This window comes from Pseudomonas sp. P5_152, from assembly GCF_033989915.1.
Classification (GTDB): Bacteria; Pseudomonadota; Gammaproteobacteria; order Pseudomonadales; family Pseudomonadaceae; genus Aquipseudomonas.
Genome location: NZ_JASFAH010000002.1, coordinates 1,210,579 through 1,325,383, shown reverse-complemented (window position 1 = coordinate 1,325,383; position 114,805 = coordinate 1,210,579). Strand labels below are relative to the sequence as shown.

The 114,805-nt window shown below is 61.2% G+C and carries 104 protein-coding genes, 1 tRNA gene and 1 pseudogene (2 of these 106 running past the window's edge); 69 read left to right on the top strand and 37 right to left on the bottom strand.

Going from position 1 to position 114,805, the window contains the following annotated elements; translation table 11 throughout:
• The 3 genes in view from QMK50_RS05735 to QMK50_RS05725 are tightly spaced (each overlapping or abutting the next) and all read left to right on the top strand, a layout consistent with a single transcriptional unit that may run on beyond the window.
• Positions 1-186 carry the final stretch of an ABC transporter ATP-binding protein gene (locus tag QMK50_RS05735; protein WP_095165627.1) on the top strand. The gene continues 1,533 nt to the left of window position 1, outside the view, so only the last 186 of its 1,719 coding nucleotides appear in the window; its start codon lies off the left edge, out of view; its stop codon occupies positions 184-186.
• Complete coding sequence (locus QMK50_RS05730; protein ID WP_320332746.1) at positions 176-853, top strand: S8/S53 family peptidase; 678 nt, start codon at positions 176-178, stop codon at positions 851-853. The genes QMK50_RS05735 and QMK50_RS05730 overlap by 11 nt, the downstream gene beginning before the upstream one ends.
• Positions 850-2,145 (top strand): tryptophan 7-halogenase, encoded by a 1,296-nt coding sequence (locus QMK50_RS05725; RefSeq protein WP_320332745.1) that lies wholly within the window; start codon positions 850-852, stop codon positions 2,143-2,145. Before QMK50_RS05730 ends, QMK50_RS05725 begins: the two co-directional genes overlap by 4 nt.
• 96 nt (positions 2,146-2,241) lie before the next feature.
• On the opposite strand, the gene QMK50_RS05720 is transcribed toward QMK50_RS05725, so the two are convergent.
• Both QMK50_RS05720 and QMK50_RS05715 read right to left on the bottom strand, forming a co-directional pair.
• Positions 2,242-3,732 (bottom strand): aldehyde dehydrogenase family protein, encoded by a 1,491-nt coding sequence (locus tag QMK50_RS05720; protein WP_320332744.1) that lies wholly within the window; start codon positions 3,730-3,732, stop codon positions 2,242-2,244.
• 238 nt (positions 3,733-3,970) lie between these two features.
• On the bottom strand, positions 3,971-4,633 hold the full coding sequence (locus tag QMK50_RS05715; protein WP_320332743.1) for an HAD-IA family hydrolase: 663 nt from the start codon (positions 4,631-4,633) through the stop codon (positions 3,971-3,973).
• Between the two features lie 315 nt (positions 4,634-4,948).
• Between QMK50_RS05715 and peaA the strand changes: the two genes are divergently transcribed.
• From peaA to peaD, 4 genes are all read left to right on the top strand, one after another.
• Positions 4,949-6,529, top strand: coding sequence for a quinohemoprotein amine dehydrogenase subunit alpha (gene peaA / locus QMK50_RS05710; protein WP_320332742.1), 1,581 nt, complete (start codon positions 4,949-4,951; stop codon positions 6,527-6,529).
• Between the two features lie 81 nt (positions 6,530-6,610).
• Positions 6,611-8,041 carry a quinohemoprotein amine dehydrogenase maturation protein gene (gene peaB, locus QMK50_RS05705; protein WP_095165622.1) on the top strand — a complete coding sequence of 477 codons (1,431 nt, stop codon included), beginning with the start codon at positions 6,611-6,613 and terminating at the stop codon, positions 8,039-8,041.
• A gap of 1 nt (position 8,042) precedes the next feature.
• Positions 8,043-8,366 (top strand): quinohemoprotein amine dehydrogenase subunit gamma, encoded by a 324-nt coding sequence (gene qhpC / locus QMK50_RS05700; protein WP_095165620.1) that lies wholly within the window; start codon positions 8,043-8,045, stop codon positions 8,364-8,366.
• Between the two features lie 24 nt (positions 8,367-8,390).
• Positions 8,391-9,509 carry a quinohemoprotein amine dehydrogenase subunit beta gene (gene peaD, locus QMK50_RS05695; protein WP_320332741.1) on the top strand — a complete coding sequence of 373 codons (1,119 nt, stop codon included), beginning with the start codon at positions 8,391-8,393 and terminating at the stop codon, positions 9,507-9,509.
• A gap of 95 nt (positions 9,510-9,604) precedes the next feature.
• Here the strand turns inward: peaD and QMK50_RS05690 are convergent, their stop codons facing one another.
• Complete coding sequence (locus tag QMK50_RS05690) at positions 9,605-10,003, bottom strand: lysozyme inhibitor LprI family protein (RefSeq protein WP_095165617.1); 399 nt, start codon at positions 10,001-10,003, stop codon at positions 9,605-9,607.
• Positions 10,004-10,058: 55 nt separating this feature from the next.
• Positions 10,059-10,475, bottom strand: a complete 417-nt coding sequence (locus QMK50_RS05685; protein ID WP_320332740.1) for a GFA family protein — start codon at positions 10,473-10,475, stop codon at positions 10,059-10,061.
• Positions 10,476-10,648: 173 nt separating this feature from the next.
• On the opposite strand from QMK50_RS05685, the gene QMK50_RS05680 reads away from it, so the two are divergent.
• Together QMK50_RS05680 and QMK50_RS05675 are read left to right on the top strand one after the other, a co-directional pair.
• Positions 10,649-11,107 carry an SRPBCC family protein gene (locus QMK50_RS05680; protein WP_159997188.1) on the top strand — a complete coding sequence of 153 codons (459 nt, stop codon included), beginning with the start codon at positions 10,649-10,651 and terminating at the stop codon, positions 11,105-11,107.
• A gap of 28 nt (positions 11,108-11,135) precedes the next feature.
• Positions 11,136-11,954 (top strand): aminoglycoside phosphotransferase family protein, encoded by an 819-nt coding sequence (locus QMK50_RS05675; protein ID WP_320332739.1) that lies wholly within the window; start codon positions 11,136-11,138, stop codon positions 11,952-11,954.
• Positions 11,955-12,176: 222 nt separating this feature from the next.
• Here QMK50_RS05675 and inhA read toward each other — a convergent pair whose 3' ends face one another.
• The gene (inhA, locus tag QMK50_RS05670) at positions 12,177-12,860 is read right to left on the bottom strand and encodes an isonitrile hydratase (protein WP_320332738.1); all 684 of its coding nucleotides are present in this window, start codon (positions 12,858-12,860) and stop codon (positions 12,177-12,179) included.
• Positions 12,861-12,966: 106 nt separating this feature from the next.
• Between inhA and QMK50_RS05665 the strand changes: the two genes are divergently transcribed.
• Positions 12,967-13,941, top strand: a complete 975-nt coding sequence (locus QMK50_RS05665) for a GlxA family transcriptional regulator (protein ID WP_159997182.1) — start codon at positions 12,967-12,969, stop codon at positions 13,939-13,941.
• A gap of 24 nt (positions 13,942-13,965) precedes the next feature.
• Here the strand turns inward: QMK50_RS05665 and QMK50_RS05660 are convergent, their stop codons facing one another.
• The 4 genes from QMK50_RS05660 to QMK50_RS05645 all read right to left on the bottom strand — a co-directional run bounded on the left by QMK50_RS05660 (position 13,966) and on the right by QMK50_RS05645 (position 18,134).
• Positions 13,966-15,792 carry a glycoside hydrolase family 15 protein gene (locus QMK50_RS05660; protein WP_320332737.1) on the bottom strand — a complete coding sequence of 609 codons (1,827 nt, stop codon included), beginning with the start codon at positions 15,790-15,792 and terminating at the stop codon, positions 13,966-13,968.
• A 108-nt stretch (positions 15,793-15,900) separates the two neighbouring features.
• Positions 15,901-16,881, bottom strand: a complete 981-nt coding sequence (locus tag QMK50_RS05655) for a family 2 encapsulin nanocompartment cargo protein terpene cyclase (RefSeq protein WP_143501122.1) — start codon at positions 16,879-16,881, stop codon at positions 15,901-15,903.
• 38 nt (positions 16,882-16,919) lie between these two features.
• Positions 16,920-17,465 (bottom strand): isopentenyl-diphosphate Delta-isomerase, encoded by a 546-nt coding sequence (idi, locus tag QMK50_RS05650; RefSeq protein WP_095165605.1) that lies wholly within the window; start codon positions 17,463-17,465, stop codon positions 16,920-16,922.
• A gap of 72 nt (positions 17,466-17,537) precedes the next feature.
• Complete coding sequence (locus QMK50_RS05645; RefSeq protein ID WP_320332736.1) at positions 17,538-18,134, bottom strand: TetR/AcrR family transcriptional regulator; 597 nt, start codon at positions 18,132-18,134, stop codon at positions 17,538-17,540.
• Positions 18,135-18,268: 134 nt separating this feature from the next.
• Here QMK50_RS05645 and QMK50_RS05640 point away from each other — a divergent pair, with 134 nt between their 5' ends.
• Complete coding sequence (locus QMK50_RS05640) at positions 18,269-19,444, top strand: MFS transporter (RefSeq protein ID WP_320332735.1); 1,176 nt, start codon at positions 18,269-18,271, stop codon at positions 19,442-19,444.
• Between the two features lie 83 nt (positions 19,445-19,527).
• Here QMK50_RS05640 and QMK50_RS05635 read toward each other — a convergent pair whose 3' ends face one another.
• The 4 genes from QMK50_RS05635 to QMK50_RS05620 all read right to left on the bottom strand — a co-directional run bounded on the left by QMK50_RS05635 (position 19,528) and on the right by QMK50_RS05620 (position 26,687).
• Entirely contained in the window at positions 19,528-21,987 is a 2,460-nt protein-coding gene (locus QMK50_RS05635; RefSeq protein ID WP_320332734.1) for a TonB-dependent siderophore receptor, read from the bottom strand.
• 154 nt (positions 21,988-22,141) lie between these two features.
• Positions 22,142-23,527, bottom strand: a complete 1,386-nt coding sequence (locus QMK50_RS05630) for an efflux transporter outer membrane subunit (RefSeq protein ID WP_320332733.1) — start codon at positions 23,525-23,527, stop codon at positions 22,142-22,144.
• A gap of 7 nt (positions 23,528-23,534) precedes the next feature.
• Positions 23,535-25,508, bottom strand: coding sequence for a MacB family efflux pump subunit (locus QMK50_RS05625; protein WP_095165597.1), 1,974 nt, complete (start codon positions 25,506-25,508; stop codon positions 23,535-23,537).
• On the bottom strand, positions 25,509-26,687 hold the full coding sequence (locus tag QMK50_RS05620) for an efflux RND transporter periplasmic adaptor subunit (protein ID WP_320332732.1): 1,179 nt from the start codon (positions 26,685-26,687) through the stop codon (positions 25,509-25,511).
• Positions 26,688-26,960: 273 nt separating this feature from the next.
• Between QMK50_RS05620 and QMK50_RS05615 the strand changes: the two genes are divergently transcribed.
• The gene (locus tag QMK50_RS05615; protein ID WP_256585398.1) at positions 26,961-27,491 is read left to right on the top strand and encodes a sigma-70 family RNA polymerase sigma factor; all 531 of its coding nucleotides are present in this window, start codon (positions 26,961-26,963) and stop codon (positions 27,489-27,491) included.
• A gap of 21 nt (positions 27,492-27,512) precedes the next feature.
• On the opposite strand, the gene QMK50_RS05610 is transcribed toward QMK50_RS05615, so the two are convergent.
• From QMK50_RS05610 to QMK50_RS05600, 3 genes are all read right to left on the bottom strand, one after another.
• A complete protein-coding gene (locus tag QMK50_RS05610; protein ID WP_095165592.1) occupies positions 27,513-28,484 on the bottom strand; it encodes a magnesium and cobalt transport protein CorA in 972 nt (323 codons plus the stop codon).
• A 105-nt stretch (positions 28,485-28,589) separates the two neighbouring features.
• Positions 28,590-29,312 (bottom strand): 1-acylglycerol-3-phosphate O-acyltransferase, encoded by a 723-nt coding sequence (locus tag QMK50_RS05605; RefSeq protein ID WP_159997166.1) that lies wholly within the window; start codon positions 29,310-29,312, stop codon positions 28,590-28,592.
• Positions 29,313-29,614: 302 nt separating this feature from the next.
• Positions 29,615-30,304, bottom strand: coding sequence for a crotonase/enoyl-CoA hydratase family protein (locus QMK50_RS05600; RefSeq protein WP_095165585.1), 690 nt, complete (start codon positions 30,302-30,304; stop codon positions 29,615-29,617).
• 308 nt (positions 30,305-30,612) lie between these two features.
• On the opposite strand from QMK50_RS05600, the gene QMK50_RS05595 reads away from it, so the two are divergent.
• The 4 genes from QMK50_RS05595 (at position 30,613) to QMK50_RS05585 (ending at position 33,222) form a co-directional block, all read left to right on the top strand.
• Positions 30,613-30,702, top strand: a tRNA-Ser gene (locus QMK50_RS05595).
• 268 nt (positions 30,703-30,970) lie between these two features.
• Positions 30,971-31,798 (top strand): short-chain dehydrogenase, encoded by an 828-nt coding sequence (locus QMK50_RS05590; RefSeq protein ID WP_320332731.1) that lies wholly within the window; start codon positions 30,971-30,973, stop codon positions 31,796-31,798.
• A 131-nt stretch (positions 31,799-31,929) separates the two neighbouring features.
• The gene (locus QMK50_RS27325; protein WP_413787291.1) at positions 31,930-32,301 is read left to right on the top strand and encodes a Rap1a/Tai family immunity protein; all 372 of its coding nucleotides are present in this window, start codon (positions 31,930-31,932) and stop codon (positions 32,299-32,301) included.
• Between the two features lie 150 nt (positions 32,302-32,451).
• Positions 32,452-33,222 carry a hypothetical protein gene (locus tag QMK50_RS05585; RefSeq protein ID WP_320332730.1) on the top strand — a complete coding sequence of 257 codons (771 nt, stop codon included), beginning with the start codon at positions 32,452-32,454 and terminating at the stop codon, positions 33,220-33,222.
• 489 nt (positions 33,223-33,711) lie between these two features.
• Here the strand turns inward: QMK50_RS05585 and QMK50_RS05580 are convergent, their stop codons facing one another.
• Positions 33,712-33,945 (bottom strand): hypothetical protein, encoded by a 234-nt coding sequence (locus QMK50_RS05580; RefSeq protein ID WP_320332729.1) that lies wholly within the window; start codon positions 33,943-33,945, stop codon positions 33,712-33,714.
• Positions 33,946-34,478: 533 nt separating this feature from the next.
• On the opposite strand from QMK50_RS05580, the gene QMK50_RS05575 reads away from it, so the two are divergent.
• The 5 genes from QMK50_RS05575 to QMK50_RS05555 all read left to right on the top strand — a co-directional run bounded on the left by QMK50_RS05575 (position 34,479) and on the right by QMK50_RS05555 (position 37,422).
• Positions 34,479-34,733 carry a hypothetical protein gene (locus QMK50_RS05575; protein WP_320332728.1) on the top strand — a complete coding sequence of 85 codons (255 nt, stop codon included), beginning with the start codon at positions 34,479-34,481 and terminating at the stop codon, positions 34,731-34,733.
• 81 nt (positions 34,734-34,814) lie between these two features.
• Positions 34,815-35,291, top strand: coding sequence for a hypothetical protein (locus QMK50_RS05570; protein ID WP_320332727.1), 477 nt, complete (start codon positions 34,815-34,817; stop codon positions 35,289-35,291).
• Positions 35,292-35,637: 346 nt separating this feature from the next.
• A complete protein-coding gene (locus tag QMK50_RS05565) occupies positions 35,638-36,090 on the top strand; it encodes a hypothetical protein (RefSeq protein ID WP_320332726.1) in 453 nt (150 codons plus the stop codon).
• 411 nt (positions 36,091-36,501) lie between these two features.
• Positions 36,502-36,720, top strand: a complete 219-nt coding sequence (locus tag QMK50_RS05560) for a hypothetical protein (protein WP_320332725.1) — start codon at positions 36,502-36,504, stop codon at positions 36,718-36,720.
• A 132-nt stretch (positions 36,721-36,852) separates the two neighbouring features.
• Complete coding sequence (locus QMK50_RS05555) at positions 36,853-37,422, top strand: recombinase family protein (protein WP_320332724.1); 570 nt, start codon at positions 36,853-36,855, stop codon at positions 37,420-37,422.
• Positions 37,423-37,779: 357 nt separating this feature from the next.
• Here QMK50_RS05555 and QMK50_RS05550 read toward each other — a convergent pair whose 3' ends face one another.
• From QMK50_RS05550 to QMK50_RS05535, 4 genes are all read right to left on the bottom strand, one after another.
• Complete coding sequence (locus tag QMK50_RS05550) at positions 37,780-38,118, bottom strand: hypothetical protein (RefSeq protein WP_320332723.1); 339 nt, start codon at positions 38,116-38,118, stop codon at positions 37,780-37,782.
• Between the two features lie 95 nt (positions 38,119-38,213).
• The gene (locus QMK50_RS05545) at positions 38,214-39,752 is read right to left on the bottom strand and encodes a site-specific integrase (RefSeq protein ID WP_320332722.1); all 1,539 of its coding nucleotides are present in this window, start codon (positions 39,750-39,752) and stop codon (positions 38,214-38,216) included.
• A 386-nt stretch (positions 39,753-40,138) separates the two neighbouring features.
• Positions 40,139-41,071 (bottom strand): LysR family transcriptional regulator, encoded by a 933-nt coding sequence (locus tag QMK50_RS05540; RefSeq protein WP_320332721.1) that lies wholly within the window; start codon positions 41,069-41,071, stop codon positions 40,139-40,141.
• 4 nt (positions 41,072-41,075) lie between these two features.
• Positions 41,076-41,243, bottom strand: coding sequence for a hypothetical protein (locus tag QMK50_RS05535; RefSeq protein ID WP_177440574.1), 168 nt, complete (start codon positions 41,241-41,243; stop codon positions 41,076-41,078).
• On the opposite strand from QMK50_RS05535, the gene QMK50_RS05530 reads away from it, so the two are divergent.
• The 6 genes from QMK50_RS05530 to QMK50_RS05505 are packed head-to-tail and all read left to right on the top strand — an operon-like array spanning position 41,201 to position 50,308.
• Positions 41,201-42,952, top strand: coding sequence for a DUF1302 domain-containing protein (locus tag QMK50_RS05530; RefSeq protein WP_095165582.1), 1,752 nt, complete (start codon positions 41,201-41,203; stop codon positions 42,950-42,952). The genes QMK50_RS05535 and QMK50_RS05530 overlap by 43 nt on opposite strands.
• A gap of 35 nt (positions 42,953-42,987) precedes the next feature.
• Complete coding sequence (locus tag QMK50_RS05525) at positions 42,988-44,349, top strand: DUF1329 domain-containing protein (RefSeq protein ID WP_320332720.1); 1,362 nt, start codon at positions 42,988-42,990, stop codon at positions 44,347-44,349.
• A gap of 3 nt (positions 44,350-44,352) precedes the next feature.
• Positions 44,353-45,654, top strand: coding sequence for an MFS transporter (locus QMK50_RS05520; RefSeq protein ID WP_095165578.1), 1,302 nt, complete (start codon positions 44,353-44,355; stop codon positions 45,652-45,654).
• 36 nt (positions 45,655-45,690) lie between these two features.
• Positions 45,691-46,869 (top strand): M20 aminoacylase family protein, encoded by a 1,179-nt coding sequence (locus QMK50_RS05515; protein WP_320332719.1) that lies wholly within the window; start codon positions 45,691-45,693, stop codon positions 46,867-46,869.
• Positions 46,870-46,913: 44 nt separating this feature from the next.
• Positions 46,914-48,326 (top strand): amidase, encoded by a 1,413-nt coding sequence (locus tag QMK50_RS05510; RefSeq protein WP_095165575.1) that lies wholly within the window; start codon positions 46,914-46,916, stop codon positions 48,324-48,326.
• A gap of 44 nt (positions 48,327-48,370) precedes the next feature.
• Positions 48,371-50,308: an acyl-CoA synthetase gene (locus QMK50_RS05505; protein WP_095165573.1), complete on the top strand. Its 1,938-nt coding sequence runs from the start codon at positions 48,371-48,373 to the stop codon at positions 50,306-50,308.
• A 27-nt stretch (positions 50,309-50,335) separates the two neighbouring features.
• Here QMK50_RS05505 and QMK50_RS05500 read toward each other — a convergent pair whose 3' ends face one another.
• Positions 50,336-51,118, bottom strand: a complete 783-nt coding sequence (locus tag QMK50_RS05500; protein ID WP_320332718.1) for an SDR family NAD(P)-dependent oxidoreductase — start codon at positions 51,116-51,118, stop codon at positions 50,336-50,338.
• A gap of 88 nt (positions 51,119-51,206) precedes the next feature.
• A complete protein-coding gene (locus QMK50_RS05495) occupies positions 51,207-52,277 on the bottom strand; it encodes a sigma-54-dependent Fis family transcriptional regulator (RefSeq protein WP_320332717.1) in 1,071 nt (356 codons plus the stop codon).
• A gap of 152 nt (positions 52,278-52,429) precedes the next feature.
• Between QMK50_RS05495 and QMK50_RS05490 the strand changes: the two genes are divergently transcribed.
• From QMK50_RS05490 to QMK50_RS05395, 20 genes are all read left to right on the top strand, one after another.
• Positions 52,430-53,338 (top strand): LysR family transcriptional regulator, encoded by a 909-nt coding sequence (locus QMK50_RS05490; protein ID WP_095165568.1) that lies wholly within the window; start codon positions 52,430-52,432, stop codon positions 53,336-53,338.
• A 208-nt stretch (positions 53,339-53,546) separates the two neighbouring features.
• Entirely contained in the window at positions 53,547-54,716 is a 1,170-nt protein-coding gene (locus QMK50_RS05485; protein ID WP_095165566.1) for an acetyl-CoA acetyltransferase, read from the top strand.
• A complete protein-coding gene (locus tag QMK50_RS05480) occupies positions 54,713-56,290 on the top strand; it encodes an acyl-CoA synthetase (protein WP_320332716.1) in 1,578 nt (525 codons plus the stop codon). The genes QMK50_RS05485 and QMK50_RS05480 overlap by 4 nt, the downstream gene beginning before the upstream one ends.
• The gene (locus QMK50_RS05475; protein ID WP_095165562.1) at positions 56,290-56,841 is read left to right on the top strand and encodes a hypothetical protein; all 552 of its coding nucleotides are present in this window, start codon (positions 56,290-56,292) and stop codon (positions 56,839-56,841) included. Before QMK50_RS05480 ends, QMK50_RS05475 begins: the two co-directional genes overlap by 1 nt.
• Positions 56,838-57,233, top strand: coding sequence for a PPC domain-containing DNA-binding protein (locus QMK50_RS05470; protein WP_159997157.1), 396 nt, complete (start codon positions 56,838-56,840; stop codon positions 57,231-57,233). Before QMK50_RS05475 ends, QMK50_RS05470 begins: the two co-directional genes overlap by 4 nt.
• 107 nt (positions 57,234-57,340) lie before the next feature.
• The gene (locus QMK50_RS05465) at positions 57,341-58,669 is read left to right on the top strand and encodes an OprD family porin (protein WP_320332715.1); all 1,329 of its coding nucleotides are present in this window, start codon (positions 57,341-57,343) and stop codon (positions 58,667-58,669) included.
• A 1,150-nt stretch (positions 58,670-59,819) separates the two neighbouring features.
• On the top strand, positions 59,820-60,851 hold the full coding sequence (locus QMK50_RS05460) for a TRAP transporter substrate-binding protein (protein ID WP_320332714.1): 1,032 nt from the start codon (positions 59,820-59,822) through the stop codon (positions 60,849-60,851).
• Positions 60,852-60,931: 80 nt separating this feature from the next.
• Positions 60,932-62,731 carry a TRAP transporter large permease subunit gene (locus tag QMK50_RS05455; protein WP_320332713.1) on the top strand — a complete coding sequence of 600 codons (1,800 nt, stop codon included), beginning with the start codon at positions 60,932-60,934 and terminating at the stop codon, positions 62,729-62,731.
• Positions 62,732-62,744: 13 nt separating this feature from the next.
• The gene (locus tag QMK50_RS05450) at positions 62,745-63,539 is read left to right on the top strand and encodes an SDR family NAD(P)-dependent oxidoreductase (RefSeq protein ID WP_320332712.1); all 795 of its coding nucleotides are present in this window, start codon (positions 62,745-62,747) and stop codon (positions 63,537-63,539) included.
• A gap of 71 nt (positions 63,540-63,610) precedes the next feature.
• On the top strand, positions 63,611-65,335 hold the full coding sequence (locus QMK50_RS05445) for a sensor histidine kinase (protein WP_095165652.1): 1,725 nt from the start codon (positions 63,611-63,613) through the stop codon (positions 65,333-65,335).
• Between the two features lie 7 nt (positions 65,336-65,342).
• A complete protein-coding gene (locus tag QMK50_RS05440) occupies positions 65,343-66,680 on the top strand; it encodes a sigma-54 dependent transcriptional regulator (RefSeq protein ID WP_320332711.1) in 1,338 nt (445 codons plus the stop codon).
• Positions 66,681-66,869: 189 nt separating this feature from the next.
• The gene (locus QMK50_RS05435; RefSeq protein ID WP_320332710.1) at positions 66,870-68,192 is read left to right on the top strand and encodes an ABC transporter substrate-binding protein; all 1,323 of its coding nucleotides are present in this window, start codon (positions 66,870-66,872) and stop codon (positions 68,190-68,192) included.
• Positions 68,193-68,223: 31 nt separating this feature from the next.
• Entirely contained in the window at positions 68,224-69,546 is a 1,323-nt protein-coding gene (locus tag QMK50_RS05430) for an ABC transporter substrate-binding protein (protein WP_320332709.1), read from the top strand.
• Between the two features lie 72 nt (positions 69,547-69,618).
• A complete protein-coding gene (locus QMK50_RS05425) occupies positions 69,619-70,518 on the top strand; it encodes a branched-chain amino acid ABC transporter permease (protein WP_095165546.1) in 900 nt (299 codons plus the stop codon).
• Between the two features lies 1 nt (position 70,519).
• Positions 70,520-71,464 carry a branched-chain amino acid ABC transporter permease gene (locus tag QMK50_RS05420; RefSeq protein WP_095165544.1) on the top strand — a complete coding sequence of 315 codons (945 nt, stop codon included), beginning with the start codon at positions 70,520-70,522 and terminating at the stop codon, positions 71,462-71,464.
• Positions 71,461-72,231: an ABC transporter ATP-binding protein gene (locus QMK50_RS05415; protein WP_095165542.1), complete on the top strand. Its 771-nt coding sequence runs from the start codon at positions 71,461-71,463 to the stop codon at positions 72,229-72,231. The genes QMK50_RS05420 and QMK50_RS05415 overlap by 4 nt, the downstream gene beginning before the upstream one ends.
• Positions 72,228-72,875 carry an ATP-binding cassette domain-containing protein gene (locus QMK50_RS05410; RefSeq protein ID WP_095165540.1) on the top strand — a complete coding sequence of 216 codons (648 nt, stop codon included), beginning with the start codon at positions 72,228-72,230 and terminating at the stop codon, positions 72,873-72,875. Before QMK50_RS05415 ends, QMK50_RS05410 begins: the two co-directional genes overlap by 4 nt.
• Before the next feature lie 8 nt (positions 72,876-72,883).
• Positions 72,884-74,038 (top strand): iron-containing alcohol dehydrogenase, encoded by a 1,155-nt coding sequence (locus QMK50_RS05405; RefSeq protein WP_320332708.1) that lies wholly within the window; start codon positions 72,884-72,886, stop codon positions 74,036-74,038.
• A 16-nt stretch (positions 74,039-74,054) separates the two neighbouring features.
• Positions 74,055-75,209: an iron-containing alcohol dehydrogenase gene (locus QMK50_RS05400; protein WP_095165536.1), complete on the top strand. Its 1,155-nt coding sequence runs from the start codon at positions 74,055-74,057 to the stop codon at positions 75,207-75,209.
• 144 nt (positions 75,210-75,353) lie between these two features.
• Positions 75,354-75,689, top strand: coding sequence for a hypothetical protein (locus QMK50_RS05395; protein ID WP_159997143.1), 336 nt, complete (start codon positions 75,354-75,356; stop codon positions 75,687-75,689).
• 1 nt (position 75,690) lies between these two features.
• On the opposite strand, the gene QMK50_RS05390 is transcribed toward QMK50_RS05395, so the two are convergent.
• The gene (locus QMK50_RS05390; protein WP_095165532.1) at positions 75,691-75,885 is read right to left on the bottom strand and encodes a hypothetical protein; all 195 of its coding nucleotides are present in this window, start codon (positions 75,883-75,885) and stop codon (positions 75,691-75,693) included.
• Between the two features lie 111 nt (positions 75,886-75,996).
• On the opposite strand from QMK50_RS05390, the gene QMK50_RS05385 reads away from it, so the two are divergent.
• From QMK50_RS05385 to QMK50_RS05370, 4 genes are all read left to right on the top strand, one after another.
• Positions 75,997-76,317 carry a YbjQ family protein gene (locus QMK50_RS05385; protein WP_095165530.1) on the top strand — a complete coding sequence of 107 codons (321 nt, stop codon included), beginning with the start codon at positions 75,997-75,999 and terminating at the stop codon, positions 76,315-76,317.
• A 142-nt stretch (positions 76,318-76,459) separates the two neighbouring features.
• Positions 76,460-76,651: a hypothetical protein gene (locus QMK50_RS05380; protein ID WP_095165528.1), complete on the top strand. Its 192-nt coding sequence runs from the start codon at positions 76,460-76,462 to the stop codon at positions 76,649-76,651.
• A gap of 112 nt (positions 76,652-76,763) precedes the next feature.
• On the top strand, positions 76,764-78,095 hold the full coding sequence (locus tag QMK50_RS05375; RefSeq protein WP_320332658.1) for an IS4 family transposase: 1,332 nt from the start codon (positions 76,764-76,766) through the stop codon (positions 78,093-78,095).
• A 335-nt stretch (positions 78,096-78,430) separates the two neighbouring features.
• A complete protein-coding gene (locus QMK50_RS05370) occupies positions 78,431-78,796 on the top strand; it encodes a glycine zipper domain-containing protein (protein WP_095165526.1) in 366 nt (121 codons plus the stop codon).
• A gap of 216 nt (positions 78,797-79,012) precedes the next feature.
• Here QMK50_RS05370 and QMK50_RS05365 read toward each other — a convergent pair whose 3' ends face one another.
• Positions 79,013-79,336, bottom strand: coding sequence for a helix-turn-helix domain-containing protein (locus QMK50_RS05365; RefSeq protein WP_095165524.1), 324 nt, complete (start codon positions 79,334-79,336; stop codon positions 79,013-79,015).
• 333 nt (positions 79,337-79,669) lie between these two features.
• On the opposite strand from QMK50_RS05365, the gene QMK50_RS05360 reads away from it, so the two are divergent.
• On the top strand, positions 79,670-80,362 hold the full coding sequence (locus tag QMK50_RS05360; protein WP_320332707.1) for an HAD-IA family hydrolase: 693 nt from the start codon (positions 79,670-79,672) through the stop codon (positions 80,360-80,362).
• A 76-nt stretch (positions 80,363-80,438) separates the two neighbouring features.
• Here QMK50_RS05360 and QMK50_RS05355 read toward each other — a convergent pair whose 3' ends face one another.
• A complete protein-coding gene (locus tag QMK50_RS05355) occupies positions 80,439-81,185 on the bottom strand; it encodes a 3-oxoacyl-ACP reductase family protein (protein WP_320332706.1) in 747 nt (248 codons plus the stop codon).
• A gap of 125 nt (positions 81,186-81,310) precedes the next feature.
• Between QMK50_RS05355 and QMK50_RS05350 the strand changes: the two genes are divergently transcribed.
• On the top strand, positions 81,311-82,234 hold the full coding sequence (locus QMK50_RS05350; protein WP_320332705.1) for a LysR family transcriptional regulator: 924 nt from the start codon (positions 81,311-81,313) through the stop codon (positions 82,232-82,234).
• A gap of 45 nt (positions 82,235-82,279) precedes the next feature.
• Here the strand turns inward: QMK50_RS05350 and QMK50_RS05345 are convergent, their stop codons facing one another.
• On the bottom strand, positions 82,280-83,014 hold the full coding sequence (locus QMK50_RS05345) for a phosphoadenylyl-sulfate reductase (protein WP_095165515.1): 735 nt from the start codon (positions 83,012-83,014) through the stop codon (positions 82,280-82,282).
• 174 nt (positions 83,015-83,188) lie between these two features.
• Here QMK50_RS05345 and thrH point away from each other — a divergent pair, with 174 nt between their 5' ends.
• Positions 83,189-83,806, top strand: coding sequence for a bifunctional phosphoserine phosphatase/homoserine phosphotransferase ThrH (gene thrH / locus QMK50_RS05340; protein ID WP_095165513.1), 618 nt, complete (start codon positions 83,189-83,191; stop codon positions 83,804-83,806).
• Between the two features lie 84 nt (positions 83,807-83,890).
• On the opposite strand, the gene pabB is transcribed toward thrH, so the two are convergent.
• The 4 genes from pabB to QMK50_RS05320 form a co-directional block, all read right to left on the bottom strand.
• Entirely contained in the window at positions 83,891-85,234 is a 1,344-nt protein-coding gene (pabB, locus tag QMK50_RS05335; protein WP_320332704.1) for an aminodeoxychorismate synthase component I, read from the bottom strand.
• A gap of 154 nt (positions 85,235-85,388) precedes the next feature.
• Positions 85,389-86,375: an alpha-L-glutamate ligase-like protein gene (locus QMK50_RS05330; protein ID WP_320332703.1), complete on the bottom strand. Its 987-nt coding sequence runs from the start codon at positions 86,373-86,375 to the stop codon at positions 85,389-85,391.
• Positions 86,375-87,907 carry an inactive transglutaminase family protein gene (locus QMK50_RS05325; RefSeq protein ID WP_095165507.1) on the bottom strand — a complete coding sequence of 511 codons (1,533 nt, stop codon included), beginning with the start codon at positions 87,905-87,907 and terminating at the stop codon, positions 86,375-86,377. The genes QMK50_RS05330 and QMK50_RS05325 overlap by 1 nt, the downstream gene beginning before the upstream one ends.
• 5 nt (positions 87,908-87,912) lie before the next feature.
• The gene (locus QMK50_RS05320; protein ID WP_095165650.1) at positions 87,913-88,449 is read right to left on the bottom strand and encodes an ATP-dependent zinc protease; all 537 of its coding nucleotides are present in this window, start codon (positions 88,447-88,449) and stop codon (positions 87,913-87,915) included.
• Between the two features lie 269 nt (positions 88,450-88,718).
• Here QMK50_RS05320 and QMK50_RS05315 point away from each other — a divergent pair, with 269 nt between their 5' ends.
• The 6 genes from QMK50_RS05315 (at position 88,719) to prpD (ending at position 97,327) form a co-directional block, all read left to right on the top strand.
• A complete protein-coding gene (locus QMK50_RS05315; protein WP_095165505.1) occupies positions 88,719-89,441 on the top strand; it encodes a GntR family transcriptional regulator in 723 nt (240 codons plus the stop codon).
• Positions 89,438-90,328 carry a methylisocitrate lyase gene (gene prpB, locus QMK50_RS05310; protein WP_095165503.1) on the top strand — a complete coding sequence of 297 codons (891 nt, stop codon included), beginning with the start codon at positions 89,438-89,440 and terminating at the stop codon, positions 90,326-90,328. Before QMK50_RS05315 ends, prpB begins: the two co-directional genes overlap by 4 nt.
• Positions 90,329-90,462: 134 nt before the next feature.
• On the top strand, positions 90,463-91,590 hold the full coding sequence (gene prpC, locus QMK50_RS05305) for a 2-methylcitrate synthase (protein ID WP_159997130.1): 1,128 nt from the start codon (positions 90,463-90,465) through the stop codon (positions 91,588-91,590).
• Positions 91,591-91,793: 203 nt separating this feature from the next.
• Positions 91,794-94,385, top strand: a complete 2,592-nt coding sequence (acnD, locus tag QMK50_RS05300; RefSeq protein ID WP_095165500.1) for a Fe/S-dependent 2-methylisocitrate dehydratase AcnD — start codon at positions 91,794-91,796, stop codon at positions 94,383-94,385.
• Between the two features lie 52 nt (positions 94,386-94,437).
• A complete protein-coding gene (gene prpF / locus QMK50_RS05295) occupies positions 94,438-95,628 on the top strand; it encodes a 2-methylaconitate cis-trans isomerase PrpF (RefSeq protein WP_320332702.1) in 1,191 nt (396 codons plus the stop codon).
• 214 nt (positions 95,629-95,842) lie between these two features.
• The gene (gene prpD / locus QMK50_RS05290) at positions 95,843-97,327 is read left to right on the top strand and encodes a 2-methylcitrate dehydratase (protein ID WP_320332701.1); all 1,485 of its coding nucleotides are present in this window, start codon (positions 95,843-95,845) and stop codon (positions 97,325-97,327) included.
• A gap of 37 nt (positions 97,328-97,364) precedes the next feature.
• Here the strand turns inward: prpD and QMK50_RS05285 are convergent, their stop codons facing one another.
• On the bottom strand, positions 97,365-98,252 hold the full coding sequence (locus QMK50_RS05285) for a DMT family transporter (RefSeq protein WP_162530231.1): 888 nt from the start codon (positions 98,250-98,252) through the stop codon (positions 97,365-97,367).
• Positions 98,253-98,396: 144 nt separating this feature from the next.
• On the opposite strand from QMK50_RS05285, the gene QMK50_RS05280 reads away from it, so the two are divergent.
• Complete coding sequence (locus QMK50_RS05280) at positions 98,397-99,806, top strand: PLP-dependent aminotransferase family protein (RefSeq protein ID WP_320332700.1); 1,410 nt, start codon at positions 98,397-98,399, stop codon at positions 99,804-99,806.
• 67 nt (positions 99,807-99,873) lie between these two features.
• Here QMK50_RS05280 and QMK50_RS05275 read toward each other — a convergent pair whose 3' ends face one another.
• Complete coding sequence (locus tag QMK50_RS05275) at positions 99,874-100,692, bottom strand: pyruvate, water dikinase regulatory protein (protein WP_095165490.1); 819 nt, start codon at positions 100,690-100,692, stop codon at positions 99,874-99,876.
• Positions 100,693-100,867: 175 nt separating this feature from the next.
• On the opposite strand from QMK50_RS05275, the gene ppsA reads away from it, so the two are divergent.
• The 8 genes from ppsA (at position 100,868) to QMK50_RS05235 (ending at position 109,097) form a co-directional block, all read left to right on the top strand.
• The gene (gene ppsA / locus QMK50_RS05270; RefSeq protein ID WP_095165488.1) at positions 100,868-103,243 is read left to right on the top strand and encodes a phosphoenolpyruvate synthase; all 2,376 of its coding nucleotides are present in this window, start codon (positions 100,868-100,870) and stop codon (positions 103,241-103,243) included.
• 257 nt (positions 103,244-103,500) lie between these two features.
• Positions 103,501-104,490, top strand: a complete 990-nt coding sequence (locus tag QMK50_RS05265; RefSeq protein WP_320332699.1) for an alpha/beta fold hydrolase — start codon at positions 103,501-103,503, stop codon at positions 104,488-104,490.
• Positions 104,491-104,686: 196 nt separating this feature from the next.
• On the top strand, positions 104,687-105,178 hold the full coding sequence (rraA, locus tag QMK50_RS05260) for a ribonuclease E activity regulator RraA (RefSeq protein ID WP_320332698.1): 492 nt from the start codon (positions 104,687-104,689) through the stop codon (positions 105,176-105,178).
• A 23-nt stretch (positions 105,179-105,201) separates the two neighbouring features.
• Positions 105,202-106,197, top strand: coding sequence for a zinc transporter ZntB (locus QMK50_RS05255; RefSeq protein ID WP_095165483.1), 996 nt, complete (start codon positions 105,202-105,204; stop codon positions 106,195-106,197).
• A 63-nt stretch (positions 106,198-106,260) separates the two neighbouring features.
• Positions 106,261-106,506 (top strand): CrfX protein, encoded by a 246-nt coding sequence (locus tag QMK50_RS05250; RefSeq protein ID WP_095165481.1) that lies wholly within the window; start codon positions 106,261-106,263, stop codon positions 106,504-106,506.
• A 2-nt stretch (positions 106,507-106,508) separates the two neighbouring features.
• The gene (locus QMK50_RS05245; RefSeq protein ID WP_095165479.1) at positions 106,509-107,333 is read left to right on the top strand and encodes a mechanosensitive ion channel family protein; all 825 of its coding nucleotides are present in this window, start codon (positions 106,509-106,511) and stop codon (positions 107,331-107,333) included.
• A gap of 91 nt (positions 107,334-107,424) precedes the next feature.
• Positions 107,425-108,015, top strand: a complete 591-nt coding sequence (gene sigX, locus QMK50_RS05240; protein ID WP_095165477.1) for an RNA polymerase sigma factor SigX — start codon at positions 107,425-107,427, stop codon at positions 108,013-108,015.
• A 107-nt stretch (positions 108,016-108,122) separates the two neighbouring features.
• On the top strand, positions 108,123-109,097 hold the full coding sequence (locus tag QMK50_RS05235; protein ID WP_320332697.1) for an OmpA family protein: 975 nt from the start codon (positions 108,123-108,125) through the stop codon (positions 109,095-109,097).
• 69 nt (positions 109,098-109,166) lie between these two features.
• On the opposite strand, the gene cobA is transcribed toward QMK50_RS05235, so the two are convergent.
• The 4 genes and pseudogenes from cobA to QMK50_RS05215 form a co-directional block, all read right to left on the bottom strand.
• Positions 109,167-109,940, bottom strand: a complete 774-nt coding sequence (gene cobA, locus QMK50_RS05230) for a uroporphyrinogen-III C-methyltransferase (RefSeq protein WP_320332696.1) — start codon at positions 109,938-109,940, stop codon at positions 109,167-109,169.
• Between the two features lie 10 nt (positions 109,941-109,950).
• Positions 109,951-112,668 (bottom strand): molybdopterin-dependent oxidoreductase, encoded by a 2,718-nt coding sequence (locus QMK50_RS05225; protein WP_320332695.1) that lies wholly within the window; start codon positions 112,666-112,668, stop codon positions 109,951-109,953.
• Positions 112,669-112,694: 26 nt separating this feature from the next.
• Positions 112,695-113,921 (bottom strand): annotated as a pseudogene (locus QMK50_RS05220) (NAD(P)/FAD-dependent oxidoreductase); the annotation flags it as partial.
• Positions 113,922-114,250: 329 nt separating this feature from the next.
• Positions 114,251-114,805: the 3' portion of a bifunctional protein-serine/threonine kinase/phosphatase gene (locus tag QMK50_RS05215; protein ID WP_320332694.1), read on the bottom strand. Its footprint extends 1,116 nt past the window's final position; the window shows 555 of its 1,671 coding nt (coding positions 1,117-1,671); its start codon lies off the right edge, out of view; the stop codon is at positions 114,251-114,253.

Here is a 114,805-nt window from a genome sequence, read left to right as displayed (position 1 = left end):
GACGAAGCCACCTCGGCGGTGGATGAAACCACCGAGCGCGAGGTTATCGAAGCCATCGACCGACTGTTTGCCGGGCGCACGCGGATCCTGATCAGCCACCGTCCCTCGACCCTGGCCGATGCCGATTTACGCTTTGAATTGCTCGACGGCCTACTCATTGCAAAAACGGTGCTGCATGAAGCCTGAACTGCTGGTCGGTTTGGTCGACAGCGGCCACTCGGCGGCGCAGCAGCCGCTGGTGGTTGCGCGAAGACGTTTCTCCCTGCAGGACGATGGGCTGGCCGAAGGCGCGCTGTGTGACGATCCGCTGGGCCATGGCAGCGCGGTGCTCGAGGCCATCGGCCGGCGCGCGCCCGCAGCGCGGTTTTGTGTGGCCCAGGTGTTTGACCAGCGCGGGGTCACCAGCGCCTTGCAGATCGCCACCGCGATCGACTGGCTGGTGGCGCAGGACGTTCGTCTGATCAATCTGAGCCTCGGCCTGCGTCAGGATCGCAGCCTGTTGCGCCAAGCCTGCGCCGCGGCGCAGGCCCGCGGCGTGTTGCTTTGCGCCTCCAGCCCGGCGCAAGGCGAGGGGGTGTTTCCAGCCAATTATCCACAGGTGCTGCGGGGCACTGGCGATGCCCGTTGTGCCGAGTCGCAATGGTCGTGGCTCAACAGTGCCCAGGCGGATTTCGCCGCGTGCGTGCAGGGCACCCACCCAGGACAGTCGGGTGCCAGCCTCGGTTGTGCGGCGTTGAGTGGGCACATCGCAGCATTCTTGCTGGCCCAGCCCCAGGCCAGCAATGAGCAGGTCATCCAGTGGCTACAGGACAACGCCCACTATCGTGGCCCTGAACGGCGTATTGGCCCATGAACACGTTGCTGATCCTCGGTGCCGGGCCGGCCGGTGCGGCTACTGCGCTGGGCCTGCGCCGGCTGGGTTACCCAGTGACGCTGGTCAGCGAATGGCGACGCTTTGCGGCACTCGAAGGGGTTTCCCTGCGGGTGCTGGAAGCCTTGCGTGGCGCCGGGCTGGAACAGGCGCTGGCGCAGGGGGCACTGGCGTCCCAGCGACAGGTGTCGTGGAACGGTCAGCAGCATGCGCAGAATATCGAGTACCTGCTGGACCGCCCGAGCTTTGACCGCGGCTTGCGTGAGGACCTGCGCCGAGCGGGCGTCGAGGTCATCGAAGGCCGGGTGCTGAACGTTCAGTCGAGCGCATCGGGACATAGGATCGAGGTCCAGGGGCGTGAGCCGCTACTGGCGGATTTCCTCATCGAGGCTCGGGGGCGCCGGTCCCCGGCGCTCGGCAAAGGCCTGCGCGGACCGGAAACTGTCAGCCTGCTCAATCGCTGGCAGGGCACGCCGGGCAGTACCGCCAGTGCGGTGGAAAGCCTGGAGCAGGGTTGGGCATGGATGGCCCGGCGCGCTGACGGTCAGTGTTATTGGCAATGGACGGTGGACGTGGCCAGCGCCACATTGCCGGCCAAGGCACTGTTGCTCGACTACTGTCGCCAGCGGCGCGAGGCTTCGGCACTGGCCAGGGCATTCTTTGCCGATGCAGCGCAACTCGACGTGCAGCTGCATGCCCGCAGCAGCACCGCCATATTGTCCTCGCAGGTGTGTGGCGACAACTGGATCCGGGTCGGTGATGCGGCGATGGCCGTGGACCCGCTGTCGGGCAACGGTATTTTCCAGTCCCTGTCATCGGCCCTGCAGGCCCCGGTGGTGATCAACACCCTGCTGCGCAAACCCGAGCGGGCGGCGCTGGCCCAGGGATTTCACCGGATGCGGGTGGAACAATTGTTCCTGCGGTTTGCACGGATCGGCCGGGACTTTTATGCCGATGAACAGCGCTGGCCGCAACAGCCGTTCTGGCAGGCTCGCCGGCAGTGGCCAGACAGCCAAGTGGCACACGCCGAAGCAGACTTTGCCGCGCTGCGGATTGAGCGGGCACCGGTGCTCAAGGACGGCTTTGTCGATGAGGCCGAGGTGGTGATCACCGCAGACCAGCCATTGGGGATCTGGCATGTGCACGGAGTGGAGCTGGCGCCGTTGCTGCGGCGGTTGCGTAGTCAGCCCGCCGCAGAGGCGCTGGCAGGGCTGACGGCAGAACAGGGAACGTTGGTCAGGCGCTGGTTGTTGACGCAAGGCTACCAGCCCTGAAATGGGTGCTGACTGGGCGGGTCTATTCGCCAGCAAGCTCGCTCCCACAAGGGGGATCGATCACACATCCCTTGTGGGAGCTTGCTCGCGATAGCGCTACAGCTTGATCAACACCGACTTCAATTCGGTGTAATGCTCGATCGCCGCATACCCCATTTCCCGACCCACACCGGACATCTTGTAGCCACCAAAGGGCAGAGCCGGGTCGAGGGCGCTATGGCAGTTGACCCAGACTGAGCCGGACTTGATCCGCGGAATCATCCGGTGCACCGCCGCCAGGTCGTTGGACCAGATGCTCGCCCCCAGCCCATAAGGACTGTCATTGGCCATGCGCAAAACCTCGGCTTCGTCATCGAACGGAATCGCCACCAGCACTGGCCCGAAAATTTCCTCCTGGACCAGCGAGTGCTGTTGGTCGACGTCGACAATCACCGTTGGCTTGACGAAAAACCCAGGTCCGAACTGTTCCCCGCCACAGGCAATGGTCGCGCCGCTTTCCCGGCCCATGTCGATGTAGTTGCTGACGCGTTGCTGTTGCCGCGCGGAGATCAACGGGCCCATCTCGACACTCGGGTCCAGGCCATTGCCCAGCTTCATCGCATTGGCAATGCCGGCGATGTCAGCCACTACATTGTCGAAATGCTTACGCTGCACATAAAGCCTGGAACCGGCGCAGCAGACCTGGCCCTGGTTGAAGAAAATCGCGCTGGCAGCACCCGCTGCGGCACTCGCCAGGTCGGCGTCGGCCATGACAATGGTCGGTGATTTGCCACCCAGTTCCAGGGTCACGCGGGTCATGGTGTCCATGGCGATCTTGCCGATCTGTATGCCCACCGCGGTGGATCCGGTGAAGGTCAGCTTGTCCACCAGCGGGTTGTGGGTCAGGGCGGAGCCTGCGGTGATGCCGGTGCCGGTGACCACGTTGAACACCCCGCTGGGGTAGCCGGCTTCGAGTACCAGTTCTGCCAGCTTGAGTGCGCTCAGCGGGGTTTCGTCCGCGGGCTTCAACACCACGGTGCAGCCGGTGGCCAGGGCTGGACCGAGTTTCCAGCAGGCCAGCAGCAGCGGGAAGTTCCAGGCGACAATGGCGCCAACCACGCCCACCGCTTCCCGCCGGATGAAACTGTGGAACTGCTCATCAGGCATCAAAGGCAGCGAGACTTCGACGCTGGAGCCTTCGATCTTGGTGGCCCAGCCGGCCATGTAGCGCAGGAAGTCGATGGACAATTGCACGTCCATGACCTGGGCCACCGCGGCACTCTTGCCGTTGTTCAGGCATTCAAGTTGCGCCAACACCTGCGCGTCGCGCTCCATCAGGTCGGCGAGCTTCCACAGCAGGTTCTGCCGCTCGCGCGGGCGGGTGCGGGTCCAGGCCGAATCATCAAACGCCTGGCGGGCAGCGAGCACCGCCCGATCGACGTCGTCCGGGGTGGCCTTGGGCACGACGCACAGGACCTCGCCGGTGGCTGGGTTGTGCAAGGGCATGGTCTGGCCGTCGGCGGCCTCGACCCATTCGGCGCCGATCAGCATGCGCGGGGCGCGCTGGATGAACGCCGAAACGGCGGGAAGCGGAGTGGGGAGCGACATGATGGAGCCTCGTCTTATTCGTGTGCCGAGGCTGATCGCAACCCTTGTGCCAGTTTGCCCGGGGCCTGTATTCAGAGGCTCTTGCGGCGAAAGAGCTGGGCTTTAGCGAGTGCTGATGTCGCAGATTGCGACAATTTTTGAGACGCACCGCTGAGACGGGCGGCGCTTCGCCTGACAAAACTGATCGTCCCTCAGGTTCATCGCGGGCAAGTCTTGCTCCTACACCGGTAGTCCGCTCTCATCGTCCCGCCATGCGATCAATCACCGCCCACAACTGCGGGTCGTTGAAGTCTTCGATCACCATGTGCGCCCCTGCGGCCAGCAGCGTTTCGCGGCGCTGGCTGGTCACCAGGCCCACGGTAAAGATCCCGGCCTTTACCGCTGCCGTCAGGCCGGGGATCGAGTCCTCGAATGCCAGGCTCACCTCGGCGCTGGCCTGCAAGCGCTCCAGGCCGGTCAGGTAGGGCAGGGGGTCGGGCTTGGCGCGGGGCAGTTCTTCGGCAACCACTACATGCTCGAAGCGCTCGCGCAGAGCCAATGCCTGCAACATGTGCTCGGCATTCGCTCGTGGTGCATTGGTCACTACCGCCACGCCGATGGACTGCTCCTGGGCAAAATCCAGTAAGCGTACCAGCCCGGCAATCGGCGTCAGGTGCGCTGACAACTGGCGAAAGCGCTGCTCCTTGCGATCAGCAAAGGCTTCGTGCTCGGCCACCGAGCGTTCGGGGAACAGGTAGCGGCACATGGCGGCATTGGCCTGGCCGCTGACATGAGCTTCGAACTCGGCTTTGGTAAACATCCGGCCGTCCTCCTCCAGCAACAACTGTTGCATCGCCTGCAAGTGCAGCGCGTCGGTGTCGGTGAGGGTGCCGTCGAGGTCGAAGAGCAAAGCATTGAGCATGGCGCAGTTCCCGTAGCTGAAGCGGTTAAGCGGATAGCTGGTCATCCTATACGAGGAACACTCACCTATGCTCGTCTCAGCCTGCAACAGTTGTCGCGAAATTAAACGCCGGGCACCTCAGTGGTTGCCGGAATTACCCGGGTGTTTACCAGCAAAGCATTGATTCAATGAACTATTCATAAGCTGGCACGCTCCGTGTATTGGTCCTTGGTAGACGTTTCTCTTGCCTTCGTCAGCGGCATGTTCGCTGGCGGTAGAAACCATAAAAACGACCGTTCAAAAAAATAAGAAAGCACCGTGCGAGGTTCGACGTTGATGAAGAGAAAACTCCGATCAGGCATGAGCGCCAGTCTCCTGGCGCTTGCCGCGTGTGCCGCCCTGCATGCTCCGCAAAGCATGGCCGCGCGTGACGCCCAGACCATCCTCAAGGAGACCTGCCAGGGCTGTCATACCCCTGAAGCCGAGAACGCCTTGAGCCGTATCAGCCACCAACGCAAGACTCCGGAGGGCTGGCTGATGAGCATCGCGCGCATGCAGGTCATGCACGGCCTGCAGATCAGCGATGACGACCGCCGGACCCTGGTCAAATACCTGGCCGATACCCAGGGCCTGGCGCCGAGCGAGACCGATGGCGTGCGTTATGCCCTGGAACGGCGGCTCAACACCGTCGAGCAATTCGACGAGCAGACCAGCCAGATGTGCGGCCGCTGCCACTCCGGTGCGCGGGTTGCCCTGCAGCGTCGCCCGGCCGAGGAGTGGGAGCGCCTGGTGAACTTCCACCTCGGTCAATGGCCGTCGCTGGAATACCAGGCGCTGTCTCGCGACCGCGACTGGTTCGACCTGGCCCGCAAGGAGATGGTGCCGCTGTTGGCCAAGCGCTATCCACTGGATAACCCGGCCTGGAAAACCTGGCAGCAAACTGCGCCCAAGGCCCAGGCGCTGGTGGGCGACTGGAGCTTCAGCGGGCACCTGCCGGGCAAGGGGGAGTTGGCCGGGATCATGCGCGTCAGCGCCGACGGCGACGATACCTTCAAGGTCAGCGTCAAGGGTCAATACGCCGACGGCACAGCCTTCAACGGCGACGGCAGCGCGATCCTCTACAGCGGCTACGAATGGCGCGGCAACGTGACGGTCGATGGCGTAGTGATGCGCCAGGTGTTCGCCGCCAAAGACAGCGAACTGCAAGGCCGGATGTTCGAGGCCGAGCACGATGAACGTGGGCTCGACTTCCTCGCCGCCAAACAGGGCAGCAGCCGTTTGCTGGCAGTGCAGCCGGGCTACCTGAAGGCCGGCAGCGAAGCCGAAGTGACCCTGATCGGCAGCGGCCTGCAAGGCCAGCCGGACTTCGGTAAAGGCGTCGAGGTGCTCCAAGTCATCAGCCAGAGCCCCGAGCAGATCAAGGTCCGCCTCAAGGCCGCCGCCGATGCCCAGCCGGGCGTGCGTGCCGTGACCTTGGGCAGCTTGCAAGGCCCGAGCCTGTCGGTCTACCAGCAGATTGCCGAGGTCAAGGTGGTGCCTGAATTCTCGGTGGCCCGGATCGGTGATGGCGGGGGTGCGACGCCCAAGGTCCAGGGGCGTTTCGACGCCGAAGCCTGGGGCAAGGGCGCGGACGGCAAGCTCTATCGCATTGGCATAGTCCCGGCGCAGTGGAAAGTCGAAGCCTTCGACGACCGCGCCAGGGAAGACGAAGACGTCAAGTTTGCCGGCACCATGCAGGCGGACAGTGGCGTATTCACCCCGGGCGATGCCGGCCCGAATCCGGCACGCAAGATGTCCACCAACAATGCCGGCAACCTCAAGGTGATTGCCGCGGTCGACGACGCAGGAAAATCCCTGACCGGCGAAGGCCACATGATTGTCACCGTGCAACGCTGGAACAACCCACCCATTCCGTGAGGCCGCTGAACCCGCAGTTTTCAGAGACTTTTTTGGAATGAACGCAGGCCCCGCCAAAGGGGTTTGCACAGGAGGTTTGCCATGGGCGCTATCTTGAATCTGGTCGAACGCAACCTGCACGAAGTGCAGGTGGATGCCGACCGCATGCTGTTTCACATTCCCAGCAGTTCGCTGTTCGCCAGCGATGCCCTGACCGGCAGCATCATCGATGCCCTGCGCGGTCACGGCTGTTCCAGCGCCGAGTTGATCCAGCGCCTGGCCAGCCAGTTCGGTGGCGAGGAAATCCACGAAACCCTGCGCGAGCTGATGGCCCTCGAACTGGTCAGCGACGGCTCGCCGCTGACCCCGGACATCGCCGCCAAACGGGTCGAGCGCACCGCCATCAACACCGTGGTGCTCAACGTCAACACCGGCTGCAACCTGAGCTGCACCTACTGCTACAAGGAAGACCTCGACAAGCCCTCGGCCGGCAAGAAGATGGAGGTCGAGACCGCCATCGCCTCGGTGGAAATGCTCCTGCGCGAATCCCCCGATGAAGAGCGGTTTACCGTGGTGTTCTTCGGCGGCGAACCACTGAGCAACCGCAAGCTGATCGAGTACATGGTCGACTATTGTGAAAAGCGCTTTGCCGAGGCGGGCAAGTTCGTCGAATTCGTCATGACCACCAACGCCACGCTGCTCACCGAGGACACGGTGGACTACCTCAACGCCCACCGCTTTGGCTTGTCGGTGAGCATCGACGGGCCGAAGACCGTGCACGACCGCAACCGCATCACCGTGGGCGGGCAGGGCACCTATGACGTGGTGCGGCGCAAGGCCGAGATGTTGTTGTCGCGCTACAACAGTCGCCCGGTCGGAGCCCGCGTGACCCTGACCACCGGCGTCACCGACGTTGAAACCATCTGGGATCACCTGTTCAACGAACTGGGTTTTGCCGAAGTCGGCTTTGCCCCGGTGACCTCCGGCGATATCAGCACCTTCAACCTGTCCAGCGACGAATTGATCGAAGTCTTCGCCAGTATGAAACGGCTCGGTCGGCGCTACCTGGAGGCCGCGCTGGAACACCGCAACATCGGTTTCTCCAACCTGCACCAGTTGATCACCGACATCCACGAGGGCCACAAGAAAGCCCTGCCGTGTGGCGCCGGGCTGAAGATGCTGGCGGTCGACCACAAGGGCGAACTCAACCTGTGCCACCGCTTCACCGGTTCGTCATTGCCGACGTTTGGCAACGTCCACAGCGGGGTCAAGCAGGTGGAGTTGAACGACTTCCTGTCCCAGCGCCTGGACCGCAGCAACACCGGCTGCGAGGACTGCCAGATCCGCAACCTGTGCTCCGGCGGCTGCTACCACGAAAGCTACGCCCGTTACGGCGACCCGACGCACCCGACCTATCACTACTGCGAACTGATGCGTGACTGGGTCGACTTCGGCATCGAGGTCTACACCCGGATCATGGCTCACAACCCTGCGTTCATCAGCAGTTACATCACTCCGCGCAAGGCTCACTGATATGAAACATCTCAAGCCCATCAATAACAAAGCGTTGAAGCTGGATCAGGCCGCGGATGAAAACCGCATCGAAGAAGTGGTGGCCATGAGTTCGGTCGCCGGGTGCGCCTCGACCACCGACCCGGGTTGGGAAATCGATGCCTTTGGCGGCGTGTCGTCGTTGTGCCAACCGATGGAGGCCGACCTCTATGGCTGCTCGGACCCGTGCTGGTGGCCGGCCCAGGTGCCCGACATGATGAGCACCTACCCGGACTGGAACAAGGATGCCCAGGCCTCCAACGACAACTGGCGCAACCTCGGCACTGTCTTCCCCAAAGACAAGTAATCGGACAAGAAGAAGGATTCCAGCATGCTTCGTACCAAAGCCTGCGGCCTGGCCGCTTTCGCCTTCCTGGGCAGTTATTCGCTCAGTGTTCTGGCCGATGAAAACCTGGCGCTCAACGCCGGTCACGAATACATGGTGACCACCAATTACCCCAACAACCTGCACGTCATCGACCTGCAGACCGACACTCTGTACAAGTCCTGCAAGCTGCCCGATGCCTTCGGCCCCGGGACCATCCAGCTGTCGCCGGATCGCAAGACCGCCTACGTGCTCAACAACCACTATGCGGATGTCTATGGCATCGAGCTGGACAGCTGCAAGCAGGTATTCCACGCCAGCATCACCCAGCAATCGGGGGAGAAGGCCCGCTCGATGTTTGCCTTTACCGTCAGCCACGACGGCAAGGAGCTCTACACCATCGCCAACCCGACGCGGATGCTCAACGACCGTTACGAAGTGCAGGCGCCCCGCCTGGATGTCTACGCCACCGACGCCGGTGCCAGCGCCAAGCCGGTGCGCAGTTTCCCGGCGCCTCGCCAGTTGACCATCATGCAGAGTGGCGACGACGGCACCCTGTATGTGGCCGGTGCGGATGTCTACAAGGTCAATGTGCAGACCGGCAAGTTCGACGTGCTGATCCCCAGCCGACACTGGAAACGCCCCAACTACAGCGCGCCGGACGTGCTCTACGTGTGGAACCAGCAGACCTATCGCCATGACTTCTCGCTGCTCTACACCGCAGCGAAATTCAAGGACAAGAAACAGGACCCGGCCACCGCCGAGTACCTCTACGGCCTGTTCAGCGTCGACCTGAAGACCGGCAAGACCGAGACCACCGACTTCGGCCCGCTGACCGAAATCTACTTCAGTGGCATGCGCTCGCCCAAGGACCCCAACCTGATGTTCGGCGTGCTCAATCGCCTGGCCAAGTACGACATCAAGCAGAAGAAGCTGATTCAGGCGGCGACCCTGGACCACTCCTACTACTGCATTTCCTTCAACAAGGCTGGCAGCAAGATCTACCTGGCCGGGACCTTCAACGACGTGGCGATCTTCGACCCCGAGACCATGCAGCAGATCGGCAACATCAAGCTGCCGGGCGGCGACATGGCGATCACCACGGCGCAGGTCTTTACCCGGTAAACGGGCTCATGCTCTTGACGTGAAACATCAGTGGCCCTTTAAACCCCGGCAGGCGGTTTTTAAAGGGCCACTGGTGGCCTGGGCCCATCCAGCGATCAGGAACGCACCGGGCAACTGAGGTCGCCTTCCTGGCAGTCGAGGTAGCCCTTGAGTGTCTCGGCGCGTTTTTGCGTCAGGTCCGCCAGGCATTGGTTGTGAATCAGCGGGTAAACGCTACCGCCTTCGACCCCAGACGCAGCAAAGGTGCACTCGGCATCACGGAACGCCAACCACGCGCGTTGCGCCGTCAGCAGGCTTTTTTTACCTTGCGGGTTGTCCTTCAGGTGGCCATTGATCTGTTGGTACAGCGTGTTGAGCCGGGCGTCGGCCTGTTTGTATTGCCTGGCCGCGCACTCATTCAGCGTGCTCTGGTTGCTGGCGTTGGCGCAGTCATCGGCCTGGACGCCAGTGGCAGCCAATAGCGGCAGGAGGCTTAGAAGAAAAACGGTACGCATGGGAAAACTCGCTGGCGCTAAAAAGTTGGGTGAGTGTAGATCAGAGGCCAAATCTTCAGCGTCCGGTGTCATCCGGTGGCTGCCATTGTGCGCACTCGACCACGCCTTGATGGGCCAGCCACGGCACATCGTGGGAGGTCCAGATATGGGCCTGGGGTTTCTGGCCCGGCTCGTCATCAAGGGTCGCGACCCGCACGATCACATGGGGTTGGGCCGGGCGCTCGGCCATCAGGTGACTGCCGCAGCGCGAGCAGAAATGCCGCAGCTTGCCGGGCGAGGACTCGAAGCAGGACAGCAGCTCAAGACCCCGGGTCCAGCGAAAATGCTCACGCATGACCCCCGCAGTCGAGGCGAATGGCGCCGCATGGGCCTTGCGGCAGGTATGGCAGTGACAATGGCTGATCGGCATGTCGAGGCTGTCGACTGCATAGGCGATGGCCTGGCACAGGCAACTGCCGTGGAGTGTGGGCATGGGGTATTCCTTTACGGGACTGACGAGCGGTAGAAAGCTGACGTTACCACTGTTGGCCGGGGCCTGTCGGGGCTCGGAACGATGGACGTTACTGCGAGTCGGATCTGTTGAATGCAACGGCAAGATTGCTCGTTCGGTCGTCCGCGCCTAGTGTTCATCACAGGAGGTGCTCAATGCACACATCAGATCGCATCGAAAGAAAGATCCTGCTCAAGGCCCCGCGCTCGACCGTCTGGCGCGTGATTGCCAATGCCGAAGCCTTTGGCCAGTGGTTTGGCGTGGCCCTGGAGGGCAAGCGTTTCGTCGCCGGCGCGCGGACCCAGGGGCAGATTACCTACCCAGGCTATGAGCACATGGTGTGGGATGTCGAAGTCATGCGGGTCGAGCCGGAGCGGGTGTTCGCCTTCCGCTGGCACCCCTATGCCGTGGACCCAGGCACCGACTATTCTGGCGAGCCGACGACCCTGGTGCAGTTCGAACTCGAGGACATGGACGCTGGCACCTTGTTGCACGTGGTCGAGTCGGGGTTTGATAAGATCCCGGCAGAGCGTCGTCTCAAGGCCTTTCGCATGAACAGTCGCGGCTGGGACGAGCAAATGAACAATATCGAGACCTACCTCGCCACCCCTTGAACCCCCGCTGAGCCTTGAATTACCCCGCATGTTTGAACCCTACCTAAGCCAATGGCAGTTGCTCCCCGCAGGGGAGCCCATCATCACCCTGGGCAGCCGCCTGCTCCCGGTGCGTTACCAGGGGACGCCGGCGATGTTGAAAATCGCCCTCGATGACGAAGAAAAGTTCGGCAACCTGTTGATGAGCTGGTGGGCGGGAGAGGGTGCTGCCCGGGTCTACGCCCATGACGGTGCGGCGCTATTGCTGGAGCGGGCCGAAGGCCGGCGTTCGCTGCTGCACATGGCTATGCACGGGGCGGACGACCAGGCCAGCCGGATCATTTGTGACGCCGTGGCGCGCCTGCATGCACCCCGTTCGGCACCGCTGCCGCCATTGGTCGACATGCGGCAATGGTTTCGCTCCTTGGCCCCGGCGGCGCGCCGCCATGGCGGGCGGTTGCGCCAGTGCCTGGCCTGCGCAGAGTACCTGCTGGCCACGCCCCAGGAAGTCGTCGTGCTGCACGGCGATGTGCACCACAGCAACATCCTCGATTTCGGCCTGCGGGGCTGGCTGGCGATAGACCCGAAGCGGGTGACCGGCGAACGCACCTACGACTACGCCAACCTGATCTGCAACCCGGACCTGCCGAGCGCCGCCGACCCGCTACGTTTTACCCGGCAAGTGGCGCTGGTCGCGGCGCAGGCAGGGCTGGAACGGCGGCGGTTACTGCAGTGGGTCCTGGCGTTTGCCGGCCTGTCCGCCGCCTGGTTCCTGGAGGATCACGACGTGCTCGCGGCCGACAAGCAACTGCAGGTGGCAGATCTCGCATTGTTGGCCTTGGAAGTTGGACAACCCGAGGGTGGTTGACCTTCGTTCTTATGGCGAATGTCTTACACGTGTTACTGGCTATGTCGTCTATTACGCATTGGATCCGAAGCGTAATCTTCACCCATCGACTGAGCACAGGATGTACTCAGGGTCATGGATGATCGGCCATATGCAAGGAACGCAGCGACAGGATGTCGTCATGGTCTTGAAACCCGCTTCGGCGGGTTTTTTTATGGGTGCGATAAAGTGCCGGTCCACCCTTCACTCGCTCAATCTGGCTGCCGCCCGCTGGGTGATCAGCGTGCGCTGGGCGAGCGAGTCGGCGGCCAGTTGCCTGGCCCGTTGCAGTACGGCCTCGGGCGCGGTCTGCGGTTCGCCCGAGGCAAAGGGCGGGGCGGGTGCGTACTCGAGCTGCAACTGCACCAGTTGCGCGACGTCATCGCCATACAGTTCAGCCGCCAGGGTCAGGGCAAAGTCGATCCCGGCGGTGATCCCGCCACCGGTCAACAGGTTTCCGTCGCGCACCACCCGCTCCTGCACCGCAATCGCCCCCTGCAGGCCAAGCAACGAGTGATAGGCCCAGTGGGTAGTCGCACGTTTGCCCTTGAGCAGGCCGGCGGCACCCAGCACCAGGGCACCGGTGCACACTGAGGTCAGGTAGCGCACCTTGGTTGCCTGGGCCTGGATGAACGCCAGCGTCTGCGCATCTTCCATCAACGGCCCGACACCGCTGCCACCGGGGATGCACAACACATCCAGGTCCGGGCAGTCGGCGAAACGGCGGGTCGGCTGCAGCACCAGGCCGGTGCTGGCCGTCACCGGCGCGAGGTCTTTCCAGATCAGGTGCACCTGCACGTCCGGCAACGACGCCAGCACATCGTAGGGCCCCGTCAGGTCCAGTTGCTGCACTTGTGGGAACAACAGAAAACCGATCTGCAACGGCATGGCGCTCTCTCCTGGGTTGGTAAATTCGTCCCCGGCAGGGGTGGACGACTTGACTCTAGGCTTCTAGTCTTTGGCGTACACGCCAATCAGCCCTCGAATTACGCCAATGTTCACCACTCCACCGAAACCCATTCATGTGCTGGCCTTCGCCAAGGTGCAACTGCTGGACGTCACCGGGCCGCTGCAGGTCTTTGCCTCGGCCAATGATGTTGCGGCCCAGCGCGGGATGCCGACACCCTATGCGCCCCAGGTGATCAGCCCGGGTGGTGGGGCGGTGCTGTCTTCGGCCGGTCTGGCCTTGCTCGCCGAACCCTTGCCGGATACAGCCTCCGACACCCTGATCATCGCCGGTGGCTGGGGGGTGTATGCGGCGGCCCAGGACCTCGCGCTGGTGGAGTGGGTGCGCCAGCAGGCGAGGGTTTCGCGGCGGGTGGCTTCGGTCTGCACCGGGGCTTTTCTGCTGGCGGCCAGCGGCTGGCTCGATGGGCGGCGAGTGGCGACCCACTGGACCCGTTGCGAGCAACTGGCCCGGCAACACCCGCGCCTGCAGGTCGAGCCCGACCCAATCTTCATCAACGATGGCCCGGTCTGGACCTCGGCCGGGGTGACAGCCGGTATCGATCTGTCATTGGCGTTGGTGGAGGCCGACCTGGGGCGCGCGATGGCCCTGGAAGTCGCCCGGCAACTGGTGGTGTTCCTCAAGCGCCCAGGGGGCCAGGCACAGTTCAGCGTGACCCTGGACCTGCAACAGCAGGGCAATCGCTTCGACGACCTGCACGCCTGGATCGCCGACAACCTCAGCCTCGACCTCGGCATCCCGGCACTGGCGCTGCAAGCGGGCATGAGTGAACGTAGCTTTATCCGCCACTACCGCGCCGACACTGGGCAGACCCCAGCACGTGCCATTGAGAGGATCCGGGTGGAAACTGCGCGCCGGCTGTTGAGTGATTCTGCGCTGCCGATCAAACGCATCGCGGTGCAGTGTGGGTTCGGCAGTGAGGAGACGTTGCGGCGTGGTTTTCTGCGGGTCATGGGGGTTGTGCCGCAGGTGTATCGGGAGCGGTTTTCGCGGGTGTTTTGATCTTGGGGTGCGCGCCCTAAACCCTCACGGCTGCCAGTACCCGTCATCCCCACTCAATTTGCGGTCAAGAAAACACGCTGCGCTGATCAGCGCCAGGTGGGTCAGGGCCTGTGGGGTATTACCCAGGTGGCGGGCGTGGCTGTCGAACTCTTCGGCGTATAGCCCCAGTGGGTTGGCGTAGCGCAGCAGTTGTTCGAACTCCAGGTGGGCCTTGTCCAACTGGCCGGCGCGGGCCAGGCATTCGACGTACCAGAACGAGCACGCGGCAAACGCGCCTTCGGTGCCGCTGAGGCCGTCGATCTGGCTGTCGTCGTTGTGGTAGCGATAGACCATGCCGTCGCGCACCAGGGATTTCTGGATCGCTTGCAGGGTCGACAGCCAGCGCGGGTCCTTGGCGCTGACAAAACGCACCAGCGGCATCAACAGCATCGAGCCATCCAGGGCCGTGCCGCCGAGGTGCTGCACGAAGTGCCCGCGCTCGGCGTTCCAGAAGTTGTCCCAGATGTCGGCGTAGATTGCCTGGCGGGTCTGGTCCCAGCGGGCAAACGGCGCCGGCAGCGAGCGTTTCGAGGCCAGGCGGATTGCCCGGTCCAGTGCGACCCAGCACATCAGTCGCGAATGCAGGAAGTGGTGCTGCTCGCCGCGCATTTCCCAGATGCCGACATCCTCGCTCTGCCAGGTGTCGCAGACCTGATCGACCACTTCCACCGTGTGTTTCCAGCCCTCATGGGAGATCGCCTCGCCGTACTTGTTGACCAGGTACACCGCGTCCATCAGTTCGCCGAAGATATCCAGTTGCACCTGATCGTAGGCCTGGTTGCCGATGCGCACCGGCCGCGCGTTGCCGTGGCCGCTCAGGTGGCTGAGTTCGCTCTCTGGCAGTTCCTGGCGACCATCGATGCCATACAGAATATTCAGCCGGGTCGGCTGGCCCTGACAGTCACTGACCCGCCCGCGCAACCAACGCATGTAGGCATTGGCTTCCTCGACAAAACCCAGGCGCATGAAGGCGTAGACGGTGAACGAGGCGTCGCGGATCCAGGTGTAGCGGTAGTCCCAGTTGCGGATGCCGCCCGGGGTCTCCGGCAGGCCGAAGGTGGCGGCGGCGAGGATCGCGCCGTGCTTGCGTGAGGTCAGTAACTTCAGTGCCAGCGCCGAGCGGTTGACCATCTCCCGCCAGCGTCCGCGGTAGGTGGATTTGCCGATCCAGTCGCGCCAGAACTTCACGGTCCGCTGCAGGCACAGGTCAGTGTTGTCGGCCTGCCAGCGCGGGTCATCGAGGGCGCCGAGGACGAACTCGGCGCTCTGCTCCTGCTGCAACTCGAAGCGGGCGCTGGCGGCGTTGTCTACTAGCTGCAGGGGCTGGCTGGCGCGCAGGCGCAGACTTGGCTGTTGCGGGGCTTCGAAGCAGATGTCCGGCCCGTCCTCCCGTGCCGTGGTGGCGGCGCGCGCGTAGTCGTGGCGCACCGCGCAATGCAGGTCGAAGGTGGCGCTGCCGCTGACCATGCGCACCCGGCGAATCAGCAACGGCAGGTCATCTTCACTGTCGCCGATGACCAGCAGGTCGGTGATTTCCACCACCGCCCGGGCGCTCAGCCAGCGGGTTTGCAGCACGTTGGTGTCAGGCAGGTAGATCTGTTCGCGGCGCGCGTCCGGCAGGTCGGGGGCCAGCTGAAAAATCCCCGCCTTGGGGGTGTCCAGCAACGAACAGAAGATCGACGGGCTGTCGAACTCCGGCCAGCAGAAGAAATCCACGCTGCCCTTGTCGTTGACCAGCGCGGCACTGCGCAGGTCGCCAATGATGCCGTGGGCGTCGATCGCGCTTTGGCGTTCGTCACGATGATCAGCCATGTCCAGTCAGCCTCGCACAAAGAGCGTATTCAGCAGACTGACGCAAAGGCGGGGGAGTTCAGGTTCAGATCGGTTTATTTGCGTTGGGGTCGCCGCTGCGCTCGTCGTTCATCCCTGATAGCGCCCGCTGCGTTGGTGCCACTCGCGACTGCCGGCGACCCAGGCTTTGACCCCGCCGAGAAATCGCTCGAGTTCCCAACTGGCCCCTGGCAACACCCGCTGTTCGGCCGCCTCGTAGGCATACACGACGTCGTCATGGATCTTCGCCGCCAGGCCCATGGCGTCGGCTAGCGAGCAGTGCTGCTGGGCGGCCAACAGCCGCGGCAGGTTGAAGTCCTCCTGCTCGGTGAGGCTTTCCTTGTGGGCGGAATAGAGGTCGTTGGCCAGGATGGTGGCACTGGCCGCGAGTGTGGTGACCCGGCGCACCAAGGGCGCGGAGTAGAGATTGGCCGGCAGTTCATAACCGCCGATGACGTCGATCAGCGACATGCACGGCAGGAAGCTGTTGACCTGGCGGTGGGCCAAGTACTCCCAGACTCGGGGTGGTTGTTTGGTCATGCGCCACGAGGCTTCCGCCCCCATGGTCACGAACATGGCGATGATCTCGTGTCGGACCCTGGCCACTTGCGCCGGCGTGGCGAACCCCGCTACACGCGCCATGTAGGCACGTAACCCCTTGAGCACGGGGTCGGCATTCAGGGCCTGGTGCAGATCGGGCGCAAACTCATAGCTCAGGTGCGCAGGCTCCAGGGCAGCCAATGCCAGGGACAGGCGTGCGCCCACCAACTCCGGCACCGATCCACACTGCTCGTCATCGCAGTAGTAGTCATCCACCGCGAACAGCGCGGCGATGCACTGCGCTGAAAGCAAGAGGCGCTCGGGTGCGTCGGTGTCCGGATGGCACAGCATGGCGAAGCGACCGAACTGCGCGCCACGCAATTTCGGCATCTGCCCGGCGAAAATGCCGACTTGCTCGACCCAGGGGATCAGCAATGTGTCGACCTGCTGCCCGAGCGGCTCGTTTATCCGTACCGGTTCGGGGCAGTGCAGGGGCGGTATCACCCAGGGAAGATCAAGGGAATGGCTCATGGCGTTCTACCTCACCGGCAGCTTTCGCTGTTCGCTGCTCAGCACTGGCGCTGGGCGAGTTCCTTCCAGCGTCGCAATCCGCCGGGGCCAACCTGCTGAAAGATCCGCACGAACCAGACGCTGAACATTTCTGGGCTGGCTGCGATGAGGCGATCCAGGTCGGCGAGTTTCTGCCAGCGCCAGGCGTGGGCCTCCTCGGGGTTGGCAAGGGGCGCGCAGCGGCTGATACCGGCGAATACATGGTCGTACTCGTGTTCGATCAGTTGATTCGACACCGGCTCGTGGTAGAGCAGGGTGGTGACCGGCGTGAGCCGGCAGCGCAGGCCCATTTCCTCGTGCAGCCGGCGCCTGGCCGCCGCACGTGTACGCTCCCCGGGCCGCGGGTGTCCGCAGCAGGTATTGGTCCACAGCCCCTGGGAGTGGTACTTGCCCAAGGCTCGTTGCTGCAACAGCAGGCGGCCGTTGCTATCGAAAATGAACACCGAGAAGGCCCGGTGCAGCAGGCCTTGCTGGTGGGCGTAGAGTTTGCCTGCCGAGCCGATCTCGCGGTCTTGCAGATCAACCAGAATCAGCGATTCTTCCATTGCCTGGCTCCACGTGACCGGTTTCGCTCGTACTGTGGCGCAAAGTTTCGATCCTGCCTACTGTCAGAACTGTCAGGTCCGCGGTGCTAACAGCAAGCCGCGCAACATCAGCTCCAGAGCTGCCAACGCTTCGTCCAGGCGTTCGGCGGGAGCTTGATCGCGGGCGATCCACAGGGCGGCGTGGACCAGGCTGCCGTTGATCAGGCGTGCCAGGGCCTGGGGTGGGGCGGCAGCGATGGTCTGCCGCTCCATCAACTGTTCGAGCAGGCGGGTGAGGGTGGCGATGCAGTCCATTTGCAGCGACAGTGTCAGGTCGCCCAGCACGGCCGGGGCATCGAGCAGCATGATGCGCTGGATCTCGGTTTCCTGGGCCATCTGCAGGTACGCGGTGCAGCGCTGGCAGAAGCCGCTCCAGGGGTCGCTGGCAACGGCTGAGATGGCGTCGAGCCGGGCGTCCATTTCGCCGTCGATCTGCGCGACTACCGCCGCCAGCAGGCCTTTCTTGTCGCCAAAATGGTGATACAACGCGCCACGCGTCAAGCCAACGTCGGCGGTCAAGTCGTCCATTGAGGTGGCGCCATAGCCCAGGGTGGCGAAGGCGTGGCGGGCGCTGCTGATCAATTTGGCGCGGGTCTGCTCGATCATTTCGGCGCGTGGTCGCTGGCCCATGGTGTCCCTCACGGTTTTTTCGGTTTGACATACGGTGCGTATGTTTGCATGATTTTGTACATACGCGGCGTATGTATTTTTACCACGTCGACGCTTTATGGCAAGTTGCATGCCCCAAAAGAGGATGGAACCCGATGGCAAACCCCTATTCGGCCTTGTTCAAGGCACCCGGCAGCCGGGCCTTTGTGCTGGCCGGGATGATTGCGCGCATGCCGATTTCCATGACCGGCATCGGCCTGATCACCATGTTGTCGCAGCTGCACGGCGGTTATGCATTGGCCGGTGCCGTGGCCGCGACCTTTGCCTTGGCCACGGCGGTGTGTGCTCCCCAGGTGTCGCGCCTGGTCGACCGTTACGGTCAGGGCCGGGTGTTGCCCATCGCCGCGTTGCTTGGCGGTGGTGCGCTGTTGCTGCTGTTGCTCTGTACCCGCTTGCAGGCGCCGCACTGGACCCTGTTTGTATTCGCCGCGTTGGCCGGTTGCATGCCGAGCATGTCGGCGATGGTGCGGGCGCGCTGGACCGAGATCTACCGCGGCAAGCCTCAATTGCAGACCGCCTACGCCCTGGAGTCGGTGCTGGACGAGGTCTGTTTTATCGTCGGCCCGCCGCTCTCGGTGGGGCTGTGCGTGGTGGCCTTTCCCGAGGCCGGACCGCTGGCGGCACTGCTGGCGTTGGCCATCGGGGTCAGTGCGTTTGTCCTGCAGCGCAGCACCGAGCATGGCGTGCATCCCCATGACCAGGCGCAACCCGGCTCGGCCATTGCCTCGGTGCACGTGCGTTGGTTGATCCTGCTGATGGTCGCCCTGGGCACTATCGTCGGCGTGGTTGACGTGGTCAGCGTGGCCTTCGCCCAACAGCAAGGGCAGCCGGCGGCGGCGAGCATCGTGCTCTCGGTGTATGCCATCGGCTCCTGCCTGGCGGGCCTGGCATTTGGTGCGCTGAAAACCGAGGTGCCGCTGCCGCGCCTGTTCCTCTATGGCGGGGTGGCGACGGCGCTGACCACGCTGCCGTTGCTGCTGGCGAGCAACATTGTCGGGCTGGCACTGACGGTATTCATCGCCGGGCTGTTTTTTGCCCCGACCCTGATTGTCGCCATGGCCCTGGTCGAACGCATCGTGCCGCCGGCCAAGCTCACCGAGGGCCTGACCTGGCTGGTGACCGGCCTGAGCATCGGCGTGGCCATCGGCGCCGCCGGTTCCGGCTGGCTGGTGGACGCCTTTGGTGCACGCAGTGGATTCTGGCTGGCGATTGTCGCGGGGGCGGTGGTGCTGGGGGCGGCAGTCCAGAGCTATCGTCGCTTGCCTGCGTGATCAGGACTGCTTGGCCTGCATGGCTCCCATAACAAAAACGCCGCTGGCCCATTCCTGGGGCAGCGGCGTTTGCGGTTGCCGGTTTAAAAGTTGTAGGTCATGTCCGCCGTGACGGTGCGACCTTCGCCGTAGTAACAGTCCAGCGTGCTGTTGCAGGCGGCGACGTATTTCTTGTCTTCGATGTTTTCCAGGTTCAGTTTGACCTTCACGCCTTTGACCCGCAGGGGGGATTTTTCCAGGTCGTAGGAGAGCATGCCGTCGTACACGGTGTAGGACGGAATCTGGAATGAATCCTCCTCGTAGTCAGAGCCGTAGCTGCTGCGCACGTAACGCACGCCCAGGCCAGCGCCGAGACCGGCGAGGGCGCTGTGGTCGAAGCTGTAGTCAACCCATGCCGAAGCGGTCAGCGGCGGGTTCATGGCTATGGTGCGACCCTCGCGACCATCGTTGGTGCTCTGCCACTTGATCTGGTTGCGCGACACCGAACCCAACACGCGCAGGTTCTGGGTGACGTTGACCTTGCCTTCCAGCTCCACGCCGCGCGAGCGCACCGCGCCGCTCTGGATACTGAAGCCTGGGTTGTCGAGGTCGTTGGTCAGCATATTCTCCTGGTCGATCTGGTACACCGACAACTGGATGAAGCCGTCGATCGCGGTCGGCTCGTACTTGACGCCCACTTCATACTGCTTGCCTTCGGTTGGCTTGAAGGCTTTTTCATTCATGTCCACGCCGGTTTGCGGCAGGAACGATTCGGCGTAGCTGACGTAGGGCGTCAGGCCGTTCTCGAACAGGTAGCCAAAGCCGGCCCGGCCGGTGAACTTCTCATCCGTGGACTTGGTGTCAGCCATGGTGCTGCCTGGCTGGGTGTTTTCGGTGGTGGCGTAGTCATAACGCCCACCGAGGGTCAGGAACCACTTGTCCCACCGCATCTGGTCCTGCACGTACAGGCCGGTCTGCTTGACGGTGTTGTCCCAGCGGTACGGTTGGCTGAAGGTGAACTCGCTGCCATAGACCGGGTTGAACAGGTCGATGGCCGGGCCGTTGCGGTCGTACAGGCCGAGGAACTTGGTGTTGAAGTGGTAGTAGTCCACGCCCAGCAGTACGGTGTGGTCGAGCTCACTGGTCTTGAACTTGGCCTGGGCGGTGCTATCGATGCCGTAGACCTTGTTGGTCTGCGACCAGTCCACGCCGAAGCGTTTCTGGTAGCGGTTGTCGGCAACGCCGGTGGCCGGGTTGGGAATGTAGGAGTAGCCGTGCAGCGGCGCGACGTACTGGTCATCCACGTAGGCGTAGCTGGTGCGTTGCTTGAGGGTCCAGATGTCGTTGAGTTCGTAGGCCGCGTCATAGCCGACCACAAATTGCTCGCGGTCGTATTTGTTCAGGCCTGGCTCACCGAGGAACAGGTCGCGGCTGATCTTGCCATTGGGGCTCTTGAACACCGTGCCTTCTGCCGGCAGGCCCTGGGCTTCCGGGGTGTCGCGGTCTTTCTGGTACTGGGCGAACAGGGTCACGCTGGTGCGCTCGTTCGGCAGCCAGGTCAGGCTCGGCGCCAGCAGCATGCGGTTGGTGTCGGCGTAGTCGATGTTCGAGTTAGCGTCGCTGGCCAGGCCGGTCAGGCGATAGAGCAACTCGCCCTGGTCGTCGATCGGGCCGGCGAAGTCGAAGGCGCCGTACTTGCGGTCGTAACTGCCGGTGCCCAGGACCACTTCATGCAGCGGCGTGGCGGTCGGGCGCTTGCCCACCAGGTTGACGATCCCGCCTGGCTGGTTTTGTCCGTAGAGCACCGAGGCCGGCCCCTTGAGCACTTCGATGCGCTCCAGGGTGTAGGGGTCAATCTGCAGCGAGCCGCCGGTACTGCCGCCGCCGTAGGGCAGGTGCAGGCCGTCGAGGTACACCGGGGTCGGGGTGAAACCGCGGGAGGTCGGCTCGTCGAAAATCCCCACGCGGTCGGAGAAACCGCCGCCGGTCACGCCCGCGGTATAGCGCAGCGCTTCGGTGACGGTCTGCGCGCCACGGGATTTGACTTCGTCGGCGGTGACCACGTTGATGGTCTGCGGGATTTCATTCAGCGGTGTATCGGTTTTGGTCCCGGTGCCGCTGCGCTTGGCCACAATCCCGGCAACCGGCCCCCATGCCGATTCCTGGGTCGCAGAAATGTTGGTCGGGTCCAGGTCCAACGAGTTCGCGCTGCTGCGGGTGCGCAGGGTCAAGGTATTGTCCTGGACGCTGTAGTTGATGCCGGTGCCTTGCAGCAACTGGGCGATTGCCGCGTTGGAATCCAGGCTGCCCTTGATCGCGGTGCTGCGCAGGCCGGCGACATCGTCCGGGCTGTACAGCACTTGCAGGTTGGTCTGGCGACCGAATTCCTGCAGCGCGCTACCCAGTGGCTGGGCCTGGATGTTGACCTCGACCACCTGCGCCTGGGCCTGGCCGATCAGCGGCGCGGTCAGTGCCAGGGCGCACAGGGTCGGTAGCCGTGGACGAAACGAATGGCGGATCAGCAGGGCCTTGGCCAGTGGGTGGAGTCCGTGTGGTGCGGGCATTATTCTTTTACTCTTCAATGCGTTGACTGAGAATTATTTGTACCTTCTGTTAGTAAGACGCGAGCCCTTGGAAAAACCGGAAAGGCTTGATGAGGTTTTTTACGAAATTTTCACAATCAGGTCGGTGATGCAGACGCGCAGCCCTGCCGTGTCATCACCAATTGCCCCCCAGCGCCTTGTACAAGCCAATGCTGGCCTGCAACCGCGCCAGGCGCAGTTGCACGTTCAAGTCCTGGGCGGCGAACAGGGTGCGTTGGGTTTCCAGCACGCTGAGCAAATCCTCGGCACCGGCCTGGTAGCGGCTCTGGGCGATGTCGAAGGCGGTCTGGGCCTGGGCCAGTTCCTCGCCTTGCCATTGGCGTTGCTCATCGAGGCCGCGGATGCTGGTGAGGGCTTTTTCGACGTCGGCAAAGCCATTGATGATCGCCCCGCGATAACTTTCCAGCAGCTCTTGCTGGCGCGCGGTGGCGCGGTCGCGTTCGGCGCTCAGGCGGCCATTGTTGAAGATCGGCGCCACCAGCCCGGCCGTGAGGTTGTAGAACGGACTGCGCAACAGGTCGCCGAAGGTGTCGGCACCCGAGCCGATATTGGCGCTCAGGGTGACGCTGGGCAGCAGCGCTGCACGGGCCACGGTGACATCGGCCTGGGCGGCGGCCAGTTGCGCTTCGGCGCGGGCGATGTCGGGGCGGCGGCTGAGCAGGTCGCTGGGTACCCCGCTGGCGATACTCGGCCAGCTCATTTGGGCGAAGCTCAGGTGGCTGCGCGGCAGCGCTTGCACCGGGCGACCGAGCAGGGCCGCGAGGGTGATCCGGGCTTCTGCGGCCTGCTGTTGCACCAGCGGTAATTGCCGCTGTTGGGCCGCGACCAGGCTCTTTTGCTGGGCCAGCTCCAGGGCTGTGGCCGACCCCGAATCGTAGCGGGTCTGCACCAGTTTCAACACGCTTTGCGCGTTGCCCAGGTTCAACTCGGCGATGCGGCTTTGCTCGGCCAGCGACAGGCTTTGGCTGTAACTGTTGGCCACGCTGCTGAGCAGAGTCAGCTCGACGGTTGCCTGATCGAACTCGCTGGCGCGCACCCCTTGCAGCGCGCTGTCACGGGCGGCGTGCCGGGCGCCCCAGAAGTCGATCTCGTAGCTGGCGCTGAGGCTGGCGTCAAAGTAGTCCACCGCCTGGTTACTGCTGTCGGCGTCCAGCTGGCTGTAGCCATTGCCGCGCAGCAGCTTCTGGCGGTTGGCATTCAATCCGGCCTTGACCTCCGGCAGCAACGGGCCACCGGCGATCACCGCCGTCGCCTGCGCCTGGCGCACCCGTGCCACGGCGGCTGCCAGGTCATGGCTGCCGAGCTGCGCTTCGGCGATCAGGCTCTCGAGCTCCGGGCTGCCGAACGTGGCCCACCATTGCTGGCGGCTTTTCTCGGGCTTGGTGCTGACGGGCGATTGCCAGGCGGGCGGCGCGCTGATGCCGCTGTCCGGGCGCTCGGCGGGGGTCCCGCAGGCACTGAGCAGCAGGCAGGCGCAGAGCAGACTCAAAGGCGGCTTCATAGGTCGATCATTCACTGGTTAGGGCCGTGACCGGGTCGAGCCGGGCAGCTTTACGGGCCGGCATGAAGCCGAAGATTACGCCGGTGACCAGGGCGCAGCCGAAGGCGCCGAGGACCGCGAACAGGGAGAACGCCACGGCCACTTCACTGAGGATCAGCACGCCGCCCACCAGCAAGGCCAGGGCGATCCCGGCAATGCCGCCAACCACCGAGAGCATCACCGCTTCCGTCAGGAACTGGCGCAGGATGTCCCGTTGCCGGGCGCCGGTGGCCATGCGGATGCCGATCTCGCGGGTGCGTTCGCGCACGGTCATGAGCATGATGTTCATCACCCCGATACCGCCCACCAGCAGGGAAATCGCGGCAATCGAGCCGAGCATCAGCGACAGGGTATTCTGCGTGCGCGCCTCGGCCTGGATCATCGCTGCGTTGTTGGTCAGCTCGTAGTCCTTCTTGCCGTTGTGCAGCTTGCGCATCAACTGGTCGATGGCCTGTTCGGCTTCCTTGACCTTGCGCGCGTCGGCGGCAGCAATGGCGATGTACTCCGGCTCGTACGTGCCGAACAGGCGCACGCTGGCCGCGGAGTAGGGGATGGCGATGCGGTCGTCGCTGTCCTGATCGCCGGAGCTGGCGCCTTTTTCCGCCAGCACACCGACCACCTGGAAGGGCACGTTCTCGATCAGGATGTACTGGCCGATCGGGTCGGCGACGTCCTTGAGCAGTTTGTCGCGGACCTTCTTGCCGATCACCGCCACCGCCGCGGCATTGCGCTCGTCGGCCTCGGTGAAGTAGCTGCCCTCGACCACCGGCCAGTTGAAGATCGCCGGGAAGTTGGTGTCGTTGCCGCCGACGTAACTCAGGTGGTCGGCGTTGCCAAAGCGCACTCCAGCCTCGGCGCCATTGACCGGCATGATGCGCTTGACCTGCGGCAGGCGGGCCAGGGCCGCGACGTCGCTGAGGGTAACTACCCCTGGGGGCGTGCGCGGGTTTGGCGACGAGCCGCTGAGGTAAATGATGTTCGAGCCAAAGGCACCCATCTGCGCCATCACCTGGCGCTTGCTGCCTTCGCCCACCGCCAGCATCACCACCACCGAAGCCACGCCGATGATGATCCCGAGCAGGGTCAGGGCGGTGCGAAAGCGGTTGATCCACATCACGCGCCAGGCCGCGTGCACCGCATCCAGCAGTTCGCCTTTCCAGGCGCCGCTGGCTGCGCTGCCCTGGCTCAGGCGTTGGCGCAGGTCGACGGCCTGCAGGGCGCCGGGGTTGGCCGAATGCTGGACCTGCGGGTTGTCGGCGGCACTGTCGCTGATGATCAGCCCGTCGCGGATTTCGATAACGCGCTTGGCCCGGGCCGCGACTTCGCGGTCGTGGGTAATCAGGATCACCACGTGACCCTGGCTCGCCAGTTCATCGAGCAGGGTCATCACCTCGGCGCCACTCTGGCTGTCGAGGGCGCCGGTGGGTTCATCGGCGAGGATGATATGGCCGCCGTTCATCAACGCGCGGGCAATCGACACCCGCTGTTGCTGGCCGCCGGAGAGCTGGTGGGGACGGTTGCCGGTGCGCTCCGCCAGCCCCAGCCGGGCGAGCAGGGCGGCCGCGCGGGCATGCCGTTCGGCGGCCGGGGTGCCGGCGTAGATCGCCGGCATCTCGACGTTTTCCTGGGCCGAGCCCGAGGGAATCAGGTGGTAGCCCTGGAACACAAAACCGAAGGCTTCACGGCGCAGCCAGGCCAGTTCGTCGCTGTCCAGTTGCGCGACGTTTTCCCCGGCAAACCGGTACTCTCCGGCGCTCGGGCGATCGAGGCATCCGAGGATGTTCATCAACGTCGACTTGCCGGAACCGGAGGCGCCGACAATCGCCACGAACTCGCCGGCATGGATCGACAGGTCGATGCCGCGCAGCACGTGGACTTCGGGGGCGTCACCGCCGCCGTAGGATTTGCGGATGTGTTTGAGGTCGATCAGCGGCGTTTGCATTCAACCCTCGTTGCCGTCGACCGGACCGATCAGCAGGTGATCGCCCTCATTCACGCCATCGAGGATCTGCACCTGCAAGCGGTCGCTGAGGCCGGTGCTGACTTCCCGAGCTTCAATGCTGCCGTTCTTGGCGACCACCCGCACACTCTGGCTGCCGGCCCTGGCGCCGTTCTGCAGGGCCGAAACCGGGGCGGTGAGCACGTCTTTCGCCGCACCGGCGACAAAAAACACCTGGGTGGTCATCTCCGCCATCAGCGCGTTGTCGGCGTTGTCGACGTCGAGCAATACGGTGTACAGCACCACCCGCGCGCTGCCGCTTTTACCGCTGCTGGACGGGCTGCCACCACCGCTGCCCTGGCCACTCTGGTCCAAGGGCTTGGGCGGCACCGGGAGAATCTGCCGCACCGTGCTTTGCCAGCGTCGCGCACCGCCTGCGAGGGTCGTGAAGTAAGCCTGCATACCAGGTTTGACGTGGCCGATATCAGCCTCCGAGACCTCGGCCCAGACGGTCATCGGCGACAGTTTGGCGATACGCAGGATCAACGGCGTCTGCTGCTGCGCGTTGAGGGTCTGGCCGGTTCGGGCATCCAGCGCCACTACCGTACCGGCCATCGGTGCGTAAATCCGTGTGTAGCCCAACTCGGCCTGATCGCTGCGCAGGCTGGCTTCGGCCTGGCGGATCTGGGCCTGGAACATCTGGATGCGAGCCTCGGTGGCGCGCAGTTCGGCGTGGGCGGTCTGCACATCCTCTTCACGGGTGGCGCCGCCGGCGGCGAGGTTCTGCTGGCGCTGGTATTTCTGCCGGGCCAGGTCGTGCTGGGCGCGTTGTTCCTGCAGTTGGGCCTTGAGGTTGTCGATGGAGAAGCGCCCGGCATCGAGCTTGGCGTTCTGGGTCGCGGGGTCGATTTCCACCAGCAGTTGACCTTCCTTGACCACATCCCCGACTTCGACGTGGATGTTCTTGATCTGTCCCGAGGCCTGGGCGCCGACGTCGACATAGCGCCGTGGCTGCAAGGTGCCAAGGGCGGTGACGCTACTCTCGATGTCGCCGCGGCTGACCTGCACCGTGGCGAACTGATCCCGGCCGGGGGCGTTGAGCTGCCAGGCAGCCAGGGCAATAACCGGGATCAGGCAAAGGCCTGAAAGCAAGGCACGGCGGGTCTTTCGCGGGTGTTTCATGCAGGGTTCCGATCAATGGAAATCGTCCCCTGCCGGTTGGCGCAAACAGCGCGACCACAGCCAGGCCCTGCCAGAAATCCCGGCAGTTACGGGGAACTGTCCTTAATACGATGAATTGACGGGCAAATTTAGGCGCTGACACAAAGGGTTACAGCTGCCCGTCGGGATTATTTACCGCGCAATCGACGCAGTGCTTTAAATCTATATGAGAATTACTATAAATTACACGCCGCAGATTTGCCATCATCGTGCCGCCATCGTTTTCCTCAGGCGTTGGCCAGGTTCAAGGACAGGTACCGTTCATCAAAGCGGTCGGGAGTCACGTTGGAAAACTACTATCGCGAGCTGGTGCGTTTCCTCAACGCCAAGCTGGGCAACCGCCAGGTGGCCGAAGATGCGGTGCATGACGCCTACGTGAGGGTGCTGGAACGCGCCAGTGACACGCCGATCGAACAGCCGCGCGCCTTCCTCTATCGCACTGCCCTGAACCTGGTGATCGATGGTCATCGGCGCAATGTTGCGCGCGCGGCCGAACCGCTGGAAGTGCTCGACAGCGAAGAACGCTTTCATAGCCCGTCGCCGCAGAACAGTCTCGCGCAAGCGCAGCGCATGGAGCTGTTGCAGCGCGCCCTGGCTGAACTGCCGCCGCTGTGCCGCGAGAGTTTCCTGTTGCGCAAGCTCGAAGGCATGTCCCACCCCGAGATTGCCGAGCACCTGGGCATTTCCCGCAGCCTGGTGGAGAAGCACATCGTCAATGCCATGAAACATTGCCGCTTGCGCATGCGCCAATGGGATGCGGTTTGAGCGGTTGTCGCTCGCTGCAGGCTACAACCACCCCGAGCGTTTAAAGCTGCCCCACAGCGCGACGCAACCCACGCTGATAAACCCCAGCACCGCGAAATAGCCGTAGTGCCAGGTCAGCTCCGGCATGTTCTGGAAGTTCATCCCGTAGATCCCCGCCACCGCCGTCGGAAACGCCAGGATCGCCGCCCAGGCAGCGAACTTGCGTTGCACCACGCTTTGCCGTGACGCCTCCAGCAGCACCCCGATCTCGATGGTCTGGCTGGCAATGTCGCGCAGGGTGGTGAGGTCCTCCATCTGCCGAGTGACATGAATCTGCACGTCCCGAAAGTAGGGGCGCATGTTCTTGTCGATAAACGGGAACTTGAGCTTCTGCAGCTCTTCGCTGATCTCCACCATGGGCGCGGCGTAGCGACGCAGGCGCAACACGTCGCGACGCAGGCCATGCAGGTTCTGGATATCCCGCTCGTTCAGGGCGCTGTTCAGCACGTTGTGTTCCAGCGCATCGATTTCGCCGTGAATCGCTTCGCCCACCGGCTGGTAGTTTTCAATCACGAAGTCGAGCAGGGCATACAGCACGAAGTCTTCGCCATGCTCCAGCAGCAGCGGGCGCGCCTCGCAGCGCTGGCGCACATGAGCATAGGAGGCCGAGTGGCCGTTGCGGCAAGTGATGATGTAGCCCGTGCCGGCAAAGATGTGAGTCTCGATGAACTCCAGCACGCCGTTCTCGCGCACTGGTGAGTAGGTCACGATGAACAGCGCGTCACCGAAGGTCTCGAGCTTGGGCCGGCTATGTTTTTCCAGGGCGTCTTCGATGGCCAGTTCGTGCAGGTTGAACTGGCGTTGCAGGTTGGCCAGCTCCAGCGCACTCGGCTCTTCGAGGCCGATCCAGACGAAGTGGCCGGGTTTTGCCGCCCAGGCCGCGCCTTCATCCAGGGTGATATTGGTGACTTTCTTGCCGGCGCTGTAGACCGCGGCCGCAACGACTCTACCCATAATTCCGATTCACTTCTTCTTCGCCGATGGCAGTGACAAGCAGGGTGCAGCTTAGCCTGCTTGTGGAGGTCGGGGCGAGGGTAAACCGGAGCGCGGGCTCGGCGCTCAGGCGGCTTGCAGTTGGTGGTCCATGGCCTCGATGCATTCACGCATCTGCTCGCGGCACTGCGCGATCAGTTGCGGCATGTCATCCAGGGTCAGGCCAGCGGTAGGGATCGGCGGCAGCGAGCGGATCAGGATCTGGCCGCTGTTCCAGCGATTGAGGCGCATGTGGTTGATGTAGTTGCTGACGCACACCTGCACGATCGGCACGCCGGCGGCAATCGCCATCTGGAACGCGCCCTTCTTGAACGGAAGCAACTCCTTGCCCAGGTTGCGCGTGCCCTCGGGGAACACCCAGATCGAGGTATCTTTGTGCTGCAAGGTGTGGGTGGTGGTGAGCATCGACTGGCGGGCCTTGTGAGCATTGCCGCGGTCGATCAGCACATTGCCGGCCAGCCAGAACAGTTGCCCGAACAGCGGCACCCATTTCAGGCTCTTCTTGCCGATGCACACGGTGCGGTGGGGCACCACGTTGCCGAGCACAAACAAGTCGTAGTTGGACTGGTGGTTGGCAATCACCACGCAGCTTTGCTTTTTGTGGGTCAGCGAGTCGACGTCGGTCTTGACCCGCAGGCGCAGGATGCACATCGCTGGCCAGGCATAGAGGCGGGCGCACAATCGGCTGTTATCCGGATTGAACGGCCGGCACAGCCCAAGCAACACACCCAGCACACCCGCCAAAACAAAATGCAGGCCCATCAACAACATACGAAACAGATACAGCATCTACAGGCCCACCGGAGCAAAAGGTGGCGCAGTGTACGGATGTGCACTGTTTTCGGCAATTGCCGCTATATAGGTAGGAGATGGCCGATGTTTAAGCGCATGTTTCCAACATCTGCTGATGGATGCGGGCTAGAGCGTTTAAGCGCTTTTCGGTTGCCGATGTAGGAAAAACCCCAATGCTTGGCGACAACGCCGAACATTGTAGGAGCGAGCGCGCTCGCGATGGACGTAAACGATGACGCGTGAAACCTGGAAAAACGCGTTGTTTTTTAGTCCATCGCGAGCAAGTGCAAGGCCTGACGTTAAACCAGGTGAGCCTGGTCCTGGACGATTGCGCTGTCCAGCGCATCCAGCAAGCCCTTGCGAACCTTGAGCTTGGTGTTCTTGTGGGCAGTCATGTTGATCTTCTTCAACTGACGGGCCGCCGCCAGTGCAGCACTTTGCAGTTCCTCGGCCGCTACCACCTTGTCGAGGAAGCCGGCATCCACCGCGCCTTGCGGGTCGAACATCTCGCCATTGATCACCGAACGGTGGAACGCCGACTTGCGCAGGCGATCACGGGCCAGCTCGATACCGGCGTGGTGCATGGTCATGCCGATCTGCACTTCATTCAGGCCAATGCTGAACGGCCCCTCGACCCCGATCCGGTAGTCAGCCGACAACAGAATGAACGCGCCCTTGGCCACCGCATGCCCAGGGCACGCAACGATCACCGGGAACGGGTGGGCCAGCAGGCGGCGGGCGAGGGTAGAACCGGCAGTCACCAGGCTCACGGCTTCCTTGGGACCCGCCGTCATCACCTTCAGGTCATAACCGCCGGAGAGAATGCCCGGCTGGCCAGTGATGATCACCACCGCCCGATCCGTCACGGCCTGGTCCAGCGCAGCATTAAACGCGGCGATCACGTCCGGGGAGATGGCATTGACCTTGCCATTGCTCAAGGTCAGGGTCGCGATACCGTCTTCGAGGTGGTAGGAAATCAACTCACTCATGACGCTATTCCTTGTATTGAAGTGCAGCAGACGTTACCCATGGCCGTCGGCCAGGTAAAGCGCCATGACTGACCGGCCAGTCAGCCAAACCGGCTGCATCCGGCATGGCCAGCCACGGCCACCCGGCATTCCCCTCTATATAGAGGCACGGCCCTGGCCGGAGAATGGCCGGTTTGCCCTACCCACAAAACCGCGTGCCCGAACAAATCTCTTAAGCGCATGAAAATTCTGAAAAAAATGTTTGCCATCAGAAAAGCTTTCGACTACATTAGCGCGCCTCGACAGACAGAACTTGTTTGAAGAGATACGGTGAAGTGTCCGAGTGGCTTAAGGAGCACGCCTGGAAAGTGTGTATACAGGAAACTGTATCGAGAGTTCGAATCTCTCCTTCACCGCCACATTCTGAAAAGCCCCGCAAATCAATGGTTTGCGGGGCTTTTTAATTTCTGATTGTACTACTCAGTTGTACTACTCCCCGTCCCTCCTCATCTCGCTACGCGCTTAACCCCTTCGCTGTTCGGTTTTATCTCCTCTCTGTGCATTTTTTCCATGACTGCCCGTTAGTCCGATTGTGAGTTTTTGGCTGTCTGGCATCAATCCTCAGAGCCCGATACCATCGTGCCATTACACGCCATCCAGCCGTCTAGCCATGCAGGGGCAGCACGTATGACCGCACCGATTCCACCCACGAAAAAAGAGTTCTGTACCGCCTTTCCCTTGTATGAGGAATTCACCTTTGCTGAGGAGGATGATGAAGCAGGCTGGAACATATTCTTCTCTAGAGAGCCAATCGACACCTACTGCCCCGGATGTAATGCACACAGCATTTTCCATCTGCATATCACTGGGGACATCCCTCGTGATCACGACGCATGGGTGGGGAGTAGGCGTTTAGCCGTCGTGCTGAAGTGCTCTAGGGATGCGGCCCATAAATTGTTTTTCCTGTTCAACATTGAGGACAGGACGGTGCAGAAAATCGGACAGTACCCGTCTCTTGCGGACCTTAATACCTACGATGTGCGTCAGTACTCTGCTGTGCTATGTAAAGAGGACTTCAGAGAATTCACCAAAGCTATCGGCTTGGCTGCACACGGTGTAGGGGTAGGCTCATTTGTCTATCTGAGGCGAATCTTTGAAAACCTTGTAGATGCTGCTTACCTGATCGCGAAAACCGATAGCGGCTGGGATGATGATGCTTATCAAAACGGGCGAATGGCAGAGCGGATACAACTGCTGGAGGGGCACCTTCCTGAGTTTCTTGTTGAAAATCGTTCGATGTACAAGATTCTTAGTCAAGGCATACACGAGCTGACAGAGAATGAGTGTCTAGCGGCGTTCCCAGTCGTAAAAATGGGGATTGAGCTGGTCCTAGATGAAAAGCTAGCCGCAGCGGCAAAGCGGCAAAAACTAGAGCAGGCAAAGAAGGCCATTCACGGATTAGTCAGCAAAGCTGGAACTGAGGCCCGTTCTAGCACTGGACCCTTAGATTGCTGATCATTTCTGTTTAAGCATTTCATCCTCCCCCGGTGCGGGGTAGGGGCATTGAGTTTTGCCCCTAAATTCTCTGTCAGGATAGGAGATGCTAGTACTTGTTATAGTCAAGCATAACTACTAAGGGGCGCGCAATGAAAGTAGGGTTGGCGGTGGTTGCACTGGCGGGGATGCTGGGGAGTGGGGCTGCTATGGCAGAAGGCGGGGATGGGAATGAATTAATTAAGCAGTGTGCGGATGGTGTAAAGGCTACGAATGGGGCCACGCTTAACTCCTACTCTGATGCGTCTTTCTGTCTGGGAATAACACAGGGCGTGCGGCACACCATGAGGCTTGTTAATGAGAAACTTCCGCCGCAATACCAAACCTGTTTCCCCAGCGGCATCACGAATGGGCAAGGAATGCGTATTGTACTCAAGTATCTTCAAGATCACCCGGACAGGCTGCACGAACGGGATAGTGACCTAGTTTATCTCGCATACAAGACTGCTTACCCTTGCAAATAGACATTCAGACTGAAAAACGATTGATGAAATGATATTTTTTGCAGGGTTTGAATTAGACTTGGCTCAATAATAGTAGAAGCTAAGGGGGGGCGTATCGGGCTGGGCGTGTTCTATATTTAATAAGCTATGGAAAATGATGGAGAGAGGTTTATGGATATCTCGTTAGTAGCTGATGTGGTTTGGCTGGTTTCAATTCCTATAGTAGCGCTGCTCATTAAGTTTTATCTTCCCGGCTACATCAAGGAGAAAGGGAGGAATCTCGCGACGAAAGAAGATATAGCTGATATCACTGACCAAATTGAACAGGTAAAGGCTGAGTATTCAAAGCAGTTGGAGCTCTACAAGTCAGAGATATGGAAGTCCCAGCAAAACTATTTACTGCTACAAGAGATAGCAAAGCTCAAAGTTGAAACTTTCAAGAAAGCTGTAGTGGATGTCGCAAAGTTGATCAACCTGATTGGCATACACCAACTTCACGCGTCTAATCGTGAAATGGCTCGTGCAGCGGCGGAAATGGCACATGCCAAAGGGAATGAGAAAGTTCACAAGGGGCACTGGGATATCTATCTTGACTATCAAGCGAAGGCAGCAACAACCTATTCCACTTTCAGAGAGGTGATTGTTGAATTGGGTTCCACATATGCTTTGTTTTCGATCTATTTCGACTCCGTGTTGACAGGCTCTTTATATAAGGTCATTGAAATGGGCCATGAGGCAATCGCGCTTAAAATGCCTCCCGCTGAATTTCGCTCACGAATGGAGGATGAGTATAGTAAACATCTGAACTTACAGTTAGCCCATGATAATGTTGGACAATATTACGACTCGCTTTGCGATACAAAGCCCATAACGTCAGAGTCCAATCGGCTCTTCCAGTTCATGAAGGATCACATTAATCTGGAAGGCGTTAGAAAAGAGTAGCCAAAAAATGTGCACTAAAATGTTTGGGAACCCCCCCCCATCCCGCCCGCCCGCCCGCCCGCCCTCCGCGACGTGGACTAAAGCCACTAACGAAAAAACACCATCAAACCAACGCTACTCTCAACCCGGTACGTCTGTATACCCTGATAGTAGAACGTGGTTTTGGGTGGTGTTTTCATGCAGTAACAATCGTTTTTGTTTGATGCACTCAATAGGCGCATCGTTAAATACCTAACGATATTTCCATAATATAAAATAGCTTACTAAAATGTCATTTAATTATTGACATCTATTGACAAATCCTATCTAAGTGTATTAAAATGGAAACTTACAAGAGAGAACAATCTTCACACTTCCGTTAATAGTTTTTCCGGTAGCCTGAACGATAGTCACCATTTCAGTCATTTCGGTGATACCTGTTAGTGAGTCACCCTCTAGTCTTCACTAACAACCTGTTCTCTCGCCTAACATAATAGATGGCCAACCTTCTCAGTTGGCCATTTTTTTATTGGCCAGAATAACATCTGCCACATATTTGAAACGATTATTAACCAATGCCTTGGAGGTATCTGAACGCATGTCAAAAGTAAAAAGCTGTACAGTTTGTGGGAAATCAATTGCCAATCGGCGCTGTGATGCAAAAACCTGTAGCAATTCATGCAGAACAAGTTTGTGGAGGTTGTCAAATGCTGGCCCTGTATCAATCAAAGTGCTGGTTAGCAAACTTCAATACAACCACTTAAAATCTGATGCTGACGATATTGGTGTTCTAATCAATCAGTTGATTATTGCACGATCAATCAAGCCATTTAATAAAATCGGAGGTTCCGTATGACAATGTCACTCGATGATCACGCGAGCGATCCAAACAACAATTATTACTGGAGCTGTCTAAGGAAGGTATCCATTAACGCTCGTACTACTGCGAATCTGAATGAGATTATGCCTCTCATTAATCAAAACAACTAAGGTCATGCCGTAAATTTGGTGGTTGGCGCCTACCTTGAGATTTTGAAGTCATCCCTCGCAAAGAAGGTACGCTCACAATGATCTATCTGACCAGTTCCTCACTGGTACGGTGGTAGCCAAAGCCTACCTTGTCGTTTTTGCACGTCTGGAAGCCTTGTAAATCTAGGGTGGAAAGGGTGATTTCAGCGCTATCTCAGGCTAGCTTCAATCAACAGCATGTAGCTGTTTTAACCGAGTGAATTCCCTGTCGCTTAGACAGAAAACAATAACTAAACGAGAGAATGGATATGAGTATCAATATTGACCATATTATGAGATCAGTTGCTCGTGCTACTGAGAAAAAAGCAAAGCAAAAAAATGTGCAACATGAAGTGCAGGCAAGGCAGTATGCAGGTGTACAACAAGTACAGAAGTTTGATAGTGATAATGTCATTATCAAGCCAAGCACTGTCAAACTAAGTGAAGAACAAGTGCTTGAACGGTATCGCACAACTATCTTGAACTTGGCCTTGGCGTACTTAGCCAAGCGAAAGGTTGAGTGACTTATTCAAGAAAGTTATTAAAGCAATAAACAAGCAGGCAACTACGCCTATAGATAAAGACTATCACGAGGAATAAATAAAATGACCAATACTATTAAGATAAAAGGAAGCGTCCCCAAGTTTGATCAAAGTGAGTTGGAGCGCCGTCAAGAGTCCTATAAGCAGATGTACCTCAATACCCGTGAATGTAAAACAATCACTAGGGCCGAATTGCCCTATCAGTTCATACAGACTGTAATCAAGATGACTGACGATGGTTATGTTCTCGATGAGAAACTACCCATCCGAATGGAGAGTCTTAATTACTCTGCCTACATGACCAAACCTCAACACGTTCAAGATGCTGATCTTGCACTGATGATTGGCAAAGTCAAAGAAGATTACATTGCTGAGCTTGAGCGTGAACGTCAGCGGTTTAAAGAGCTTTTGAAAGCACAATTGATCGAACGAGATGAAATCAAAGAAGCCGAGAAGATCGCATCAGCTAAAGCCAAGCGACTCGCTCAAATTGAAGACGAAGTTAACAATACCTTCGCCGATCTAGTGATACCGAGCTGACGATAGCTGTAAGACTCTATAATCCATTGTGAGCGCTTTCTTGATGAAGTTAATCCATCCATAGCCCGCGCAGCCTATGTGGCTGCGCGGGTTTTTTGTTGTCTTGAGTAAAGGAATGGAGCAAGCCAGTGAGCCACCACCAAAGATAGGGGTAGCATTTGCCGCACTAATAAAACATAATCTACCCTCGAAACCATGCTGAAAACCATTGCGCTACCCTCAGCCCCAGCCAGATAGGGCGGGTATTTGACGGCATAACGGTGGCTGATTTTGTTTGGCGGGTTGGCAAGGAAGTATAGGAGGAGAATAGGGTAGTGATCGATCCACATCGAGAGGAGAACAAAGTTTGAGTGAGAGCAGTGAGGACAAAACAAAAAGAAGGTTTCTAGCTGTCCTCAAAGGCAACAGTTGGAATTACCAATATTCCGTATTCTATGACAAGCCGGAATTGTCAGTGAACATGCTGTCAGACATGGCAAAATTTAAACAGAGACTGAGCCGACTCTACCCTGATCAACCTTTCTTGATCAGGCTACAAGAACTCAGGAAAGGTATAGTTCGTCAGGTGTTTCTCTCGATCATCACCACCGCCAAAGTGGAGAATTTAAGAGAGATTGCGAACAAGATGTTTCCTACGGTTATGAATGTTAAGAGCAGAGCGCTGACCGCTGAAAAGCTGGACCAGATTGCTGCCTCAATCGACAAGCAGGCACCGCACAATCTCAATCGTTTTTTCAACAAAGAAAATGTACATCGGTGGTCAGTGTTGAATACACCGGCATTAATTATCACGGAATGAAAACAGGGGTGAGAACACGGACACCACACCCCAATCCTTTGTATCATCACCCTTACAGACGTGATTCTACATAGGGTTCACTGGTTCTAGTATTAAGCGCACTCGTTTCCTCTCCAATTCCCGCACACACCAAATCAATTGGATTGAAATCTAGAGGAAAACACGTCAGATATGGCGCTGGGTGATATTCATCACAAACGCCGTACAAATGTCGGCACACAGTTGACCTGGAGCGTTCGCACTACGCCGACTGACATGGCTAGCTGACGCCGGATGATCACTCATCACAATCCTGCTGTGCTAACCGCTATACACCTATCAACGCAGCTATAGGATGACGGTAGCAATACCATTACAGCTGCCCATGCAGTGAGCTACGATCTTTTCATCACCTTCAAGGATGAACACCCCATGACCGACAACAACCCCGCCAGCATCGCCACAGCTGACGCTCTGACACTCCTATTGCACAACCAGCATGCATTGAGTGCAGCCATTGAAGAGATCACCAAGTGGCTTTCTGAAAATGGTGTAGTCAGCGTTGCTACTAACGCACAGGTGGCAATGCAAACCTTGGATGCAAACGCTCAAAGCATCACCGATGCAATCAATCGACTACGCCAATCGTAGGCATCATCAAACGACCGTTAAACGATACCTTCCAGACAGACGGTATTTGGTATCACATAAATAGGCTTTCTTGATTATTGATCCCTTGGTACACTGATACCACCTTAAGTGATACTAGTGGAGTCACCCATCATGTCCCGCACCTTCCTGTATTGCCGTGTCAGCACCTCAACCCAGTTCACAGAAAACCAAGTGCAGGAAGTAAAGTCTGCTGGCTTCGACGTACAGGCCAGCCGGGTAGTGGAGGAGACTATCTCAGGCAGCATCCCTACTAGTGAGCGTGCAGGCTTCCAAAAGCTGTTAGATCGCATGGAAGCGGGAGACGTGCTGATCGTGACCAAGCTTGACCGCCTAGGTCGTAACGCAATGGACGTACGCCAGACAGTTGAGATGTTGGCAGGTCGTGGCATCCGAGTTCACTGCCTCGCCCTTGGTGGCGTAGACCTGACCAGTGCAGCGGGCAAAATGACAATGCAGGTTCTAGGTGCCGTTGCCGAGTTTGAACGTGACCTACTGATCGAACGTACTCAGGCAGGATTGCAACGTGCCAAGAGCGAGGGCAAGAAGCTGGGGCGTCCAGAAGCGACAGACACCACAACAGCAGTGCAGCGGCTGAAAGCAAAGGATATGACACAGGCCGAAGTGGCTGCTGACTTAAAGATTGGTATTGCCACAGTGAAACGGCACTGGAACAAAGCCTGATCTGATTTCTCTCCACAATTAGAGGCGCTAATCTACAGGCTGTGGGTTAGCCCTACTTCATCGCTACAACGCCTAATTCAGCAGCACAGCCGCAGCAAACAGCCAAATCAATCGACCTTTGGCTAGCTGATCTGGTGTGCCAGGGATTTGTACAAAGTTTGACGCACCAGCCGACCTATAAACGGTAGGGGTTAGACGCAGGCGATGTCCCTCAGACGGATTTCCCTAGATCAAAATACTGACTCGGTTTGAAATCGGGATTGCCTGTAGCGGGGTTTTTGGGTTTTGGTGGGAACGAAGTGGTGCTATCACTTTAGGTGGGATTGCACCACGGCCACGCATTAGGAACTTGCCAGTCTACTTTTCCGCCACTGGGGAAGCAGGGGGGCCAGCATCGTAAATCGATAATGGGAATTGCACGTTGGTACCCACGACAACCGCGACATGGATTTCTTTCCAAGTCGTTTTACTGTACTGCCGGCTGGTCCATTCACCTAAGACCTCACGTCCATCAAGTACAACTACCTTGTCTCTGTCCTTGAACTCTTTCGCAATCGCCTTGCTGACGAGGAGCTTAACTGAATCGTCGTTACCAACCTCCAGCTTTAGGATGCTCAGTTTTCCATTCGTCTCCTTGTCGTCCCAGTCGTAGAAGTATTCAACGGTTTCGTAATCATCAGCATTTGCTACTGTCATGCGTCCTCTCCTTGGTTCTGTGCTGGTTGAAAATCCAAAGGAAGGTATCACACTGCCGACATACGGAATCGACCTGAAGCCGAGATCCCATCACCTCAGTCTATGGTTTTATCGTCAATTGGTAGCTCTGTTTTCAAGGATGGGAGTTTGGAGATTGCTACCAGCTTCTGTGCCGCGCTCGCACCTTTCGAGTATACGTCGTGGGTGACAGAGCCCGTTTCGTGTCCAACCAGCTCTTTTGCCAAGGCGTCTGGTACGTCAGCTCTGATCAGCTCAGTAACTACGGTATGGCGGAAACTATGAAAGACGTGGAGCTTGCTGAAGCCTGCTGCTGTACGCAGTCTGCCAAACGCCTTGGATATCGCGTGTGAGCGTTTGCCATAGTGATCGTGTGAGCTTGTGGGGATGAGAAAGGTATCGGTGCTGTCCTTGCTCAGTCGATCAATGGTGAGCGACAGGCTTGGATGAATCGGCACTACACGCTTGCTCGCCTTGCTCTTGCTCTTCGGAAAGTCGAAGCACCGGATGCCGTCAACGGTGATCACATTGGCTTTGTTCAATCGACATAATTCTTCGATCCTGGCCCCGGTGTACCAGCCCAATGCGATGAGGTCTGCGAGCGGTTTATCCCCGTTATTGAGCGCGGCTTGATGCAGCTTGGCGGTATCAGCACACGTATAGATCTCCCTGTCTTTGCCTGCTGTCTCAGAGCCGCCGCCCTGTGGCAGTTCGTGCCCTACGAACGGGTTAACTTTGTCTTTGTATTCTTCACGCCAAGCCGCGTCATATTTCATCGCCCACTTCCAAAACGCAGTACCAGCCATGAGGTACTGGCCTAAAGTAGCTGGTGCACGATCCAGCGATTTCAGCCATTCGTCTACGGTATCGAAGTTAAGTGGCAGTCCCTCTTTCTTGAGGAATTCTGACAGCCGCTCCATCTTGCCCACTTGCTGATCGACGTGTTTTGCAGCACCACCACGACTCTCCCTAAACTCTCGATAGGTTTTCAGGCGAGCGGGGGTGATGGGTGACTTCGGCTTGTGAATGGTTGGGTCTAGCGCTATCGCCTTCGCTTCTGCGACCTCAGTTGGGCTCAGGCCATAGTACGATGTGGCCACAAGTGTCATGAGTTCTCGCATCACCCCGGCAAAATGTTGCACTCGCTCTATTTCACTAGGAAACACTGTTGCATGACTTTTCTTGAGAATATCGACTGCGCCCGGCACTCCAAAAGCCTCCAACTGATTTGCCGTCTCGTACATTTCCTCCTTGAGCTCAACAATCTGTTGCTTATTAGTAGCAAGCTCCTCTGGCGTAAGCACGGTAGTGTTTGGGGCTCTTTTCGCTACCGACATAAAGTTGGCGGCAGTAGTCGCGTCGTGTTCATTGCTCCATCCTGCTAACACGGGGCGCCAGTTCTCTTTGCGAATTTGTGCCTCTGCTCTGGCTGCTGCAAATTCCGCCTTCCACTGGGTGAGGTAGGGTAGACGAGCATCCATTGCTTCCTTGCGGAGCCCCGTCTTCAATGACTGAATCCGCACTTTGCAGCCAATGGCTTTCTGTACGTCGGCAGGGACGGCCAACCTGACATACCACATGGATTCGCCTTTCTTTTGAATCAAGTTGTCTGCCATTGGAGCGCCGTGAGGGGGGGAGTGGTACGGTGGATTGTACTACTCAATTGTACTACTATGCACGCTGCAAGCCCCGTAGTAGTGGGTTTGTTGGTCGAAAGGACTGTTAAATTAGAATCTCTCCTTCACCGCCACATTTATACGAAAAAGCCCTGATCATTCAGGGCTTTTTCGTTTCTGCGTTTCCGATAAAAATCCCAGCCCATACTTTAGCCCATACCCTGGATAGCTCAGTCGATAGAACAGGGGAGTGAAAATTCCCGCGCCAGCGGATCAGCTCTGAGACTTGGTAGGTGCCTTCTCAGTTAGAGTCTTTCCAGTGGCCGCCGGCTACGCATTGCTCGGAAACTATGATCTGCAGCCGATGCAGTGCAAGTCGCCAGCCCCTATAGGTCACTGCGGGCAGTTGCAATGATCGAGTCCACCGCCTGTTGGGCAATCGGTGACAGCGTGCGCCCGGCCTGACACACCATGGCGTTTCTGATGGTCAACAGGTCTGCTGGCCAGCCAGGGTGGATGAATGGCATCAGGTCCACCAGCAAGCCATCACCAAGGTCCTGCTTGAGCCAGGAGCGCCAGGTCAAGAGCAGCGAGTCGCTGGTCAATGTGGTTTCGCGCAACAGGTTCAGGTCATTGGAGCTCAAGGTCCAGGGCAGTAGCGTTCCGGGTGTCAGGTCAAACAGGGCATACAGCGACGCCTCGCTTGACGGTACGACGCCGCTCCAGGGGAATTGCAGAATCTGCTCCCGCGAAATCGGCCGGTCCTGTTGCGCAAGGGGGTGGTCGCGGCGGCAAAAAATCGATGCCGGTTGCGGCGGCAGGTGGGTGATGGAGAAGCGTGGATCGAATTCCTGGTCGGCCCGGAGTGTGGCCACGACAAACTCCAGCTGGTCGGTTTCCAGTTGATGGGACAGATGCTCCCAGAAGTTGACCTGAACATTGAGCACCAGCCGTGGGATGCTTTTACGCAGCTTGACCAGCACGTCCGTGGTGTTGAGATTGGCGGCCATCGGCGTCACGCCAAAGCGCAATTCGCCGCCCTCGGTTCCAGCCAGGTCATTGGCCTGGGCCATCATTTTCTTTGCACAACTGAGCAATTCATGGGCGCGTCCGATCAGTTGTTTTCCGGCTTCGGTCAGCGTCACAGAACGCGTGTCGCGGTCGAACAGCCGCACGCCCAGATCAGCCTCCAGTGATTGAATACTGCGACTGAACGCGGTCTGTGACAGATGGGCCCTAGCCGCGGCACGGGAAAAATGCAGCTCCTCGCTCAGATAGACCAGATGGCGAACCCGCTTCAAATCAATTGAGTCGTCCACTGCATTAATCATCCTTCATATTTGCATTGGACAGCTTTAACACGCTCCCAGAAGATTCTCCAGCGCCAACATCGCCCGGCAGGCCACGTGCACTGCCTTCAATAATAAAAACGTTGGGGAAGAAGTTCTGTGGCAAATCACTTTCAGTTTGATCGAGTGCGGCCCTGTGCATTGACCGCCGTCCTCGCGCTCGGCGCCAGCGTCCAGGCTCAGGCCATCTCCTTCAATGTCGGAGAAATCGAGGGGCAGTTCGACTCCTCGTTGTCGATTGGCAGCAGTTGGGCACTACGCAATGCAGACCCGGCGTATGTAGGCACCTGGAACGGCGGGCACGCTTCGAGCCAGAGTGCCGATGACGGGCGCATGAATTTTCGCAAAGGCGAGACCTTTTCGAAGATCTTCAAGGGCGTGCATGATTTGCAATTGAGCTACGGCGATACAGGCGTTTTCGTGCGAGGCAAGTACTGGTATGACTTCGAGCTCAAGGACGAAAGCCGCCGCTACTTGCCCATCAGCGACAGCAACCGCAAAGAGGCTGCCAAGTCATCGGGGGCGCAAATCCTCGATGCGTTCATCTATCACAACTATTTCATCGACGGCCAACCCGGCAATGCGCGGGTGGGCAAGCAGGTGGTCAGTTGGGGGGAGAGTACATTCATTGGTAACGGGATCAATGTGATCAACCCCACCGATGTCGCCGCTTTCCGTCGTCCGGGGGCCGAGATCAAGGAAGGATTGATTCCCGTGAACATGCTGTTTTTATCCCAGGGCTTGACCGACAGTGTGTCCGCCGAGGTGTTCTACCAGTTGGAGTGGGACCAGACGGTCCTCGATAACTGCGGCACGTTTTTCGGCTCGGACGTGATGGCCGATGGGTGCAGCACGCGCATGGGGTTTGCGCCGCCGTGGGATCCCAGCGGTCAGTACCACTTCACCCGGGGAGCCGATCGTGATGCGCGTGACAGCGGCCAGTTCGGGGTGGCGCTGCGCTGGCAGGCCGAGGCATTGAACAATACCGAATTCGGCCTGTACGCCATGAATTATCACAGCCGCGCACCCTTTGTCGGCGGCCGGGTAGGGGACAGCCCGTTTGCCGTCAAACCCGGGACCCAGGCGTCGAGCGCTGAATACTTCATCGAGTACCCCGAGGACATCCGCCTCTACGGCCTGAGCTTCTCCACCACCCTGGGCGCCACCGCCGTCTCCGGTGAACTGAGCTATCGCCCCAACATGCCGTTGTCCCTCAACGGCAGCGATGTGACGATTTCCGCCCTGGCCGGCTCGATGGCAGCGGACCTGGGCAGCCCGATTTTCGCCAGCGGTTTTGCGCGGCCAGTACCCGGTGAAGATTTCCACGGCTATGTGCGCAAGCCCGTGAGCCAGGCGCAGGTGACGTTCACCCAGTTTGTCGACCAGGTGTGGGCTGCCGAGCGCCTGACGCTGATTTCCGAAGTTGGCTACAACCACCTCAGTGATCTGCACAGCAGCGCGCTGCGTTTCGGTCGCGACAGCATCTACGGTAACGGCGAACTACCAGATAACCGCAATTGCCCGACCATGGCCAACCCGGTCAACCCGCAGAATTGCAATGGCAAAGGCTTCTACACCGCCAACTCCTGGGGGTACCGGGCGCGCGCCATCCTGGACTATCAGAACGTGTTTGCCGGGGTGAATCTCAAGCCCGGTTTGTCCTGGTCCCATGACGTGGAAGGTTATGGCCCCAACTTCAACGAAGGCAGCAAGGCTGTCAGCCTCGGCCTGGATGCGGATCTGAAAAATACCTATACCGCGAGCTTGTCTTACACCGATTTTTTTGGCGGCGATTACAACACCGCGACCGATCGCGACTTCGTAGCCCTGAGCGTGGGCGTGAGTTTCTGAACCTGCCATCCGATAACAAGAAAGGACTGAGCCCGATGAATTTTTCGACACCCGTTATATATGGCGGCACCTTGGCGCTGCTGCTTTGCACTTCGGCGATGGCAGCGGTTTCGCCTGAAGAGGCTGCCCGCCTGGGCACCACCTTGACACCGCTGGGAGCGGAGAAAGCTGGTAACGCCAATGGCTCGATCCCGGCCTGGACGGGTGGGCTGCCCAAGAACGCGGGCGCGATTGACAGCGCCGGGTTCCTGGCCGATCCGTTTGCCAATGAGCGAGTGCTGTTCACCATCACTGGGCAAAACGTCGAGCAGTACCACGACCGCCTGTCCCCGGGGCAAGTGGCGATGTTCAAGCGTTACCCCGACTACACGATGAATGTCTACCCTACGCACCGCAGCGCCAATGTGCCGCCAGCGATTGTCGAGGCCGCGCGCAAAAACGCCCTGAATACCCGATTGGTCGCGGGCGGGAACGGCCTTGAGAACTTTACCAAGGCATTCCCGTTCCCGATTCCCAAGAGCGGCCTGGAAGTGATCTGGAACCACATCGCCCGTTACCGAGGCGACAGCATGAAGCGCCAGATGGTGCAGATCGTTCCGGATGTACGGGGTGCGGGCACACCGGTGACCTTTGATCATCAGTACGTGCTGCGCGAAAGCCTGGCCGATTACGACCCGGCCAAGTCGAGCAATGTGCTGTTCTATAACAAGCAGACCATCACCGCGCCGGCCCGCCTGGCCGGGAATGTCGAACTGGTCCACGAAACCCTCGACCAGGTCAAGGAGCCCCGCCAGGCCTGGCTTTACAACGCAGGTCAACGCCGTGTACGGCGCGCGCCACAGGTGGCCTATGACGGCCCTGCCGGCAGTACCGATGGCCAACGGGTGGTCGACAATTACGACATGTTCAATGGCGCGCCGGATCGCTACGACTGGCAATTGGTCGGCAAGCAGGAGTTGTTCATTCCCTACAACAGCTACAAGCTCGACTCGCCCAAGCTCAAGTACGCTGATATCACCAAGGCCGGTCATATCGACCAGGGCCTGGCGCGCTATGAGTTGCACCGGGTCTGGCATGTTGTCGCGACCTTGAAGCCGGGCCAGCGGCATGTCTATGCCAAGCGTGACTTCTACATCGATGAGGACTCCTGGCAAGCCGCCGTGATTGATCACTACGACGGTCGCAATACCTTATGGCGCGTGGCCGAAGCTCACCAGCAGTCCTACTACAACCATCAGGTGCCGTTCTACACCGCCGAAACCCTGAATGACATGATCAGCGGGCGGTACCTGGTGCTCGGCCTGAAGAACGAAGAGAAGCGCAACTATCAGTTTGACGTGAAGGCGCTGGAAGGCGAGTTCACCCCCAATGCCCTGCGTCAGTCCGGGGTGCGCTAAACCATGAAAACGACCTCGGTTCCTTCATCGACATTTGACTACGCCGCACCCGTTACGGCGGCGCCACGCGCCAAGACGCGCCGCGTGGTAGTGGCCTCGTCCCTGGGCAACGGCCTGGAAATGTACGACTTCACGGTCTACAGCTTTTTTGCGGTGATTATCGGCAAACTGTTTTTCCCGGCTGACTCAGCGCTGGCGTCGTTGATGATGTCGTTGGTGACCTTCGCCCTCGGCTTTTTGATCCGGCCCCTGGGCGCGGTGTTGATCGGCCGGTTCGCCGACCGTTATGGGCGCAAGCAGGCGTTGTCCCTGACCATCGCCTTGATGACCGTGGGCACCGGCATTATCGCCTTCACCCCGACCTATTCGAGCATCGGCATCTTTGCCACCGGGCTGCTGGTCTTTGGCCGCCTGCTCCAGGGTTTTTCCGCCGGTGGCGAGGTTGGCGCGGCCTCAGCGTTCCTGATGGAGTCCGGGCGTACCGACAATCGTTGCTTCATGGTCTGCTGGCAGGGCGCAAGCCAAGGCGCTGCCGCGCTGCTGGGCGCGCTGTCGGGGCTGGTGCTGACCACGCTGTTGTCGGAGGAGGCGTTGCACAGCTGGGGCTGGCGTGTGCCGTTCATTATCGGTTTGCTGATCGGCCCGGTGGGCTGGTACATCCGTCGACACCTGGATGAAACCCACGAAAACATCGACAAACCGGCGCCAATTCGCGACTTCGTGCGCAATCACGCGCGCACCCTGGGATTGGGCATCCTGCTGATGGCCAGCTCCACGGTGAGCTCGTACATGGTGGTGTTCTACATGCCCACCTACCTGACTCGCACGCTGCATTACCCCAGCAGCTTCGCCTTTGGCCTGGTGGCTTTTGCCTGCGTGTTGCTAGCCGTGGTGCCGCCTTTCGCCTCGCGTTTCGCCGATCGCATGCCCCGGCGCAAGCCCTTGCTGTATTGGCTGTGCGGTCTGCAAGCGGTGCTGACCTACCCCGCATTTGTAATGCTCGACCAGCAAAGCACGCTGCTGTGCCTGGTGGCGGTCTCGTTGCTGATTCTGCCGATGGCCATCAGCGGTGGAGCGGGGCTGGCATTGCTGATGGAAGCCTTTTCCCGCGATGACCGGGTGACGGGGCTGTCGATCATCTACAGCTTTGGCGTCACGTTGTTCGGCGGTTTTTCACCGCTGATCGTGACGTGGTTGATTGCCCTGACCGGCAGCCCACTGGTACCGGCCTGGTACTTGTGTGTGGCGATCGTTTTGAGTGGCGCGGCACTGCGTTTCTACCCTGAGCACCCAGGGCGCCCCTGATTTTTCTGACCTTAACCCAAGAATAAGGAATCCACCGTGAGCTACAGCCCTCTATACACGCGCCTGCAAGACAGTGCCGAGCGTTTTGTCACGATCCGCCGCAACATCCACGCCGAGCCTGAGCTTGGGCAAAACACCCGGGAAACGGCGGCCCTGGTCATTGGCTTGCTCGAAGGTTGGGGCTATGAAGTGCATACCGGCATCGGCGGTTGTGGTGTGGTCGGCGTGCTGCGGCGCGGCAGCGGCTCGAAAACCCTGGGGTTGCGGGCCGATATGGATGCGCTGCCAATCATTGAGAAAAACGGTTTGCCCTGGGCCAGCCGTCGCGAAGGATTGATGCATGCCTGTGGTCACGATGGGCACACCGCAACCTTGCTCGCCGCAGCTGAGCAACTGGCATTGCATGCTGAATTTGACGGTACGGTGAACCTGATTTTCCAGCCGGATGAAGAGGGCCTGACTGGCGCCAAAGCCATGATGGAAGATGGTCTGTTCCGGCGCTTTCCCTGCGATGCGGTATATGCCTTTCACAATATGCCGGGGTTCCCGGTGGGCCACGCGATCATCAAGAGTGGCGGGGTCATGGCCTCGTCCGAGCGGGTCTGCATCACCCTCACTGGGCGTGGTGGACACGGGGCGATGCCGGAACGCAGCATTGATCCGATCCCGGCATTGGCGAGCATCATTACCGCGCTGCAAACCGTGGTGTCGCGCAATATCGGGGTCAACGATTCGGCGGTAATCAGTATTGGCAAGGTGCATGCAGGGACCGCGGTCAACATCATCCCGGAAACGGCCATGCTGGAGTTAAGCGTGCGCACCCTCGACCCGCAGGTGCGGGAGTTCGTCGAACAAAGAATCCGTGGGATTGTCCAGGGGCAGGCCGCGTCATTTGGCGTGACGGCCCGTATCGACTATCAGCTGTTGGCGCCAGTGCTGGTCAATACTCCCGCCGAGACCCAGCACATGCTGGAGGCGGCCAAGCGGGCGCTAGGCACCGCCCATGTCATGGAGCACGTGTCCTTGAAGGCCATGGGCAGCGAAGATTTTGCCTGGATGCTGCAGGAAGTACCGGGGTGCTATTTCGGCTTGGGCAATGGCATTGGCGAGTTCAACGGTTGCTCGGTGCATAACGATCACTACGACTTCAATGACGAGTTGATCCCCCTTGGAGCAGCCTGTTGGGTGGCGCTGGTGGAAGACTACCTGCGCTGAAATCACGCCCCTACAGGGAATAACCCTATCACCAGGATTTAGTCATGACCCAACATACCGCCATTGCGCAGATGAGCGCCGTCGAGCTGCTCGAGCATTTCCGCGCCAAACGGCTGTCGCCGGTGGAAGTCACCGAGGATGCATTGGCCCGTATCGAGCGTTTCAACCCGCAGCTCAATGCGTATTGTTATACCGACCCGCAAGGTGCGCTGTACACCGCCCGCGCGGCTGAGCAGCGCTGGTTCAAGGGCCAGCCTTGCGGTGCGCTGGACGGCTTGCCAACCTCGATCAAGGAACTGACAGCGACCCGCGGCATGCCGACCCGTAAAGCGTCGCGGGTGATTCCCGCGGATGGGCCGTGGGACGTCGACGCGCCGATCACCACGTTCTTGCGCGACGCGGGCGCGGTGATCCTGGGCAAGACCACCAGCCCGGAGTTCGGCTGGAAAGGCGTGACGGATAGCCCGCTCTACGGGATTACCCGCAACCCCTGGGACACGCGCATGACCTCTGGTGGGTCATCCGGCGGCGCAGCCGTGGCGGCCTCGCTCAACCTGGGCGTACTGCATCAGGGCAGTGATGCCGGCGGCTCGATCCGCATCCCCGCCGGTTTCACTGGGACGTTCGGCTTCAAGCCGACCTTTGGCTACATTCCCCAGTGGCCGGCCAGCGCGACCACCCTGGTGTCCCATCTGGGGCCGATGACGCGCACGGTGGACGATGCCGTGCTGTTTCTGCAAACCGTCGCCCGGCCTGATCCCAGGGATGGGTTGCTGGGGGCGCCACGGCATACCCCATGGCTGGCGGAAAGCACCGACCTGCGCGGGCTGCGCATCGCCTACAGTGCGAACTTTGGCTATGTGGAGGTTGATCCTCGCGTGGCCCGGGTCGTGGCGCAGGCGGTTGAGCGATTGGCGCAGTTGGGCGCGCATATCGAGGCGATTGACCCAGGCTTCACTAACCCGCTGGAACTGTTCAAAACGGTGGTCTATGCCGGGGCCGCGGGGTTGGCGGGGCAATTGAGCGATGAGCAAAAAAGCTTGCTCGATCCGGGCCTGCTGCGCTTTACCGAGCAATGCCAACATACGACCCTGGCGCAATTCACCGCTGCCCAGGAAGCACGGGCTGTGCTGGTAGCGCACATGAACAACTTCCACAGTCGTTATGACGTGCTGGTGTGCCCGATGCTGCCGATCACCGCCTTCGAGGCAGGGCACGATGTACCGCCTGGCTCTGGGCTGGACGACTGGATGAAGTGGTCGCCCTTCAGTTATCCCTTCAACCTCACCCAGCAACCGGCGGCCTCGTTGCCCTGCGGTTTTTCGAACGAGGGTTTGCCGATTGGCTTGCAAGTGGTGGGTGCAAGATTTGCCGATGACCAGGTACTGCGGGTGTGTCGCGCCTATGAACAGGCTTTTCCCACGACCCATCCTTTGGCCCCTATAGTAAAAACCTGAAAATCGCGCCTGCGAACCGTTGTCCAAGCAAGGACCCCAAGACCATGACTGCATCTGTTTCCCTCGCCCGGTTGAGTGATATCGAAGCCCTTGAGCAGCAGTACCCGTTGGCGGAGCGGGATCTACCCGCCAGTACCTATGAGTTGCTACGGCGTTCGGCCGAGCGTTTTGCCGATCTACCAGCCTTGTGTTTCCTGCCGACGGGCAGCATCGAGGACCAGCCCTGGCGCATCAGTTACGCAGAGCTGTTCGCCAAGGTCACGCAAACCGCCAATGCCTTGCACCGTCTGGGGTTGCGTACGGGTCAGGCAGTATCCTTCCTGTTGCCCAACCTGCCGCATACCCACTTTGTGATTTGGGGCGGTGAGGCCGCGGGGATCGTCAATGCCATCAACCCGTTGCTGGAACCTGAGCACATTGCCGAGCTGATACGCGCTTCCAACACCTCGGTGCTGGTTACGCTGGCACCGTTCCCCGGGACCGACCTGTGGCAGAAGGTGGCCGCACTGGCCGACCTGTTGCCGCAGATGCCTACTGTCGTGACGGTCGATCTCGCCAACCTGCTGGCGGAACCGCAACGCAGTGCCGTGAAGGCTCAACGACCAACGATGCCAGCAGGCGTACTGGATTTCGATGAACTGCTCGCCGCCGCCCCGGCCGATTATCTGGAGAGCGGGCGGGTTATCCAGCCTGACGACATCGCATCCTACTTCCACACAGGCGGCACCACCGGCACGCCGAAGCTGGCGCCCCACAGCCATTTCAACGAAGTTGCGATGGCCGAGATCATTGGCCTGCACGGGCGATATGTGCCGGACGATGTGCTGCTGTGCGGTTTGCCGCTGTTTCACGTCAATGGGGTAATGGTCACCGGGCTTGCGGCCTTTCATCAGGGCGCCCAGGTCTTGCTCCCCGGTCCCCAGGGCTACCGCAACCCGACCTTGATCAAGGACTTCTGGACGCTGGTGGAGCGCTACCGGGTCAGCAGTTTCAGCGGCGTGCCCACCATCTATGCGGCACTGCTGCAGATTCCCAACGAGGGTATTGACGTCTCCACCCTGCGCTTTGCGCTCTGCGGTGCGGCGCCCATGCCGGTGGAGCTGATCCGCCAGTTTGAAGCCCGCACCGGGCTGCGCATCATTGAGGGGTATGGCTTGACCGAAGGCACCTGCGCCACCGCCTGCAACCCCTACGAGGGCGAGCGTCGGCCCGGCTCGATCGGTCTGCGCCTGCCCTATTGCGAGGTCAAGATCGCGGTGCTCGACAGCGATGGCAACTACTCGCGGGATGCCGCTATGGATGAGCCTGGCACCCTGTGCCTGCGCGGGCCGACGGTGTTCAAGGGGTATCTGCAGAAGGACAAGAACGCAGGCATCTGGCTCGATGGTGACTGGTTCAACACCGGCGACCTGGGGCGGATCGATGCCGATGGCTACATCTGGCTCACCGGTCGCAGCAAGGACCTGATTATTCGTGGCGGTCACAACATTGACCCGCAGATGATCGAAGAGGCGATGCATCGCCATCCAGCCGTGGCGCTGGCAGCGGCGGTGGGCAAGCCCGATATCAAGGCCGGAGAGCTGCCGGTGGTGTACATCCAACTCAAGGCCGGCGAACAGGCCAGCGAAGCCCAGTTGATGGAACACGCCATGCAGCACATTCACGAGCGCGCTGCGGTGCCCAAGGATATCTGGCTGGTGGAGCAAATCCCGTTGACTGCCGTGGGCAAGACATTCAAGCCCGCCTTGCGCCTGGATGCGATCCGGCGAGTGTTCGAGCAGGAGGTGTGGCAGGTCGCGGCGCCAAGCCGGGTCGAAGCCCACAGTGACGAGCGCCACGGGCAGCGCGTGGATATTTATGTGCCGCAGCTTAGCGCTGTACAAAGCGAGCAATTGAAACAGCGCCTGAGCGGTTATGCCGTGCGTTATGTGTTGCATGACACTCGCGACAACCAGCCAGAGGGTGGGGGCACAATAGACTGAGCTGGTTTCCAGAGACCAAGAGCCCCCTTAATCGCGCATATACCCCCCATCCACATCCATGATCTCCCCAGTAACAAAACTCGCCGCATCCGATGCCAGGAAGCACACGGCGGCGGCGATGTCGCGGGGGGTTCCGGCGCGTCCCAGTGGCATGTCTGCCAGTACTTTGGCCCGTGCTTCGGTGCTCAGGGTGCTGGTCATGTCGGTTTCGGTCAGGGCGGGGGAGACGGCGTTGGCGGTGATGTTGAAGGGGCCGGCCTCGCGGGCCAGGCCCTTGGTCAGGGCGATTACGCCGCCTTTGGCGGCGGCATAACAACTGTTGCCCAGCAGGCCGCCGCCGCGTTTGCCGGCGACGGAGGCGATGTTGATGATGCGTCCGCAGCGGCGGGCCATCATGCCGGGGAGCACGGCTTTGGCGCAGTAGAAAACGCTGTTGAGGTCGATTGCCATGACGCGTTTCCATTCTGCCGCGCTGACTTCTAGCAGGGGCAAGGTCGAGACGATGCCGGCATTGTTGACCAGGATGTCGATGCTGCCCAACGCCAGGCCCACCTGGCTGACCATTGCCTGCACCTGTTGCTCATCGGCAACGTCGACGCCCAGGCCGATGGCCTCAATGCCCAATTCACCGAGCTGGGCGGCGGCCCGTTCTGCGGCGTCGTGGTCGAGGTCGCAGATGGCGACCCGCGCGCCGCATTGGCCCAGGGCCACGGCGATGGCATAGCCGATGCCGCGTGCGGCGCCGGTCACCAGTGCGTTACGGCCCTTGAGAGAAAAACTGATCGGCGCAAAATTGGCTGAGGCATTCATTATTGTTATTCCTTGATCTGGACGCAGGTCGGCCTTCCCGATACACGGGAAGTGGCCGGCTTTTCGATGGACAGCAGGGGGTAAACCGTCAGGAAGGGGCGAAGCTGCCCAGCGCCAACTGGTTCTTCAGCGGCGCGATGTCCAGCCGCCGCAGGACGCGATACAGCGAGGGTCGGCAGATGCCTAGCGCGCGAGCCGCCGCGGTCATGTTCCAGCGGCAGTCGATGAGCACGCCGAGGACGTCCTCGCGCTCACCCACTGGGGCGGCGGTGGGCCTGCTCGGGCGAATCGGCGTGACGTTCTGCACCAGGGCGCGGACCGGCAGCCCAGGCTGACCACCGGCTTGGGCGAGGAAATCAGCGGGCAGGTCACACCGCTGGATGCGCGCGCCTTCCTTGACCGCGCAGGCGTAGCGGATAACCGCGCGCATCTGCCGCAGGTTGCCGGGCCACGCATGGCCGAGCAGGAGGGGCCAGACATCGGCACTGATCACCTGGCGTGGGTCGCAACCGGGCAATTCGTTGGCGACCATGCTGCACACCAGTTCGGCCCGATCAGTGCGCTCACGCAGGGGCGGCAGTTGCACCACGCCGGTAGCAATGCGATAGAACAGGTCTTCGCGAAAGCGGCCGTTTTCCACCAGGTCGGACAGTGATTGGTGGGTCGCGCAGATCAAGGCGAAGTTCACCGGCACGCTGCGTTCGGCACCCAGCGGGGTGATCTCGCGTTCGGCGATGACCCGCAGTAGGCGGGTCTGCTGTTCGAAGGGCATGTCGCCGATTTCATCGAGAAACAAGGTGCCGCCGTCGGCCTGGGCCACTTTGCCTTTCTTGCCGCCGGGCAGGGCACCGGAGAAAGCACCGCGGGCATAGCCGAACAGTTCGCTTTCGATCAGGGTTTCGGGGATTGAGGCGCAGTTGAGGGCGACCAGTTGCGCGGCGTGGCGCTGACTGTGCGCGTGCAGTGCACGGGCGAGGACCTCTTTGCCAGTCCCGGTCTCGCCCTGGATCAGCACCGCGATGCCGCGCTCCATGAGCCGCAGTGCACGGCGAAAGGCCTGGCGCACGTAGGGGTCGGAGTCGTGGGCAATATCGCATTCAGGGTAGGCGGAAGTTGTGTGGGCTCGGGTAAACGAAGGGTTTTCGTGTACAGAAGGCATCAGCGTCACCTTTTATTATTGTATAGCTCGTGACTATGTCGACTCACCGCACTTGTGATGCAGCCGTCGATATGGCGTTGAATGACAATAACGAGGCACACTTATATTTTCCAATCCATAATAAATCATCTATTGATACCTTTGAGAGCATCATGATTGAGCTCCGCCATCTGCAATATTTCCGCACCCTGGCAGAAACCCTGCACTTCGGTCGTGCCGCCGAACGCCTGCATATCTCGCAGCCGCCGCTGTCACGGCAGATCGCCTTGCTGGAAGACGAACTGGGGGTCAGGCTGTTTGATCGTTCCCGGCGACGGGTAGAACTCACCGAAGCCGGCCAGCGTTTTTACCTGGACACCGGTACGGTGTTTGCCGCGTTCGAGCAGGCCAAGCGCAATGCCTTGGCCGCAGCGCGGGGGGCGGCGGGCGAGTTGTCGGTGGGGTTCATGATGTCGACGGCCTACAGCGTTACGCCGGCGATTACCCGGCGCTACGCTGCGCAGTTTCCCCAGGTCAGCCTGAAACTCACCGAGACCTTGCCCCTGGACCTGGCCCAGGACATCAGCAGCGGCAACAAGGACGTGGCGATCATGTACCGCCCGCAGGACTGCTCCGGGCTGGAAACCGTGACCCTGTTTCGCGAAGAAATGACCGTGGTCCTGCCGCCGGGCCATCGGCTCCTCGAGCAGGCGCTGATCGACCCACGGGAGCTGGCCGGAGAAACCTTCATCATCGTGCCCCGACGGATCGCTCCCGCCTTGCACGACATGATCTTCAACTACTGCCTGCAGCACGGTGTCACCCCGAACATCGGGCTGGAAATCAACATGCAGCAAACCATCGTCAACCTGGTGGGCGAAGGCTTGGGAATCGCGATCGTGCCGCGCTCGATGTGCAACATGCGCCTGGCCACCACCACCTTCAAACCGTTGCGCGATGCCCCGGTCATCGAGGTAGTCGCGGTGTGGAAGGCCGACAATCACAACCCCTGCATCGCCACCTTCATCGACAGCGCAGAGCACGCTTGCCTGCAAGTGACTCGCGAGGCGCAAGCGGGGTGAGCTGCGGACAAATCGGCTGGCCCAGACGATACAACTGAAGCGACACCTGTCTCCCCAAGTGTCTCCCACCCCTGTCCAGGCGACAGCTGCCTGGGCCTGACCACTATCGCGCAAAGCCCCGCGCCATAAGGCCTGCGCTGGCCTTGCCAAGCCTTGGCACCGCTCTTGCTATCGCCCTTGCAAACACCATTCATGCAAGGAACCCCTTATGCGATCGCCCGTTATCACAGGCTGGTATCACTCCCCATTCGGTAAGTTCGACCAACTCGATCCCGAGATGATGATGGCCGAGGCCGCCGTTGGCGCATTGGCGCATGCCGACATCGCGCCGCAGCAGATCGACTCCATCCACATTGGCCACTTCAATGCCGGCTTTGTGTATCAGGACTTTCCCTCGTCCCTGTTGGCCAACCACATTGAGGCACTGCGCTTCACGCCTTCGGTTCGGCTGGAGAATGCCTGTGCCACCGGCTCCGCTGCGATCCACTCGGCGCTGCAAGCCGTCCTCAGTGGCCAAAGCCAACACGCACTGGTGGTGGGCTTCGAGAAGATGAATACCCTGCCCACCGCCGAGGTGGGCAAGATCCTGCTCAAGTGCTGCTACGCCAAGGAAGAAGCCGACATCGAGGGCGGCTTTGCCGGGGTGTTCGGCAACATCGCCCACAGCTACTTCGAGCGTTACGGCGACCAGTCCGATGCGCTGGCGATGATTGCGGCCAAGAACCACGCCAACGGCGTGCTCAACCCGTACGCCCACATGCGACGGGATTTCGGTTATGAGTTCTGCCGTCAGCCATCGGAAAAAAACCCGTTCGTGGCCGGGCCACTGAAACGCACTGACTGCTCGTTGATCACTGATGGCGCGGCCGCCCTGGTGATCAGCCGCGAGGACCTGATAGGTGAGCGCCGCCATGCCGTGCGCTTCCGTGCCGCGGTGCAAGTCAACGACTACATGCCGCTGTCCAAACGCGACCCCACCTACTTCGAAGGCGCCGCCCGCGCCTGGCAACAGGCCCTGCAGCGGGCCGAGTTGAGCCTGGCCGACCTGTCGCTGGTCGAGACCCACGACTGCTTCACCATCGCCGAGTTGCTGGAGTACGAAGCCATGGGCCTGGCCGAGCGGGGTCAAGGTGCGCGCGTCATCGCCGAGGGCATCAGCCGCAAGGACGGGCGCCTGCCGATCAACCCCTCGGGCGGCCTCAAGTCCAAGGGCCATCCCATCGGTGCCACCGGCGTGTCGATGCACGTGATGGCGGCCATGCAGCTCTGCGGCCAGGCCGGCGACATGCAGTTGCCCAAGGCCGATCGCGCCGGCGTCTTCAACATGGGCGGCGCGGCTGTGACCAACTACGTGAGCATCCTGGAGCGCGCGCAATGATGGGCATCGACAACGTGATGAATCTGGGGGAAATGCTCAACCAGGTCGCGCGTCGCTATCCGGATGCACCGGGTTTCATTCGTGACGGTCGTGAGCATTCCTGGCAAGAAATTTCCCGGCGGGTCGACAGTGTTGCTGCGGCCTTGCGCGCACGCGGCCTGGGTAAAGGCGACAAGCTGCTGGTGCATTCGCGCAACAACCTGCCGCTGTTCGAAAGTGCCTGGGTCGCGTTCCGCCTTGGCGCCGTGTGGGTGCCGACCAACGTGCGGATCACCCCGGCGGAAGCGGCCTACCTGGGCAGTTCCAGCGGCGCGGTAGCGATGCTGTATGACGAAGGCCTGGAGCATTATGTCGACGCCGTGCGTGCGGCATCGCCGAGCCTGCAACAGGTGATCGCCATCGGTCAGCCGCGTGCCGGCGAACTGGGCTACGAGCAATTGCTGGAGGAGGGCAGCGCGCTGCAGGCCAGCTTCCGTGCGGCCGAAGTGAAGTACCACGACCCGCTGTGGTTCTTCTACACCTCGGGCACCACTGGCCATCCCAAGGCCGGCGTGCTGACCCACGGCCAGATGGCGTTTGTCATCACCAACCATATCGCCGACCTGATGCCGGGCCTGAATCAGCATTCGCGTTCGCTGGTCCTGGCCCCGCTGTCCCACGGCGCGGGCATCCATGCGTTGGTCAACGTCGCTCGGGGCGCTGCCTGCATCCTGCCGGCCAGCGACAAACTGGACTGCGACGAAGCCTGGCGCCTGGTGCAGGAATACCGCGTGGACAACCTGTTCACCGTGCCGACCATCGTCAAGATGCTCACCGAAAGCGAGGCCGTCGACCGCTACGACCACAGCAGCCTGCGCCACCTGATCTACGCGGGCGCGCCGATGTATCGCGCCGACCAGCGCCATGCCCTGGACAAGTTGGGCAAGGTCCTGGTGCAGTACTACGGCCTGGGTGAAGTGACGGGCAACATCACCGTGCTGCCTGCCGATTGTCACGACAACGAGGACTCGCCGAATGCCAAGGTCGGGAGCTGCGGTTACCCGCGCACCGGCATGCAAGTAGCGATTCTCGATGACGCCGGCAACGAACTGGACACGGGAGTCGACGGTGAAATCTGCGTGCGCGGACCGGCGGTGTTCAGCGGCTACTACAACAACCCCCAGGCCAACGAGAGCTGTTTCAAGTTCGGCTGGTTCCACACCGGCGACCTCGGTCATGTGGATGAACACGGCTATCTGTTCATCACCGGGCGGGCTTCGGATATGTACATTTCCGGTGGTTCCAACGTGTACCCGCGGGAGATCGAAGAGGCCCTGCTCAGCCATCCGGCGGTGACCGAAGCTGCCGTACTGGGCATGCCCGACGTGAAGTGGGGCGAGTCCGGCTATGCCGTGATCGTCACCACCGGCGAGGTCAGCGACGAACAACTGCTGGCCCATCTGGAGCCGCGAATCGCCCGCTATAAATGGCCCAAACGTTTTGTCCGCTGGGAGGAAATGCCCAAGTCGGGCTACGGCAAGATCGTCAAGAAGCAGATCCGCGCGTTGCTCGAAGAACGCCAGGAGGTGGCCTGATGACGCCGCATTTCGCTGAGCGTGCCGGAGTACGCACGTTTATTCACGAGGGGCCGTCCCTGGCACCGCGACTGCTGGACCTGGAAGTACCGTGCTGCGAAGAGCTGCGCATCGTCCTGCCCCTGGCGAGCAACGTCGCGGCAGGCGTGCTCAAGGCGCTTGAAGGTCGGCGTTACGGCAGCGCCGTGGGGCGCATCTTGTGTGGCGGTGCCGCACACCTGAGCTATCACCGGATGATCGTCACCGACCAGCCCGAGCGTCCGTATGACTACGGCCAGCCGGTGGTCCTGGACGGCTACATCACCTTTATCAGCGGCGCCATCACCGTGGGGCGCGACGCCCGGGGCGCGCCGTTGTTGCATTGCCATGCCGGTTTCCTGGACCGCGATGGCGAGCAGCACGGCGGGCATCTGGTGCTGGACAAACTGATTGTCGGCAGCGAGCCACTGACGATTCGCCTGTGCCTGTTCGACCAGGTTGCCTACCAGGTACAGCCTGACGCAGAAACCCATTTCAACCTGCTGCATCCTGTCCGCAAGGAGCTGTCATGAGCGTTGCCGTAACCGAAGAATCGCTGGTCCAGGACGGCCGCCTGGGCCGTCTGGTGATCGCCCGCCTCAAGCCCAACGAAGACCTTATCGACAGCGCCGAGGCCCTGTGCAAGGAGCACGGCATTGATTTGGCGGTGGTTCGCGGTGGCTTGGGCAGTCTGATTGACGGGCAACTCAGCTACCTGGGTCGCGAGGGCATGATCCAGATCCATGTTCCAGGCCCAGGGGTGGAAATCCTTAGCGTCAGCGGCGAAATCCTCAGCGGTGCAAGTCGCCTGCAGGCGGTGGTTGCCGATGCCGATGGCAAGCTGTACGCCGGCCGCCTGGAACGCGGCAAAAACCTCACCTTCATCACGGTCGAGCTGACGCTGCAAGAGTGGCTGCCCGACTGACGCTTTCACCCGCCATAGCCATAACAAGAAAGTCGAAGCCAGGTGCCGCGGGCTCTTTCATGCCCCGCGCCCCGGATTGTCGACCGCACCCATTAGGAGAAACAAAAATGACAATAAATCCTTTCGTTCGCCTGTCTTTGCTCGCCACCAGCGGGGCGCTCCTGTCACCCCTGGCCCACGCTGACTTCATCAAGGACGGCAAGGCCACCCTGGGGTTTCGCAACTACTACTTCAACAACGACTACCGTGATCGCGCCGGTCCCGCCGGGCAAAGCAAGACCGCCGAATGGGCGCAGGGCTTCTTTCTCGATTACAAGTCCGGCTTCACCGACGGCACCGTCGGCTTTGGTGTCGACGCGCTGGGTTTGCAGGGGGTGCGCCTGGATGGCGGTAAAGGCAATCACCGTGGCAGCTCGATGATTCCGGATGAGAGCGATGGCAGCGCCGTGGACGATTGGAGCCGACTGGGCCTGACCGGCAAGGTGCGTTTTTCCCAGACCGAGGCCCGCTACGGGACCCTGCAGCCGAAGTTGCCGATCCTGGTGGCGAACGATGGTCGCGTGCTGCCGCAAACCTTCGAGGGCGGTATGATCACCTCCAAGGAAGTGGACAACCTGACCCTGCTCGGTGGTCGCCTGGAACACGCGACCGGCCGCGGTTCGACCAACAGTTCGGGGCTCGCGGTTGCCGGTGGCACCCAGCAAAGCAATGAGTTCCTGTTTGCCGGCGCCGACTACAAGCTGAGCAAACAACTGACCCTGCAATACTACGCAGCCCAGTTGGAAGACTACTACGTGCAGCATTTCGGCGGCCTGGTGCATGTGCTGCCTTTGGGTGAAGGCCAGTCGCTGACCACCGACCTGCGTTACTTCAAGACCGACGCCGATGGCCGCAACGACACTGCCTCGGGTCGGGCTGCCGGGTACCGGGTCAGTGGCCTGGGGGACACCCCTGGCAAAATCGACAACGACACCTGGAGCGCGATGTTCACCTACGCCCTGGGTGGTAACTCCTTCCTGCTCGGTTACCAGAACGTCTCCGACAGCGGCAATTTTGTCCAGGCCAACCAGGGCAATACCAACGAAGGTGCGGCCGGCAGCAGCATCTACCTGTTCACCGACCGCCTGATCACCAGCTTCACCCGGGCCGGCGAGCGCACGGCTTTCGGTCAATACGGCTACAACTTCGCCTCCTTGGGTGTGCCAGGGCTGGTGGCGTCGGTCACCTACCTCAAGGGCACCCATATCCGCATGGCGAGCGGGTCCGACGAGAAAGAGTGGGAGCGTGACCTGGCGCTGGATTACGTGGTGCAGAGCGGCACCTTCAAGGGCGTCGGGTTCAGCTGGCGTAACGGCACGATGCGCAGCGGTGTGCCCAGCGAGTATTCCCAGGACCAGAACCGCGTGTCGGTCAATTACACCCTGGCGTTGTTCTGATCCCGTGGGGGTCGCTTGAACAGGGCCCCTTGTCCGTTGGCGGCAGGGTTGGCGGCCCTGCAGATGCATAGGTATCTACACAACTGTAGCGGCCTGTGGGGTGTTGGATTAGGCGGAGTACATATCCATTTCTTCGGTAACGGCCTCCTATGGTTCCGCCTGACGGCGGCTCACTTTTGAACAGCGCAAAAGTAAGCAAAACGCTCTTGCCCCACCACTCGGCACCTCGCTTAGGCTCGGTGTGCCCTCACTCCGGCTTGAATCCGTGGGCCGCCGCCACGCGCCATCCCTGGCGCGGGGCGGCTAACCCGGCGTCCTGCCGGGTTACCCACGGCTTCAAGCCTGCGTTCGGCCAGCGTGGTTAACGGGGCGCCCAGGATCAAGAGCCAGAGCCAGAGCCAAAGCGAAAGCAAAAGCCAGATCAAAAGATGGCTGACTTCGTCAGCGTCTTAGGAAGTAGAAGCTACACCGCGCATGCCCCAACGATCAGGTCGGCTTTTAGGCCGCCTCGCTTTGCTTTTTGATCCTGGGCGCCCCGTTAACCACGCTGGCCGTACTTCGATATTGATTTGGGGGGTAAACCGGCAGGACGCCGGTTTAGCCGCACTGGGCCAGGGAGGGCCCATTGCGGCGGCCCCCCAAATCAATGTCGGAGTACGGGCATGCCGAGCCTGAGCGAGGCACCGAGTGGTGGGGTATGAGCGTTTTGCTTACTTTTGCGCTGTTCAAAAGTGAGCCGCCGTCAGGCGGAACCCATATCAGCCGTTACCGCAAGAATGGATATGTACTCCGCCTAATCCAACACCCCAGAGGCCGCCACGCGAGCAAGCGCCCTCGCCACAGGCCGCTACAACGTTGTGTAGATTCCTATGCTGCAGATGTGCAGGACAGGTGTCACTTGCCATGCCGGATACAGCGACAGTTGCCGGAGACACCTGTTACATCCACCGTCGCGCCAGATGCCCTGCAAGAAATAAATGCATTCCTGCAGGCGCTGTTTTTCCTTGTGAAAACAGCTGGTTGAGTAGCAGCCTGGGTTGCCGCCAGGAGGACTGCGCCATTCGTGGCACCCCAATTGCTATAGCTTGCTTAGCCAGTCGCCGGCATAACGGCCATTGATCCATAAAAACAATAAAGTCAGGAGAACCAAATGAGCGACTTTTCGCGCCGCAACTTTCTCAAAACGGCCACCCTTGCTTCTGCCGCCGTTGCCGCCGCCGGGCTCGGTCTGTACAGCGGCAAGAGCCAGGCTGCCGAGTTCAAGCTGAAGTTTGCCAACAACATGCCCATCAGCCACTCCATGAATGTGCGGGCGCGGGAAATGGCCAAGGCGATTCGTGAAGAAACCAACGGCGCGGTGCAGATCCAGATCTTCCCCAGCAGCCAGTTGGGCAGCGACACCGATACCCTGGCCCAAGTGCGCTCGGGTGCCGTCGACATGTTTGCCCTGTCGCCGGTGATCCTGGGCACGATGGTGCCTTCAGTGCAGATCAGCGCCGTCGGGTTCGCCTTCAAGGATTATGAGCAAGTATGGAGTGCGATGGACGATGACCTCGGCGCTCATGTGCGGGCCGAGATCGCCAAGACCGAGACCCTGTTTGCGTTCGACAAAATCTGGGATAACGGTTTTCGGGTGACCACCACCAGTACCCGCCCGATTGCCACCCCCGACGACCTCAAGGGCATGAAGCTGCGCGTGCCGCCGAGCCCCATCATCATGTCGATCTTCCGCGCCTTTGAAGCGGCGCCGACCAGCATCAACTTTTCCGAAGTGTACTCGGCACTGCAGACCCGCATCGTCGAGGGCCAGGAAAACCCGCTGACCCTGGTGGCCTCGGCGAAACTCTACGAAGTGCAGAAGTACTGCTCCCTGACCAACCATGTCTGGGATGGCTTCTGGATGCTGGGTAACAGCGCCTCCTTCAAGCGCTTGCCCGCGGACGTGCAGGCCGTGGTCAGCAAACACATCAATACCGCCGTGCTCGCGCAGCGCGATGACCTGGCCAAGCTGCAGGGCACTATCCGCGATACGCTCAAGCAGCAAGGCCTGGAGTTGGTGGCGGCGCCACCGGAACCGTTCCGCGAGCGCCTGCAAAGCGCCAATTATTATGGCGACTGGCACGACAAGTTCGGCGACGCCGCCTGGTCCATCCTCGAGAAATATGCCGGGAAACTGGCATGATGGTCGCGCCAGCGGCAGTGGCCCCCACGTCTACCATGCGCCTGCCGGCCCGGGCGCTTGTCTGTCTGAATACATGGACCATGCGGGCAGTCGGGTTGATCACCGTCGCGTTGATGGTGATCGAAACCTGCGTGCTGCTGGCGGGAGTGATTTACCGCTACCTGCTCCACAGTCCGCTGATCTGGTCCGATGAGCTGGCGTCTTCGCTGTTTATCTGGATGGCCATGTTTGGTGCGGTGCTGGCGCTGGACCGCGGCGAACATATGCGCATGTCGGCGCTGGTGAACAAGCTGCCGCAAGCCTGGCGCGGCTTCTGCGAGACGCTGTCGGCGCTGGTGGTGTGCCTGTTCGTGGTGATGATCATCGCCCCGGCCATGCAGCACTCCCATGAGCAGATGTCGATCACCACCCCGGCGCTGGGCATTCCCGATGGCCTGCGCGCAGCGGCCTTGCCGGTCGGTGCGGTGTTGATGCTGCTGGCTGCCGTGTCGCGCATGGCGCGGTTTTCCACGGTGCGCCAGTTCATGGCCGGGATTGCCGTGGTGGCGCTCGTGGCCTCGGTGTTGTGGATCAGCCAGCCGTTGCTGGTGGACCTGGGCAACTACAACCTGATTATCTTTTTCCTGGTGCTGCTGGGGGCCTGTGTCTTCGGCGGGATTCCCATCGCGTTCGCCTTCGGCACCGCGACCATGGCCTACCTGGCGCTGGCCACCCATGCCCCGTTGTCGATTGTGGTCAGTCGCATGGACGAAGGCATGTCGCACATGGTGCTGCTGGCGGTGCCACTGTTCGTGATGCTGGGCGTGTTGCTGCAACTGTCCGGCATGGCGCGCACGCTGATCGACTTCATGGCCTCGTTGCTCGGTCATGTGCGCGGTGGCCTGCAGTATGTGTTGCTGGGGGCGATGTTCCTGGTCTCGGGGATTTCCGGTTCCAAGGTCGCCGACATGGCGGCCGTGGCACCGGCCCTGTTTCCTGAAATGAAAAAACGCGGTTCCGAGCCCGAAGAACTGGCCGCGCTGCTGGCGGCGACCGGGGCGATGACCGAGACCATTCCGCCAAGCCTGGTGTTGATCACCATCGGCGCGGTGTGCAGCGTCTCGATTACCGCGCTGTTCATCGGTGGGCTGATGCCGGCGGTGGTGGCCACCGTGGTGATCGCGCTGGTGTGCTGGTGGCGTTCACGCAAGGAAGCCATGCCCAATGTCCAGCGTGCGCCGCTGTCGGTGGTCGCGCGCACGTTCATGATCGCCGTGCCGGCGCTGGCCCTGCCGGTGCTGATCCGCGTGGCAGTGCTGGAAGGCGCGGCCACCGCGACCGAGGTCTCCACCATCGGTGTGGCGTATGTGGTGATGGTCGGGCTGGTGATGCACCTGTTCATGCGCCACATCGAGTTCAAGAAGGTCTACCCGATGATGCTCGAAGCGGCGGCACTCTCCGGCGCCATCCTGCTGATCATCGGCATGGCATCGGCCATGGCCTGGGCACTGACCCAGTCGGGCTTCTCGGCATCGCTGGTGGACCTGATCAGTGAAATCCCGGGCGGAGCCATCGGCTTCATGATCGTCACCATCGTCACTTTCGTGATCCTGGGCAGCGTGCTCGAAGGCATCCCGGCGATCGTGCTGTTCGGGCCACTGATGTTCCCGCTGGCCGAGATGCTTTCGATTCACCCGGTGCATTACGCCATGGTGGTGATCCTGGCCATGGGTATCGGTCTGTTCGCACCACCCCTGGGGGTTGGTTTCTACGCCGCCTGCGCGATCAGCAAGGTTTCCTCCGACCTGGTCATCCGGCGTGTCTGGGGCTACCTCGCGGCATTGATCCTGGCGTTGATTATCGTCGCCTGTTTCCCATGGATTTCCATCGGTTTCCTTTAAGAGAGCACTTGTCATGAGCCAATCAGCCAAACAACAACTGCCAGGCGCCGCGGAGCTTGGGCGCGTGGCCCTGGTGACCGGGGCCGCCATGGGGATCGGTGCCGCCATCGCCGAACGCCTGGGGCACGACGGGCATACCGTGGTGGTCGCCGACATCAACCTGGCGGCGGCACAAGAAATGGTCGCCGGACTGGATGCCCAAGGCATAACGGCGATGGCCCTGGTCATCGACGTCGGTGACGCGCAGTCCATAGCCGCGGCATTTGCCTTGCTGCAAGAGCGCTTCGGGCGCTGTGATGTGCTGGTCAACAATGCCGGGGTGGCCAAGACTCAGGCGTTCCTGGAGTGCGACCTCAGCGACTGGCAGCGGGTCCTGAACATTAACCTGACCGGTTCGCTGCTCTGCGGCCAACACGCGGCGCGGCTGATGCAGGCCAATGGCTGGGGGCGGATCATCAACGTCGCCTCGATCAGCGGTCTGCGCGCCAGCTTGGGTCGCACGGCCTACGGCACGTCCAAGGCCGCGCTCATCGGGCTGACCCGGCAGATGGCCGTCGAGCTTGCCGAGTACGGGATTACCGTCAACGGCATTGCCCCTGGCCCGGTGGATACCCCGCTGACGCAGAGGCTGCACTCGGCCGCGACGCGCGATTCCTATGCCCGCGCCGTACCGATGCGCCGCTATGGCACTCCGGCGGAAATGGCTGGGGCGGTGGCCTTCCTGGCATCCGATGATTCGTCGTACATCAGCGGCCATGTGATTCCGGTGGACGGCGGTTTCATGGCATCGGGCATTCTGGAGATCTGAAGGGGCGCGGTGGACAGGAGCGCGCCTGGGTCCTTATGCTGCCGGGTTCATACAAAAACAAACAAAAAATTATGAACCCCAACGCTCCAACCTCTGTGCTGTGGCACTGGCTCGCGCGTCCGCGGCGCAGTCTGGTGGCGCGCTACACCCTGCTTTCCGTGGTGGTCATGAGCATCGCCCTGATTGCCCTGGCGATTTTCTACGAGCAACTGGCCAAGGATTTGCTCAACCGCTTGACCGGTGAGCGGCTCGATGCCCAGGCGCTGTCCACGGCCAACCGTCTGTCATCGTTTCTCGATGACCGCTTCTACCAGCTGTCGGCGTTGTCCAACCACCCGAACATGCCGGACTTCATCACCGACCAGTCGCGTCCCAGCAGCGATGTCGATTCACTGCTCAAGCTCGAGGGTGACCTGCCGTTCCTGTACGGCGTGCTGTTCTTCGATGAGCACGAGCAGTTGCTCAATGTGCTGCCCGGCCAAGCGGCCTCGGGTGAACCCTACTGGACCAATTCGCAGTGGTCGGTCGCCGGCTTGCCGAGCACCCGCGTCGGTGATGTCGAGGTGATCGGGCCGTTGCTGCCCAAGGCCGGGCGTTCCGGTGGATTTTTGATTCGCAAGCTGATTCGCAGCGGACGCACCGATCATGGGGCGAGTATCGCCTTGCACCTGCGCCTGGCGTCGTTGACCGAACTGCTGGTCAGCGCCGGTATGAGTGGAGTGGTCGCACCGTTGTTGCGGGTGCCGGGCGGGGTGTTCATCGATCCCACCGGGCGCGTGGTTCCGGCTCCCACGCAGTGGCGCGAGGGGCCGCAGATACTGCCGGGTTGGCAACTGGTATTCAGCGTCCAGCCGGGGGCGATCCTCGAACCCTTGAACGATGCTCGCCAGTGGTTGTACTGGGTGGCCGCAAGTTTCATCGGGTTTATCCTCATCGTGTTTTTCACCCTGTCGCGGCAACTGCGCGCACGGGTCAGTACCCTGTTGCAAGGGGCTCACCAACTGTCGATGGGCGACCTCGGTTATCGCCTGGCGGAGCAGCCGCACAACGACGAAATCGGGCATGTCGCCAGGGCCTTCAATGTGATGGCCGAGCGTTTGGCGGCTGTGATGGAAAACACCGTGCGCAGTGAAAACCTGGCGGTGTTGGGTACGTTCGCCACCGGCGTTGCCCATGAGGTGCGTAACCCCCTGGCAACCATGAAGACCACCGTGCAAGCGCTGCTGCGGCGTGAACAGGAGCCGGAGCGGCGGATGCTGTTGAGCGATCTCGGTCAGGAAATCGATCGGCTGTCCCACGTCACCAGCGACCTCCTGGAGTACGGCCGGCCACACCCGGCCCAGCCCCAGGCAGTGGACGTGGCGCAGTTGTTCGAGCGCATCGCACGGCAGGTAGCGGCGGATAGCCAGGCGCACAATATCGAGCTGCGCTGTTGGACCGAACCCGGGTTGCAGCTGTACGTCGACCCGGAGCAAGCCCAGCAAGTGCTGCTCAATCTGTGCCTGAACGCGGTACAGGCCAGTCCCGATGACCAGGTGGTGCACCTGCGCGGCGAAGCCTCGGGCGAGCGCGTTTGCATCAGCGTGCTGGACCGTGGTTGCGGGATATCCGAGGCCGACCTGCAACAGATTCGCCAACCCTTTTTCACCTCCAAAGCCCGGGGCACCGGGCTGGGCTTGAGCATTTGCCAACAACTGCTGGAGGCCAACGCCGCCCGCATGGAAATCGTCAGTACGCTGGGGGAGGGCACGCAGGTCACGCTTGATTTCCCTGGCCTCAGTGCACGCGCTAAGTGAGCCGTTGATGTCTGAAATTCACGTTTTGATCGTTGATGATGAAGAGGCGCTGGTGCGCTCTCTGAGCTATGCCTTGCGTGCGGAGGGCATGCGCATCAGCACGGCCGGCAGTGGCGAGGCGGCGCTGGAGCGGGTCAAGGGCGGGCCCGCCGACATCGATATGGTCCTGCTCGACCTCGGCCTGCCGGGCATCGATGGCCTGGCCACGCTCGACGGCCTGCGCGCGCTGCAGCCCGGGTTGCCGGTGATCATGATCTCTGCGCACGGCGATACGCGTGCGGCGGTGCAGGCGGTGAAAGGCGGGGCGACCGACTACCTGACCAAACCCTTCGAACTGGATGACCTGTTGGCGACCATCGCCAGCACCCTGGCCACACCCGGGCCCGTGGCCGAGTCGGATGGCAAGCAGATGGACGCCGGCCTGCACGGCCAGAGCCCGGCGATGTGCACCCTGAGTGCGGCGGTGCAGCGCATCGCCCGCAGTTCGGCGACGCGCATCCTGCTGTTGGGCGAGTCCGGTACAGGCAAGACATTGGTGGCGCAGGCGCTGCATGCCCATAGCTCGCGGGTGGCCCACGCCTTTATCGAGGTCAACTGCGCCGCCTTGCCGGAGCAGTTGATCGAGGCCGAGCTGTTTGGCTCGGAGAAGGGCGCCTACACCGGTGCCCATCAAAAGCGTGTGGGGCTGGTCAGCCAGGCCGATGGCGGGACGCTGTTTCTCGATGAAATCGGCGAGTTGCCCCTGGCGTTGCAAGCCAAGCTCCTGCACTTCCTGGAGAACGGCAGTTACCGTGCGGTGGGGGCCAATCGCGCCAGCAACGCCGACGTACGGGTGGTGGCGGCGACCAATCGCGACCTGGCGGAAGATGTGCGCCTGGGGCGGTTTCGCGAGGACCTGTTTTATCGGCTGAACGTGATCACCGTGGACATCCCGGCCCTGCGCGAGCGCGGCGATGATGTGCTGCTGCTGGCCGAGTATTTTGCCCGACGCCAGGCCCTGGAGGAGGGCGTCGAGGCGATCCGGTTCGAGGCAGATTGTCTGGCGGCGCTGCGTGCCCATCGCTGGCCGGGCAATGTTCGCGAGCTGAAGAACCTCATCGAGCGCCTGACCATCCTGTCCCCGGGCCGGGCGATCAGCGCGGCGTTGTTGCCGGCACCGATGCACGGCCCCGAACTGGCGAGCGAGGCCCAGGCGCTGGGCGATCAGCTGGAGCGCGCCGAGCGCGAGCTGGTGACCGATGCCCTCAGCCGGACCGCCGGGCACAAGGGCCTGGCCGCGCACCTGCTGGGGATCTCCCGGCATGCGCTCAAGCGTCGCTTGCAACGCCTGGGCATCGAGCGCTAACCGCTCAACCTTGCGCGGGGGATGAGCGCTAACCGCTCAACATCCCCGCCACCACCACACCCACAAGGGTTTGGCTGGTTCGCTTTGCCCATCCTTGAGACCTTCCCCAACGCCTCTGGCACAGCCCTTGCTCTAGCAACCCGGCTGTCCAACAAGAGGCGTTATCAACGCCCAACAGGAATTCATTGTATGTCCCTGCCCCGTCATTGGTTTCAGGTTGCCCTGGCCTTCAGCAGTGTGCTCGTGAGCGTTGCCGCCTGTGCCCAGGTTGGCCGGCTGGAGTTGGGTGTGGCCGCCGGTCAGGCCGACCTGACCATGGGCTGCCTGTACCCGATGACCGAGCGCGCCGCGATCTACGGCCAGGACAGCATCGTCGGCATCCAGGTGGCGCTGGACGAACTGCATGCCCGGCGTGAGGCGGGCGAGTTGCTGCCGCGCCTGCGGGTGATCGTCGATGACGACCAGTCGAAGGCGTCCTACGGCGTCAGCCTGGCCAAGAGTTTTATCCACAAGGACGGCGTGCAGGTGTTGTGCGGCATGGTGTCTTCGGGGGTGGCGCTGGCGGTCAGCGAGCTGGCCTACCAGGAGCGGGTGCTGATGATCGGCACCGACCATGCGTCCTCGCGCATGACCCTGGAAAACGGCCATCCGTATTATTTTCGCGTGACCAACGACACCTGGACCTCGATGGCGGCCGGTGCCCGTTACCTGCAAGCGCTGCAGATAACCACGGGGTGGAAGCGCCTGGCGTTCATCGGCCCGGACTACGAGTACGGCCACGTCTCCCGTGATGACCTGCATGAAGCCTTCAGCCAGTTGGGCGTGCAATTCGAAGATGTCACCGAGCTGTGGCCACGGCTGTACGAGCCGGACTATTCGGCGTACATCGCCGCCCTCGAGCAGGCCAAGCCCGACATCATTGTCTCGGCCCTGTGGGGCGGCGACCTGCACGCCTTCATCAAGCAGGCAGCCGGTACCCGGTTGTTCGAAACCTCGCGCCTGGCCAACTTCGACACGGGTGGCAACTACGACTTCCTGGAGTCACTGGGAGCCAAGGCGCCGCCGGGGTTGATTCTCTCGGCCCGTCACCACAACAACTGGCCGGCCACCGAGCGCAACCACTCCTTTGTCGAGCGCTTTCGTGCCCTGAGCGGGCGATACCCGACCTACGCCGCCCAGGGCGCTTACACCGGCGTGATGGTGCTGGCCAAGGCCTATGAGAAAGCCGCCGGGGCCACCGACAGCCAGGCGTTGATCAAGGCGTTGGAGGGGCTGGAGATTGCCCTGCCGGAAGACCCGGACGGTTTCGCTTCACGGATTGACCCGATCACCCACCAGATCCAGCAAACCCAGGCGGTTGGCACTCCTGTGGCCAATTCCGATTTTCCTCCGGCGCAACTGATGCTGGGGGACTGGTCGGTGTATTCGGCGCAGGAGCTGCAGCTCGATAACGCCACGCTGGCGCGGCGACTGGCCGCACGTAAACGCAGTACCGAGGGCCAGGCACCTTAGGCCGTTCATTCATCCACCGAGACATCAGCCCATGTACAACTATAAAAAAACCATGATCAAACACCCCCTGGCCCTGGCCATCGCTGCCACGGGCCTGGCCCTGTCCTTGACCACCAGCGTCCAGGCAGCCGAGAACGGCAAGTTCCGCATCGGTATCGTGACCTTCCTCTCGGGCCCTGCCGCCGGCCCGTTCGGCGAACCCTCGGCGAATGCCGCCAAGGTGCTGGTGGAAGGGCTGAACGAGGGCAAGCTGCCCGCGCCCTACAACACCATTGGCATCAACGGTGCCGAGATCGAAGTGGTGATCATCGATGAGGCCGGTGGTGCGGCCAAGCAGGTGGAAGAGTTCCGTAACCTGGTGCAGCGCCAGAAGGTCGATGCGGTGGTGGGCTACATCTCGTCCGGCGACTGCCTGGCCATTGCCCCGGTGGCCGAAGAGCTGGGCGCGATGACGGTGTTCTACGATTGCGGCACTTCGCAGTTGTTCAATGAAGACAAGACCCCGCAGTTCGTGTTCCGCACCAGCCTCGATGCGGCCGTGGACAACATCGGCGCGGCGCGTTACCTGGCCAAGGTCCGCCCGGACGCGCAGAAGGTCGCCGGGATCCAGCAGAACTACGCCTGGGGCCAGGACAGCTGGAACGACTTCACCCACTCCATGGAGCAGTTGATGCCCAAGGCCAAGGTGGTCGAGTCGCAAATGCCCAAGGTGTTCCAGGGCCAGTATGGCGCCGAGATTTCCGCCTTGTCGGTCAAGCGCCCGGACATCATCCACTCCAGCTTCTGGGGTGGCGACATGGAGGCCCTGGTACTGCAGGCCAACGCCCGTGGCCTGCTGGAGGATGCAACCGCCGTGCTGACGTGCGGCGAGTCGGCGATCGACCGCTACAAGGACCAGGCACCCAACGGCATGATCATCGGCGGCCGTGGGCCATTCGGTGCGTTTGCCCCGGATAACGAGCTCAACCGCTGGTTCAAGGGCAGCTACCAGGCGGCCTACAAGACCGACCCGACGTACCCGGCGAGCAAGATGGCCCAGGCGATTCTCGGCCTCAAGCACGCGGCGGAGAACGCCAAGGTCGAGTCGGGCAAGGTCCCGGCACCGCTGGAGATCGCCAAGGCCTTCAAGGGCGCGACCTTCGAGTCGGTCTCGGGCCCGGTGCAAATGGCCCGGGCTGGTGGTCACCAGGCGATGCAAGGCATTGCCTACGGCGAGTACCAGTACGACGCGGCGAACAAGAAGGGCGGCGTGCAGAACGTCATCGCCTTCAACGGTGAGTGCGTGACCCCGCCGGACGGTACCACCGCGCTGGAATGGATCAAGGCCGGCTTCCCGGGTGCCCAGTGCAACTGAGCCGCGCCGCGTGATTGATCCTCTGTGGCGGGCCTGCGGGCGCCGCCACCTCTTTGCCAAGGTAGGACCCCTATGATGAGTCTTTTTGCGGTGCTGATTGACGGCACCATCTATGCCTCGTGGCTGTTCCTGGTAGCCGCCGGGCTTACGGTGATCTACGGGGTGATGCGCATCCTGAACATGGCCCATGGCAGCTTCTACGCCATCGGCGCCTATACCGCCGCGTCGCTGGTGGGCTGGTATTTCAACAACGGTATCGGGCCGGTGTGGGCGGGGTATCTGTTGATGCTCGGCTGTGCGCTGGTGGCCGGTCTGATCGTCGGGCTGATCATCGAGCGCGGGTTGTTGCGCTTCATGTACGGCCGCGACGAAGTGCTGATGGTGATCATCACCTACGCCTTGCTGCTGGTCCTCGAAGACAGCATGAAGATGGTCTGGGGGGTGAATCCTTACTTCGCCTATCAGCCGTATGCCGAGATGGGCCGCAGCGCCCTGGCGGGGCTCAAGGTGTCCAACTACGACCTGATGCTGGTCGGCGTGTCGGTGGTGCTGGGCCTGTGCCTGTGGCTGTGGCTGGAGCGCACCCACCAGGGCAAGGTGCTGCGCGCGGTGATCCATGACCGGGAAGTGGCGATGGCCATGGGCGTCAACGTGCGCCGCATGTTCACCCTGGTGTTCGTGCTGGGCACCATGCTCGGCACGCTGGCGGGTGCCCTGACGGCGCCGGCGATTTCCGTGGTGCCGGGCATGGGCGTGGAAATCATCGTGCTGGCCTTTGCCGTGGTCGTGGTCGGTGGCATGGGCAGCATCGAAGGGGCCGCTGTTGGTGCCTTGCTGGTGGGCCTGAGCCGCGCCGCCGCCGTGCACTACGCCCCGGAATTCGAACTCTTTGTGATCTACGGCGTGATGGCGCTGGTGCTTGCGGTGCGTCCGCAGGGCCTGTTCGGCCGCGTGCTGGCGAGGAAAATCTGATATGCGCCTCAATAGAACCGAACTGATACTGCTCGGCGTCGCGCTGCTGCTGGCCGCCGGCGGCTTGATTGCGCCGCAATGGCTGGTGTTCCTGCTGACGATGGCCCTGGCCAAGTCGATGGTGGTGCAGGGCGTGGTGATGCAGATGCGCGCGGGCCTGGTAACCTTCGGCCAGGGCTTGTACTTCTGCGTCGGCGGTTATGCCGTGGGCATGAGCGGGCACTTCCTGGAGATCTCCGACCTGGCCTTGCTGCTGGTGATCGGGGTGGGCGCGGCCGTGTTGCTGGCAATGCTGCTGGGCCTGTTGATGACCCGCTACCGAGAGATCTTTTTCGCCATGTTGTCGTTGGCGTTCTCGATGATCCTGTACGGCGTGCTGGTCAAGAGCTCGGCCCTGGGCAGCACCGACGGCTTCAACGTCAAGGCCTGGAGCCTGTTCGGCTGGAGCCCGGCCCAGGGCCAGGCGCCGCTCGCGCTGTTCATCATCATCGTCGGCGTCTGCGCGGTGCTGGCGGTGTTGCTGCACCGCTACAGCCGCAGCAGTGCCGGGATGATGTGCGAAGCGATTCGCGAAAACGAAGTGCGCGTCGAGTACCTCGGCCAATCTCCCCGCTGGGTGCTGTACATGAACTACGTCGCGGCGGCTGCGGTGTCGGCCCTGGGCGGCGGCTTCATGGCGCTGTCGGCCGGGCACATCGACCCGGAAATGGCGTACTGGATCACCTCTGGCGAGTTCGTGTTCATTGCCTTGCTCGGCGGTACCGCCCACGTCGCGGCGCCCTTCATTGCGGCGATTGTGTTTGCGGTGGTGCGCACCTATGCCATCGAGCTGGTGCCCCATAGCTGGCAAATGATTCTGGGCTTCACCTTGCTGGCGATCATCGTGTTCCTGCCCAAGGGGTTGTGGAGCCTGTTTACCGGACAAGCGCGGAGGGCCAAGGCATGAGCTGCATTCTCGAAACTCAAGGACTGTGCAAGGCATTTGGTGCGGTCACCGCGGCCAAGGACGTCAACGTGCGCATTCGGCCGGGCGAAGTGGTCGGCGTCATCGGTTCCAACGGCGCCGGCAAGACCACTTTTATCAACATGGTCACCGGCTACCTGAAACCCAGCAGTGGCCAGGTCCTGTTCAATGGCCAGTCGATCATCGGCCGCACGCCCCGGGCGATTACCCGCCTGGGCATGGCCCGCTCGTTCCAGGTCGCCCAGCTGTTCCCCCAGTTGAGCGTGATGGACAACCTGCTGATCGCCGTGGCGGCGGCACAGAACCCGTTTCCCTCGCTGCTGGCGCCGATGCGCACGGCGGCGCGGGTGGCGTTGGCCGACGCGATGCTTGCGCAGTTCGACATCGCCCGCTGGCGCGATACCCAGGTCACCGCCGTGCCGCAGGGTGTGCGCAAGCTGATCGATATCGCCATGGCGCTGATTGGCGAGCCGCAGATGCTGCTGCTCGACGAACCCACCAGTGGGGTCAGTGCCGAGGAGAAAACCGCGCTGATGGACACGGTGATGCGGGTGGTCGCCGAGCGCCGGGTGACGGTGTTGTTTGTCGAGCACGACATGGACGTGGTGCGTCGTTACGTCTCGCGCATCCTCGCCTTCTACAGCGGTGAAGTACTGGCCGACGGGGTGCCGGAACAGGTGCTGGCCAATCCCCGGGTGCAGGAATTTGTCACCGGTAGCCAGAAAGTTCACCTGAGGGCCGCGCTATGAGTCTTGAGATTCGCAACCTGAGTGTGTCGATCGAAGGGGTGCCGATCCTGCACCAGGTGTCGCTGACCGTGGGCGCCGGGCAGATGGTGGGGTTGATCGGCCATAACGGCGCCGGCAAGACCACGCTGATCCGCGCCATCATGGGGTTGCTGGACGCCGACGCGGGTGACATGTCCTTTGCCGGGCAGGACCTGCGCACCCTGCCCAGCTTCAAGCGGGCGGCGGCGGGTATCAGCTATTTGCCGGAGGATCGGCGGTTGATCCCGGCGTTGACGGTCGAGGAGAACATCCTGCTGCCGGTCTGGGCCAATCACTTGGCCGACAGTCAGCGCCGCCTGGAATGGGTGTACAGCCTGATCCCGGAGATCGCCCAGTTCCGCGACCGCAAGGCCATGCAACTGTCGGGCGGCCAGCAAAAACTGGTGGCGCTGGCCCGGGCGCTGATGCCCGGCAACAAGCTGCTGTTGCTCGACGAACCCTTCGAGGGCGTGGCGCCCGTGCTGTCGAGGCGCTTGAGCGAGGTGATCGCCAAGCTCGGGCAGGAAGGTTTGTGCGTGCTGATCAGCGAGTCCGATGACACTCATTCTGCTGACCTGGTCGATGCGTTGTTTCGCATCGAGCGCGGCAGCGTGACAGTAGGGTAGGGAGCACCATGTCGACATTTACCTTTGAAACCACCCCACGGGTGATCTGTGAAATTGACGGCGCCTTGCGCCTGGGCCAGTTGTGTCGCGAGCTCAAAGCCGAGCGGGTACTGCTGGTCAGTGACCCAGGCCTGCTGCGCGCCGGCTTGCTCGATGCACCGCTGGCGGCGATGCGCGAGCAGGGCGTGCAGGTCACGCTGTACAGCGATGTGCAGGCGGATCCGCCAGTGGCCGCGGTGCTGGATGCGGTGGAAGTGGCGCGCGGTTGCAGCGCCCAGGCGGTCATCGGGTTGGGCGGCGGCAGCTCCCTGGACACCGCCAAGCTGGTGGCGCTGCTGTGTAGTCACGAGCAGTCGCTGGAGTCGATCTACGGCAACAACCTGGCCAAGGGGCCACGTTTGCCGTTGATCCAGGTGCCGACCACCGCGGGCACCGGGTCCGAGGTCACGGCCGTGGCAATCGTCACTACCCCCAGCCATGAAAAGAAGGGCGTGGTCAGTCCGCTGTTGTATCCGGACATCGCCTTGCTGGATGCGCGCTTGACCGTCGGCCTGCCGGCGGCGATCAGCGCCATGACCGGGGTCGATGCGATGGTCCATGCCATCGAGGCCTATACCAGCGTGCACAAGAAAAACGTGTTGTCCGATGGCCTGGCGGTGCAGGCCCTGCGTTTGCTGGCGGGCAACCTGGATCGGGTACTGGCCGAGCCGGGTGACCTGGCGGCGCGTTCGGACATGCTCCTGGGTTCGATGCTGGCCGGCATGGCGTTCGCCAATGCGCCAGTGGCGGCGGTGCATGCGCTGGCCTATCCACTGGGTGGGCAATTCCACGTGCCCCATGGCTTGAGCAATGCCCTGGTGTTGGTGCCCGTGCTGAATTTCAACCGTTCGGCGGCCGAGCCGCTGTACGCGCAACTGGCCTCGGCGGTACTGCCGCAGCAGCGCTTTGCCAATGCGGCCGAGGCGTGCGAGGGGTTCATCGATTTCATCACCCGCCTGGTGGCGCGCATGCCGTTCGCCCAGCGTTTGCATGAGGTGGGCGTCACGTCCCAGGACCTGTCCCGGCTGACCGAGGACGCGCTGAAGGTCGAGCGCTTGCTGATCAACAACCCGCGTCCGCTCAACCGCGACGATATTCACGCCATCTACGCCTCGGTGCTGTAGGGCGAAGGAGTGATTCATGAGTTACGAATTCAGAAGCGTACCGCGCATCTTGTGTGAAGCCGGTGCGCTGCAACAGGTCGGGCACGTGCTCAGCGGATTGGGCGCACAACGGGTGATGCTGGTGTGCGACCCAGGCATTGTCAGCCTGGGTTTTGCCGCCAGTGCGCAACAGGCCTTGCACGCTGCTGGCTGCGAGGTGACGGTGTTCGATCAGGTGGTGCCCGATCCTTCGGCCAGTGTGGTCAAGCAGGCCGCAGCCCAGGCGCGCGCGTTCAAGGTCGATGGGGTGCTGGGGTTGGGGGGCGGCAGTTCCCTGGATGCGGCGAAACTGGTGGCCTTGCTGGTCAATAGCGAGCAGTCCCTGGAAGCCATGTACGGCACCGATAAAGCGCTGGGGCAACGGGTGCCGCTGGTGTTGATGCCAACCACCGCCGGCACGGGTTCGGAGGTGACCTGGGTCTCGGTAATCACTGATGAGCAGCAGTGCAAGCAGGTGGTGTACTCGCCGCAATTGCTGCCCGACGTGGCGGTGCTCGACCCCGAGCTGACCCTCGGCCTGCCGCCCAAGGTCACTGCCGCCACCGGCCTGGATGCCATGGTGCATGCCATCGAGGCCTACACCAGCCGCACGCGCAAGAACCCAATTGCCGACAGCCTGGCCACCGCCGCCTTGGCTTTGCTGGGACGCAATCTGCCCAAGGTGCTGGCCGATGGTCGGGACGTCGCGGCACGCACGGCGATGCTGCAAGGTTCACTGATGGCGGGCATGGCATTCGTCAACGCGTCGGTGGCGGCGATCCATGCCCTGGCCTATCCGTTGGGGGCGCGCTTCCATATTCCCCATGGCCACGCCAACGCCCTTGTCATGGCACCGATCATTCGCTTCAACCTCGCCCAGGCGCAGCGCCAATATGCTGAACTGGCAGCCTATCTGCTGCCGGACCAGCTGTTTGCCGATGAGGCCACGGCGGCCGAGGCGTTTGTCCTGGCCATTGAGGCGCTGGTGCGCGACAGCGGCCTGGAGACGCGTTTGTCGAAGCTGCAGGTCGACGAACAGGCCATCCCGTCGATGGCCACGGAAGTGGTGGTAGGCATTCGCCGCTTGATCGACAGCAATCCACGGGACATGACGGAGCAGGATGTAGCGGCCATCTATCGCGGGATTTTCTAAGCAGGAGCGTTGGCCTGGCGCTGAGTGTGAATCCATTCGGCCCAGGCCCTGCAACCCGGGTGGTGGTTCTGGCCTGATGCCGGGTGGGCTGGCTGAGCACTCAATGTGAAGCTACATTTTCCTCTTTGAGTGCAAGGAACAATCATGCGGATATGGATGGCAGCGCTGGGGTGTGTGGTGTTGGCGGGGTGTTCGTTACCGGCCTCGCTGGTGCCGGGGGAGCCGAACCTGAGCAAGGAGACTGCCAAGCCGCCCAAGGAATACGCCGCGTGTGTGTTGCCAGCCTGGCAGCGCGAGGTGCCCAAGGCTACCCAGACCCAGATCTCCAACGGCTGGCGGATCAACGCGCCCAGCATCATTACCGCCGATGAGATCGTCGATATCGTCAAGTACAAGGATGGCAGCAAGGTCTCGTTGTACCAGGGACCGCCGTGGGCCAAGTCGGCGGCCTTGCGCAAGGCGGTGCGCGATTGCCTGTAGCTCATGGGCTGGCTTGGGTTTCACAGACGAAATAATTGCTCTGGCGGTTTTTCGCGGTGAGGTCCTTGGTCAATTGTCTGGCCGCCGCGACGCACTGTTGATAGGCATCGGGCTGCACCCAATGTTCAACGGCAATCACCTGGCAGTCGCTGCGCGAAGCGTCGGTGCACAGGTACAGCAGTAAAAAGACCGTCATACACTCTCCCGCACGCTCGCTGGCAGAATCTGTGCCGCCAGTACCCAGTATGTACGTCTCCATGACTTAGGCCAGCCTCGCGGCCGCCATTAGTCCATCAAGGAAGTTTTCATGATCACCACCACTACCCATTCCATCGAAGGTCGGCAGATTGCGGCGTACCTGGACATCGTCAGCGCCGAGTCCGTGCAGGGCATCAATGTGGTGCGGGATATATTTGCCGGCATGCGCGATTTTTTCGGCGGGCGTTCCCAGACCCTCGAGAAAGCCCTGCGTGAAGCCCGTGCCCAGGCCACTGACGAGCTCAAGGAGCGCGCCCGCAGCCTGCAGGCGGATGCGGTGGTGGGGGTCAACTTTGAAATCAGCATGCCCTCCGGCAAGGGCAGCATGCTGGTGGTCTTTGTGACCGGTACCGCGGTCAAGCTCAAGTAACCCGACTTGGGCCATTCGTCGGCTGATGGCTTTTTGAATGGGTGGTCCGGGTATGACCGGTTAGTCTGGAATCTCTTGAGGGTCTGTGCTTTTCAGGCAAACGCTTGTTTGTCGGTACCGACCTGTAGGGAGGGACGCAGAGATGAGCAATCCGTACATCGAAGATGATGGCGCTGAGTACCCGATCAACAACTGTGTGCACTGCGGGCAGACAGATTACGTCTCGGGGTTTGGCCAAGCGCCGAGCAAACCGGGCCAGGTCCGTGCGTCCACAGTGAGCAGGACTTCCAGTAAACCGTTCATGCCCAGGGTCACCGTGCCATTGCGCAAGTGATCGAAAACCCGACAGACCCCGCCGATGTGCGTAATGCTGTTCACTTAAGCATTTGAGCTCACGCCGGGCTTCCTAGAAAATCCGATGCCAGACCTCTGGCATCGGATTTTTTATGTCTGTTCAACAGGACCTGCTCGACCTCGACGACCTTTTTAACTTCTGCGACCTGAGCACCTTCACCCAAAACATTCCCATCGAGTGGGTAGCGTCTGCGCTCGACCTCTCCAGTCAGGCGACCATTCGCCGGCGGCGCCTGCCCGCTGATCAAGTGCTGTGGCTAGTGCTTGGCATGGCGTTATTTCGTGACGAGCCGGTTCACGAGGTGGCCAGGCGTTTGAACATCTGCGCCCAAGGCCTGGCCTCTGACCATTTGCTGGCGCGCAGTGGTGTAACCGAAGCTCGTAAACGGCTCGGCGCCGATCCTGTTGAGTGGTTGTTCCGCAAGACCGGCAACCATTGGGGCGCAGAGCGCTATGACGATGATGCCTGGCATAATTTGCAGGTTTTCGCGGTGGACGGTGCGCTTTTTCGCACCCCGGATACGCCCGAGCTTCGAGATCACTTCGGGTCGGGAAACACCCCCAGCGATCGCCAGACACCGTTTCCGATGCTGCGCCTGGTGGCGCTAATGAATGTGCGTTCGCACGTGATCCTAGATGCACAATTGAGCCCTTACCGACGCAGTGAAATGCGCCTGGCCGACGAGTTTTTGCAGCATATTCCCGACCACTCGGTGACGCTGTTCGACAAAGGGTTCTGGGGCGCGGAGCTGCTGTTGAGCCTAAGTAGAACGGGCACCAGCCGTCATTGGTTGATCCCGGCAAAAAAGGGACTGGTCTGCGAGGAAGTGGCCCGCTACAACCAGCGCGACCGTTTGGTGCGTATGAAAGTCTCGCCACAGGCCAGAAAGCGAAATCCGACTCTTCCCTCGCACTGGGAGGTACGCGAAGTCAGCTATGAAATTCAAGGCAAAGTGAAGACCGTGATGACGTCCTTGCCGGCCAAGACCTACACCACTAAGGCTGTTGCCAAACTTTATCAGGAGCGTTGGGAGATCGAGTTGGGTTTCAGGGACATCAAGAGTTCAATGCAACAGAACGCAATGACCTTGCGCAGCAAAAAAATCGAGCTGATCTATCAGGAAGTGTGGGGGCTGTTGCTGGCTTACAACGTGATTCGCCGGGAAGCGAGCCAAGCGGCGGTGGCGTTTGGTCGAGCGCCTTCGGACATCCGTTTCAAACCGGCCTGCCAGTACATCGCCGTGCAATTGATCGTGATGGCAGCAGCCAATCCAGTTTCAGCGACAGGGAGACGCTTGGCGGAACTGAGGGCAGGTATCGGGGGATTGTTTCTGGATCACCGCCCCAGGCCTTCGAGGCCAAGGACGGTGAAGATTTCAAAGACCCGGTTCCCAGTGGACCGTGAGGCTGCTCCGCTTAAGTGAACAGCATTACGCCGATGTGCGGGGTTTTTTGTGCCTGCGGTTTGGCGGGAGGAGGGGTGATATGCAGGTGTGTCATATTTTGTATCAATGTAACCAGGAGTGGTTGGGGTGTTTCACGTTTCTTTCACAAGCCAAAACGTAGGCTCAGCTCATCCGTTAAAAGCAAGTCTTGTCAGCCCGTTCCCCAGCGGGCTTTTTTTTGCCCGCGATAAAACTCTTCGGCTAATTGCTGTCCAACCCACGCGCACAGCAAGGTTGGCGGCGTCCTCGTCTGGACACCCCCCTTCAGTAGCAGCCCATTTCTACGATTCAATACTCTGTTTGAGGTTCATGTCATGCGTTTAACTCTGCCTGCTCTGGTTCTGGGGCTTCTGGTCGCTCAAGGTGCAATGGCTTCCGGTGATGGCACCGCGGCGTTGGGTGGCGGCCTGGGTGGCGCGTTGGGCAACGTGGTGGGTCAGAAGCTCGGTGGCAGCACCGGCGCGACCATTGGCGCGGGTGTAGCCGGCGCTGCCGGTGGTGCTGCGGGCGCCCACAAGGGTAATCGCACCAAGGCCGCCATTGGCGGTGGTGTCGGCGCGGCCGGTGGTTCGGTCATCGGGCGTTCGCTGGGCGGCAAGAATGGTGCGACCATCGGCGCCGGCCTGGGCGGTGCCGCCGGTGGCGCGGTGGGTAACAGCATGGGCAAGAAGGGTCACTGATCCTTCGCTGCGATGTACCGGTAGGAGCGGGCGCCGGCTTGCGGCTTGCTCGCGTTGAACGCAACGCGTTTATTCAGGCAGCATGGGTAAGCGTTGACGTCCATCGCGAGCAAGCTCGCTCCTACAGTCAATCTGGCTGTCCGCACATTTTGCGTACGGCCGCCACAAAACCAAGATCAAACGAACGCAGCCCTAGGCAGTTCCCACAGCCGGGGTTCACAGCTCCAGTTGATCGGCGCGGATGCCGAATGCCGTGGCGATCTTTTCCCGGGTGGCGCGGCGTGGTTTGTTGACCGCCTCCTGTTGGGCAAACGCCGGCTGGGAAATGCCCAGGCGCCTGGCCACCTCTTCCTGGGTCAGGTTCAGGTGCTCGCGCCACGCGCGGATCGGGGTGGCCCCGTCGACAATGCGGCTGACCACCGAATGTGGAATCAGCTCGGCAGTGCCAGTTTGGCTGATGTACTGCTGATAGGGGATGACCACAAAGGCCGGCTCGCCGTCCGGGCCCTTGATGATTTGAATCTCAGTAGGTGCGTTCATCGCGTATTTTCCGTTGCTGGTCACTGTGTATCCGCAGCAGTTGCTTGACGGCTTTGCGGGTCCAGTAGATTTCGTTCATGAGAGTCTAATAAGTCTTTCATAAGTTAATCAACAGTTATCTTATAAAATAATAAGTTAACGTCTCACGCTTTCCCTGCGCTCGAGATTCACCCTAGGCCCTGCTGTCGATGTTGCGACTGGCAAATGGTTGCCCCATGTAAACCAGGCTCGTTATGCTGCTGAACCCTTTCTTCGACCGTTGCGCGGTCGATCAGGGCCATGGCCGTACCTGAGCCGTTCCTGGAATGTTGTGTTGATAACGGATCAGATGCGATGAGTGCACAGCTGGAGTTGGGCCCGATCAAGGCCGTGATTTTTGATATGGATGGTCTGTTGCTGGATACCGAGGGCATTTACACCGAGGTCACGCAGATCATCGCGCAACGCTACGGCCGTACGTTCGACTGGAGCATCAAGCAGAACATCATTGGCCGTGGCGCCGCCGACCTGGCGCGTTATTTGGTGCAGGCGCTAGAGTTGCCCATCAGTGCCGAGGAGTTCCTGCGGATTCGCGAACCCTTGATGCAGGAACGTTTTCCTCTTGCGCTGGCGATGCCAGGGGCCCGGGAGTTGGTTGAGCACTTGCAGGCCAACAACATTCCGATTGCCGTGGGCACCAGTTCTTCGAGTCAGTCCTTCGCGCAGAAAACCACCTTGCACCGTGACTGGTTCGCGCTGTTCGACACCATCGTCACCGCCGACGACCCTGAAGTCGGTGCCGCCAAGCCGGCCCCGGATATCTTCCTCACCGCCGCGCGCCGCCTGGGCGTAGCGCCTGAGGATTGCCTGGTGTTCGAGGATTCGCCATTTGGCGTCACTGCGGCGAAAGCGGCGGGGATGACTGCAGTGGCGGTGCCGGACGCGGCCATGGCTGACGAAAAGTATGCCCATGCCGACAGCATCTTGCGTTCGTTGAGGGCTTTTTCGCTGCAGGCCTATGGCTTGCCGGCACTTGAAACAGCCTGACCAGTGATCCAGGCACAACAAGACGCCGAGTAACCTGTGCAGGGTTACCCGGCGTTTTGTTGTACCTGTAAAGGCCTCAGGCGCCAAAACCACCGTCGATGGTCAAGCTGGCCCCGGTGATATAGCCAGCCTCAGGACCGGCCAGGTAGGCGACGAAGCTGGCGATTTCGGCGGCGGTGCCATACCGGCCCACAGCCATCAGCGGGATCAGGCTTTCGGCGAACTCGCCGTGGGCCGGGTTCATGTCGGTGTCGACCGGGCCGGGTTGCACGTTGTTGATGGTGATGCCCCGTGGACCCAGGTCGCGGGCCAGGCCCTTGGTCAGGCCGACCAGTGCGGCCTTGCTCATGGCGTAGGGGCCACCACCGGCGAAGGGCATGCGGTCGGCGTTGGTGCTGCCGATGTTGATAATGCGACCGCCGGCGCCCATGTGCCGTGCGGCTTCCTGGCTGGCGATGAACACGCTGCGCACATTGATAGCCAGCGTCTGGTCGAAGTCTTCGAGTTTGAAATCCTCCAACGCAGCAATGGCCAGCACGCCCGCGTTGTTGACCAGGATGTCCAGCCGCCCAAAGGTTTGCACGGTGCTATTGACCGCCTGGCGGATGGCCACGGCATCGGCGCTGTCGGCCTGGATCGCCAGGGCTTTGCCACCTGTGGCAATGATGCTGTCCTGCAGCTCCTTTGCCTTGGCGGTGGAGCTGACGTAGGTAAAGGCAACGGCGGCGCCTTCAGCGGCCAGGCGCTGGACGATGGCCGCGCCGATACCGCGGGAGCCGCCCTGGATCAGCGCTACTTTGCCGCTGAGAGGTTGAGTGGTCATGTCGATCTCCAAAGTCCCGAGGCGAAGTGTCCCGGTTGATGGAGCCTAGTATTGATTTCCCATTACCCCCTGAGTAGACCCTGATTGCGATAGTCTGTGTAAACCAAAAGTTTATAGTGGCGATCATGGAAACCTTCAGCAGTATCGAATGCTTCGTCCGTAGCGCCGAGGTCGGCAGCTTTGCCGAGGCTGCACGACGCTTGAGCCTGACCCCGGCGGCGGTGGGCAAGAGTGTCGCCAAACTGGAGGCGCGCCTGGGGGTGCGGCTGTTTCAGCGCAGCACCCGACGCCTGACGCTGACCGAGGCCGGTCAGTTGTTTCTCGGCGAGGTCAGCGCCAGCCTGCATACGATCCAGAATGCGGTGGCCAACCTGGCCAGCGCCGAAGGGCGTCCGGCCGGGACCCTCAAGGTCAGTATGGGCACGGTGTTCGGCCGGTTGTACATCGTGCCGTTGCTGGGGGAGTTCCTGGGGCGCTATCCGGCGATCAACCCGGACTGGCATTTCGATAACCGCCAGGTCGACCTGATCGGCCAGGGCTTCGACGCGGCGATTGGCGGCGGCTTCGAGCTGCCCCAGGGGGTGGTCGCCCGTCGACTGACCCCGGCCCACCGGGTGCTGGTGGCGTCCCCGGAGTACCTGGCACGCCAACCGCCGGTGCTCGAACCGGATGATCTGCGCCACCACGACGGCATCCTGATTCGCTCGCCGCAGACCGGTCGCGTACGTTCCTGGCAATTGACCAGTCGCCAGCAGCAACACAGCCCGCTGAACCTCAAGGTGCGGATGACCCTCAGTGACTCGGAAGCGGCCTGTGCCACGGCGACCCAGGGTCTGGGCATTGCGCTGGTGAGCATGCCGTTTGCGCTGGGTTATCTACAGGCGGGAACGTTGCAGCGGGTGTTGCCGGACTGGTACGTCGATGACGGCAACATTTCCATCTACTACGCCGAGCACAAGCTGCTACCGGGCAAGACCCGGGTGTTTGTCGATTTCATCATCGAGCAGTTTGCGCAGCAGCAGTGGGCTGTGCGATTCAGTGCGGTCTGAATCGCGCGGCGTGATGGTCGCGAGCAAGCTGTGCTCTCGCCAGGATCAGGCTTTCTTGATGATGTTGCCGGCGTGCAGGCCGCATTCTTTCTGGGTGGCCTCTTCCCACCACCAGCGACCTTCGCGCTCGTGCTGGTTCGGCAGCACCGGGCGGGTGCAGGGTTCGCAGCCGATGCTGATGAAGCCGCGCTCGTGCAGGCTGTTGTAGGGCAGCTCCAGCATACGGATGTAGCCCCAGATCTCTTCGCTGCTCATTTGCGCCAGCGGGTTGAATTTGTACAGCGGGCGCTCGGCGGTGGAGAACGCGCTGTCGATTTCCAGCACGGCCACCTGGCTGCGGGTTCCCGGGCTCTGGTCGCGGCGTTGGCCGGTGGCCCAGGCGCGCACGCTGGAGAGCTTGCGGCGCAGCGGTTCGATCTTGCGGATGCCGCAGCATTCGCCGTGACCGTCCTTGTAGAAGCTGAACAGGCCTTTTTCCTTGACGAAAGGTTCCAGCTTGCTGTGGTCCGGCGACACCAGTTCGATCTGGATGTTGTAGTGCTCGCGGACCTGATCGATGAAACGATAGGTCTCCGGGTGCAGGCGCCCGGTGTCGAGGCTGAAGACCTTGACGTTTTTATTGAGCTTCCAGGCCATGTCCACCAGCACCACATCCTCGGCGCCGCTGAAGGAGATCCACAGGTCGTCCCCGAACTCGGCAAAGGCCAGTTTGAGAATGTCCTGGGCGGATTTGTTGGCATAGGTCGCGGCGAGTTCAGCGACGTCGAACGATGGGCTCATCAGGGCGGTTTCCTACAGGTCTGTGGCGCTAAGCGCTCTATATGCAGGCGATGTTAGCAAAAACCCAGGCCCGCTGGCGCGCTTGTCTGCGTTGCGCAGCGAGTTGCGACTCGCTAGAGTTCGGCAGTCCTTTTGCTCGCTCAACTCAATAATCAGTACAAATGGGAGTGTGTTGTGGAAATTGCCTGTCTCGACCTGGAAGGTGTCCTGGTCCCGGAAATCTGGATCGCCTTTGCCGAAAAAACCGGGATTGAATCCCTCAGGGCAACCACCCGGGATATTCCCGACTACGACGTGCTGATGCAGCAGCGCCTGCGCATCCTCGACGAGCACGGCCTGAAGCTGGCCGATATCCAGGAAGTGATCGGCACCCTCAAGCCGCTGGAGGGCGCCATCGAGTTCGTCAATTGGCTGCGTGAGCGCTTCCAGGTGGTGATCCTGTCCGACACTTTCTACGAGTTTTCCCAGCCGCTGATGCGTCAACTGGGCTTCCCGACCTTGCTCTGCCATCGCCTGGTCACCGACGAGACCGGTCGGGTCACCGGTTATCAGTTGCGCCAGAAAGACCCCAAGCGCCAGTCGGTCCTGGCCTTCAAGAGCCTGTACTACCGGGTGATCGCTGCCGGTGATTCGTACAACGACACCACCATGCTGGGCGAGGCCGATGCCGGGATTCTGTTCCATGCACCGGACAATGTGATCCGTGAGTTCCCGCAGTTTCCGGCGGTGCACACGTTTGCCGAGTTGAAGCAGGAATTTCTCAAGGCTTCGAACCGGGAGTTGAGCCTGTAACCGTCCTTGAGGACGCTATCGCGAGCAGGCTCGCTCCCACAATGGAATGTGCTCCCTGTGGGAACGAGCCTGCTCGCGATGTTTTTATAGGTTCTGCAGGGTTTCGAGCAGCACCCTCACCTTGGTGATCGACTCCTGATACTCGGCCTGCCACTGCGAGTCGGCGACGATTCCGCCGCCGCCCCAGCAGCAGACTTGGGCGTCCTTGACCAGCAGGCTGCGGATGGCGATCGAGCTGTCCATTTGCCCGCGCACGTCCAGGTACAACAACGAGCCGCAGTACAAGCCGCGACGGGTGGGTTCCAGTTCGTCGATGATCTGCATCGCGCGGATTTTCGGCGCGCCGGTGATCGAACCGCCAGGAAAACTGCCGGCGATCAGGTCCAGGGCGTCCTTGTCGGCTGCCAGCTCGCCGGTGACGCTGCTCACCAGGTGGTGCACGTTGGGGTAGCTTTCCAGGCTGAACAATTCCGGTACGCGCACCGAGCCGATGCGGCAGGTGCGGCCCAGGTCGTTGCGCAACAAGTCGACGATCATCAGGTTTTCCGCGCGATCCTTGGGGCTGGCCAGCAGTTCAGCGGCATTGGCCGCGTCTTCGGCGGCATCGCGTCCGCGTGGGCGGGTGCCTTTGATCGGGCGGGTCTCCACCTGGCGCTGGCTGACTTTGACGAAACGCTCGGGTGACAGACTGAGTACTGCACCGCCGTCGGGCAGGCTCTGAAAACCCGAGAACGGCGTCGGGCACGCTGCCCGCAGTGCGCAATAAGCGGTCCAGGCGTCGCCCTGGCACTGCGCGCGGAACCGTTGGGCAAAGTTGACCTGATAGCAGTCACCGGCCTGGATGTAGTGCTGGATGCGCTCGAATGCCTGCCGATAATCCTCAGGACTGAGGTCGGGCCGCATCGGTCCCTCGAGGCTGAAAGTCGCGCTGCTCGCTGCGGCCGGCTGGCTGAACACCTCGCGCAGGCGCTGGCGCTCGGCCGCGCTGACGTGGGGGTGAAACACCAGTTGGCTGGTGCCCAGCAGGTGGTCGCTGATCAGCGCCCAGGCATACAGGCCGAAGCGCGCATCGGGCAGTTGCAGGTCGTCTTGCGCCTGGTGGGGCAGGGCCTCCAGGTGCCGGCCGAAATCGTAGCTGAGGTAGCCGATCAGGCCGCCGGCGAATGGCAGTTCGAAAGGCGCCGGGATGGTCGCTTCGCCCAATTGGCCGAGAGTGCTGCGCAAGCGTTGCAGGAAGCCTGCGCCGCTTTCATCCGGCGCGACCGCCAGCGTCGCCAGCGGCCAGGCGCTGAGCAGGTCATACCGCCCGCGCTCGGCGGTCGGCCGGCCACTGTCGAGCAGCACGCTGCCGGGAGCATGACGGATCGCCGCGAAATACTCGGCGGGGTTGGCGTGGTAGGGCAGCGGGTATACGGAACAGGTCGACATGAGCGGGGTAGATCAGCCATTGAGGCGGGGTGGCGATTGTAGTCCTCTGTAGGAAATGCTCCTAGAGGGGATTGGCCATCAACAGCAGGCTGGCTCCCCCACGGACCCAGTGTGGGAGCCAGCCTGCTGGCGACAGGTGCAGCGGTTTCGGCGATCAGCCCTCGACCGCAGGAATATGCCCGAACCGGTCCTGGACAAACCGCACGCGCTCTTCCACGGTTTCGCTGATGCCCTGGGTCTTGAGCTCTTCCAGGCGCGCTTCCACCGCGTGGGTGCGCAACGTCAGCCCGCAGTCGTTGGCAATCTGGATGTTTAGCCCTGGACGCGCGTTGAGTTCGAGGATCAGCGGGCCTTTTTCCTGGTCCAGCACCATGTCGACGCCGATGTAGCCCAGGCCGCACAGTTCATAACAACCGGCGGCAAGCTTCATGAAACCGTCCCAGTAGGGCAGTTGCACGCCGTCCACCGCGTTGGTGGTGTCCGGGTGTTTGGTGATGATGTTGTTCAGCCAGGTACCGCGCAACGTCAGGCCGGTAGCCAGGTCGACACCAACGCCGATGGCGCCCTGGTGCAGGTTGGCCTTGCCGCCGGACTGACGGGTCGGCAAGCGCAGCATGGCCATCACCGGGTAGCCCATCAGCACGATGATGCGGATGTCCGGCACGCCCTCATAGCTGATGCTCTTGAAGATCTGGTCGGGTATCACCCGGTACTCGATCAGTGCGCGGTCGCGGTGGCCGCCCAGGGAGTACAGGCCGGTGAGGATGCTGGAAATCTGGTGCTCGATTTCCTCATGGCTGATGATCTTCCCGGAGACGGTCCGATAGCGCCCTTCGAAACGGTCGGCGATCACCAGGATGCCGTCACCGCCGGCACCTTGTGCCGGCTTGATGACGAAGTCGCTGTGGCCGTCGATGATCTCGCCGAGCTTGTCGATTTCCTTCTCGGTGGAGATCACCCCGTACATCTGCGGCACGTGGATACCGGCCTTGATTGCCCGTTCCTTGGTGATGATCTTGTCATCGACGATCGGGTACAGGCTGCGCTTGTTGTACTTGAGCACGTAGTCGGCGTTACGCCGGTTGATGCCCATGATGCCCCGCGCCTCCAGGGCCTTCCAGGTCTTCCAGAAACCGAACATTACGAGTCAGCCTTGAGGAAGGCTTTGAAACGCACCAGCTCGGTCAGGCGGTAGCCGCGATAACGCCCCATGGCCAGCATGAAGCCCACCAGGATCAGCAGGATCGCCGGGAAGGTGAAGACGAAGTACACCAGCTCAGGCACGCTCATGATCAGGTGCGCCAGGGAGGCGGCGAACAGGGTGCCGATCGCTACTTTCATGGCATGGCCACCGCCACGTTCTTCCCAGGTAATCGACAGGCGTTCGATGGTCATGGTCAGGATCACCATCGGGAACAGCGCCACCGACAGGCCGCGTTCCAGGCCCAGCTTGTGGCTGAACAGGCTGATGGCGGCAATCAGCACCACCACGAACGTCAACACCACCGACAATCGCGGCAGCATCTGCAGTTTCAGGTGCTCAAGGTAGGAGCGTAGTGACAGGCCCAGGGCGGTAATCACGGTAAACAGCACGATCCCGAAGCCCAACTGGGTCTCGCGAAAGGCCAGGGCGATCAGCACCGGGGTGAAGGTGCCCAGGGTCTGCAGGCCGATCAGGTTACGCAGGATCAGGATCACCAGCACGCCGATCGGGATCATGACCATGATCATGAAGGTTTGTTGGGTTTGCAGGGGCAAGCCGTACAACGAGTACTCGAGGAAGTTGGCGTCGGTGTTCTCGTCGGTCAGCTTGGCCAGGCGAATGGCGTTCATTTCGCTGTTGTTCAGGCTGAAGGTCACGGTGGCTTTCTTGCCGCCATCGACGGTGATCAGGTTGTCATCGCCGGTCCACCACAGCAGGCGGTCGCTTGGCAGGCCCTGCTCGCCAGTCTCGGGGTTGAAGTACAGCCAGTCGGTACCGTTGAAGCTGCGCAGCCAGAGTTCCGGGGTCTGGGGCTGGTCGGCCACCAGGCGAATGGTGTGGACCTTTTCCACCGGCACGTGGGCGATGGACAGCAGCAGCTCGACGATCTTGGCCTTGTGCGCCGGCGCCGGGTCGCCCGCCAGGAGCATCTTGGCGTTGTCGTCGTTGCTGTTGTTGACCCGCTTGATCGCTTCGCTGATGAAGGTCTCGACGTCGGCCGAGTGCTGGCGGATCGGCGCGAGCAGGGCTTCGGCGGCGATCTTCTCCGGACCTTCGATGGCGATGCTGTCGCGGAAGGTCGGGCCCTTGATCTTGGGTTTATCGGCGGTGTAGCGCTTGGTCAGCACCAGGCGGTAGTACAGGGTCTGGTTGCCCTTGGCGCGGCGTGCCGACCAGGTGACCTTGCGGTTGCCGTCGACGCGGTTGACCGCCACCCCATAGTTGTTGGAGATGAAGCTTTCATTGAGGCTGACATAGTCGCGGCTCAAGGGCGGCACGAACATCTGGATCTTTACCGGGTCCTTGGCGCTGGCGACAAACTCGACCTTGGCGTCGATGTTCCACAGGTCGTCGGTGGCGTCTTCGGTCACCGGGATGCCCAGCACGAAAATCTGATAGGCCGTAACTGAAATGCCCAGCACCACCAGGATGGCGATCAGCAGTTTCAGATGAAGGGTAAGAGCGCGCATGGGTATTACTCTGCGGTGTGAACGTCGGTGGCGCAGGCGGGTTTGCCAGCAGCGTATTTAAGGCTAGGGTCGACCAGTGCATCAAAGCGTTTCAGGGCTTCGGAGCCGATCAAGAGCGGGTATTGGAATGCACTTCGGTCGGTCAAGTTCACTTCTATGCTGCGCAAAGCCGATCCCATGCAGATATCCAGCTCGATTACCGGACGTGCGGTGTACTTCTTGCCCTCTTCGGGATCGTAGTCGCCGGCGCGCCGCTTGATCTTGCTGACCCGGGCCAGCGGGCGTTCGATCGGGTGCGAGTGGGCGGCGTCGATAGCCAGGTAGAAGCGCACCCAGGACTCGCCGTTGCGTTTGAAACGCTTGATATCGCGGGCACTGAGGGAGGCGGTCTTGGCCCCGGTGTCGAGTTTGGCCGCGACTTCCAGGTCGATGCCTGACAGCTGGGCGTATTCGTTGAGGCCGTACACGGTCTTTTCACCCGCGTAGCCAAGGCTCGGCAGGCAGGACAGGCAGAGCAATAAAGGGAGGTGCTTGAGTCTCATAAATCCTGGCGCGTTGCTGTCCATTCTTCAGTTCAAGGTGACTGGCATTGCTGCACAAGCGCCTCGTGTGCCTGCCATAAAAAGATGACAGGCAAATGCGGGCGGCATTCTAGCACGGTGGTTTTCTGGTGCCAGCGCCGAGGTGGTCCTTCGATTTCGATTTATCCAAAGGATTTATTAGACGATTGTCGACAATCACTCTATTTCCTTTGACTGGCAGGCAGGTATTGGCTAGTTTATGGCGCATTGACTCACAAGGTGTCGACAATATGCTGGATCAACTCGATCCCCCGGTGCTGGCCTCGGACGATTCGGAAACCCTTTCCGAGAACGTCTTTCGCCGCATCCAGGCGGCCATCGTCAAAGGTGACATCGCCCCGGGCAGCAAAATCTCCGAGCCAGAGCTGGCGCGCACCTACGGCATCAGCCGCGGGCCGCTGCGCGAGGCCATCCACCGTCTCGAAGGCCAGCGCCTGCTGGTGCGCGTACCGCACGTCGGGGCCCGAGTGGTATCGCTGAGCCACGCCGAACTGATTGAACTCTATGAAATCCGCGAGTCGCTGGAAGGCATGGCCTGTCGCCTGGCCGCCGAGCGCATGAGCAGCGAAGACATCGACGAGCTGCGCCGGGTCCTGGAGACCCACGAGCGCGACGAGGCGTTCCAGGCAGGCGTGGGCTACTACCAGCAGGAAGGTGACTTCGATTTCCACTACCGGATCATCCAGGGCAGCGGCAACCGCACGCTGACCCAAATGCTTTGCGGCGAGTTGTATCAACTGGTGCGCATGTACCGCATCCAGTTTTCCGCCACTCCCAATCGGCCACGCCAGGCGTTTGCCGAACACCACCGAATTCTCGATGCCATCGCCGACCGTGACGGTGAATTGGCCGAGTTGTTGATGCGTCGCCACATCGGCGCTTCAAAACGCAACATCGCCCGTCACTATCAGGACGGCGCCCACCAGACAGTCACTCCACGAGGTGAGTCATGAGTTCCAACAAGAGCACACCAGGCCAGCGTTTCCGTGATGCGGTTGCCAGCGAGCAGCCGTTGCAAGTGGTCGGCGCGATCAACGCCAACCACGCGCTGCTGGCCAAGCGCGCCGGTTTCAAGGCTATTTATCTGTCCGGTGGCGGGGTGGCTGCCGGCTCCCTCGGCGTGCCGGACCTGGGCATTACCGGGCTGGATGACGTGTTGACCGACGTCCGCCGGATCACCGACGTCTGCGACCTGCCGTTGCTGGTGGACGTCGACACCGGTTTTGGTTCCTCGGCCTTCAACGTCGCCCGCACCGTCAAGTCGATGATCAAGTTCGGCGCGGCGGCGATCCACATCGAGGACCAGGTCGGTGCCAAGCGTTGCGGCCACCGTCCTAATAAAGAAATCGTGACCCAGCAGGAAATGGTCGACCGCATCAAGGCGGCCGTGGATGCGCGCACCGATGACAGCTTCGTGATCATGGCCCGCACCGACGCCCTGGCAGTCGAAGGCCTGGAGTCGGCCCTGGATCGTGCCGCCGCCTGCATCGAAGCCGGTGCCGACATGGTGTTCCCGGAAGCCATCACCGAGCTGGAGATGTACAAGTTGTTCGCCAGCCGCGTGAAAGCGCCGATCCTGGCCAACATCACCGAGTTCGGCGCCACGCCGCTGTACACCACCGAGCAACTGAGGGCGGCCGACGTGTCGCTGGTGCTGTACCCGCTGTCGGCGTTCCGCGCCATGAACAAGGCCGCCGAGAACGTCTACACCGCGATCCGTCGCGATGGCACGCAGCAGAACGTCATCGACACCATGCAGACGCGCATGGAGCTTTACGATCGCATCGACTACCACACCTTCGAGCAGAAGCTCGATGCGCTGTTCGCGGCAAAGAAATAAGGCAAACCCTGTAGCAGCTGCCGAGCCCGCGAGGCAACGTTCGAGTCCGCAGGACTCGCCAGCTGCTACACATATACGTTGTTAATCAGAAAGAACTTGCCGATTCCCTAAAAAATTCAAGATTGGAGACAGCAATGGCCGAAGCAAAAGTATTGAGTGGCGCCGGGCTCCGTGGTCAGGTTGCCGGGCAAACCGCACTGTCCACCGTTGGCCAGGAAGGTGCAGGCCTGACTTACCGTGGCTACGACGTGCGCGAACTGGCGGCGGATGCGCAGTTCGAGGAAGTGGCCTACCTGCTGCTGTACGGCGAGCTGCCGAGCCAGGCGCAACTGGACGCCTATGTGGCCAAGCTGAGCAAGCTGCGCGACCTGCCGCAAGCCTTGAAAGAAGTCCTCGAACGCATTCCGGCCGACGCCCATCCGATGGATGTGATGCGTACCGGCTGCTCGTTCCTCGGTAACCTGGAGGCCGAGCACAGCTTCAGCGAGCAGCACGACAAGACCGACCGCCTGCTGGCCGCCTTCCCGGCGATCATGTGCTACTGGTATCGCTTCAGCCACGACGGCAAGCGCATTAATTGCGTCAGCGACGAGCCGTCCATCGGTGGTCACTTCCTGCACCTGCTGCACGATGAGAAGCCGAGCGAGTTGCACGTCAAGGTAATGAACGTGTCGCTGATCCTCTACGCCGAGCACGAGTTCAATGCGTCGACCTTCACCGCGCGGGTTTGCGCTTCGACCCTGTCGGACCTGTTCTCCTGCATCACTGCCGCGATCGGTTCGCTGCGTGGCCCGCTGCACGGTGGCGCCAACGAGGCGGCGATGGAAATGATCCAGCGCTTCTCCTCGCCTGAAGAGGCGATCAAGGGCACCCTGGGCATGCTCGAGCGCAAGGACAAGATCATGGGCTTCGGCCACGCGATCTATAAAGACAACGATCCGCGCAATGAAGTGATCAAGGGCTGGTCGAAAAAACTCGCCGACGAAGTCGGTGACACTGTGCTGTTCCCGGTCTCCGAAGCCATCGACAAGACCATGTGGGAGCAGAAGAAACTGTTCCCCAACGCCGACTTCTACCATGCCTCGGCGTACCACTTCATGGGCATCCCGACCAAGCTGTTCACCCCGATCTTCGTCTGCTCGCGCCTGACCGGCTGGGCGGCACACGTGTTCGAACAGCGCGCAAACAACCGCATCATCCGCCCGAGCGCCGAGTACACCGGCGTCGAACAGCGCAAGTTCGTGCCAATCGAACAACGCTGATCTGGAGGGCGCTGACGCAGGGATCTGAACATTATGCAGATCCCTGTGGGAGCGGGCTTGCCCGCGATGACAGGGTCACATTCGACATAAATGTCAGATGATCCACCGCAATCGCGGGCAAGCCCGCTCCCACAGTGGATTGCATTGATCTCAGCCCTGCTGCCAGTCGCCCCCTTTGAAACTACCGTGACCGAGTCCTGACGATGAACACTGAATTTCGCAAATCGCTTCCCGGCAGCCATCTGGATTACTTCGACGTTCGCGCGGCGGTCGATGCGATCCAGGCGGGCGCCTATGCCACCCTGCCGTACACCTCCCGCGTGCTGGCGGAAAACCTGGTGCGGCGCTGTGATCCGGCGACGCTGACCGACTCGCTCAAGCAATTGATCGAACGCAAGCGCGACCTCGACTTCCCATGGTTCCCGGCGCGCGTGGTGTGCCACGACATTCTCGGCCAGACCGCCCTGGTGGACCTGGCGGGCCTGCGTGACGCGATTGCCCTGCAAGGTGGCGATCCGGCGCAGGTCAACCCGGTGGTACCGACCCAGTTGATCGTCGACCACTCCCTGGCCGTCGAGCGCGGTGGTTTTGATCCCGAGGCGTTCGAGAAGAACCGCGCCATCGAGGACCGCCGCAACGAGGACCGTTTCCACTTCATCAACTGGACTAAAAAAGCCTTCAAGAACGTCGACGTGATCCCGCCGGGCAACGGCATCATGCACCAGATCAACCTGGAGAAAATGTCTCCGGTGATCCAGGTGCGTGACGGCGTGGCGTTCCCCGATACCTGCGTCGGCACTGACAGCCACACCCCGCACGTCGATGCCCTGGGCGTGATCGCCATCGGTGTCGGTGGCCTGGAAGCCGAAAGCGTGATGCTCGGCCGTGCCTCCTGGATGCGCCTGCCGGAAAGCGTCGGCGTCGAACTGACTGGCAAGCTGCAACCAGGCATCACCGCCACCGACATGGTGCTGGCGTTGACCGAATACCTGCGCCAGCAAAAAGTCGTCGGTGCCTGGCTGGAATTCTTCGGTGAGGGTGCATCGCGCCTGACCCTGGGCGACCGTGCAACCATTTCCAACATGGCCCCGGAATACGGCGCCACCGCGGCGATGTTCTACATCGACCAGCAGACCATCGATTACCTGAAACTCACCGGCCGCGAAGACGAGCAGGTGCGTTTGGTCGAGCAGTACGCCAAGCAGACCGGCCTGTGGGCCGACAGCCTGGCGGGCGCGCAGTACGAGCGCAGCCTGAGCTTCGATCTGTCTTCGGTGGTGCGCAACATGGCCGGCCCGAGCAACCCGCACGCCCGTGTCGCGACCTCGGACCTGGCGGCCAAGGGTATCTCCGGGCAATGGGATGACGTGCCAGGGCAAATGCCTGACGGCGCGGTGATCATCGCGGCCATCACCAGTTGCACCAACACCAGCAACCCACGCAACGTGATTGCCGCCGGCCTGCTGGCGCGCAACGCCAACAAGCTGGGCCTGACCCGCAAGCCGTGGGTCAAGTCGTCCCTGGCGCCGGGTTCGAAGACCGTGGCCCTGTACCTGGACGAGGCCGGCCTGACCGATGAGCTGGAACAGCTGGGTTTTGGCGTCGTGGCGTTTGCCTGCACCACGTGCAACGGCATGTCGGGTGCACTGGACCCGGTGATCCAGCAAGAGATCATCGACCGCGACCTGTACGCCACCGCCGTGTTGTCGGGTAACCGCAACTTCGACGGACGGATTCACCCGTACGCCAAGCAAGCGTTCCTTGCGTCGCCGCCACTGGTGGTCGCTTACGCCATTGCCGGGACCATCCGTTTCGACATCGAAAAAGACGTGTTGGGCGTGGTCGATGGCCAGGAAATCCGTCTGAAAGACATCTGGCCAAGCGACGAAGAAATCGACGCGGTGGTCAAGGCCTCGGTCAAGCCGGAGCAGTTCCGCCAGGTGTACATCCCGATGTTCGCCATCCACGAAGACACCGGCCCGAAAGTCACGCCGCTCTACGACTGGCGCGAGCAGAGCACCTACATCCGCCGTCCGCCGTACTGGGAAGGCGCGTTGGCCGGGGCACGTCCACTCAAGGGCATGCGCCCGCTGGCCGTGCTGCCGGACAACATCACCACCGATCACTTGTCGCCGTCCAACGCGATCATGCTCGACAGCGCCGCCGGCGAATACCTGGCGAAAATGGGCCTGCCGGAGGAAGACTTCAACTCCTACGCAACCCACCGCGGTGACCACCTGACCGCGCAACGCGCGACCTTCGCCAACCCGAAACTGTTCAACGAAATGGTCCAGGAAAACGGCAAGGTCAAGCAGGGTTCGCTGGCGCGGGTCGAGCCGGAAGGCCAGGTCATGCGCATGTGGGAAGCGATCGAAACCTACATGGAGCGCAAGCAGCCGCTGATCATCATCGCCGGTGCCGACTACGGCCAGGGCTCGTCCCGCGACTGGGCGGCCAAGGGCGTGCGCCTGGCGGGTGTGGAGGCTATCGCGGCCGAAGGCTTCGAGCGTATCCACCGCACCAACCTGGTCGGCATGGGCGTGTTGCCCCTGGAGTTCAAGCCGGGCACCGACCGCAAGACCCTGGGTATCGACGGTACCGAAACCTACGACGTGGTGGGCGATCGCACCCCGCGTGCAACCCTGACCCTGGTCATCACTCGCAAGAATGGCGAGCAGGTCGAGGTGCCGGTGACCTGCCGCCTGGATACCGCTGAAGAGGTGTCGATCTACGAGGCGGGCGGCGTGCTGCAGCGCTTTGCCCAGGACTTCCTCGAATCGGCTGTCGCCGTTTAACACGACGTGCCGCGCGGGGCGTCAGTCCCGCGCCGGCCCATTAAGGACCATCATGGCTCACGCACCTCAGATCAAGATTCCCGCCACCTACATGCGTGGTGGCACCAGCAAAGGCGTGTTCTTCAGTCTTCAAGATTTGCCCGAGTCGGCGCAGGTTCCTGGCCCGGCGCGCGACGCGCTGTTGCTGCGCGTGATTGGCAGCCCGGACCCTTACGAAAAGCAGATCGACGGCATGGGCGCCGCGACCTCGAGCACCAGCAAGACGGTGATCCTGTCCAAGAGCCTCAAGGCCGATCACGATGTGGATTACCTGTTTGGCCAGGTCTCCATCGACAAGCCGTTTGTCGACTGGAGCGGTAACTGCGGCAACCTGTCGGCAGCGGTCGGTTCGTTCGCCGTCAGCAGTGGCCTGGTCGATCCTGACCGGGTGCCGGACAACGGCGTGGCCGTGGTGCGCATCTGGCAGGCCAACATCGGCAAGACCATCATCGCCCATGTGCCGATTACCCAGGGTGCGGTGCAGGAAACCGGTGATTTCGAACTCGACGGCGTGACCTTCCCGGCCGCTGAAGTGCAGTTGGAATTCATCAGCCCGGCGGCCGAGGAAGAGGGTGCTGGCGGTTCGATGTTCCCCACCGGCAACCTGGTGGATGAACTGCACGTGCCGGGTGTTGGCACCTTGCAGGTGACCATGATCAATGCGGGCATCCCGACGATCTTTGTCAATGCCGAGGATATCGGTTACACCGGCCGCGAATTGCAGGGCGAGATCAACGGCGATCCCAAGGCATTGGCCATGTTCGAGACGATCCGTGCTCACGGCGCCTTGCGCATGGGTTTGATTGCCAATCTCGACGAAGCGGCCAAGCGCCAACACACCCCGAAGGTAGCGTTCGTCGCGCGGCCCAGCGATTACCTGTCTTCCAGCGGCAAACCCGTGGCGGCGGGCGATGTCGACCTGCTGGTGCGGGCGCTGTCCATGGGCAAGCTGCACCACGCAATGATGGGCACCGCAGCAGTGGCCATCGGCACGGCGGCGGCCATCACCGGCACCCTGGTCAATCTGGCGGCCGGCGGCATCGAGCGCAACGCGGTACGTTTCGGCCACCCATCCGGCACCTTGCGGGTCGGCGCTGAAGCCAACCTGGTGGACGGCGAATGGACCGTGACCAAAGCCATCATGAGCCGCAGCGCGCGAGTGCTGATGGAAGGCTGGGTGCGGGTCCCTGGGGATTCGTTCTAGCCTTGAAACATAGCCCTTTGTGGGAGCGAGCGGGCGCTTGCGGCTTGCTCGCGATGGAGGTTAACGATGACGCGTATCGTCTGATTAAACGCGTTGTTCTTGAGTTCATCGCGAGCAAGCTCGCTCCTACAGGGGGAATATCATAAGAATAGGTTGTCCGTGTTAGCCCTGAACCGAGGTCCCATTTACGAACCACTGCCCGAGTGAATCGAACATGAGCGCCAACGTTGACTTAAACGACCGTCCTGACTATGACCAGGTCCTGCAGGACATCGCCGACTACGTCCTGAACTACCGGATCGAGTCCCGGGAGGCCCTGGACACCGCCCGCAACTGCCTGCTCGATACCCTCGGCTGCGGCCTGCTGGCCCTGCGTTTTCCCGAATGCACCAAACACCTTGGGCCGATGGTCGAAGGCACGATCGTGCCCTTTGGCGCCCGGGTGCCAGGCACGAGTTTTCGCCTGGACCCGGTCAAGGCGGCCTGGGACATCGGCTGCATCGTCCGCTGGCTCGACTACAACGACACCTGGCTGGCTGCGGAATGGGGTCATCCCTCGGATAACCTCGGGGCGATCCTGGCGCTGGCCGATCACCTGTCGCAAAAGCGTCTGGCCAATGGCGACTCGCTGCTGACCATGCGCGCGGTGCTCGACGCGATGATCATGGCCCACGAGATTCAAGGGGTGATTGCCCTGGAGAACTCCTTCAACCGGGTCGGCCTGGACCACGTGCTGCTGGTCAAGGTCGCCTCGACCGCCGTCAGCGCCAAACTCCTCGGCGCCAGCCGCGAGCAATTGCTGGCGGCGCTATCCCACGCCTTTGTCGACGGCCAGGCCTTGCGCACCTACCGGCATGCGCCGAACGCCGGCTCACGCAAATCCTGGGCCGCGGGTGATGCGTCCAGTCGCGGGGTGCGCCTGGCAGACATTGCCCTGCGCGGGGAAATGGGCATTCCGGGTGCGCTGACTGCCACGCAATGGGGGTTCTACGACGTACTGTTCAGCCACACCAACAAGGACCTGGCGCTCAAGCCTGCGGATCAGCGCGCCTTCAGTTTTTCCCAGCCCTACGCCAGCTACGTGATGGAAAACGTGCTGTTCAAGATCAGCTTCCCGGCCGAGTTCCATGCGCAGACCGCCTGCGAGGCGGCGGTGACCCTGCATCCGCAGGTGCGTAATCGCCTGCACGAGATCGACCGGATTGTCATCACCACCCACGAATCAGCGATCCGCATCATCTCCAAGGTCGGGCAACTGGCCAACGCCGCCGACCGCGACCACTGCATCCAGTACATGACCGCCGTACCGCTGGCGTTCGGTAACCTGGTGGCCGAGCAGTACGAGGATCAGTTCCACGCCGCGCACCCGATCATCGATGTCCTGCGCGAGAAGATGGTCATAGTCGAGGATCCACGTTTCACCCGCGAGTACCTGGAGGCCGACAAACGTTCGATCGCCAATGCCCTGCAGGTGTTTTTCAAGGACGGTTCGAGTACCGAACAAGTGCTGGTGGAGTACCCGATCGGCCATCGCCGCCGGCGCGCCGAGGGCATTCCGTTACTCGAGGACAAGTTCAAGGCCAACCTCGCCACCCGCTTCACTGCCCAGCGCTCGGCGCAGATCTTTGCCCTGTGCAAGGATCAGGCAGCCCTTGAAGCGACTCCGGTGAACCGCTTCATGGATCTCTTCGTGATCTGACCGCTAACCCTGTCCCGCTGAATGCCGTGGCTGGCTGTTACCTGGCCAGCCACTTCTCCACGGGCAATTTGGTGATCGCAAACCCCATCAGCAGCACCGCCGAGTAGCCGATCAATTCCCGCGAAATCACCTGTCCCTCGTACCAGGCGCCAATCATCACCGCGAACACCGGGAAAATGATGAACACGAAAGACAGGATGATCGGGCTCAAGCGCTTGAGCAGGATGAAATACACGATGAACCCGCCCACCGACGCCACTAGTCCCAGATAGAGCAGGGCACCCCACGAACGCGCGCTGATGGCCGCGAATGCCGGGGTCTCGACCGCCAGTCCCGTAACAAACAGCAGCAGCCCGGCGATACCGATTGGCAAGGTGTTGTAGGTGATGACGCTGATGGCGCTCCCGTGTTTCTTGGTCACTACATAACACAGCGCATGCAGGATGGCCGCCGTGAGAATCGCCAGTACGCCGAACAGTTCGGCGTGGTCCAGGTGCAAGCCCTGGCTGCGGATGATCATGAACAGGCTGGCAAACCCGATGGCGATGCCGAGCACCTGGGAGGCGTAGATTTTTTCCCGCAGGAACAGCGCCGAGAACACCAGGATAAACACCGGCATGCAGCTGAACAGGAGTGCCGTGAGCCCTGACGAAACGTGCATCTCGCCATAATTGAGCAAGTAATACGGCAGGCTGAAATACGTCAGCGTAACGAACAGAAAGAACCAGCGACTGCCCTTGGGGAACAGCAAGGGTTCGCGGCGCCACGCGGCAAAACTCAGGAACAGCGGGAAGGCGATCAGAAAACGCAGGCCGGCAGCGGTCAGCGGCGGCACGCTTTCGACGGCGATCTTGATCCCCAGCCAGGTCGTGCCCCAGCTCAGGCAGACAATCAGAAACAGCACGCTGGTGATCAATCCAGCCAGCCAGCGGCGGGGGTGTCTTTGCGGGGTATCGACGGCGATGGCGGTGGGCATGCTCGGACACCTTGGTGTGATGGGAATTGACCGGGTCATGGAAAAGGTCTATCCCTGATTGAACCTGTTTTCAGCACGCTATTCGGGGTGGTAATGGCTGTCAAAGTAAGTATTGCCATGGTGTCAATCCTGCGGGATGCCCTCAGCCATGGAACCGGCATGAAGTACCAGCGCCTCAGCGACGGGGTAGAGCAGGGCATGGCTGACGGCGTGCTTGCGCCTGGCTGCAAATTGCCGCCCCATCGCCTGCTGGCGGACAGCCTCGGGGTAACGGTGGGCACGGTCAGTCGCGCCTATGCCGAGCTTGAGCGCCTGGGCAAGGTGGTCGCCCGGGTCGGTGACGGTACTTATGTCCGTGAGCAGGGCATGGAGCGCCCGCGTGATGGTGGGTTCCGCAATGTCAGCGAGCAACCACCGCCGTGCCTGGACATGAGCCGCAACCAGCCGATTCCCGGACGCCAGGCGTTGTGCCTGAGCCAGGGGCTGCAGGCCCTGGCGAGTGATCCCCAGGCCATGCAGCGGATCAGCGGCTACACCGCGGACGCCGGCCTGCCGGAGTATCGGGCGGCGGGCGCGCGGTGGCTCGGGCACGGCGAATTTGTCGCCAGAGCTGAGCAGGTGATTTGCGTCAACGGCGGCCAGCACGGTTTGCTGTGTGCCTTGATGGCGCTGCTCAAGGCCGGCGATACGCTGGTCACCGAGCAGTTGACCTACCCAGGCTTGATCAGCGTGGCGCGCAATCTGGGGATCAAGCTGATTGGCCTGGCCATGGACGCCGAGGGGTTGCTGCCAGCGGCTCTGGACGAGGTCTGTCGCCAACACCGGGTGACGGCGCTGTACTGCACGCCGACCCTGCAAAATCCGACGGCCGCGGTAATGTCCACCGCGCGTCGTGAGGCCCTGGTGGAGGTCTGCCGGGGGCACAATCTGTTGATCATCGAGGATCAGGCCCACGCTGTGCTGGTCCAGGAGCGGCCGTTACCCCTGAGCCATTTTGCTCCGGAGCGTACGGTGCTGATCGCCAGCCTGAGCAAGGCGGTGTCGGCGGGCTTGCGGGTCGGCTACCTGTATGCGCCCCAGGCCTTGGTCAGCCGTTTGTCGGCAGCGGTGCGCGCTTCGTGCTGGATGGCCACGCCCCTGGCCCTGGAGTTGGCCACGCAGTGGATCGAAAGCGGTGTCGCCCGGCAGTTGCTGGAACAGCAAATTATCGAAATCAGCCGGCGCAAAGCGCTGGTCGAGGGCGTGTTGCAGGGCTTGCAGTACCGCACGCACGCACAGAGCCCGCATTTCTGGATCGACGTGCCCGAGCCGTGGCGCGCGTCCCAGGTCGAATCTGAGCTCAAGCGCAGCGGCTACCTGATTGCCACCGCCGAAGCGTTTGCGGTGGGGCATGGGGCCGTGCCGCAGGCGATCCGGGTCAGCGTGTGCAATTCGGTGGGGGATGATCGGTTGTTGCGCGAGGGGGTCGAGGCGGTGGTGTCGGCATTGCGGGAGGTCGGGTAGTCGGTCCGCGCGGGCAAGCCAGGCTCCTGCGAAGAGCCCGGCGCGCCTGCGCTGGCGACTCGGCTGGCTACTTGAAGCGGCGCTCGACGCCTTTTTCCACGAGGATCTTGGCGGAAATCTCTTCCACGGAAAAATGCGTGGAGTTGATGTTCGGGATGTTCTCGCGGCGGAACAGGTTTTCCACTTCACGCACCTCGAACTCGCACTGGGCGTAGCTCGAGTACCGGCTGTTGGGCTTGCGCTCGTTGCGGATGGCGGTGAGGCGGTCCGGGTCGATGGTCAGGCCGAACAGCTTGTGCTGGTGGGCGCGCAGGGCGGCCGGCAGTTGCAGGCGCTCCATGTCGTCCTCGGTCAGCGGGTAGTTGGCTGCGCGGATGCCGAACTGCATGGCCATGTACAGGCAGGTCGGGGTCTTGCCGCACCGCGACACGCCCACCAGGATCAGGTCGGCCTTGTCGTAATAGTGGGTGCGCGCGCCGTCGTCGTTGTCCAGGGCGAAGTTCACCGCCTCGATACGCTCCATGTAATTGGAGTTGTGGCCAATGGAATGCGACTTGCCGACCGAATAGGACGAGTGCTCGCTCAGTTCCAGCTCCAGCGGGGCGAGGAAGGTCGAAAAAATGTCGATCATGAAACCATTGGACGTGGCGAGAATCTCACGAATGTCCTGGTTGACGATCGTGTCGAAGATGATTGGACGAAAGCCGTCCTTTTCGGCGGCCGTGTTGATTTGTTGTACCATGGCCCGCGCTTTATCGACGCTGTCGATGTACGGCCGGGTGAATTTGCCGAAGGTAATGTTTTCGAACTGCGCCAACAGGCTTTGACCCAGGGTTTCGGCCGTAATGCCCGTGCCATCGGAGATAAAGAAAGCAGATCGTTTCATTTGCGCCTTGGGCCTTAAGCTGGTGACGATTCTTGGATATGATAGGCGCGATTTGGCGGCCCGGATTGGCCGGCATTCTCACTTATTTTCCAGGTCCAGGCCATATAGCTGGCAAATGCTCCCTTGAGCGGCCAGTACCCTGAGCTTTTCCAACACAGTTAGTGGAGAGATCACCTTGGTAGAGTACGTAGTTTCCCTCGATAAGCTCGGCGTCCATGATGTAGAGCATGTGGGGGGCAAGAACGCATCCCTGGGCGAGATGATCAGTAACCTTGCAGGTGCCGGTGTGTCGGTCCCGGGTGGCTTTGCCACGACAGCTCAGGCTTATCGTGATTTTCTCGAATTAAGTGGTTTGAACGACCAGATCCACGCCGCGCTGGATGCGCTGGACGTGGATGACGTGAACGCGCTGGCCCGTACTGGCGCGCAGATTCGTCAATGGATCATGGAAGCCGAGTTCCCGGAGAAGCTCAACGCCGAGATTCGCACCGCGTTCGCCACCCTGTCGGCCGGTAACCCGGACATGGCCGTGGCCGTGCGCTCTTCGGCCACCGCCGAAGACTTGCCGGACGCCTCGTTCGCCGGCCAGCAGGAAACCTTCCTGAACATTCGTGGCGTCGAGAACGTCATTCGTGCGGCCAAGGAAGTGTTCGCTTCCCTGTTCAACGACCGTGCCATTTCCTACCGCGTCCACCAGGGCTTCGACCACAAGCTGGTGGCCCTGTCGGCCGGTGTGCAGCGCATGGTGCGTTCGGAAACCGGCACCGCCGGCGTGATGTTCACCCTCGATACCGAGTCGGGCTTCCGTGACGTGGTGTTCATCACCGGCGCCTACGGCCTGGGTGAAACCGTGGTCCAGGGCGCAGTCAACCCGGATGAATTCTACGTCCACAAGGGCACGCTGGCCGCGGGTCGCCCGGCGATCCTGCGCCGCAACCTGGGCAGCAAAGCAATCAAGATGATCTACGGTGACGAGGCCAAGGCCGGTCGTTCGGTCAAGACCGTCGACGTCGACAAGGCCGAGCGCGCGCGTTTCTGCCTGTCCGACGCGGAAGTCAGCGAGCTGGCCAAGCAAGCGATGATCATCGAGAAGCACTACAAGTGCCCGATGGACATTGAGTGGGCCAAGGACGGTGACGACGGCAAGCTGTACATCGTGCAGGCCCGTCCGGAAACCGTGAAGAGCCGCACTTCGGCCAACGTCATGGAACGCTATCTGTTGAAAGAAACCGGCACCGTGCTGGTGGAAGGCCGTGCCATCGGCCAGCGCATTGGCGCCGGCAAGGTCCGCATCATCAAGGACGTGTCCGAGATGGACAAGGTCCAGCCGGGCGACGTGCTGGTTTCCGACATGACCGACCCGGATTGGGAACCGGTCATGAAGCGCGCCAGCGCCATCGTCACCAACCGTGGCGGCCGTACCTGTCACGCGGCGATCATCGCCCGTGAGCTGGGGATCCCGGCGGTAGTGGGCTGCGGTAACGCTACCCAGCTGTTGAAAGATGGCCAGGGCGTGACCGTTTCCTGCGCTGAAGGCGACACCGGTTTCATCTTCGAAGGCGAACTGGGCTTCGACGTCAAGAAAAACTCCGTGGACGCCATGCCGGACCTGCCGTTCAAGATCATGATGAACGTCGGCAACCCGGACCGCGCCTTCGACTTCGCGCAGTTGCCGAACGCCGGTGTGGGCCTGGCCCGCCTGGAGTTCATCATCAACCGTATGATCGGCGTGCACCCCAAGGCGCTGTTGAACTACGACGGCCTGCCTGCGGAAATCAAGGAAAGCGTCGACAAGCGTATCGCTGGCTACGACGATCCGGTCGGTTTCTACGTTGAGAAGCTGGTCGAGGGCATCAGCACCCTGGCTGCCGCGTTCTGGCCGAAAAAAGTCATCGTGCGCCTGTCGGACTTCAAGTCCAACGAATACGCCAACCTGATCGGCGGCAAGCTCTACGAGCCGGAAGAAGAGAACCCGATGCTGGGCTTCCGCGGTGCCTCGCGTTACATCAGCGAAGCCTTCCGTGACTGCTTCGAGCTCGAGTGCCGCGCCCTCAAGCGTGTGCGCAACGAGATGGGCCTGACCAACGTCGAAATCATGGTGCCGTTCGTGCGGACCCTGGGCGAAGCCAGCCAGGTCGTCGATCTGTTGGCCGAGAATGGCCTGGCCCGTGGCGACAACGGCCTGCGCGTGATCATGATGTGCGAACTGCCATCGAACGCGATCCTGGCTGAAGAGTTCCTGGAATTTTTCGACGGGTTCTCCATCGGCTCCAACGACCTGACTCAGTTGACCCTGGGCCTGGACCGTGACTCCGGGATCATCGCGCACCTGTTCGATGAGCGTAATCCGGCGGTCAAGAAGCTGCTGGCCAATGCCATTGCCGCCTGCAACAAGGCCGGCAAGTACATCGGCATCTGCGGCCAGGGCCCGTCCGATCACCCGGACTTGGCCAAGTGGCTGATGGAGCAGGGCATCGAAAGCGTTTCGTTGAACCCCGATTCCGTACTGGAAACCTGGTTCTTCCTGGCTGAGGGTCAAGCTTCGGCTTGATGGTGTGAACAGGTCGCTCGCTCGCGATGGTCGTCAAGGCGCGTTGCCCTGGCGTCCATCCCTGTAGGAGCGAGCTTGCTCGCGATGGTCGCTAACGATAACGCGCACATGCTGGACAAACGCGTTGTCCCGACGTCCATCGCGAGCAAGCCGCAAGCGGGCGCTCGCTCCTACAGGAATAAGAGCGAGCGACCTGTTTTTGAGATTCAAGTAGGGCGGGCTCCTCCGGATGCCGCCCTTTTTTGTGCAAGAGCATTATGCAAAGCAGCAGTAACCTGTTTCCTGTCGCCTTGCTCAGCGCCGAACGTCGCGGCGATCTGAGTGAGGACGTCTATCGCCTGAAACCGGGCAACAGCCCGGACGGCACCGTTGAGCTGGCAGTGACCCGCCTGGGCATGGCCGATGAACCCGCCATGCGCGGGGTTCCGGTGATTTTGCTGCACGGCAGTTTTTCCAACCGGCGTTTCTGGTTTTCCCCCAAGGGCTTGGGTTTGGGGGCGTACCTGGCACGCGCCGGTTTTGATGTGTGGATTGCGGAAATGCGCGGGCACGGCCTGTCGCAGCGCAATCAGCACTACCGCAAGAACCGCGTGGCCGACTATGCCCGCTACGACCTACCGGCCATCGCCGCGTTCGTCCGCGAACAGAGTGGGCAGGCTCCGCACTGGATCGGCCATTCATTGGGCGGCATCACCCTGGCCGCTGCGCTCGGTGGCCACTACCTGGAAGCGGCCGACGTCGCCAGCGCCGCATTTTTCGGCACGCAAGTGAGTCGCACCTACTGGCCGCTGAAAATTCCCCCGGTGGAATGGAGCGGACGTTTCATCCTCAAGCGTTTTGCCCAACTATCGGGGTCTCGCCTCAAGCGTGGCCCGGAGGACGAACCGATTGGCCTGGCTCTGGAAAGCATGCGCTGGTTCGGTCTGTTCGGACGTTTTGGCGATGCCGACAAGGACTGGTGGGCGGGCTTGGCCGAAGTGCAGGTGCCGGTCCTGGCCGTCAGCGCCAGCAACGATCACCAGGACCCCGACTGGGCGTGCCGCAAACTGTTCGAGCAAATGGGCTCGACGCACAAGCAATACATTTGCCTGGGCCGCGCCCAGGGCTTTGCCGATGACTTCGGGCATGTGCAAATGCTGGTCAGCAAAGCCGCGCAAGTCGAAGTCTGGCCATTGGTCCAGCGTTGGCTGACAGACCCGCAGGCACCCGTGCAGGCGCAGGCGCTCGCCACGGTCGGCGCAGACTGACGTGAACGCTCTATCAAGGGCGTTTCGTTCCTGTCCGCTTACGGCTAAGATATGACGCATTGAGCTTTTCTGGTCACTTTACGTGGCGATGCTGGTGGCGGTGTTCGCGGTAAAACGGCTTTAAACCGCAACCATCAGCGCTCGTTTCCTTTAAGGTGACATCCTCGATTGTCTTCCTCTTTACAGGAGTTTCTCGATGAATCATTACCTCACTCCCGACCTGTGCGATGCCTATCCGGAACTGGTACAGGTCCTGGAGCCGATGTTCAGCAATTTTGGCGGCCGTGATTCCTTCGGCGGTGAAATCGTGACCATCAAGTGCTTCGAAGACAACTCGCGGGTCAAGGAGCATGCCGAGCTCCCGGGGAACGGCAAGGTACTGGTAGTCGATGGCGGCGGTTCGCTGCGCTGCGCGCTGCTGGGCGACATGATTGCCGAGAGAGCGGCCAAGAACGGCTGGGAAGGCCTGGTGATCTACGGCTGCATCCGCGATGTCGACGTCATTGCACAGACCGACCTGGGGGTGCAGGCCCTTGCCAGTCATCCGCAGAAGTCCAACCGTCGTGGTCTTGGCGAGATCAATGTACCGGTGACCTTTGCCGGTGTGACGTTCCGTCCGGGCGAATACATTTATGCGGACAACAACGGCGTGATCATCTCGCCCAGCCCGTTGCAAATGCCTGAATAAACGGCGACCAGATAGGGGTGAGGATGTTCGAGGAAGAAAACGCGCAGTGGGGGCTGGTCCATGCCCTGGTGCTGGATGGAAAAGGCGGTGCGCGTTCGATTGCCCGGACTGAACTGGATGACCTGCAACTGCAACCCCACGAAAGCCTCTGGCTGCACTGGGATCGCAGTCACCCGCAAACCCAGACCTGGCTGCGTAAATCCAGCGGCCTGAGTGAGTTCAGTTGCGACCTGCTGCTGGAGGAGAACACCCGGCCGCGCTTGCTGGCGCTGCCGGACTCCGAATTGCTGCTGTTTTTGCGCGGGGTCAACCTCAACCCTGGTGCCGAGCCGGAAGATATGGTCTCGGTGCGTATCTTCGCCTCGGCCCAACGGGTCATTTCCCTGCGCTTGCGCCCACTGCGCGCCACCGACGAATTGTTGGTGCAGTTGGCCGAGGGCAAGGGGCCGCGGACGGCTTCCGAACTGATCCTGTATATGGCCCAGTACCTCACTCACAAGGTCCAGGACCTGGTGGGCGATCTCTCGGAAGTGGTCGATGTCGAAGAAGAAAAACTGGATGCCGACGAACGGTATACCCCCGAGCACGGCTCCATTTTGCAGATCCGTCGGCGTGCCGCCGGGCTCAAGCGTTTTCTGGCGCCGCAGCGGGATATTTTCGGGCAACTGACGCGGATCAAACTGCCCTGGTTTGTCGAGGATGACGGCGATTACTGGAACGAATTGAACAACAGTCTGACGCGTTATCTGGAAGAGCTGGAATTGACCCGCGAGCGGGTGGGGCTGGTGCTGGAGGCCGAAGACCGGCGTCTGAGCGTGAAAATGAGTCGCACCATGTATCGCTTCGGGATCATCACCGGGATCTTTTTGCCGATGAGTTTTCTGACCGGTCTGCTGGGCATCAACGTCGGTGGCATTCCGTTCTCCGAGAGCCCCTATGGCTTCCTGGTTGCCTGCCTGTTGATGGTCTCGGTGGCGTTGGGGCAGTGGTGGTTGTTCCGGCGTTTGCGCTGGGTATGAAGGAGCGTCATGTGACCCGGGGAATTTTGATCGCGTCTTTCACAGATATCACGAGAGGTGCGTATGCACGATCCGTTTGAACAGTCTTTGCGTGACATGCTCCAGGCATCCCCGTCCACCCGCGACGATGATGCGTGCCTGGGTCGTGTACTGAAAACCGCCAACCGCCAGGTGGGTGCCGGTGATCTGTTCAGTCTGCTGGGCCGCTGGGTGCCGGCACTGATGATTGCCCTGAATAACGGATCGGCCCATGTCTCGCCGGTTTCCCGTCGTAAACCTACCGCAAGCACTGCTGATAAGGCTGATTGAATATGGAACTTGATCTCTGGACTCAGAGCCTCGTCACGGCAATGACTGCGTTGTGGACCAAGGTAGCGAACTTCATTCCCAATCTGTTTGGCGCCCTGGTCGTGCTGCTGCTGGGTTTTGTCGTGGCCAAGTTGCTGGACACCCTGCTGTCGAAATTGTTGGCCAAGCTGGGCCTGGATCGCTTGATGGGCGGTACCGGTTTGACCAAGTTGATGTCTCGGGCGGGTCTGCAGGTTCCGATCTCGACCCTGATCGGAAAAATCGTCTACTGGTTCGTTTTACTTATTTTTCTGGTTTCTGCTGCAGAATCCCTTGGCTTGGAGCGAGTTTCGGCTACGCTCGATATGCTTGCGTTGTATTTGCCGAAAGTATTCGGTGCCGCGTTGGTGTTGCTGGTAGGGGTATTGCTGGCGCAACTGGCCAATGGCTTGGTGCGCGGCGCTGCAGAAGGGGTCGGTCTGGACTATGCTGCGGGCCTGGGGCGAATCGCCCAGGGCCTGGTGATCATCATCAGTATTTCGGTGGCGATCAGTCAGCTCGAAGTCAAAACCGACTTGCTGAACCATGTGATCGTGATAGTTTTGATAACCGTTGGTCTGGCAGTCGCCTTGGCCATGGGATTGGGTAGCCGGGAAATCGCCGGCCAGATTCTTGCGGGAATCTATGTGCGTGAGTTGTATCAGGTTGGGCAACAAGTGCGTGTTGGTGAGGTCGAAGGCCAGATCGAAGAGATCGGCACGGTTAAAACTACATTGCTGACCGACGAGGGTGAGCTAGTATCACTCTCCAATCGGATCCTCCTGGAACAGCATGTTAGTAGCCGCTAACCCGGCAAACCCTGCTAATGTATGCCGCCGCGAAATGCCCGATACCCTTGGGCCGCGGCGGACATTGACCTGACTGTCGGCCCGACTTGTTTTGAATAAACCCCAATCGCTATCCACGCGCTACGACCCCCGCGAGCTCTCTGATGAGGAGTTGGTCGCGCGCTCGCACACCGAGCTGTTTCACGTAACGCGGGCTTACGAAGAGCTGATGCGGCGTTACCAGAGAACGTTATTTAACGTCTGTGCACGATATCTTGGGAACGATCGCGACGCGGACGATGTCTGTCAGGAAGTGATGTTGAAGGTGCTGTACGGTCTGAAGAACTTCGAAGGTAAATCCAAGTTCAAGACATGGCTATATAGCATCACGTACAACGAATGCATCACACAGTATCGAAAGGAACGGCGTAAGCGTCGCTTGATGGACGCTTTGAGTCTGGACCCCCTCGAGGAAGCGTCGGAAGAAAAGACGCCGAAACCTGAGGAGAAGGGTGGACTTGATCGCTGGTTGGTGCATGTGAACCCGATTGACCGGGAAATTCTGGTGCTACGATTTGTCGCAGAGCTGGAATTTCAGGAGATCGCAGACATCATGCATATGGGCTTGAGTGCAACAAAAATGCGGTACAAACGCGCTCTAGATAAATTGCGTGAGAAATTTGCAGGCATTGCTGAAACTTAGTTCGGCGCAAATATCTCTTACGTGTAGGCAAGTTCTGATAGACTTGCCGCCGAGTTGTCCCCCGGTTTGTGGGACTGCTTTACAATCACCAGATGGGGATTTAACGGATGAAACTGAAAAACACCTTGGGCTTGGCCATTGGTTCTCTTATTGCCGCTACTTCTTTCGGCGTTCTGGCACAAGGCCAAGGCGCAGTTGAAGGCGAGCTGTTCTACAAGAAGCAGTACAACGATAGCGTCAAGCACATCGAAGACGGCTTCAACCCAGGCGCTCGTATCGGTTACTTCCTGACCGACGACGTTTCGATCGATCTGAACTACGATCAGACTCACCACACCCGTTCGAACGACGGTACTGGCAACCAGAAGATCAAAGGTGACACCGGCTCCCTGCTGGGTACCTACCACTTCGGTCAGGCTGGCGTAGATTCCCTGCGTCCGTACGTTTCCGGTGGTTTCGGTCACCAGAGCCGCACCAGCGTTGCAGCTGACGGTCACAGCGGTCGCGATCAGTCGACTCTGGCTATCGTTGGTACCGGCGTTAAGTACTACTTCACCGACAACCTGTTCGCTCGTGCCGGCGTTGAAGCTGACTACGCAATGGACAACGGTAAGTGGGACTACTCCGCCCTGGTTGGTCTGGGTGTGAACTTCGGCGGCAACGCCGGCGCAGTAGCTCCAGCTCCAGTTCCGGCACCGGCTCCAGAGCCAGAGCCAGAAGCTCCAGTTGCTGAAGTGGTACGCGTTGAGCTGGACGTCAAGTTTGACTTCGACAAATCTGTTGTTAAGCCAAACAGCTACGCTGACGTGCAGAACCTGGCTGACTTCATGAAGCAGTACCCACAGACCACCACCGTGGTTGAAGGTCACACTGACTCCGTAGGTCCAGACGCTTACAACCAGAAGCTGTCCCAGCGTCGTGCTGACGCTGTTAAGCAAGTTCTGGTCAAAGACGGCATCGACGCTGGCCGCGTTAGCTCCGTTGGTTACGGCGAATCCCGCCCAGTTGCTGACAACGCAACTGACGCTGGCCGTGCTGTTAACCGTCGCGTAGAAGCGCAGGTTGAAGCTCAAGCTAAGTAATTAGCTCGCAGCTCGCGAAAAGCCCGGCTTAGGCCGGGCTTTTCTTTGCCTGCGATTTACTGCCAGGGGTTACAACGCTGCGCTGGACGGCCATGGCAACTGTGTCACGGACGCCGGCAGGCTCTGATCCAGGGCTGCAGAGGCGGCCACGGCACCTATCACCAGGATCGCTGGGCTTTTTAACTGGAAGCTGTAGGCATCTTCTTGCATGGCTGTCAGATTGCTCCGGCATTCGCGTTGGTTCGGCATTGAAGCGTTTTCAATCATTGCCACTGGCGTATCCACTGCCATCCCGCCGTCCAGCAACTGCTGGCGAATTTCCCCGAGTTTTGCCACACCCATGTAGATCACCAGGGTGGTCCCGCCCTGGGCCAGGGCGCGCCAATTGAGCTCGCTGTCGTCCTGGGTATGGGCTGTCACCAGGGTCACCCCCCGCGCAACGCCGCGCAGGGTCAAGGAAATATCGCACTGTGTGGCCCCCGCCAGGCCGGCGGTGATGCCATTGACCAGTTCGACCTCGATCTGCCGTTCGCGCAACCACTGTGCTTCTTCACCACCCCGGCCAAATATGCACGGGTCGCCCCCCTTGAGCCGCACCAGGCACTTGCCTTGGCGGGCATAACGCAGCATCAGCCGATGGATAAATGCTTGTGGGGTCGAGCGGCAGCCACCGCGTTTACCCACGGCAATGACCCGCGCCTGGGGGCAATGTTGCAGCACAGCTGGGTTGACCAGGTCGTCGATCAACACCACTTGTGCTTCGCTCAATGCCCGTACCGCCTTGAGGGTCAGCAATTCAGGGTCACCCGGGCCTGCACCCACCAACCAGACTTTTGCGCTCATGTTGCATTCCTCACGAGGTGATTGCGGCTGGCCGCACTTGGGCGGCCAGCAGACGCTTGATTTCCGGGACACAGGAACCGCATTGCGTGCCGCAACCCAGTTGTTGTTTCAGGCCTTGCAGGTCCAGGCCACTGCGAATGCCCGCGCACACTGCGCTGTGGCTGACGTTCTTGCAGTTGCACAGGGTTTTCTGCGCGCCAGAGTCGGCACCGGCAGCGCCCGGCGGAGCGCTCAGGGGGGCCAGGAGCCAGGGCCGCAGTTGCGCATCGACACGACCTTCCAGCCACAGGCTCTGCAACCAGTGCCGGGCCAGCGTTTCCCCGGCCAGGCGGATCGCGGTGATGCGCCCCTGTTCGATACGCACGCGCTTGCCAATGGCGCGACGCGGATCGTCGTAGGCCAATACCGGGCCATGGTCCAAACCAAGGTGCAGGTCGATCTCCTGCAATCGTTGCGGGGCCGGCGCCTGGGCGCAGGCGGCGCGTATCAGCAGTGCCGGCCGCTCACGCCCGGCAAGGCTGAGGCTGACGTAGGCAAAGTCCTCGCATAGCGGACGCAGCGCCTCGAAGTGCTGTTGAACATTGCCCTCGACCAGGGCGAAGAACTGCCACGGCAACTCAACGGCTTCAATCCGTACGCCGCTGTGTTTCAGCTCGGGCTGTTTGGACAGCGGGTCGAACGCCGGCTGGGTCAGCACGTTCACGCCGCCCTTGAGGAAGCGGTCGCCCCAGTGCATGGGTAGAAAGGCCTGCCCCGGGCGGACCGAGTCATCACTGGCGAGCTCGACGATCACGCTGCCGCGGCGACTCTTGAGGTTGACCAGGTCGCCGGCATTCAAGTGTTGGCGCTGCAGTTCATCCGGGTGCAGGCTCAGGAGCGCTTCGCTGACATGGCCAAACAGCTGCGCCGCGGTGCCGGTGCGGCTCATGCCGTGCCATTGATCGCGCAGGCGTCCGGTGATCAGGGTCAGGGGAAAGTGCGCGTCGCGTTGTTCCTTGGCCGCGCAAAACGGCTCGGCGATAAACTGCGCCCGCCCGCTGGCCGTGGGAAATATCCCGTCCACGTACAGGCGCGGCGTACCGCGGGTGGCGCCTTGTGGGAAGGGCCATTGCTGCGGACCCAGGCGGTCGAGCAAGGCGTGGCTGATGCCCGACAGGTCCAGGTCGCGTCCGCAGGTCAGCTGTTTGAATTCATCGAACAGTTGCCCAGGGTGATTGAAGGCAAACAGGCTGGCCTGACCCGGGCGCAGGTATTTCTCCAGGCGTTGGGCGAAATCCACGGTGATGGCCCAGTCCGGGCGGGCTTCGCCGGGTGGGGCAATGGCCCGGCGAACGTGGGAAATCCGCCGCTCGGAGTTGGTCACCGTGCCTTCCTTTTCCCCCCAACTGGCGGCTGGCAGCAGCAAGTCGGCGAAGGGCGCGGTTTCGGTGGTGCTAAAGGCTTCCTGCAACACTACGAACGGGCACGCCTGCAAGGCCGCGCGCACGTTCTGTTGGTCGGGCAGGGACTGCGCCGGGTTGGTGCAGGCGATCCATAGCGCTTTGATTGTGCCGTTGTTGACCTGCTCGAACAGTTCGATGGCGCTCAGCCCGGGAGTTTCCGGCAGTGTGGGCACGCCCCAATAGGCGGCTACCTCGGCGCGATGCCCGGCATTGCTGGCCTCGCGATGGCCTGGCAACAGATTGGCCAGGCTGCCGGTTTCTCGCCCGCCCATGGCATTCGGCTGACCGGTAAGGGAGAAGGGGCCTGCGCCTGGGCGGCCGATTTGTCCGGTGGCCAGGTGCAGGTTGATCAGTGCGCTGTTCTTCGCGCTGCCGGCAGTGGACTGGTTCAAGCCCATGCACCACAGCGACAGAAAGCTCGGCGAGGTGCCGACCCATTGCGCGCACTGCTGCAACTGCGCGACGCTGATGCCGCACAGTTGCGCCACCATGGGGGGCGTGTAGTCGCGCACCAGGTTCTTCAGTTCGGCCAGGCCCTCGGTGTGGGCCTGGATAAAGTCGCGGTCGATCCAGTCTTCCCACAGCAGCAGGTGCAAGATTCCGTGGAACAGCGCGACATCGGTGCCCGGCAGAATCGCCAGGTGCAGGTCAGCCAGGTCGCAGGTGTCGGTGCGCCGAGGGTCGATGACAATCACCTTCATCTGTGGCCGACGGGCCCTGGCTTGCTCAAGGCGGCGAAACAGTACCGGATGGGCGTAGGCCATGTTACTGCCGACGATCATCACGCAATCACTCAGTTCCAGGTCTTCGTAGCTGCAGGGCGGTGCATCGGCGCCCAGGCTGCGCTTGTAGCCCACCACCGCCGACGACATGCACAGCCGCGAATTGCTGTCGATGTTGTTGGTGCCCACCAACGCCCGCGCCAGCTTGTTGAAGGCGTAGTAGTCCTCGGTCAGCAGTTGCCCGGAGATGTAGAACGCCACGCTGTCCGGGCCGTGCTCGGCGATGGTTTGGGCAAACACGCTGGCGGCGTGGTCCAGGGCGCTGTCCCAGTCGCTGCGGGCGCGGGCCAGGCCCTTGCCCAGGCGCAACTGCGGGTACAGCGCGCGGGCCGCCAGGTCGCCGGTCAGGTGCAGGGTCGAGCCCTTGCTGCACAGTTTGCCGTAGTTGGCCGGGTGCGTCGGGTCGCCGTTGACGCCGAGGATCTGCTCGCCGTCATGCTCGATCAGGACGCCGCAGCCCACCCCGCAATAGCAGCAGGTCGAGGCAGTCGTCTGGCGCTTCATCATGACGCTTCCTGCAGTGTCAGGTCCTGGTCGCCGGCAGCGGTCAGCGCTGGTTCGCCAAACATCAGGTGATCGCGGATCGCGGCAATGCCCTGCTGTTCGCGGATCTGCTGGAAATACCAGCCGCCATCGGCGGTATCGCCGTACAGGCAGGCGCCGACCAGCACGTCATCCTTGATCACCAGTTTTTTGTAGATCCCGTCGATTGGGTCGCGCAGGGTGATGGTCTCGGTGCCTTCGCCGCCCATGAAGTCGCCAGCGGAGAACAGGTCGATGCCGGTGACTTTCAGCTTGGTCGAGGTCACCGAGCCTTTGTAGGTGGCAAAGCCCAGCTGTGCCAGGTGGTTGGCGCAGACCTTGGCCTGCTCGAACAACGGCGCCACCAGGCCATAGGCAATGCCGCGATGGCTGGCGCATTCGCCGATGGCGTAGATGCGCGGGTCATAGGTCTGCAGGGTGTCGTTGACCAGGATGCCGCGGTTGCAGGGCAGGCCGGCTTGCTCTGCGAGCTCGCTGGCCGGGCGGATCCCGGCGGCCATCACCACCAGGTCGGCGGGGATGATGTCACCGTTCTTGAACTGCACTGAGCCGACCCGACCGTTGCCGGCGTCGAGCAGGGCCTGGGTCTGCTCACCCAGGCGAAAGTGCAGGCCACGCTGTTCCAGGGCGGCTTGCAGCAACTGGCCGCTGGTTTTGTCCAATTGCCGTTCCAGCAGCCACTCGCCGATGTGCACGACGGTAACGCGCATGCCGCGAAGCATCAGGCCGTTGGCCGCTTCCAGGCCCAGCAGGCCGCCGCCGATGACCACGGCGTGACGGTGGGTCCGGGCGGTGTCGATCATGGTCTGAGTGTCGGCGATGTCACGGTAGCCAATCACCCCCTGCAGGGTGTTGCCCGGGATCGGCAGCATGAAGGGCGTCGAGCCGGTGGCGATCAACAGGCGGTCGTATTCGGCGCTGCTGCCGTCGGCAGCGATCACCCGGCGCTTGATCCGGTCGATCTCCACCACTTTGCGGTTGAGCAGCAAGGTGATGTTGTGGTCCTGGTACCAGGTGAGGTCGTTGAGCTCGATATCTTCGAAGGTCTGTTCACCTGCGAGCACCGGGGAGAGCAGGATGCGGTTGTAGTTGGTGTGGGGTTCGGCGCCGAAAACCGTGATGTCATACAGGTCGCTGCTCAGCTTGAGCAGTTCTTCGAGCGTGCGGATCCCGGCCATCCCGTTGCCGATCATCACCAGTTTCAATTTTTTCATCGGGTTCTCCGCAAGCTCAGGCCAGTGTCATCGGGTCGATAGGACTGGCTCGGTGTATTTCGCGCAAACAAAAAAAGGCGTCCCGCTAGTGGCCTAGCGAGGACGCCTTTGTCCTGGTCCCGTTCTCTCGGGCAGCGCACCCTTCGTCGTTGAAGGCTGGGCTTTATGTGTGGTGAAAGGGCTAATGCAGTGGTTGTGCCAAGTGGCGTAGGCCGCCGCTTTATCGGGCCCATCGCGGTGTTCGGGCGCTGCCGGCGGGGTTTTCTGCACCGATTGAAGGCGCGGCGCACAGCAATGGCGCGACGCTCCTGGGTTTGCGCGGCCCAGGGTTAGTGGCGAACAAGGGAAAACAGCAGCACCAGGTTGATCATCAGCAACACCAACGCCAGGGCCCGCCAGACTTTCACCGGCTCGCGCTCCAGCAGCGGCCTGGGTCGTACGCTCAAGCTGCCGCGCTCGCCGTGTTCGAGAATCAGCAGCCATTGCTCGGCGGTTTCGTAGCGCTGGGCGGGGTCGGCATCTACCCCGCGCTCCAGGCTCTGCCCCAGCCAGTCCGGCAGGTCCGGGCGGTAGCGCTGAGCATTCACCGGCTGGCCGAAGCGCGGACGCTGGAAGGCTTCGATTTCGCCGTAGGGAAAATGCCCGGTGGCCAGGTAATACAGGGTCACGCCGACGGCATACAGGTCTTGTTGCGCAGACGGCGCCTCACCGTTGAAGGCTTCCGGGGCGATGTAGCTCGGGGTGCCGGGCAGCGCGTTGGCCTGGTCTTCGGACAAGCCCGGGCAGTACGCCAGGCCAAAATCCAGCAGGCGCAACTCACCGTCTTCACTGAGCAGCAGGTTTTCCGGCTTGATGTCGCGGTGCAGAATCTGCCGCCGATGCAA

Coding starts and splice junctions, on each gene's coding strand:
- QMK50_RS05430 (WP_320332709.1), top strand. CDS start 68,224: ATGTACAACTATAAAAAAACCATGATCAAACACCCCCTGGCCCTGGCC.
- QMK50_RS05245 (WP_095165479.1), top strand. CDS start 106,509: ATGGAACTTGATCTCTGGACTCAGAGCCTCGTCACGGCAATGACTGCG.
- QMK50_RS05535 (WP_177440574.1), bottom strand. CDS start 41,243: ATGCACAGGGCCGCACTCGATCAAACTGAAAGTGATTTGCCACAGAAC.
- QMK50_RS05635 (WP_320332734.1), bottom strand. CDS start 21,987: ATGCCCGCACCACACGGACTCCACCCACTGGCCAAGGCCCTGCTGATC.
- prpD (WP_320332701.1), top strand. CDS start 95,843: ATGAGCGCCAACGTTGACTTAAACGACCGTCCTGACTATGACCAGGTC.
- QMK50_RS05395 (WP_159997143.1), top strand. CDS start 75,354: ATGCGGATATGGATGGCAGCGCTGGGGTGTGTGGTGTTGGCGGGGTGT.
- QMK50_RS27325 (WP_413787291.1), top strand. CDS start 31,930: ATGAAAGTAGGGTTGGCGGTGGTTGCACTGGCGGGGATGCTGGGGAGT.
- QMK50_RS05460 (WP_320332714.1), top strand. CDS start 59,820: ATGAGCGACTTTTCGCGCCGCAACTTTCTCAAAACGGCCACCCTTGCT.
- QMK50_RS05510 (WP_095165575.1), top strand. CDS start 46,914: ATGACCCAACATACCGCCATTGCGCAGATGAGCGCCGTCGAGCTGCTC.
- QMK50_RS05505 (WP_095165573.1), top strand. CDS start 48,371: ATGACTGCATCTGTTTCCCTCGCCCGGTTGAGTGATATCGAAGCCCTT.
- QMK50_RS05475 (WP_095165562.1), top strand. CDS start 56,290: ATGACGCCGCATTTCGCTGAGCGTGCCGGAGTACGCACGTTTATTCAC.
- QMK50_RS05330 (WP_320332703.1), bottom strand. CDS start 86,375: ATGTTCGGTTTCTGGAAGACCTGGAAGGCCCTGGAGGCGCGGGGCATC.
- QMK50_RS05570 (WP_320332727.1), top strand. CDS start 34,815: ATGACCAATACTATTAAGATAAAAGGAAGCGTCCCCAAGTTTGATCAA.
- QMK50_RS05520 (WP_095165578.1), top strand. CDS start 44,353: ATGAAAACGACCTCGGTTCCTTCATCGACATTTGACTACGCCGCACCC.
- QMK50_RS05420 (WP_095165544.1), top strand. CDS start 70,520: ATGCGCCTCAATAGAACCGAACTGATACTGCTCGGCGTCGCGCTGCTG.
- QMK50_RS05490 (WP_095165568.1), top strand. CDS start 52,430: ATGATTGAGCTCCGCCATCTGCAATATTTCCGCACCCTGGCAGAAACC.
- QMK50_RS05325 (WP_095165507.1), bottom strand. CDS start 87,907: ATGCGCGCTCTTACCCTTCATCTGAAACTGCTGATCGCCATCCTGGTG.
- QMK50_RS05355 (WP_320332706.1), bottom strand. CDS start 81,185: ATGACCACTCAACCTCTCAGCGGCAAAGTAGCGCTGATCCAGGGCGGC.
- QMK50_RS05410 (WP_095165540.1), top strand. CDS start 72,228: ATGAGTCTTGAGATTCGCAACCTGAGTGTGTCGATCGAAGGGGTGCCG.
- QMK50_RS05605 (WP_159997166.1), bottom strand. CDS start 29,312: ATGCTGTATCTGTTTCGTATGTTGTTGATGGGCCTGCATTTTGTTTTG.
- QMK50_RS05640 (WP_320332735.1), top strand. CDS start 18,269: ATGGCAAACCCCTATTCGGCCTTGTTCAAGGCACCCGGCAGCCGGGCC.
- QMK50_RS05600 (WP_095165585.1), bottom strand. CDS start 30,304: ATGAGTGAGTTGATTTCCTACCACCTCGAAGACGGTATCGCGACCCTG.
- QMK50_RS05365 (WP_095165524.1), bottom strand. CDS start 79,336: ATGAACGCACCTACTGAGATTCAAATCATCAAGGGCCCGGACGGCGAG.
- QMK50_RS05685 (WP_320332740.1), bottom strand. CDS start 10,475: ATGCCCACACTCCACGGCAGTTGCCTGTGCCAGGCCATCGCCTATGCA.
- QMK50_RS05525 (WP_320332720.1), top strand. CDS start 42,988: ATGAATTTTTCGACACCCGTTATATATGGCGGCACCTTGGCGCTGCTG.
- QMK50_RS05545 (WP_320332722.1), bottom strand. CDS start 39,752: ATGGCAGACAACTTGATTCAAAAGAAAGGCGAATCCATGTGGTATGTC.
- QMK50_RS05500 (WP_320332718.1), bottom strand. CDS start 51,118: ATGAATGCCTCAGCCAATTTTGCGCCGATCAGTTTTTCTCTCAAGGGC.
- QMK50_RS05625 (WP_095165597.1), bottom strand. CDS start 25,508: ATGCAAACGCCGCTGATCGACCTCAAACACATCCGCAAATCCTACGGC.
- prpC (WP_159997130.1), top strand. CDS start 90,463: ATGGCCGAAGCAAAAGTATTGAGTGGCGCCGGGCTCCGTGGTCAGGTT.
- QMK50_RS05585 (WP_320332730.1), top strand. CDS start 32,452: ATGGATATCTCGTTAGTAGCTGATGTGGTTTGGCTGGTTTCAATTCCT.
- QMK50_RS05555 (WP_320332724.1), top strand. CDS start 36,853: ATGTCCCGCACCTTCCTGTATTGCCGTGTCAGCACCTCAACCCAGTTC.
- QMK50_RS05225 (WP_320332695.1), bottom strand. CDS start 112,668: ATGAAGCGCCAGACGACTGCCTCGACCTGCTGCTATTGCGGGGTGGGC.
- QMK50_RS05400 (WP_095165536.1), top strand. CDS start 74,055: ATGAGTTACGAATTCAGAAGCGTACCGCGCATCTTGTGTGAAGCCGGT.
- QMK50_RS05250 (WP_095165481.1), top strand. CDS start 106,261: ATGCACGATCCGTTTGAACAGTCTTTGCGTGACATGCTCCAGGCATCC.
- QMK50_RS05275 (WP_095165490.1), bottom strand. CDS start 100,692: ATGAAACGATCTGCTTTCTTTATCTCCGATGGCACGGGCATTACGGCC.
- QMK50_RS05235 (WP_320332697.1), top strand. CDS start 108,123: ATGAAACTGAAAAACACCTTGGGCTTGGCCATTGGTTCTCTTATTGCC.
- QMK50_RS05495 (WP_320332717.1), bottom strand. CDS start 52,277: ATGCCTTCTGTACACGAAAACCCTTCGTTTACCCGAGCCCACACAACT.
- QMK50_RS05350 (WP_320332705.1), top strand. CDS start 81,311: ATGGAAACCTTCAGCAGTATCGAATGCTTCGTCCGTAGCGCCGAGGTC.
- acnD (WP_095165500.1), top strand. CDS start 91,794: ATGAACACTGAATTTCGCAAATCGCTTCCCGGCAGCCATCTGGATTAC.
- QMK50_RS05560 (WP_320332725.1), top strand. CDS start 36,502: ATGACCGACAACAACCCCGCCAGCATCGCCACAGCTGACGCTCTGACA.
- QMK50_RS05440 (WP_320332711.1), top strand. CDS start 65,343: ATGTCTGAAATTCACGTTTTGATCGTTGATGATGAAGAGGCGCTGGTG.
- QMK50_RS05435 (WP_320332710.1), top strand. CDS start 66,870: ATGTCCCTGCCCCGTCATTGGTTTCAGGTTGCCCTGGCCTTCAGCAGT.
- QMK50_RS05375 (WP_320332658.1), top strand. CDS start 76,764: ATGTCTGTTCAACAGGACCTGCTCGACCTCGACGACCTTTTTAACTTC.
- QMK50_RS05280 (WP_320332700.1), top strand. CDS start 98,397: ATGGCTGTCAAAGTAAGTATTGCCATGGTGTCAATCCTGCGGGATGCC.
- QMK50_RS05315 (WP_095165505.1), top strand. CDS start 88,719: ATGCTGGATCAACTCGATCCCCCGGTGCTGGCCTCGGACGATTCGGAA.
- QMK50_RS05465 (WP_320332715.1), top strand. CDS start 57,341: ATGACAATAAATCCTTTCGTTCGCCTGTCTTTGCTCGCCACCAGCGGG.
- rraA (WP_320332698.1), top strand. CDS start 104,687: ATGAATCATTACCTCACTCCCGACCTGTGCGATGCCTATCCGGAACTG.
- QMK50_RS05425 (WP_095165546.1), top strand. CDS start 69,619: ATGATGAGTCTTTTTGCGGTGCTGATTGACGGCACCATCTATGCCTCG.
- peaB (WP_095165622.1), top strand. CDS start 6,611: ATGGGCGCTATCTTGAATCTGGTCGAACGCAACCTGCACGAAGTGCAG.
- pabB (WP_320332704.1), bottom strand. CDS start 85,234: ATGTCGACCTGTTCCGTATACCCGCTGCCCTACCACGCCAACCCCGCC.
- QMK50_RS05455 (WP_320332713.1), top strand. CDS start 60,932: ATGCGGGCAGTCGGGTTGATCACCGTCGCGTTGATGGTGATCGAAACC.
- QMK50_RS05620 (WP_320332732.1), bottom strand. CDS start 26,687: ATGAAACACCCGCGAAAGACCCGCCGTGCCTTGCTTTCAGGCCTTTGC.
- QMK50_RS05485 (WP_095165566.1), top strand. CDS start 53,547: ATGCGATCGCCCGTTATCACAGGCTGGTATCACTCCCCATTCGGTAAG.
- QMK50_RS05690 (WP_095165617.1), bottom strand. CDS start 10,003: ATGCGTACCGTTTTTCTTCTAAGCCTCCTGCCGCTATTGGCTGCCACT.
- QMK50_RS05645 (WP_320332736.1), bottom strand. CDS start 18,134: ATGGGCCAGCGACCACGCGCCGAAATGATCGAGCAGACCCGCGCCAAA.
- QMK50_RS05665 (WP_159997182.1), top strand. CDS start 12,967: ATGTTCACCACTCCACCGAAACCCATTCATGTGCTGGCCTTCGCCAAG.
- QMK50_RS05345 (WP_095165515.1), bottom strand. CDS start 83,014: ATGAGCCCATCGTTCGACGTCGCTGAACTCGCCGCGACCTATGCCAAC.
- QMK50_RS05715 (WP_320332743.1), bottom strand. CDS start 4,633: ATGCTCAATGCTTTGCTCTTCGACCTCGACGGCACCCTCACCGACACC.
- cobA (WP_320332696.1), bottom strand. CDS start 109,940: ATGAGCGCAAAAGTCTGGTTGGTGGGTGCAGGCCCGGGTGACCCTGAA.
- QMK50_RS05575 (WP_320332728.1), top strand. CDS start 34,479: ATGAGTATCAATATTGACCATATTATGAGATCAGTTGCTCGTGCTACT.
- QMK50_RS05590 (WP_320332731.1), top strand. CDS start 30,971: ATGACCGCACCGATTCCACCCACGAAAAAAGAGTTCTGTACCGCCTTT.
- QMK50_RS05550 (WP_320332723.1), bottom strand. CDS start 38,118: ATGACAGTAGCAAATGCTGATGATTACGAAACCGTTGAATACTTCTAC.
- QMK50_RS05720 (WP_320332744.1), bottom strand. CDS start 3,732: ATGTCGCTCCCCACTCCGCTTCCCGCCGTTTCGGCGTTCATCCAGCGC.
- QMK50_RS05730 (WP_320332746.1), top strand. CDS start 176: ATGAAGCCTGAACTGCTGGTCGGTTTGGTCGACAGCGGCCACTCGGCG.
- QMK50_RS05415 (WP_095165542.1), top strand. CDS start 71,461: ATGAGCTGCATTCTCGAAACTCAAGGACTGTGCAAGGCATTTGGTGCG.
- QMK50_RS05680 (WP_159997188.1), top strand. CDS start 10,649: ATGCACACATCAGATCGCATCGAAAGAAAGATCCTGCTCAAGGCCCCG.
- QMK50_RS05660 (WP_320332737.1), bottom strand. CDS start 15,792: ATGGCTGATCATCGTGACGAACGCCAAAGCGCGATCGACGCCCACGGC.
- QMK50_RS05265 (WP_320332699.1), top strand. CDS start 103,501: ATGCAAAGCAGCAGTAACCTGTTTCCTGTCGCCTTGCTCAGCGCCGAA.
- peaA (WP_320332742.1), top strand. CDS start 4,949: ATGAAGAGAAAACTCCGATCAGGCATGAGCGCCAGTCTCCTGGCGCTT.
- QMK50_RS05380 (WP_095165528.1), top strand. CDS start 76,460: ATGAGCAATCCGTACATCGAAGATGATGGCGCTGAGTACCCGATCAAC.
- idi (WP_095165605.1), bottom strand. CDS start 17,465: ATGGAAGAATCGCTGATTCTGGTTGATCTGCAAGACCGCGAGATCGGC.
- prpB (WP_095165503.1), top strand. CDS start 89,438: ATGAGTTCCAACAAGAGCACACCAGGCCAGCGTTTCCGTGATGCGGTT.
- qhpC (WP_095165620.1), top strand. CDS start 8,043: ATGAAACATCTCAAGCCCATCAATAACAAAGCGTTGAAGCTGGATCAG.
- QMK50_RS05360 (WP_320332707.1), top strand. CDS start 79,670: ATGAGTGCACAGCTGGAGTTGGGCCCGATCAAGGCCGTGATTTTTGAT.
- QMK50_RS05450 (WP_320332712.1), top strand. CDS start 62,745: ATGAGCCAATCAGCCAAACAACAACTGCCAGGCGCCGCGGAGCTTGGG.
- QMK50_RS05255 (WP_095165483.1), top strand. CDS start 105,202: ATGTTCGAGGAAGAAAACGCGCAGTGGGGGCTGGTCCATGCCCTGGTG.
- QMK50_RS05675 (WP_320332739.1), top strand. CDS start 11,136: ATGTTTGAACCCTACCTAAGCCAATGGCAGTTGCTCCCCGCAGGGGAG.
- QMK50_RS05630 (WP_320332733.1), bottom strand. CDS start 23,527: ATGAAGCCGCCTTTGAGTCTGCTCTGCGCCTGCCTGCTGCTCAGTGCC.
- QMK50_RS05445 (WP_095165652.1), top strand. CDS start 63,611: ATGAACCCCAACGCTCCAACCTCTGTGCTGTGGCACTGGCTCGCGCGT.
- QMK50_RS05385 (WP_095165530.1), top strand. CDS start 75,997: ATGATCACCACCACTACCCATTCCATCGAAGGTCGGCAGATTGCGGCG.
- QMK50_RS05725 (WP_320332745.1), top strand. CDS start 850: ATGAACACGTTGCTGATCCTCGGTGCCGGGCCGGCCGGTGCGGCTACT.
- QMK50_RS05405 (WP_320332708.1), top strand. CDS start 72,884: ATGTCGACATTTACCTTTGAAACCACCCCACGGGTGATCTGTGAAATT.
- QMK50_RS05480 (WP_320332716.1), top strand. CDS start 54,713: ATGATGGGCATCGACAACGTGATGAATCTGGGGGAAATGCTCAACCAG.
- QMK50_RS05655 (WP_143501122.1), bottom strand. CDS start 16,881: ATGAGCCATTCCCTTGATCTTCCCTGGGTGATACCGCCCCTGCACTGC.
- QMK50_RS05610 (WP_095165592.1), bottom strand. CDS start 28,484: ATGGGTAGAGTCGTTGCGGCCGCGGTCTACAGCGCCGGCAAGAAAGTC.
- inhA (WP_320332738.1), bottom strand. CDS start 12,860: ATGCCGTTGCAGATCGGTTTTCTGTTGTTCCCACAAGTGCAGCAACTG.
- QMK50_RS05370 (WP_095165526.1), top strand. CDS start 78,431: ATGCGTTTAACTCTGCCTGCTCTGGTTCTGGGGCTTCTGGTCGCTCAA.
- QMK50_RS05320 (WP_095165650.1), bottom strand. CDS start 88,449: ATGAGACTCAAGCACCTCCCTTTATTGCTCTGCCTGTCCTGCCTGCCG.
- QMK50_RS05390 (WP_095165532.1), bottom strand. CDS start 75,885: ATGACGGTCTTTTTACTGCTGTACCTGTGCACCGACGCTTCGCGCAGC.
- peaD (WP_320332741.1), top strand. CDS start 8,391: ATGCTTCGTACCAAAGCCTGCGGCCTGGCCGCTTTCGCCTTCCTGGGC.
- QMK50_RS05470 (WP_159997157.1), top strand. CDS start 56,838: ATGAGCGTTGCCGTAACCGAAGAATCGCTGGTCCAGGACGGCCGCCTG.
- prpF (WP_320332702.1), top strand. CDS start 94,438: ATGGCTCACGCACCTCAGATCAAGATTCCCGCCACCTACATGCGTGGT.